The organism is Micromonospora sp. NPDC051227, from assembly GCF_044455385.1.
Classification (GTDB): domain Bacteria; phylum Actinomycetota; class Actinomycetes; order Mycobacteriales; family Micromonosporaceae; genus Micromonospora.
This window is the reverse complement of the sequence record NZ_JBITET010000002.1, coordinates 398795-513357: the sequence shown is the minus strand read 5'-3', so window position 1 is coordinate 513357 and position 114563 is coordinate 398795. Positions and strand designations below refer to the sequence as shown.

Annotated in this window: 108 protein-coding genes, 1 tRNA gene and 1 pseudogene (2 of these 110 running past the window's edge); 63 read left to right on the top strand and 47 right to left on the bottom strand. The window is 71.3% G+C overall.

Annotated elements, in window-relative coordinates:
* Together ACIA47_RS06460 and ACIA47_RS06455 are read right to left on the bottom strand one after the other, a co-directional pair.
* On the bottom strand, positions 1-381 hold the 5' end (the start) of the coding sequence (locus ACIA47_RS06460; RefSeq protein ID WP_396705987.1) for a phospho-sugar mutase. Its footprint begins 1284 nt before the window's first position; only the first 381 of its 1665 coding nucleotides appear in the window; its start codon is at positions 379-381; its stop codon lies beyond the left edge, outside the window.
* 48 nt (positions 382-429) lie between these two features.
* Positions 430-2493 (bottom strand): serine/threonine-protein kinase, encoded by a 2064-nt coding sequence (locus ACIA47_RS06455; RefSeq protein WP_396705985.1) that lies wholly within the window; start codon positions 2491-2493, stop codon positions 430-432.
* A gap of 206 nt (positions 2494-2699) precedes the next feature.
* Here ACIA47_RS06455 and ACIA47_RS06450 point away from each other — a divergent pair, with 206 nt between their 5' ends.
* Positions 2700-4283, top strand: coding sequence for a methylmalonyl-CoA mutase (locus ACIA47_RS06450; protein WP_112601946.1), 1584 nt, complete (start codon positions 2700-2702; stop codon positions 4281-4283).
* 481 nt (positions 4284-4764) lie between these two features.
* On the top strand, positions 4765-6024 hold the full coding sequence (locus ACIA47_RS06445) for an amidohydrolase (RefSeq protein WP_396705983.1): 1260 nt from the start codon (positions 4765-4767) through the stop codon (positions 6022-6024).
* Here ACIA47_RS06445 and ACIA47_RS06440 read toward each other — a convergent pair.
* Complete coding sequence (locus ACIA47_RS06440) at positions 5981-6943, bottom strand: DUF4349 domain-containing protein (protein WP_396705981.1); 963 nt, start codon at positions 6941-6943, stop codon at positions 5981-5983. The two genes, ACIA47_RS06445 and ACIA47_RS06440, sit on opposite strands and share 44 nt — an antisense overlap.
* 93 nt (positions 6944-7036) lie before the next feature.
* Between ACIA47_RS06440 and ACIA47_RS06435 the strand changes: the two genes are divergently transcribed.
* The 4 genes from ACIA47_RS06435 to ACIA47_RS06420 all read left to right on the top strand — a co-directional run bounded on the left by ACIA47_RS06435 (position 7037) and on the right by ACIA47_RS06420 (position 10508).
* A complete protein-coding gene (locus ACIA47_RS06435) occupies positions 7037-7669 on the top strand; it encodes an MBL fold metallo-hydrolase (RefSeq protein WP_396705979.1) in 633 nt (210 codons plus the stop codon).
* 4 nt (positions 7670-7673) lie between these two features.
* Positions 7674-8657: a hypothetical protein gene (locus ACIA47_RS06430; RefSeq protein WP_203122333.1), complete on the top strand. Its 984-nt coding sequence runs from the start codon at positions 7674-7676 to the stop codon at positions 8655-8657.
* Positions 8658-8755: 98 nt separating this feature from the next.
* On the top strand, positions 8756-9490 hold the full coding sequence (locus tag ACIA47_RS06425; protein ID WP_396706392.1) for a hypothetical protein: 735 nt from the start codon (positions 8756-8758) through the stop codon (positions 9488-9490).
* Positions 9491-9548: 58 nt separating this feature from the next.
* Complete coding sequence (locus ACIA47_RS06420; protein ID WP_396705977.1) at positions 9549-10508, top strand: GNAT family N-acetyltransferase; 960 nt, start codon at positions 9549-9551, stop codon at positions 10506-10508.
* A 75-nt stretch (positions 10509-10583) separates the two neighbouring features.
* Here ACIA47_RS06420 and ACIA47_RS06415 read toward each other — a convergent pair whose 3' ends face one another.
* A complete protein-coding gene (locus ACIA47_RS06415; RefSeq protein ID WP_091394460.1) occupies positions 10584-11039 on the bottom strand; it encodes a gamma-glutamylcyclotransferase in 456 nt (151 codons plus the stop codon).
* 106 nt (positions 11040-11145) lie between these two features.
* Between ACIA47_RS06415 and ACIA47_RS06410 the strand changes: the two genes are divergently transcribed.
* Positions 11146-12549 (top strand): NAD(P)H-quinone dehydrogenase, encoded by a 1404-nt coding sequence (locus ACIA47_RS06410; protein WP_396705975.1) that lies wholly within the window; start codon positions 11146-11148, stop codon positions 12547-12549.
* Between the two features lie 40 nt (positions 12550-12589).
* Here the strand turns inward: ACIA47_RS06410 and ACIA47_RS06405 are convergent, their stop codons facing one another.
* Together ACIA47_RS06405 and ACIA47_RS06400 are read right to left on the bottom strand one after the other, a co-directional pair.
* On the bottom strand, positions 12590-13240 hold the full coding sequence (locus ACIA47_RS06405; RefSeq protein ID WP_203122336.1) for a DUF998 domain-containing protein: 651 nt from the start codon (positions 13238-13240) through the stop codon (positions 12590-12592).
* A 186-nt stretch (positions 13241-13426) separates the two neighbouring features.
* Positions 13427-14056: a DedA family protein gene (locus ACIA47_RS06400; protein ID WP_203122338.1), complete on the bottom strand. Its 630-nt coding sequence runs from the start codon at positions 14054-14056 to the stop codon at positions 13427-13429.
* 508 nt (positions 14057-14564) lie between these two features.
* Here ACIA47_RS06400 and thrS point away from each other — a divergent pair.
* Positions 14565-15782 (top strand): threonine--tRNA ligase, encoded by a 1218-nt coding sequence (thrS, locus tag ACIA47_RS06395; RefSeq protein ID WP_396705972.1) that lies wholly within the window; start codon positions 14565-14567, stop codon positions 15780-15782.
* A 39-nt stretch (positions 15783-15821) separates the two neighbouring features.
* On the opposite strand, the gene ACIA47_RS06390 is transcribed toward thrS, so the two are convergent.
* The 4 genes from ACIA47_RS06390 to ACIA47_RS06375 are packed head-to-tail and all read right to left on the bottom strand — an operon-like array spanning position 15822 to position 20605.
* Complete coding sequence (locus ACIA47_RS06390; protein ID WP_396705970.1) at positions 15822-17927, bottom strand: ABC transporter ATP-binding protein; 2106 nt, start codon at positions 17925-17927, stop codon at positions 15822-15824.
* Positions 17924-19657 carry an ABC transporter ATP-binding protein gene (locus ACIA47_RS06385; protein ID WP_396705968.1) on the bottom strand — a complete coding sequence of 578 codons (1734 nt, stop codon included), beginning with the start codon at positions 19655-19657 and terminating at the stop codon, positions 17924-17926. The genes ACIA47_RS06390 and ACIA47_RS06385 overlap by 4 nt, the downstream gene beginning before the upstream one ends.
* On the bottom strand, positions 19651-20133 hold the full coding sequence (locus tag ACIA47_RS06380) for a MarR family winged helix-turn-helix transcriptional regulator (RefSeq protein ID WP_091394443.1): 483 nt from the start codon (positions 20131-20133) through the stop codon (positions 19651-19653). The genes ACIA47_RS06385 and ACIA47_RS06380 overlap by 7 nt, the downstream gene beginning before the upstream one ends.
* Before the next feature lie 25 nt (positions 20134-20158).
* Positions 20159-20605: a DoxX family membrane protein gene (locus ACIA47_RS06375; protein WP_396705966.1), complete on the bottom strand. Its 447-nt coding sequence runs from the start codon at positions 20603-20605 to the stop codon at positions 20159-20161.
* A gap of 82 nt (positions 20606-20687) precedes the next feature.
* Here ACIA47_RS06375 and ACIA47_RS06370 point away from each other — a divergent pair, with 82 nt between their 5' ends.
* Positions 20688-21248 (top strand): TetR/AcrR family transcriptional regulator, encoded by a 561-nt coding sequence (locus ACIA47_RS06370; RefSeq protein ID WP_396705964.1) that lies wholly within the window; start codon positions 20688-20690, stop codon positions 21246-21248.
* A gap of 39 nt (positions 21249-21287) precedes the next feature.
* Here ACIA47_RS06370 and ACIA47_RS06365 read toward each other — a convergent pair whose 3' ends face one another.
* Both ACIA47_RS06365 and ACIA47_RS06360 read right to left on the bottom strand, forming a co-directional pair.
* The gene (locus ACIA47_RS06365; RefSeq protein ID WP_203124715.1) at positions 21288-22727 is read right to left on the bottom strand and encodes a GuaB1 family IMP dehydrogenase-related protein; all 1440 of its coding nucleotides are present in this window, start codon (positions 22725-22727) and stop codon (positions 21288-21290) included.
* 152 nt (positions 22728-22879) lie between these two features.
* Entirely contained in the window at positions 22880-23476 is a 597-nt protein-coding gene (locus tag ACIA47_RS06360) for a LysE/ArgO family amino acid transporter (RefSeq protein WP_396705962.1), read from the bottom strand.
* Between the two features lie 70 nt (positions 23477-23546).
* Here ACIA47_RS06360 and ACIA47_RS06355 point away from each other — a divergent pair, with 70 nt between their 5' ends.
* Positions 23547-24440, top strand: a complete 894-nt coding sequence (locus ACIA47_RS06355) for a LysR family transcriptional regulator ArgP (protein WP_203124717.1) — start codon at positions 23547-23549, stop codon at positions 24438-24440.
* A 16-nt stretch (positions 24441-24456) separates the two neighbouring features.
* Here the strand turns inward: ACIA47_RS06355 and ACIA47_RS06350 are convergent, their stop codons facing one another.
* Entirely contained in the window at positions 24457-26205 is a 1749-nt protein-coding gene (locus ACIA47_RS06350; protein ID WP_396705958.1) for an acetyl/propionyl/methylcrotonyl-CoA carboxylase subunit alpha, read from the bottom strand.
* 150 nt (positions 26206-26355) lie between these two features.
* Between ACIA47_RS06350 and ACIA47_RS06345 the strand changes: the two genes are divergently transcribed.
* The 3 genes from ACIA47_RS06345 (at position 26356) to ACIA47_RS06335 (ending at position 28822) form a co-directional block, all read left to right on the top strand.
* On the top strand, positions 26356-26967 hold the full coding sequence (locus ACIA47_RS06345) for a PadR family transcriptional regulator (protein WP_396706390.1): 612 nt from the start codon (positions 26356-26358) through the stop codon (positions 26965-26967).
* Between the two features lie 121 nt (positions 26968-27088).
* Positions 27089-28048: an ATP-binding cassette domain-containing protein gene (locus ACIA47_RS06340; RefSeq protein ID WP_396705956.1), complete on the top strand. Its 960-nt coding sequence runs from the start codon at positions 27089-27091 to the stop codon at positions 28046-28048.
* An 18-nt stretch (positions 28049-28066) separates the two neighbouring features.
* Entirely contained in the window at positions 28067-28822 is a 756-nt protein-coding gene (locus tag ACIA47_RS06335; protein ID WP_203124728.1) for an ABC transporter permease, read from the top strand.
* A 98-nt stretch (positions 28823-28920) separates the two neighbouring features.
* Here ACIA47_RS06335 and ACIA47_RS06330 read toward each other — a convergent pair whose 3' ends face one another.
* From ACIA47_RS06330 to ACIA47_RS06310, 5 genes are all read right to left on the bottom strand, one after another.
* Positions 28921-29574 (bottom strand): O-methyltransferase, encoded by a 654-nt coding sequence (locus ACIA47_RS06330; RefSeq protein WP_203124731.1) that lies wholly within the window; start codon positions 29572-29574, stop codon positions 28921-28923.
* Positions 29571-30239, bottom strand: a complete 669-nt coding sequence (locus ACIA47_RS06325; protein ID WP_203124733.1) for a Maf family protein — start codon at positions 30237-30239, stop codon at positions 29571-29573. The genes ACIA47_RS06330 and ACIA47_RS06325 overlap by 4 nt, the downstream gene beginning before the upstream one ends.
* Before the next feature lie 318 nt (positions 30240-30557).
* Positions 30558-31661: a S8 family serine peptidase gene (locus ACIA47_RS06320; protein ID WP_396706388.1), complete on the bottom strand. Its 1104-nt coding sequence runs from the start codon at positions 31659-31661 to the stop codon at positions 30558-30560.
* A gap of 1405 nt (positions 31662-33066) precedes the next feature.
* A complete protein-coding gene (locus ACIA47_RS06315) occupies positions 33067-33525 on the bottom strand; it encodes a hypothetical protein (RefSeq protein ID WP_396705953.1) in 459 nt (152 codons plus the stop codon).
* A gap of 90 nt (positions 33526-33615) precedes the next feature.
* Positions 33616-33810 carry an acyl-CoA carboxylase subunit epsilon gene (locus ACIA47_RS06310; RefSeq protein WP_396705951.1) on the bottom strand — a complete coding sequence of 65 codons (195 nt, stop codon included), beginning with the start codon at positions 33808-33810 and terminating at the stop codon, positions 33616-33618.
* A 90-nt stretch (positions 33811-33900) separates the two neighbouring features.
* On the opposite strand from ACIA47_RS06310, the gene ACIA47_RS06305 reads away from it, so the two are divergent.
* Positions 33901-35937 carry a protein kinase gene (locus tag ACIA47_RS06305; protein ID WP_396705949.1) on the top strand — a complete coding sequence of 679 codons (2037 nt, stop codon included), beginning with the start codon at positions 33901-33903 and terminating at the stop codon, positions 35935-35937.
* 65 nt (positions 35938-36002) lie between these two features.
* Positions 36003-36230, top strand: a complete 228-nt coding sequence (locus tag ACIA47_RS06300; protein WP_203124211.1) for a hypothetical protein — start codon at positions 36003-36005, stop codon at positions 36228-36230.
* 82 nt (positions 36231-36312) lie between these two features.
* Here ACIA47_RS06300 and ACIA47_RS06295 read toward each other — a convergent pair whose 3' ends face one another.
* Both ACIA47_RS06295 and ACIA47_RS06290 read right to left on the bottom strand, forming a co-directional pair.
* A complete protein-coding gene (locus ACIA47_RS06295) occupies positions 36313-37065 on the bottom strand; it encodes a GH25 family lysozyme (protein ID WP_091394392.1) in 753 nt (250 codons plus the stop codon).
* A gap of 127 nt (positions 37066-37192) precedes the next feature.
* The gene (locus ACIA47_RS06290) at positions 37193-37738 is read right to left on the bottom strand and encodes a Uma2 family endonuclease (protein WP_203124207.1); all 546 of its coding nucleotides are present in this window, start codon (positions 37736-37738) and stop codon (positions 37193-37195) included.
* 101 nt (positions 37739-37839) lie between these two features.
* Between ACIA47_RS06290 and ACIA47_RS06285 the strand changes: the two genes are divergently transcribed.
* The 4 genes from ACIA47_RS06285 (at position 37840) to ACIA47_RS06270 (ending at position 41053) form a co-directional block, all read left to right on the top strand.
* The gene (locus tag ACIA47_RS06285; protein ID WP_396705946.1) at positions 37840-38583 is read left to right on the top strand and encodes a M50 family metallopeptidase; all 744 of its coding nucleotides are present in this window, start codon (positions 37840-37842) and stop codon (positions 38581-38583) included.
* Between the two features lie 65 nt (positions 38584-38648).
* Positions 38649-39632 (top strand): ketopantoate reductase family protein, encoded by a 984-nt coding sequence (locus tag ACIA47_RS06280; RefSeq protein WP_396705944.1) that lies wholly within the window; start codon positions 38649-38651, stop codon positions 39630-39632.
* 61 nt (positions 39633-39693) lie between these two features.
* A complete protein-coding gene (locus ACIA47_RS06275) occupies positions 39694-40194 on the top strand; it encodes a SigE family RNA polymerase sigma factor (RefSeq protein WP_396705942.1) in 501 nt (166 codons plus the stop codon).
* Positions 40187-41053, top strand: a complete 867-nt coding sequence (locus ACIA47_RS06270) for a hypothetical protein (protein WP_396705940.1) — start codon at positions 40187-40189, stop codon at positions 41051-41053. The genes ACIA47_RS06275 and ACIA47_RS06270 overlap by 8 nt, the downstream gene beginning before the upstream one ends.
* A 103-nt stretch (positions 41054-41156) precedes the next feature.
* On the opposite strand, the gene ACIA47_RS06265 is transcribed toward ACIA47_RS06270, so the two are convergent.
* Positions 41157-42740, bottom strand: a complete 1584-nt coding sequence (locus ACIA47_RS06265; RefSeq protein WP_203124200.1) for an acyl-CoA carboxylase subunit beta — start codon at positions 42738-42740, stop codon at positions 41157-41159.
* Positions 42741-42824: 84 nt separating this feature from the next.
* On the opposite strand from ACIA47_RS06265, the gene ACIA47_RS06260 reads away from it, so the two are divergent.
* Both ACIA47_RS06260 and ACIA47_RS06255 read left to right on the top strand, forming a co-directional pair.
* Positions 42825-43700, top strand: a complete 876-nt coding sequence (locus ACIA47_RS06260; protein WP_396705938.1) for a biotin--[acetyl-CoA-carboxylase] ligase — start codon at positions 42825-42827, stop codon at positions 43698-43700.
* Positions 43701-43806: 106 nt separating this feature from the next.
* The gene (locus tag ACIA47_RS06255) at positions 43807-44379 is read left to right on the top strand and encodes a PH domain-containing protein (protein WP_210784420.1); all 573 of its coding nucleotides are present in this window, start codon (positions 43807-43809) and stop codon (positions 44377-44379) included.
* Between the two features lie 44 nt (positions 44380-44423).
* On the opposite strand, the gene ACIA47_RS06250 is transcribed toward ACIA47_RS06255, so the two are convergent.
* From ACIA47_RS06250 to ACIA47_RS06240, 3 genes are all read right to left on the bottom strand, one after another.
* Complete coding sequence (locus ACIA47_RS06250; RefSeq protein ID WP_396705936.1) at positions 44424-45101, bottom strand: MaoC/PaaZ C-terminal domain-containing protein; 678 nt, start codon at positions 45099-45101, stop codon at positions 44424-44426.
* A complete protein-coding gene (locus ACIA47_RS06245) occupies positions 45098-45805 on the bottom strand; it encodes a GtrA family protein (RefSeq protein ID WP_396706386.1) in 708 nt (235 codons plus the stop codon). The genes ACIA47_RS06250 and ACIA47_RS06245 overlap by 4 nt, the downstream gene beginning before the upstream one ends.
* Positions 45806-45868: 63 nt before the next feature.
* Positions 45869-46405: a GtrA family protein gene (locus ACIA47_RS06240; protein WP_112679150.1), complete on the bottom strand. Its 537-nt coding sequence runs from the start codon at positions 46403-46405 to the stop codon at positions 45869-45871.
* Between the two features lie 439 nt (positions 46406-46844).
* On the opposite strand from ACIA47_RS06240, the gene ACIA47_RS06235 reads away from it, so the two are divergent.
* The 4 genes from ACIA47_RS06235 (at position 46845) to ACIA47_RS06220 (ending at position 51879) form a co-directional block, all read left to right on the top strand.
* Complete coding sequence (locus tag ACIA47_RS06235; protein WP_396705934.1) at positions 46845-48689, top strand: phosphoenolpyruvate carboxykinase (GTP); 1845 nt, start codon at positions 46845-46847, stop codon at positions 48687-48689.
* A gap of 37 nt (positions 48690-48726) precedes the next feature.
* On the top strand, positions 48727-49596 hold the full coding sequence (locus ACIA47_RS06230) for a hypothetical protein (protein WP_396705932.1): 870 nt from the start codon (positions 48727-48729) through the stop codon (positions 49594-49596).
* Positions 49597-49934: 338 nt separating this feature from the next.
* On the top strand, positions 49935-51077 hold the full coding sequence (locus tag ACIA47_RS06225; protein ID WP_396705930.1) for a geranylgeranyl reductase family protein: 1143 nt from the start codon (positions 49935-49937) through the stop codon (positions 51075-51077).
* Between the two features lie 31 nt (positions 51078-51108).
* Complete coding sequence (locus ACIA47_RS06220; RefSeq protein ID WP_396705928.1) at positions 51109-51879, top strand: isoprenyl transferase; 771 nt, start codon at positions 51109-51111, stop codon at positions 51877-51879.
* A 31-nt stretch (positions 51880-51910) separates the two neighbouring features.
* On the opposite strand, the gene otsB is transcribed toward ACIA47_RS06220, so the two are convergent.
* The 3 genes from otsB to ACIA47_RS06205 all read right to left on the bottom strand — a co-directional run bounded on the left by otsB (position 51911) and on the right by ACIA47_RS06205 (position 53762).
* Positions 51911-52735: a trehalose-phosphatase gene (gene otsB / locus ACIA47_RS06215; protein ID WP_203120430.1), complete on the bottom strand. Its 825-nt coding sequence runs from the start codon at positions 52733-52735 to the stop codon at positions 51911-51913.
* Between the two features lie 67 nt (positions 52736-52802).
* The gene (locus tag ACIA47_RS06210; protein ID WP_203120431.1) at positions 52803-53156 is read right to left on the bottom strand and encodes a hypothetical protein; all 354 of its coding nucleotides are present in this window, start codon (positions 53154-53156) and stop codon (positions 52803-52805) included.
* A gap of 162 nt (positions 53157-53318) precedes the next feature.
* Positions 53319-53762: an XRE family transcriptional regulator gene (locus tag ACIA47_RS06205; protein WP_091394342.1), complete on the bottom strand. Its 444-nt coding sequence runs from the start codon at positions 53760-53762 to the stop codon at positions 53319-53321.
* Positions 53763-54026: 264 nt separating this feature from the next.
* Here ACIA47_RS06205 and ACIA47_RS06200 point away from each other — a divergent pair, with 264 nt between their 5' ends.
* From ACIA47_RS06200 to ACIA47_RS06175, 6 genes are all read left to right on the top strand, one after another.
* A complete protein-coding gene (locus tag ACIA47_RS06200; protein ID WP_030328857.1) occupies positions 54027-54371 on the top strand; it encodes a hypothetical protein in 345 nt (114 codons plus the stop codon).
* Positions 54372-54402: 31 nt separating this feature from the next.
* On the top strand, positions 54403-54738 hold the full coding sequence (locus ACIA47_RS06195; RefSeq protein ID WP_124854368.1) for a hypothetical protein: 336 nt from the start codon (positions 54403-54405) through the stop codon (positions 54736-54738).
* A 401-nt stretch (positions 54739-55139) separates the two neighbouring features.
* Complete coding sequence (locus ACIA47_RS06190; protein ID WP_396705925.1) at positions 55140-56555, top strand: PhoH family protein; 1416 nt, start codon at positions 55140-55142, stop codon at positions 56553-56555.
* A 277-nt stretch (positions 56556-56832) separates the two neighbouring features.
* A complete protein-coding gene (locus tag ACIA47_RS06185) occupies positions 56833-57510 on the top strand; it encodes a lytic transglycosylase domain-containing protein (RefSeq protein WP_203120432.1) in 678 nt (225 codons plus the stop codon).
* Between the two features lie 106 nt (positions 57511-57616).
* The gene (locus tag ACIA47_RS06180; RefSeq protein WP_203120433.1) at positions 57617-58270 is read left to right on the top strand and encodes a rhomboid family intramembrane serine protease; all 654 of its coding nucleotides are present in this window, start codon (positions 57617-57619) and stop codon (positions 58268-58270) included.
* 106 nt (positions 58271-58376) lie between these two features.
* The gene (locus ACIA47_RS06175; RefSeq protein WP_396706384.1) at positions 58377-59345 is read left to right on the top strand and encodes an NAD(P)/FAD-dependent oxidoreductase; all 969 of its coding nucleotides are present in this window, start codon (positions 58377-58379) and stop codon (positions 59343-59345) included.
* A gap of 72 nt (positions 59346-59417) precedes the next feature.
* Here the strand turns inward: ACIA47_RS06175 and ACIA47_RS06170 are convergent, their stop codons facing one another.
* Together ACIA47_RS06170 and glpX are read right to left on the bottom strand one after the other, a co-directional pair.
* Complete coding sequence (locus ACIA47_RS06170; RefSeq protein ID WP_396705922.1) at positions 59418-60389, bottom strand: DMT family transporter; 972 nt, start codon at positions 60387-60389, stop codon at positions 59418-59420.
* Positions 60386-61417 carry a class II fructose-bisphosphatase gene (gene glpX, locus ACIA47_RS06165; RefSeq protein ID WP_396705920.1) on the bottom strand — a complete coding sequence of 344 codons (1032 nt, stop codon included), beginning with the start codon at positions 61415-61417 and terminating at the stop codon, positions 60386-60388. The genes ACIA47_RS06170 and glpX overlap by 4 nt, the downstream gene beginning before the upstream one ends.
* Positions 61418-61576: 159 nt before the next feature.
* On the opposite strand from glpX, the gene ACIA47_RS06160 reads away from it, so the two are divergent.
* On the top strand, positions 61577-62224 hold the full coding sequence (locus tag ACIA47_RS06160) for a DUF4245 domain-containing protein (RefSeq protein ID WP_396705918.1): 648 nt from the start codon (positions 61577-61579) through the stop codon (positions 62222-62224).
* Between the two features lie 204 nt (positions 62225-62428).
* Entirely contained in the window at positions 62429-63274 is an 846-nt protein-coding gene (locus ACIA47_RS06155) for a hypothetical protein (protein ID WP_396705916.1), read from the top strand.
* Positions 63275-63317: 43 nt separating this feature from the next.
* Here ACIA47_RS06155 and ACIA47_RS06150 read toward each other — a convergent pair whose 3' ends face one another.
* Together ACIA47_RS06150 and xseA are read right to left on the bottom strand one after the other, a co-directional pair.
* Positions 63318-63539 (bottom strand): exodeoxyribonuclease VII small subunit, encoded by a 222-nt coding sequence (locus ACIA47_RS06150; RefSeq protein ID WP_030328827.1) that lies wholly within the window; start codon positions 63537-63539, stop codon positions 63318-63320.
* 45 nt (positions 63540-63584) lie between these two features.
* Positions 63585-64829 carry an exodeoxyribonuclease VII large subunit gene (gene xseA, locus ACIA47_RS06145; protein ID WP_396705914.1) on the bottom strand — a complete coding sequence of 415 codons (1245 nt, stop codon included), beginning with the start codon at positions 64827-64829 and terminating at the stop codon, positions 63585-63587.
* A gap of 155 nt (positions 64830-64984) precedes the next feature.
* Here xseA and ACIA47_RS06140 point away from each other — a divergent pair, with 155 nt between their 5' ends.
* Positions 64985-65971 (top strand): 4-hydroxy-3-methylbut-2-enyl diphosphate reductase, encoded by a 987-nt coding sequence (locus ACIA47_RS06140; protein ID WP_396705912.1) that lies wholly within the window; start codon positions 64985-64987, stop codon positions 65969-65971.
* 41 nt (positions 65972-66012) lie between these two features.
* The gene (locus tag ACIA47_RS06135) at positions 66013-66447 is read left to right on the top strand and encodes a hypothetical protein (protein WP_396705910.1); all 435 of its coding nucleotides are present in this window, start codon (positions 66013-66015) and stop codon (positions 66445-66447) included.
* Positions 66448-66518: 71 nt separating this feature from the next.
* Here ACIA47_RS06135 and ACIA47_RS06130 read toward each other — a convergent pair whose 3' ends face one another.
* Together ACIA47_RS06130 and ACIA47_RS06125 are read right to left on the bottom strand one after the other, a co-directional pair.
* Positions 66519-69815 (bottom strand): S8 family serine peptidase, encoded by a 3297-nt coding sequence (locus tag ACIA47_RS06130; protein WP_396705908.1) that lies wholly within the window; start codon positions 69813-69815, stop codon positions 66519-66521.
* Between the two features lie 149 nt (positions 69816-69964).
* The gene (locus tag ACIA47_RS06125) at positions 69965-71125 is read right to left on the bottom strand and encodes a DNA recombination protein RmuC (protein ID WP_112698465.1); all 1161 of its coding nucleotides are present in this window, start codon (positions 71123-71125) and stop codon (positions 69965-69967) included.
* A gap of 54 nt (positions 71126-71179) precedes the next feature.
* Between ACIA47_RS06125 and ACIA47_RS06120 the strand changes: the two genes are divergently transcribed.
* Entirely contained in the window at positions 71180-71998 is an 819-nt protein-coding gene (locus tag ACIA47_RS06120; protein ID WP_396705906.1) for a hypothetical protein, read from the top strand.
* 68 nt (positions 71999-72066) lie between these two features.
* Here ACIA47_RS06120 and ppc read toward each other — a convergent pair whose 3' ends face one another.
* The 3 genes from ppc to ACIA47_RS06105 all read right to left on the bottom strand — a co-directional run bounded on the left by ppc (position 72067) and on the right by ACIA47_RS06105 (position 76640).
* Positions 72067-74853: a phosphoenolpyruvate carboxylase gene (gene ppc, locus ACIA47_RS06115; RefSeq protein WP_355419032.1), complete on the bottom strand. Its 2787-nt coding sequence runs from the start codon at positions 74851-74853 to the stop codon at positions 72067-72069.
* A 192-nt stretch (positions 74854-75045) separates the two neighbouring features.
* Positions 75046-75492 (bottom strand): hypothetical protein, encoded by a 447-nt coding sequence (locus ACIA47_RS06110; protein WP_396705904.1) that lies wholly within the window; start codon positions 75490-75492, stop codon positions 75046-75048.
* Between the two features lie 233 nt (positions 75493-75725).
* Positions 75726-76640 (bottom strand): cyclase family protein, encoded by a 915-nt coding sequence (locus ACIA47_RS06105; protein ID WP_396705902.1) that lies wholly within the window; start codon positions 76638-76640, stop codon positions 75726-75728.
* Positions 76641-76832: 192 nt separating this feature from the next.
* Here ACIA47_RS06105 and mfd point away from each other — a divergent pair, with 192 nt between their 5' ends.
* The 4 genes from mfd to ACIA47_RS06085 all read left to right on the top strand — a co-directional run bounded on the left by mfd (position 76833) and on the right by ACIA47_RS06085 (position 84098).
* Positions 76833-80465, top strand: coding sequence for a transcription-repair coupling factor (gene mfd / locus ACIA47_RS06100; protein ID WP_396705900.1), 3633 nt, complete (start codon positions 76833-76835; stop codon positions 80463-80465).
* A 143-nt stretch (positions 80466-80608) separates the two neighbouring features.
* On the top strand, positions 80609-81361 hold the full coding sequence (locus ACIA47_RS06095; protein ID WP_112679045.1) for a hypothetical protein: 753 nt from the start codon (positions 80609-80611) through the stop codon (positions 81359-81361).
* Positions 81362-81363: 2 nt separating this feature from the next.
* Positions 81364-82371, top strand: a complete 1008-nt coding sequence (locus ACIA47_RS06090) for a nucleoside triphosphate pyrophosphohydrolase (RefSeq protein ID WP_396705898.1) — start codon at positions 81364-81366, stop codon at positions 82369-82371.
* Positions 82372-82478: 107 nt separating this feature from the next.
* Positions 82479-84098, top strand: coding sequence for a DUF885 domain-containing protein (locus tag ACIA47_RS06085; RefSeq protein WP_396705896.1), 1620 nt, complete (start codon positions 82479-82481; stop codon positions 84096-84098).
* A 25-nt stretch (positions 84099-84123) separates the two neighbouring features.
* Here ACIA47_RS06085 and nudC read toward each other — a convergent pair whose 3' ends face one another.
* A complete protein-coding gene (gene nudC / locus ACIA47_RS06080; RefSeq protein ID WP_396705894.1) occupies positions 84124-84963 on the bottom strand; it encodes an NAD(+) diphosphatase in 840 nt (279 codons plus the stop codon).
* Positions 84960-85655 (bottom strand): hypothetical protein, encoded by a 696-nt coding sequence (locus ACIA47_RS06075; RefSeq protein WP_396705892.1) that lies wholly within the window; start codon positions 85653-85655, stop codon positions 84960-84962. The genes nudC and ACIA47_RS06075 overlap by 4 nt, the downstream gene beginning before the upstream one ends.
* 213 nt (positions 85656-85868) lie before the next feature.
* On the opposite strand from ACIA47_RS06075, the gene eno reads away from it, so the two are divergent.
* From eno to ACIA47_RS06055, 4 genes are read left to right on the top strand one after another with little or no spacing between them, the layout of a single operon-like run.
* Complete coding sequence (gene eno, locus ACIA47_RS06070) at positions 85869-87152, top strand: phosphopyruvate hydratase (protein ID WP_091394269.1); 1284 nt, start codon at positions 85869-85871, stop codon at positions 87150-87152.
* 32 nt (positions 87153-87184) lie between these two features.
* A complete protein-coding gene (locus ACIA47_RS06065; protein WP_396705890.1) occupies positions 87185-87823 on the top strand; it encodes a septum formation initiator family protein in 639 nt (212 codons plus the stop codon).
* 34 nt (positions 87824-87857) lie between these two features.
* A complete protein-coding gene (locus ACIA47_RS06060; RefSeq protein ID WP_396705888.1) occupies positions 87858-88415 on the top strand; it encodes a DUF501 domain-containing protein in 558 nt (185 codons plus the stop codon).
* On the top strand, positions 88412-88948 hold the full coding sequence (locus ACIA47_RS06055) for an amino-acid N-acetyltransferase (RefSeq protein ID WP_355574585.1): 537 nt from the start codon (positions 88412-88414) through the stop codon (positions 88946-88948). The genes ACIA47_RS06060 and ACIA47_RS06055 overlap by 4 nt, the downstream gene beginning before the upstream one ends.
* A gap of 1 nt (position 88949) precedes the next feature.
* On the opposite strand, the gene ACIA47_RS06050 is transcribed toward ACIA47_RS06055, so the two are convergent.
* Positions 88950-89840 (bottom strand): alpha/beta hydrolase family esterase, encoded by an 891-nt coding sequence (locus ACIA47_RS06050; protein WP_396705886.1) that lies wholly within the window; start codon positions 89838-89840, stop codon positions 88950-88952.
* A 97-nt stretch (positions 89841-89937) separates the two neighbouring features.
* On the opposite strand from ACIA47_RS06050, the gene ACIA47_RS06045 reads away from it, so the two are divergent.
* From ACIA47_RS06045 to ACIA47_RS05985, 13 genes are all read left to right on the top strand, one after another.
* Positions 89938-90978, top strand: a complete 1041-nt coding sequence (locus ACIA47_RS06045) for an ArsR/SmtB family transcription factor (RefSeq protein WP_396705884.1) — start codon at positions 89938-89940, stop codon at positions 90976-90978.
* A gap of 22 nt (positions 90979-91000) precedes the next feature.
* Positions 91001-91930 carry an exopolyphosphatase gene (locus ACIA47_RS06040; protein WP_396706382.1) on the top strand — a complete coding sequence of 310 codons (930 nt, stop codon included), beginning with the start codon at positions 91001-91003 and terminating at the stop codon, positions 91928-91930.
* Between the two features lie 869 nt (positions 91931-92799).
* A complete protein-coding gene (locus ACIA47_RS06035) occupies positions 92800-93132 on the top strand; it encodes a PadR family transcriptional regulator (RefSeq protein ID WP_074316865.1) in 333 nt (110 codons plus the stop codon).
* A complete protein-coding gene (locus ACIA47_RS06030) occupies positions 93129-94133 on the top strand; it encodes an HAAS signaling domain-containing protein (RefSeq protein ID WP_396705882.1) in 1005 nt (334 codons plus the stop codon). Before ACIA47_RS06035 ends, ACIA47_RS06030 begins: the two co-directional genes overlap by 4 nt.
* A gap of 130 nt (positions 94134-94263) precedes the next feature.
* The gene (locus tag ACIA47_RS06025) at positions 94264-94836 is read left to right on the top strand and encodes a hypothetical protein (protein WP_396705880.1); all 573 of its coding nucleotides are present in this window, start codon (positions 94264-94266) and stop codon (positions 94834-94836) included.
* Positions 94837-95035: 199 nt separating this feature from the next.
* Positions 95036-95722 (top strand): dienelactone hydrolase family protein, encoded by a 687-nt coding sequence (locus ACIA47_RS06020; RefSeq protein ID WP_112621668.1) that lies wholly within the window; start codon positions 95036-95038, stop codon positions 95720-95722.
* Between the two features lie 19 nt (positions 95723-95741).
* The gene (locus ACIA47_RS06015) at positions 95742-96455 is read left to right on the top strand and encodes a uracil-DNA glycosylase (RefSeq protein ID WP_396705878.1); all 714 of its coding nucleotides are present in this window, start codon (positions 95742-95744) and stop codon (positions 96453-96455) included.
* A gap of 22 nt (positions 96456-96477) precedes the next feature.
* A complete protein-coding gene (locus ACIA47_RS06010; protein WP_396705876.1) occupies positions 96478-97263 on the top strand; it encodes a DUF4129 domain-containing protein in 786 nt (261 codons plus the stop codon).
* Positions 97260-97844 carry a hypothetical protein gene (locus ACIA47_RS06005; protein ID WP_203123621.1) on the top strand — a complete coding sequence of 195 codons (585 nt, stop codon included), beginning with the start codon at positions 97260-97262 and terminating at the stop codon, positions 97842-97844. The genes ACIA47_RS06010 and ACIA47_RS06005 overlap by 4 nt, the downstream gene beginning before the upstream one ends.
* A complete protein-coding gene (locus ACIA47_RS06000; protein WP_396705874.1) occupies positions 97844-98851 on the top strand; it encodes an AAA family ATPase in 1008 nt (335 codons plus the stop codon). The genes ACIA47_RS06005 and ACIA47_RS06000 overlap by 1 nt, the downstream gene beginning before the upstream one ends.
* A complete protein-coding gene (locus tag ACIA47_RS05995) occupies positions 98851-100293 on the top strand; it encodes a DUF58 domain-containing protein (RefSeq protein WP_396705872.1) in 1443 nt (480 codons plus the stop codon). Before ACIA47_RS06000 ends, ACIA47_RS05995 begins: the two co-directional genes overlap by 1 nt.
* Before the next feature lie 52 nt (positions 100294-100345).
* A complete protein-coding gene (locus ACIA47_RS05990; RefSeq protein ID WP_203123633.1) occupies positions 100346-100906 on the top strand; it encodes a hypothetical protein in 561 nt (186 codons plus the stop codon).
* A gap of 102 nt (positions 100907-101008) precedes the next feature.
* Positions 101009-102340: an NAD(P)/FAD-dependent oxidoreductase gene (locus tag ACIA47_RS05985; RefSeq protein ID WP_354941224.1), complete on the top strand. Its 1332-nt coding sequence runs from the start codon at positions 101009-101011 to the stop codon at positions 102338-102340.
* A gap of 108 nt (positions 102341-102448) precedes the next feature.
* Here ACIA47_RS05985 and ACIA47_RS05980 read toward each other — a convergent pair whose 3' ends face one another.
* The gene (locus ACIA47_RS05980) at positions 102449-104308 is read right to left on the bottom strand and encodes a hypothetical protein (protein ID WP_396705869.1); all 1860 of its coding nucleotides are present in this window, start codon (positions 104306-104308) and stop codon (positions 102449-102451) included.
* A gap of 101 nt (positions 104309-104409) precedes the next feature.
* Between ACIA47_RS05980 and ACIA47_RS05975 the strand changes: the two genes are divergently transcribed.
* From ACIA47_RS05975 to ACIA47_RS05960, 4 genes are all read left to right on the top strand, one after another.
* Positions 104410-104490 (top strand) — tRNA-Leu (locus ACIA47_RS05975).
* A 106-nt stretch (positions 104491-104596) separates the two neighbouring features.
* A complete protein-coding gene (locus tag ACIA47_RS05970; protein WP_203123635.1) occupies positions 104597-105412 on the top strand; it encodes a Bax inhibitor-1/YccA family protein in 816 nt (271 codons plus the stop codon).
* 136 nt (positions 105413-105548) lie between these two features.
* Positions 105549-106307 carry a Bax inhibitor-1/YccA family protein gene (locus ACIA47_RS05965; RefSeq protein WP_396705867.1) on the top strand — a complete coding sequence of 253 codons (759 nt, stop codon included), beginning with the start codon at positions 105549-105551 and terminating at the stop codon, positions 106305-106307.
* Between the two features lie 46 nt (positions 106308-106353).
* Positions 106354-106674 (top strand): hypothetical protein, encoded by a 321-nt coding sequence (locus ACIA47_RS05960; RefSeq protein ID WP_396705865.1) that lies wholly within the window; start codon positions 106354-106356, stop codon positions 106672-106674.
* Positions 106675-106685: 11 nt separating this feature from the next.
* On the opposite strand, the gene ACIA47_RS05955 is transcribed toward ACIA47_RS05960, so the two are convergent.
* From ACIA47_RS05955 to ACIA47_RS05945, 3 genes and pseudogenes are all read right to left on the bottom strand, one after another.
* On the bottom strand, positions 106686-107948 hold the full coding sequence (locus ACIA47_RS05955; RefSeq protein WP_396705863.1) for an acetyl-CoA C-acetyltransferase: 1263 nt from the start codon (positions 107946-107948) through the stop codon (positions 106686-106688).
* A 78-nt stretch (positions 107949-108026) separates the two neighbouring features.
* Positions 108027-108839 carry an SGNH/GDSL hydrolase family protein gene (locus tag ACIA47_RS05950; RefSeq protein ID WP_396706381.1) on the bottom strand — a complete coding sequence of 271 codons (813 nt, stop codon included), beginning with the start codon at positions 108837-108839 and terminating at the stop codon, positions 108027-108029.
* Positions 108825-109888, bottom strand: a pseudogene (locus ACIA47_RS05945) (SGNH/GDSL hydrolase family protein); the annotation flags it as partial. The gene ACIA47_RS05950 and the pseudogene ACIA47_RS05945, both read right to left, overlap by 15 nt.
* A gap of 150 nt (positions 109889-110038) precedes the next feature.
* Here ACIA47_RS05945 and ACIA47_RS05940 point away from each other — a divergent pair.
* The gene (locus ACIA47_RS05940) at positions 110039-110395 is read left to right on the top strand and encodes a YkvA family protein (RefSeq protein WP_203123645.1); all 357 of its coding nucleotides are present in this window, start codon (positions 110039-110041) and stop codon (positions 110393-110395) included.
* A 73-nt stretch (positions 110396-110468) separates the two neighbouring features.
* Complete coding sequence (locus ACIA47_RS05935) at positions 110469-111839, top strand: cystathionine beta-synthase (RefSeq protein ID WP_355005636.1); 1371 nt, start codon at positions 110469-110471, stop codon at positions 111837-111839.
* 159 nt (positions 111840-111998) lie between these two features.
* Here ACIA47_RS05935 and ACIA47_RS05930 read toward each other — a convergent pair whose 3' ends face one another.
* The 4 genes from ACIA47_RS05930 to ACIA47_RS05915 form a co-directional block, all read right to left on the bottom strand.
* Complete coding sequence (locus tag ACIA47_RS05930) at positions 111999-112508, bottom strand: GNAT family N-acetyltransferase (protein ID WP_396705860.1); 510 nt, start codon at positions 112506-112508, stop codon at positions 111999-112001.
* Positions 112505-113434, bottom strand: a complete 930-nt coding sequence (locus tag ACIA47_RS05925) for a ribonuclease Z (RefSeq protein WP_396705858.1) — start codon at positions 113432-113434, stop codon at positions 112505-112507. The genes ACIA47_RS05930 and ACIA47_RS05925 overlap by 4 nt, the downstream gene beginning before the upstream one ends.
* A 367-nt stretch (positions 113435-113801) precedes the next feature.
* On the bottom strand, positions 113802-114464 hold the full coding sequence (msrA, locus tag ACIA47_RS05920) for a peptide-methionine (S)-S-oxide reductase MsrA (RefSeq protein WP_091394206.1): 663 nt from the start codon (positions 114462-114464) through the stop codon (positions 113802-113804).
* A gap of 75 nt (positions 114465-114539) precedes the next feature.
* Positions 114540-114563, bottom strand: partial view of an HIT family protein gene (locus ACIA47_RS05915; RefSeq protein ID WP_396705856.1) — the 3' portion only. Its footprint extends 399 nt past the window's final position; only the last 24 of its 423 coding nucleotides appear in the window; its start codon lies off the right edge, out of view; it ends in the stop codon at positions 114540-114542.

Sequence of the window (114563 nt, the reverse complement as noted above, 5' to 3'; positions counted from 1 at the left end):
CAGCAGCAGCGCCGGGCGGCCAGCGCCGGTGGCCACCTGGGCGGTGCGCTCGGCGAACTCCCGGGAGCCGTACCGGGCGTCGTACCCGATCACCAGCGGGCCGGTGCCGCCCTGGGCTGCGAGCCAGGTGACCAGGCCGGCAGCGGCCTGGGTGACCACGGCGAGGTTCATGCCGTTCGGACCGGCGCGCAGCGGGCCGCGCAGGCCCGCCGTGCCGAAGGTCAGCGGGCCGGCGAACCGGTCGACCAGCTCCGGACCGCTCGCCGGCAGCCCGTCGAGCACCGCCGTCAGCTCATCCCGGCTGGCCGGGTCGGGGTCGTCGGCCAGCCAGCGCCGGGCTTGCTCGCGAATGTCGTCGATGTCAGTGGTGTCCGCCGCCATGCCCCTTGATAGCACGGCGACGGATCACCCCTGTGGGTTCCCTCCGGCTCAGCCGTTCCCGGTGAGCTGGAACGTCCGCGCCATCTCGTCGAAGATCGGCTTGCTCTCCGCGAACTTGGCGTCCGTGGCGGTGAGGTAGAACGAGTACGCCTTGCCGTCCTGCGCCACGCCTCGCCAGACGCCGTGCCGCATCGCGTCACCCGCGCCGCAGGTGTACTCGAATTCGGCTGCCGGCTTGCTGGCCAGTTCGGTCTCCGCGGCGGAGATCTGGTTGTACGGCTTGACGCAGGAGGTGCTCCGGGTCTTGAGGCCGTTCTCGGCCGTCTCGGCCCACCGGGTGGAGCTGCTGGCCCACTTCTCGGTGATGATCCGGACCTTGCGGCCGCTGTCCGCCGGGTCGATGTAGTCGGTGTAGGAGCCGCCGGTGGCCTTCTTCCAGCCCTTCGGCACCATGACCTGGATCCCGCGGGCGGTGTGCTCCTGCATCTCGAGCGTGGGTGCCGCCGGAGCGGACGCGCTGGGCTGCGCGGCCGGGGTGTTCGGCGGGGCGTCCTCGCCGCCGGAGAGCGCCACCGCGGTGAGCAGCAGCACGACGACCAACCCGCCGGCCGCGGCGAGCTGCACCTTGCGCGGCCAGCCCTTGACAGTGGTGACGAGCTGACCACCGGTGGCCCGGACCTTGTCCAGCGCGTTGCCGCCCGACGCGGCGGGTGTGGTGGCCCAGGGCTGACCGGTGCCCGGCACCGACCACTGGTTGCCGCCACCGTAGGTGCCGCCGATGCGCTGGGTGGCCTCCGGTGCGCCGCCGTACCCGACCTGCTGGGTGGCATCGGCCGGGTTGCCGTAGCTGACCCGCTGGGTGGCGTCGGGGTGCCCGCCGGCGTCCACCCGCTGGGTGGCGTCAGCGTTGCCGCCGTAGGTGCGCCCGGCCGCCGGTCGGCCGGGAGTCGGCATCGCGCCGGTCGGCGTGTGCAGGGGGCCGGCCAACGCGTCGGCGCTGGTCTCGTCGAGGCCCCCGGTGGTGTCGGCCGGGCGAGCCGCCTGAGGGCGCTCGCCGCGGCGCAGCGCGGCCAGCCGGTCGGTCAGGGACTCACCCGGGGCCAGCATCGCCGGGCCACCGATCTGGCTGTCCGGCTTCGGCTCCGGCTGGGGCGGCGGGAGGACGGGAACGGGACGCTGCTGCACCGGCACCACGGCGTACGGGTCGGTGACCGAGTGCACGGCCGTCGCCGTACTGCCCAGCGGGCCGGCGAGCAGCTCGCGCAGCATGGCCCGGGAGGTGTGCACGTCGAGTCGGCGCGCCGGGTCCTTCTCCAGCAGACCCATCAGCACCCGGGTCAGCGGGCCGCTGCGCTGCGGTGGCGCGGGCGGGTCCTCCACCACGGCGTGCATGGTCTCGATCGGGTCGCCCTTGTCGAACGGGGGCCGCCCCTCGACCGCCGTGTAGAGCGTCACGCCCAGCGAGAAAAGGTCACTGGGCGGGCCGAACTCCTGGCCCATGGCCCGCTCGGGCGAGATGAAGTGCGGCGAGCCGAGCACCATGCCGGGGGTGGTGAGTTGCACGTCGGTGGGCATCCGGGCGACCCCGAAGTCGGTCAGCACGCAGCGCCCGTCGGTGCAGATCAGCACGTTGGCGGGTTTGACGTCGCGGTGCAGCACGCCGATCGCGTGCGCGACCTCCAAGGCGCCGAGCAGCGCGATGCCGATCTTGGCGACGGCGCGGGGCGCGACCGGACCGTCCTCGATGACCATGTCGGCGAGGCTGCGGGCGTCCAGCAGCTCCATCACGATCCACGGCCGGCCGGCCTCGGTGACCACGTCGTACACCTGCACCACAGCGGGGTGCTGGATGGCGGCGGCGGCGCGGGCCTCGCGAAGGGTGCGTTCGTACATCGCGTCGCGGTCGCTGGGGGCCAGCCCCGGGGGCAGGACGACCTCCTTCACCGCCACGTCACGGCGCAGCAGGGTGTCTGTGGCGCGCCACACCGTGCCCATGCCGCCGTTGCCCACCGAGGACCGCAGCGAGTACCGGCCACCAATGGTGGTGCCGGGCGCCGCTCGTCCGTTGGCGGGACTAACTGGTCCGCCGCTCCACGTCGGGATCTGAGTCACAGAAAAGCCACCGGGGGAAATCGAGGGGGGCTGGGACACAACTCCCCTATCTTGCTGGTTCCGACGCCCGATGCGAAAGCCGACGCGGCGGACGTTTATCGAAGTCGACAGAACGTGCCCTGTCGTTCACCTGGTGTCGACCGGCCGGGACGCACTGTGCGGTATCCCTCACCCGACGACGTGGCCAGGCGTCCTACCATCCGGGGATGAACCAACGGCGGTCAAGTGAGTCCGGTTTCCCGATCAACGGCGTCTACACGGAGGCCGACCTTCCGGAGGACCTGGACTCCCGGCTCGGCAGCCCGGGCGAATTCCCGTACACCCGGGGTGTCTACCCCACCATGTACACCTCCCGCCCGTGGACCATGCGCCAGTACGCCGGCTTCGGCACCGCCACCGAGTCCAACGCGCGGTACCACCAGTTGTTGCGGGCCGGCACGATGGGCCTCTCGGTCGCGTTCGACCTGCCGACCCAGATGGGCTACGACTCGGACGAGCCGATCGCGCACGGCGAGGTCGGCAAGGTGGGTGTCGCGATCGACTCCATCGAGGACATGCGGCTGCTCTTCGCCGACATCCCCCTGGACAAGGTGTCCACCTCGATGACCATCAACGCGCCCGGCTCGGTGCTGCTGCTGCTCTACCAACTCGTCGCCGAGGAGAACGGGGTGCCGGGCACGGCGCTCAACGGCACCATCCAGAACGACATCCTCAAGGAGTACATCGCCCGGGGGACGTACATCTTCCCGCCGAAGCCGTCGCTGCGCCTGGTGGCCGACACGTTCGCGTACTGCCGCAGCGAGGTGCCGAAGTGGAACACCATCTCCATCTCCGGCTACCACATGGCGGAGGCCGGCGCGACGCCCGCGCAGGAGATCGCGTTCACGCTGGCCAACGGGGTGGAGTACGTACGGGCGGCGCTGGCCGCCGGGCTCGCCGTCGACGACTTCGCGCCCCGGCTGTCGTTCTTCTTCGTGGCCCGCACCACGCTGCTGGAGGAGGTGGCGAAGTTCCGCGCCGCCCGGCGGATCTGGGCCCGGCTGATGCGGGACGACTTCGGCGCCAAGGATCCGAAGTCGATGATGCTGCGGTTCCACACCCAGACCGCGGGCGTGCAGCTCACCGCCCAGCAGCCGGAGGTGAACCTGGTTCGGGTGGCGGTGCAGGGTCTGGGTGCCGTGCTCGGTGGCACCCAGTCGCTGCACACCAACAGCTTCGACGAGGCGATCGCGCTGCCCACCGAGAAGGCGGCCCGGCTCGCGCTGCGTACCCAGCAGGTGCTGGCCTATGAGACGGACCTGACCGCCACCGTCGACCCGTTCGCCGGGTCGTACGTGGTGGAGGCGATGACCGCCGAGATCGAGGCCGCCGCCGTCGAGTTGATGGAGCGGGTGGCCGACCACGGCTCGGCGGTGGACGCGATCGAGGCCGGGTTCCAGAAGCGGGAGATCGAGCAGTCCGCGTACCGGATCGCCCAGGAGATCGACTCGGGGGAACGGGTGGTGGTCGGGCTCAACCGGTTCACCGTGGACGAGGAGGAGCCGTACGAGCCACTGCGGGTCGACCCGACGATCGAGGCGGCCCAGGCCGACCGGCTGGCCCGGCTGCGCTCCGAGCGGGACGCCGACGCGGTGACGCGGGCGCTCGCCGATCTTCGGGCCGCCGCCGAGGGCACGGAGAACGTGTTGTACCCGATGAAGGAGGCGCTGCGGGCCCGGGCGACAGTGGGTGAGGTCTGCGGGACGTTGCGTGAGGTCTGGGGGTTGTACCGACCCACCGACCGATTCTGAGCGCCCGGGCCGCGACTGCGGCTGAGCGCCCGGCGGCGACTGCGGCCTCGGGGCGCGGTGTGTCCGGCGCTCTCAGCGGGTATCCGGTCGGTTGAGCCGGGACGCACACCCTGTGCGCCCACGGTGGGCGGGTGCGTGTGAGCGTCCTTATCCGGCTCGTTGCCGTGTGTGGTCGGCTAATTGTCGGAGTGTCAGTTCATCACCCCGACTAATGCGACAATTTGGCAACGGGTCTCCGACCGGCGCCGGGATTCGTGACCGCCGCGATCGGTTACGCGTTGTAGGAGGTGAGGGGCTGATGACGGCGTTTGACCGTGATCTACCTGCTGTCCCCCGCCTTGAGGAGCGCCCCCAGCAGGGCATACGTGACTCTGTGCGGTCCGATCATTACCGTAACGAGGTTGCGCAGCGTCACCGTCGGAGGTCTAGGCTGTCTGCTGTCCCCGATGATCCATCCATTCCTAGTGATCGAGAATTCGACGTGACGAGTGCGTTGACGCTGCCCACAAGTGGCCAGCTGGCGTCGTCCTGGCCGGAGACGCCACCGGGATCCCAGCCCCTGCCCCGCGAGCTGGATCACCTTCTCGCGCTCCGGGTACCGGGGCTGATCGCTACGCGCCGTCACCTCCACTCGCACCCGGAGCTTTCCGGCAACGAGTTCGAGACGGCCGCGCTGATCGCCCGGGAGCTGTCGCTGGCCGGGTTGAACCCGCGCCTGCTGCCCAAGGGCAACGGCGTGATCTGCGACGTCAACGGCAGGCCGGACGGCCCGGTCGTGGCGCTGCGCGCCGACATCGACGCCCTGCCGCTGGACGATCCCAAGGACGTCCCGTACCGGTCGACCGTGGAGGGCGTCTGCCACGCCTGCGGGCACGACGTGCACACCTCGGTCCTGCTCGGCGTCGGCATGCTGCTGGCCCAGCTCGCCGACCTCGGTGAGCTGGACGGTCGGGTCCGGCTCATCTTCCAGCCGGCCGAGGAGATCCTGCCCTGCGGTTCGCTGGAGGTCATCGAGGCCGGCGGCCTGGACGACGTGGTGCAGATCTTCGCGCTGCACTGCGACCCGAACCTGCCGGTGGGTCAGGTCGGCCTGCGGGTCGGCCCGATCACCGCGGCCGCCGACAACGTGACCGTCCGACTCTCCGGCCCGGGCGGGCACACCGCCCGCCCGCACCTGACCGTCGACATGGTCGACGCGCTCGGTCGGCTGATCACCGAGGTGCCGGCCCTGGTCAGTCGCCGGGTGCCGGCCAACAGCGGCCTGCTGCTGGTCTTCGGCCACGCCTCGGCCGGCACCCGTTACAACGTCATCCCGTCCGAGGCGAGCGCCTCCGGCACCCTCCGGGTGATGGACCGCGACACCTGGGAGCAGGCTCCCAAGATCGTCGCTCAGGTGGTGCGGGACGTGATCGCGCCGACCGGCGCCACGGTCGACCTGGAATACCTGCGCGGTCGGCCGCCGGTGTGCAACGACGCCCGCGCCATCCAGGTGCTGACCGCCGCCACCGCCGCCGCCCTCGGCCCGGACGGGATCGCCGAGACACCGCAGAGCATGGGCGGCGAGGACTTCTCCTGGTATCTGGAGTACGTCCCCGGCGCCCTCGCCCGGCTCGGCGTGGGTCGCTCCGGCCCCAACGTCGACCTGCACCGGGCGAGCTTCGACGTGGACGAGCGGTCCATCGCGGTCGGCGTCCGGGTCATGGTGCAGACCGCGTTGCGGGCACTGGCGGCGGCGCGCTGACCGGCGCGACCAGAGCCGGGGACCTACGCCGTCGGCGCAGCACCACCAGCAGCGCCGCCAGCGGTACGCCGAGCGCCACCAGCCAGGGCAGCAACGCGCCCAGCACCGTGAGCAGGACGGTCATCGAGACGACGAACGCCTTCCAGCCGCCCCTGAGCCCGACCAGGAAGCCGGTCTCGGCCTCCTCCTCGGTGTCCTTGGCCGCCGGCCCCGCCAGCGACACGGTGATCGTGGAGAGGGCGGTCAGGTCGGCCAGGCGTCGCTTCTTGGCCTCCAGCGAGGCCAGGTCGGCCTCCCGGCGACCCAACTCGTTCTCCAGCGACACCAGGTCGGTGATCGAGGTGGCCCGGGACAGCAACCGGCGGGCGCTCTCCACCCGGGCCCGCTGACTGGTGATCCGGGCCTCCAGGTCGACGGTCTCCTCGGTGACGTCCTGAGTGTCGATCTGCCGGCTCTGCTGCCGACCGAGCTTCGCGATCTCCTCCACCACGCCGGTGAACTTCGCCGCCGGCACCCGCAACTCCAACTCCGCCACCGCGTCGGCGTCGGCACTGCGCCGCTGGTCGCCGCCGACGAAGCCGCCGGCCTGGGCGGCCACGGCGGTGGCCTCGCGGGCGGCGGAGTCCACATCGTCCACCTGCACCCGCATCCTTCCGGTGTAGATGATGGCCCGCTGGTCGACCCGTAGGTCCGGTACGCCGGCGCCGGCGCCCTCCGGTGCGACTGCGGCGGCGTCCCGGCCCGCCTCGCCGCCGTTGGCCGCTGGCGCCTCGGCCGCCTTGCCCGCGGTGTCCTGCGCCCCGCTGTCGCCGGCACCGCACCCCGTCAGCGCCAGGGCCGCCGCCAGTGTCGTCGCCGTCAGCAGCGCACTGCGGCGTCGTCCCACCTGTCCGTCCATCCCCGCTCCCATCGTCGTCAACCGGTGTGGCGATAGCTCGGACGCGACGCGCACACCCGCTGGTTCCGGCAGACTGCGCTGAGGACGTCACGATTCGATAATCGAGGAGTCACGATGCGGCTCACCAAGTACGCCCACTCCTGCCTTCGGGTGGAACACGACGGGGGAGTGCTCGTCGTCGACCCCGGGGTGTTCAGCGACGCCGCAGCGGCGCTGGACGGTGCGGACGCGGTGCTGATCACCCACCAACACCCCGACCACCTCGATCTGGCAGCGGTGCGCCTCCAACTCGACCGACAGCCGTTCGCTGTCCACGGGCCCGCCTCGCTCGGCCAGGCCCTTGGCGACGCGGCCGACGTGCTGCGCCCGGTCAGCGCCGGTGAGTCGTTCACCGCCGCCGGGGTCGCGGTGCGCGCGTACGGGGGGCGGCACGCCGTGATCCACCCTGACATCCCGGTGATCGACAACCTCGGTTACCTGATCAACGACGTGGTCTACCACCCGGGAGACTCCCTGGTGGTGCCCGACGAGACACCCGTCGACACGCTGTTCGCGCCGATCCACGCGCCCTGGTCGAAGTTCTCCGAGGTGGTCGACTTCATCCGTGCGGTCGCGCCGCGGCGCGCGTACGCCCTGCACGACGCGTTGCTCAACGACAACGGGCTGGGCGTGCTCGACAGGCAGTACACCGCGCTGTCCGGCACCGAATACCAGCGACTGGAGCCCGGTAGCCGGGTGGACGTCTGACCCGATGCCCGGCCTCTCCGCGGAGCTGGTGCAGCAGCTCTACCGCACCCCACCGGACCGGTTCGTGGCCGCCCGGGACGCCGCTGTGGCCGAGGCCCGCCGGGCCGGCGACCCGACCACCGCCCGGCAACTGGCCCGGCTGCGTCGCCCGACGGTGGCCGCCTGGTTGGTGAACCTGCTCGCCATCCGACGCCCGGAACTGGTCGCCGATCTGGTGCAGCTCGCCGACGCCCTGCGAGTCGCCCAACGGGAGTTGCGTGGGCCCCGACTGCGGGAGCTGTCCGCGCAGCGCCGGGCGGTGGTCGGCGCCCTGGTCGCCGAGGTTCGCAAGCTCGCCGCGGCCGAGCCGGACGCGCCACCGGCGAGCCGGCTGCCCCTGGCCGAGGTGGAGGCGACGCTGAACGCGGCGTTCTCCGATGTCGAGGTCGCCGAGCAGGTGCGGGCGGGCCGCCTGCTGCGGGCGGCCAGCTACGCCGGCTTCGGTGAGGTGCCCCGGCCGCAACTGCGGCTGGTCACCGGCGATGACGAGGAGCGTGAGGAGGAGCGCCCGGCCCGCCGACCCGGCCCCCAACGGGGCCGTCCCGAGGCGGCACCCCGTACGGACCGGGCGACCGAGCGTGCCGAGCAGGCCGAACGGGCCGCACAGCGGGCGGCCCGAGCCGAGCGGGCCCGGCAGCGCCGCGCCCTGGACCGGGAGTTGGCGAAGGCCCAGGCCGACCAGGAGCGGGCCGAGACCGAGCTGACCGAGGCGACCGGGCAGGAGCGCGACGGTGTGGCCGTACTCGATCGCCTTGAGGCTGAGCTGGCCGAGCTGGAGCGGCGACGCGCGGTCGCCGAGCAGGACCTCAGCCGGGCCAAGCTCGCCCGGCGTGCCGCCGAGCGGGCGGTCACCGTGGCCCGGCGGCGCGCCGGTGAGGTCGAGGCGGCGGTCGAGGCACTGGCGGCCGAAGAGGGGGATGCGGACGCGGGCGGTGGCGCGGCAGACTGACCATCGATGGACGACGACGAGTGTGCGGGCCGTACACGGCGAGTGGCCCCGAGCCGGGGCGTGGTCGCCGGATCGGGTTGCCCGAGCGGGGCGGCGCGGTGACTCCGGAGCAGGTCGCTGCCGCCAGTAAGCCCGTCGTGCTCGACCTGGGCGACGCCTTCAGCCGGGACCCGACCACGTTGCGCCGGGCCCGACTGCTCGGCATCTCCGGCTGGGCCTTCTACATCAGCGGCCGGGCCGGTGCGCTCGGCGGTGTGCGGGCCGAGACGGCCGCCGCCGCCCTCGGGTTCATCGCCCCGGACGCGGTCGCCGACGGTTGGGACGCCGCCGCCCGGGTCGTTCCGCCGTTCGAGGTGGCCGCCGCGAGCCTCGCCGAATGCTGCCGGTGGGGGGCGCAGCAACTCGGCCCCCTGCCCGGCACCGAACGCCTGTCGGCGCTCGTCGAGCGGGTCGTGGTGGCGGCGGAGGCCAGTGGGATGCCGCTCTTCGCCGCGTGGCGGGCCATGCCGCTTCCGGATCTCTCGCCCGGGGCGCGCAGCGCCGCCGGGCTGCGGCTGCTCCGGGAACACTTCACCGGCGCCTACCTGCTGGCGGTACGCGCCGCCGGGATGACCCCGCTGGAGGCCGTGCTGGCCGGGCCGGAGGGCGAGGCCGGGGCGGTGGCCTGTGGCTGGCCGCCGCCGTACCCGCCGATCGGGCCGCTGGTGCGCCGCCGGCTCTGGGCGGAGGCGGTGACCAACCGGCTGGCCGCGCCCGCGTTCACGGCCCTCGGGCCCGCCGACGGCGCGGAGTTGGTGGAGTTGCTGCACCGCACCCGGGTCGACCTCGGCTGAGCCTTTCGTCGTCAAAATGGGCGGCGCCGCAGCCGAGCGGCTGCCAGGATGTCCTGCCGTGACCCTTCCCGCTGGTTGGACGACGCGCCGACCCACCCTCGACGACGTGCCGGCGATCCTCGCGGTGGTGCACGCCGCCGACACCTTCGCCATCGGCCATCCCGACTTCGACGCCGAGGACGTCGCGGCGTCGCTGACCGCCCCCCACTTCGACCCGACCCGGGACTCCTGGCTGGCCATCGACCCGGACGACACAGTGGTCGGCTGGGCGACGGTGGACAACCCGACCGGAGTGGGCCGGGAGTTCGTGGAGGTCTACGTCGATCCGGTACGGGCCGTCGCCGTCCGCGCGCCGTTGCTGCTCCGTCAACTGGACCGGGTCGCCGAGCGCGCTGCCGAGCGGGGGCTCCCGTCACTCACCGTCCGCTGCGCGGTCTTCGCCCCGGAACGTGACTGGGAACACGCCCTGCGTGGGCTCGGGTTCGCCCTCGTCAAGCGGTACGTCCGGATGAGCCGGCCGTTGGACGACCTGCCCGACGAGCCGGCCGGTCCGTCAGCCGTGACGGTGCGGCCGGTCCGCCCGGACGACGAGCCTGACCTGGTGGAGTTCCACCGGATCTACGAGGCCGCCTTCGGCGACACCCCGGACCATGAGCCGCTGTCGTACGAGCGGTGGCGGGCCCGGATCGGCGACCTGACCGCCTGGGACGAGTGGTTCGTCGCCGAGGTGGACGGGGTGCCGGTCGGCGCGTTGCAGTCCTCGGACCAGGCGCTCGATCAGCAGTCGGCCTGGGTGAAGAGTCTGTCGGTGCTGTCCGCGTACCGGCGCAGGGGGGTGGGTGCGGCGTTGCTGCGCCGCGCCTTCGCCCGCTACGCCGGGAAGGGGCGGCGGGCGGTCGGCCTGGGCGTCGACCTCACCAACCCGACCGCCCCGCTGTCGCTGTACCGGTCGGTGGGCCTGCGGGAGACCCAGTGGACCGACATGTACGAACTTTCCGTCCCGGCGGCCGGTGTGTGATTGACGACCCCGGTCCGGCCCGGCCGGCGCTCCGCTCGACAGCGGTAGCAGACTGGAGACGTGCGATACGCGCTGCTACGGCGAGGCGGTGCCGGTGGGGCGGGCCCGCAGCTCGGTGACGTAGTCGTCAGGGGCGCCCGCCTTCTCGGCGGCGTTCGCGATCTCCGACAGATACCACGAGGTCGGCAGGCCGCCCTCGTACCCGTTGAACACGTAGATCCACGCGGTCACGTCGCCGTCGAGGGTGGAGACCCGCACGTGCAGCTTGCGGTACGTGCCGGCGGTCACTCCCTCGATCTCGTCGAGTTGGCCCGCGTCGTACGGGTGGATGTCGTAGAGCGCCACGAAGACCCGGTCACCGGGAGACTCGACCAGGGTGCTCACCGCACCCTCCCAGCCGATAACGTCCGCACCGGCGAAGGTCAGCCGCCAGCCCTCCAGCCAGCCGGTGCCCACCATCGGCGAATGCGGACAGTAGGCGCGCATCCGGGCGGGATCGAGATTTGAGCCGTAGGCGGCGTGATGACGCACGGCGATGACGATAGCCCGGCCGACGGGTGGGGGAGAATACGACAGTGCGTGTCGAATGCGTTCGGGAGAAGAAAGTCACTGTGAGCATTTACGAAGGGCAAACGCTGTGAGCCGGATCGTGATCATCGGCGGGGGGCCGGCCGGGTACGAGGCGGCACTGGTCGCCGCCCAGCTGGACGCCGATGTCACAGTGGTGGAGGCCGATGGTGCGGGCGGTGCCTGCGTGCTCTCCGACTGCGTACCGTCGAAAACCTTCATCGCCAGCTCGGGGGTGGTCACCGGCTACCGCGACACCGAGGAGTTCGGGGTGCACTCGGACGGCCTGGAGGCGGTCACCGTCGACGCGCGGGCGGTGCACGGGCGGGTCAAGCGGCTGGCCCTGGCGCAGTCCGCGGACATCCACGCCAAGCTGCTGAAGGCGGGGGTCAACTTCGTGGCCGGCACCGCCCGGCTCGGCGAGGACTCCCTCGGGCACACCCACCGGGTCGTCGTCACCCCCGCCGACGGCGGCGAGGAGTACTCGATCGACGCGTCCACCGTGCTGGTGGCCACCGGCTCGACGCCCCGCCAGCTGCCCACCGCCGTACCGGACGGTGAGCGCATCCTGACCTGGCGACAGGTGTACGACCTGCCGGAGCTGCCCGAGCACCTGATCGTGGTCGGGTCCGGTGTGACCGGCGCGGAGTTCGCCAGCGCGTACCTGGCGATGGGGGTCGAGGTGACCCTGGTCTCCAGCCGGGACCGGGTGATGCCGCACGAGGACGCCGACGCCGCCTCCGCCATCGAGCGGGTGTTCCGCAACCGGGGCATGGAGATCCTCAACAACTCCCGGGCCGACGCGGTCCGGCGTACCGACGACGGCGTCGAGGTGGAGCTCTCCGACGGCCGCAAGGTGACCGGCTCACACGCGCTGATCACCGTCGGTTCGATCCCCAACACCGCCAACCTGGGTCTGACGGAGTACGGGGTGGAGCTGGGCCGGGGCGGCTACCTGACGGTCGACCGCGCCTCCCGGACCAACGTGCCCGGCATCTACGCCGCCGGCGACTGCACCGGGGTGCTGCTGCTGGCCAGCGTCGCCGCCATGCAGGGCCGGATCGCCATGTGGCACGCGCTCGGCGAGGCGGTCCGCCCGCTGCGACTGCGTACCGTCGCGGCGAACGTCTTCACCGACCCGGAGCTGGCCACCGTGGGTGTCTCGCAGGACGAGGTGGACGCGGGCAAGGTGCCGGCCCGGCAGGTGATGCTGCCGCTGTCCGGCAACGCCAGGGCCAAGATGGACGACCTCTCCGACGGTTTCGTGAAGCTGTTCTGCCGTCCCGCCAGCGGCCAGGTGATCGGCGGTGTGGTGGTCGCTCCGAAGGCCAGCGAGCTGATCCTGCCCATCACCATGGCGGTGGAGAACAACCTCACCGTCAACGAGCTGGCCCAGACCATCACCATCTACCCGAGCCTCTCCGGCTCCATCACCGAGGCGGCCCGCCAGCTCATGCTGCACGAGCTGGAGTAGACGCGCCTCTCTCGTCGATCATGGACTTGTGGTGGCCGTTCTATGCTGCCACACCCCTTTTGTGAGGCACCACAACTCCATGATCGACGCGTGAGGGCCGGGTGAGGGTCGCCGCTACCGTGGTCAGGACCGCTACCTCGGTGAGGATCAGGAGGCGTTCGGCCAGACCGATGAGCATCCGGTCGCCGGGGTAGGCGGACCAGATCATCGCCACCGCCAGGGCCAGGCTCAGCAGGACCAGGGTGCGTAGCGTCCGGGCGGCTGGCGTCAGGTCAGGTCGGCGGGCGAGCAGCCAACCGGCCGCCGGCAACGCCAGGAAGGCGATCACCGACGCGTACCGGTGCAGGTAGGCGGCGGTGGTCATGGCGGTGCCCGGCTCGTTCGTCGGCACCACGGCGGCCAGCAGCAGCCCACCCACCCATGCGCCGAGCAGCAGCTCGGCCGTTCGACCGGAGCGCGGTCGGGGTGGGCTGGCGCGGCGCAGTCCGTACAGCAACGCCACGGTGGCGAGCGCGAGTACCACCATGGCGATGTCGATGACGCCGCCACGGTCGGAGACCGCGAAGTCGCTGATGGTCAACGCCCACGGGTTGAGGTCGTCGTTGACTTCGAGGTGGCCGATCACGGTGAGCAGCGCCGCCAGGGCGATCCCGCCCAGGGCGAGCAGGCCGGTACTCCGGGTAACAGGCATGCCTCAGCCTGTCGCCACAGACACCCCACCCGAATCCGGGACAGCCACCGAAAAAGTTCCCCGGGACCACCCCTAGAGGCCTGCCGCCAACCCGCCGCGATCTTGCACTTTCGGTCGTGCGTATGTGCGGCATGCCCCAATTGTCGGGACAGTAAGTGCAAGATCGCGGAGGCTTGGGCGCGGCTCTCAGTCGATGGGGACGTCGACCGCGGCGACTGCGGCGGCGGCGCGGGCGTGGCGGGCGCTGACCACTGTCATCGCCCATCCGGCCGCGGCGAAGCCGGCCGCCGCGGCGGTGGCGATGATGGCCAGCCGCCAGGCCGACTCGGTCAGTGCGGTGCCGCCCAGGTGCCCGACCAGCGCGCCGTAGGTGGCCCAGCCCAGCGCGGCGACGGCCTCGTAGAGCACGAACAGGCGGTACGGGTAGCGGCTACGCCCGGCCGAGAAGCAGGCCGCCATCCGACCGCCGGGCACGAACCGGCAGAGCAGGATGACCAGCGGCCCGGGTTGTCGCAGCCCCTGGGTGACCCGGCTGGCCACCCGGCGGGCGCGGCTCAGCTCGGCGTGCCGGGGTGGCCGCCGGTCCGGTGCGCTGCGCCCGAGCAGATAGCAGGCCAGGTCGCCGGCGAATACGCCGAGCGCTCCGACGGCGATGGTGACCGGCAGGCTGAGCCCGCCGTAGACGGTGAGCGCACCACTGGTGATCATGATGATCTGGGTGGGGATCACCGGCACGAAGGCGTCCGCGATCAGCAGCGCGAGCAGCACCAGGTACGCCCACGTCGGCGACGCGACGTCAGTCAGAAGTTCGGGCACGCCTGCCACCTCGCCGGATGCGGCCAATTGGGTGCCTTGAGCCTGACGTCGTGTCCGGCGTCACGGTGGACGGCCCCGGCCCGTCGTGACCGTCGACACGACTGGGCCACCCAGCTACAACGAGGCCGATCGTTGCCAGGTGACGGGTTCGGAGGCTGTTCCACCCGTTCGCGGCGGGCGGCAGAACGCCGTTCGTCGGCGTACCGTTGTCGGCGCGGCCACGCCCGTCGGGTCCCCCGTTCCTGACGATTCGGCCGCCAGGGCCGCCGGCGGGTCCCGCGCCGGCGGCCCACCCCTGCGCCGCAAATCCGGGTGCATCCCCGAACGTCGCGCGGGTACGGTCGCCGTATGCGCAGCGCGGTAGTGATGACCACGACGCCGGGTGTCCCCGGCGCGCCGCTCTGACGTAACCACCGTCGACCAGGCCCCGGGGCGATCCGCCCCCGAGGGCAGCGCGCCGTTCGGAGCTCAGGTCGCCTCCGGGTCGTACCCGATCCAGGAGCCCGACATGATCGACCACCGTAGGCTCGGCCGCGAGCTGGACCTCTTCGTCTCCGACCCGCTGGCCGGTGCCGGCCTGCCGATCTGGCTGCCGGCCGGCGCCGCCGCCCGGCACGCCGTCGAGGAGTACGTCCGGGAGTTGGAGCGCCGCTCCGGCCACCAGCACGTCTACTCGCCGCCGCTGGGCAAGCGGGAACTCTTCGAACTCTCCGGCCATCTCGGCTACTTCGCCGACGACATGTTCCCGCCGATGCGGCTGAGCGCCGACGACGAGTTCGTGCTCCGGCCGGCGCTCTGCCCGCACCACGCGTTGGTCTTCCGGGCGCGGGGTCGTTCCTACCGGGAGTTGCCGTTGCGAATCGCGGAGCTGGGCGGGATGTACCGCTCGGAGCGCTCCGGTGTGCTCGGTGGGCTGTCCCGGGTACGCGCCATCTCGCTCAACGACGCGCACACCTTCTGCGCCCCCGAGCAGGTCGGCGCGGAGGTCGTCGAGATCCTCGGGCTGATCCGTGCCGCGCACGCCGCGCTCGGTGTCCGGCCGGCCGGGTTCCGGCTGTCGCTGCGCGGGCCGGGCGAGAAGTACGTCGGCGACGACGCCCAGTGGGCCCGCGCCGAGGAGTTGCTCCGGGAGGCGCTGGCCGGGGTGGAGTACGTCGAGGCGCCGGGGGAGGCTGCCTTCTACGGTCCGAAGATCGACATTCAGATCGTCGACGCCGCTGGCCGGGAGTCGACCATCTCCACCATCCAACTGGACTTCGACAAGCCGGAACGGTTCGACCTGTCGTACACCGACTCCGACGGCAGTCGGCGTCGGCCGGTCATGGTGCACCGCAGCCTGGTCGGCAGCATGGAGCGGCTGTTCGCGTACCTCATCGAGGTGCACGAGGGGGCGTTCCCGGCCTGGTACGCGCCCGTCCAGTTGGTGCTGCTGCCGGTCGACGACGGTCAGGCCGACGCGGCGGCCGACCTGGCTCGACGGGCGGGCGACGCCGGCCTGCGGGTCGCTGTCGACGCCGCCGGTTCGCTGGCTGCCCGGGTACGGGACGCGGCCCGCCGCCGCGTCCCGTACCTCGGGGTGCTGGGTGCCCGGGAGGTGGCCGACGGGCACCTCGCGCTGCGCCTGCGCGGCGGCCGCGCCCTGGCCCCGATGCCCGCCGACGCGGCTCTCGCCCTGATCGGCGGGCAGGTCGACGCCCGCGCGACCGACCTGCTGCCGTCGGACTGACACGCCCGCCGATCGTCTCGCGCGCACGGCCGCCCGACCTCAGACCGACGCCGGTTGGGCGGCCGGTTCCTCGTCGACCACCGCACCGGTGAACTGTGAGCGGTAGAGCCGGTGGTACGCGCCCTGGACGGCGAGCAACTGCTCGTGGGTGCCCTGCTCGACGATCCGACCGTCCTCCATCATCAGGATCAGGTCGGCGTCGCGGATGGTGGAGAGCCGGTGCGCGATCACGAAGCTGGTCCGGTCCGAGCGCAGTGCGGCCATCGCCCGTTGCAGCAGCACCTCGGTGCGGGTGTCCACCGAGCTGGTGGCCTCGTCGAGGATCAGCAGTGACGGCTCGGCGAGGAACGCCCGCGCGATGGTGATGAGCTGCTTCTCGCCGGCGCTGACGTTGCTGCCCTCCTCGTCGATGACGGTGTCGTAGCCCTCGGGCAGGCTGCGCACGAACCGGTCCACGAAGGTGGCCCGGGCGGCGGCGAGGATCTCCTCCTCGGTCGCGTCCGGCCGCCCGTAGGCGATGTTGTCCCGGATGGTGCCGCCGAACAGCCAGGTGTCCTGGAGCACCATGCCGATCCGACCGCGCAGGTCGTCGCGGCGCATCGTGGTGATGTCCACCCCGTCGAGCGTGATCCGGCCGGCGTCCAGCTCGTAGAACCGCATCACCAGGTTGACCAGGGTGGTCTTGCCGGCGCCGGTCGGGCCGACGATGGCCACGGTGTGCCCGGGCTCGGCGACCAGCGACAGGTCGTCGATCAGCGGCTTGTCCGGCTCGTAGCGGAACGAGATGTGCTCGAACTCGACCCGACCGTGCGGGTCGGTGACCCGGGCCGGCGCGACCGGGTCGGGGGTCTGCTCGTCCGCGTCGAGCACCGCGAAGACCCGCTCGGCCGAGGCCACCCCGGACTGGAGCAGGTTGGCCATCGAGGCGAGTTGGGTGAGCGGCTGGGTGAACTGGCGGGAGTACTGGATGAACGCCTGCACGTCACCGAGGCTCATCGTGCCGGAGGCGACCCGCAACCCGCCGACCACGGCGATCGCGACGTAGCTCAGGTTTCCGATGAACATCATCGACGGCATGATGATCCCGGAGATGAACTGCGCCCCGAAGCTGGCCCGGAACAGCTCCTCGTTCTTCGCGTGGAACGCGGCCTCGACCTCACGCTGCCGGCCGAAGACCTTCACCAGCTCGTGACCGGTGTACGCCTCCTCGATCTGGCCGTTCAGCTCGCCGGTGTGCGTCCACTGGGCGATGAACTGCTTCTGCGAGCGCTTGGCGATGCGCTGGGTGACCAGCACCGACAACGGCACCGCGACCAGGGCCACCAGGGCCAGCACCGGCGAGATCCAGAACATCACGGCCAGCACGCCGACGACGGTCAGCAGCGAGGTGAGCAGCTGGCTGAGGGTTTGCTGGAGGCTGGTGGAGATGTTGTCGATGTCGTTGGTGACCCGGCTGAGCAACTCACCGCGCGGCTGCCGGTCGAAGTAGGGCAGCGGCAGACGGTTGAGCTTCTCCTCCACCTCGGCGCGCAGCCGCAGCACGGTGCGCTGGACCACCCCGTTGAGCAGCCAACCCTGCCACCAGGACAGCAGGCTCGCCGCGAGGTAGAGCCCGAGCGCCAGCAGCAGCACCCGACTCAGGGCGCTGAAGTCGATGCCCACCCCGGGCACCACGTCCATCCGGGCCAGCATGTCGGCGAAGCTGTCGTTGCCGCTGGCCCGGGCCGCCGCGACGGCCTGCTCGGCGGTGGTGCCGGCGGGTAGTTGCCGACCGATCACCCCAGTGAAGATCAGGTCGGTGGCGTGGCCGAGGATCTTCGGCCCGGCCACGCTGAATCCGACACTCACCACGGCCAGCGTGATGATCGCGGCCAGGTGCAGTCGGTGCGAGCGCAGCCGGCCGAGCAACCGTCGGGCCGACGGCCCGAAGTTCATCGACTTCTCGGCGGGCATTCCGGCGCTCATCCATCCCGGACCACCCCGCTGACCGCCGGGCGGCAGCCGCTTCGGGGTCGGCGCGCCACTGCCGGTCTCCGGCGCGGTTCCACCGCCGGGTTGCTGCGTGGTCTCATCCGGCGTCCGTCCGTCGCCGGCCGGCTTCTGACTGGGTACGGCCGCGGTGCGCGGCTCGTCACGCTCGCTCATGCCGCCACCTCCGTGGTCTGCTGCGAGGCCACGATCTCGGCGTACGTCGGGCAGGTTTCCAACAACTCGGCATGTCGTCCCACTCCGACGACCCCTCCGTTTTCCAGGACGATGATCTGATCGGCGTCGATGATCGTGGAGACCCGCTGGGCCACGATCACCACCGCCGCCTGCGCGGTGACCGGCCGCAGGGCCGCTCGCAGCCGCGCGTCGGTGCCCAGGTCGAGCGCGGAGAACGAGTCGTCGAAGAGGTAGATCTCCGGTTGCCGGACCAGGGCCCGGGCGATGGCCAGGCGCTGCCGCTGACCACCGGAGACGGTGGTGCCGCCCTGCGCGATCGGGGCGTCCAGCCCGCCGGGCATCTGGGCCACGAAGTCCCGGGCCTGGGCGATCTCCAGCGCCGTCCACAGCTCCTCGTCGGTGGCGTCCGGGTTGCCGTAGCGCAGGTTGCTGGCGACCGTCCCGGTGAACAGGTACGGCCGCTGCGGCACCAGGCCGATGCGTCGCCACAGCTCCTCCGGCGCCAACTCCCGCACGTCCACCCCGTCGACCAGCACCGCGCCGTCGGTGACGTCGACCAGGCGGGGGATCAGCGACAGCAGCGTCGTCTTGCCCGCGCCGGTGCTGCCGATGATCGCCGTGGTGGTGCCCGGGGTCGCCCGGAAGGAGATGTCGCGCAGCACCGGCTCCACCGCGCCCGGGTACTGGAAGCGCACCCCGCGCAGCTCCAACTCTGCTCGGGTGGGCAGTTCGGTGACCGGCGCGGCGGCCGGGACCACCGAGGAGTCGGTGTCCAGCACCTCGACGATCCGCTCGGCGCAGACCGCTGCCCTCGGCACCATCATCAGCATGAAGGTGGCCATCATGACCGCCATCAGGATCTGCATCAGGTACTGCAGGAACGCGGTGAGCGCGCCGACCTGGATCGCACCGGCGTCCACCCGCTGCGCGCCGAACCAGAGCACCGCCACGCTGGAGACGTTCAGCACGAGCATGACCACCGGGAAGATCAACGCCAGCAACCGCCCGGTACGCAGCGCGGTGGCGGTCAGGTCGGCGTTGGCGACGGCGAAGCGGTCCGTCTCGTACGGCTCTCGGACGAACGCACGGACCACCCGGATGCCGGTGATCTGCTCCCGCAGCACCCGGTTGACAGTGTCGATGCGGGTCTGCATCAGCCGGAAGCCCGGCACCATCCGACGGATGATCGCGCCGAGGGCGATGGCCAGCACCGGCACGCTGACCAGCATCAGCCAGGAGAGCCCGACGTCCTCACGCAACGCCATGAACACGCCGCCGACGCTCATGATCGGTGCGGCGACGAGCATCGTGCAGCTCATCAGCACGAGCATCTGCACCTGCTGCACGTCGTTGGTGTTGCGGGTGATCAGCGACGGTGCCCCGAACCGGGCCACCTCGCGGGCGGAGAAGCGGTTGACGTGCCCGAACAGTTCGGCGCGTACGTCGCGGCCGAAGCCCATCGCCACCCGGGCGCCCAGGTAGACCGCAGCGATCGAGCAGACGATCTGGATCAGGCTGACCAGCAGCATCCAGCCGCCGGTGCGCACGATGTAGTCGGTGTCGCCCCGGGCCACGCCCTGGTCGATGATGTCCGCGTTGAGGCTGGGCAGGTAGAGCGAGGCCATGGTGCCCACGAACTGGAGCAGCACGACCGCCAGCAACGGTCTCTGATAGGTGCGCAGTTGGCCGCGCAGGAGTCGGATCAGCACGCCGGGTCCTTCGTTTCGGTAGGGCGTCCGGTCATCCGCGGGTCGTCTCCGCTGCCGATGACCTCAAGCAGGAACTCCCGGATCACCTGGGCCTTCGCCGGGTCGGCGTCGACCGAGGTGAGGGGCCGTCCGGAGTGCATGAGCGCGCCGAGCGCGGCCACCCGTTCCCGCCCGGCGGGGGTGATGGCGAGTCGGATGCTGCGTCGGTCGTTGTCGTCGCGCTGGCGCTCGACCAGACCGTCGCGCTCGAGCGTGTCGACGATGCCGGTCAGGGTCGCCGGGCGGACGAACCCCTTCTCGGCGACCGCCCGGTGCGGCAACTCGCCGTGTCGGGCGAGCGTCATCAGGGTGATCATGCCGGCCTGGGTGAGGCCGTGCTCCTCGGCGAGGTAGCGGTTCCACCGCTGCCCGACCAGGTGCCCGGCCACCACCAGCAGCCGGCCGAGCGGCACGTCCTGGAGGGTCACGAGTTCCACGACAGGTAGGTTAGCCCCCTGATAGTCAGGGGCCAAACGAAATTGCCGCGGCGGTGGCCACGAACATGATCTGTAGGGCGGTTCGCTGTGCGAGCGGGGTGACCGGGCGGCCGGCGAGAGTCAGGTCGCGGCGGGCGGCCGAGACGTTGGCCGGGAACATGGCGAGCATGAGCAGGCCGAGCCCGGCCGCCGCGACCCGGGCTGTCGCCGGCACCAGGAGGCCGACCGCGCCGACCAGCTCCAGTATGCCGGTCACGGTGACCAGCAGGTCCGGACGGGGCAGTCGGGGCGGGACCATCGCGATCAGGTCGGCGCGGCGCTGGCCGACGAAGTGCGCGACGGCGGTGAGCGTGAACATGACGGCCAGCCCGACGCGCAGCGCGGGATGCCAGCCGTCCAGTGCGGAGATGCCCGCCAGGCCGGCGATTCGTGCCAGCGCGGTGCCGACGATAAGGGCGATCAGGGGTGCCATCCGAATCCTCCTCCGTGAAACTTGTCAGTGACAAGATTGTGCGCCGAGGTTCATCTTGTCAATGGCAAGATAGGATTCGCGCATGACCGACACCCGCGCCTACCACCACGGCGACCTGCGCCGCGCCCTGCTCGCCGCGGCGCTGGAGGCCGTCGGCGAGGTCGGACCCGCCGCACTGAGCCTGCGCGACCTGGCCCGCCGGGCCGGTGTCTCGCACGCCGCGCCCGCACACCACTTCGGCGACAAGGCGGGCCTGCTCACCGCGCTCGCCGCGCAGGGCTTCGACCTGCTGGCCCAGACGTTGACCGAGGCGGATGACGACCTGTTGGAGGCCGGCGTCGCGTACGTCGACTTCGCCGTCACACACCGGGCGTACTTCGAGGTGATGTTCCGGCCGGAGCTCTACCGGGCCGACGAGGCCGAGCTGATCGCGGCGCGGGGTCGGGCCGGCGCCGCGCTCCGCTCCGGGGTGGCGGCGCTGTCCAGCGGCGGCGCGCCCGCCGACACCGACCGGGACGCGCTCGCCGCCTGGTCGATCGCGCACGGCTTCGCCACCCTCTGGCTGGCCGGCGCACTACCCGACCGGGTGGGCGACAACCCCCGAGAGGCAGCCCGCGTCGTCCTACGTCGGCTGGCGACCTAACCCCGAGGCCCTAACGCCGACGCGGACGCGGTCAGGGCTTTACCAGCTGGTCGGGAGGGGCATTCCTTCGGTGAAGCCGGCGGCGCTCTGCACGCCGACGATGGCCCGCTCGTGGAACTGGGTCAGGTCCCGTGCGCCGGCGTAGGTGAAGGCGCTGCGTACCCCCGCGATGATCTCGTCGATCAGGTCCTCGACACCGGGGCGGGCCGGGTCCAGGTGCATCCGGGCCGAGGAGATGCCCTCTTCGAACACCGCCTTGCGGGCCCGGTCGTACGGGCTGTCGTCGGCGGTTCGGGCGCTGACCGCCCGAGCAGAGGCCATCCCGAAGCTCTCCTTGTACCGCCGGCCGTCCGCGTCGGTGTAGAGGTCACCGGGGGATTCGTAGGTGCCGGCGAACCAGGAGCCGATCATCACGTTCGACGCGCCGGCGGCGAGCGCCAGCGCCACGTCCCGGGGGTGCCGCACCCCGCCGTCGGCCCACACGTGCCGGCCCAGTTGGCGGGCGGCGGCCGCGCAGTCGAGCACGGCGGAGAACTGCGGTCGACCCACGCCGGTCATCATCCGGGTGGTGCACATCGCCCCCGGGCCGACGCCGACCTTGATGATGTCCGCTCCCGCCTCCACCAGGTCGCGTACGCCCTCGGCGGTGACCACGTTGCCGGCCGCCACCGGCACCCCCGGGTCCAGTTTCCGGACCGCCTGAAGTGCGGACATCATCCGTGCCTGGTGGCCGTGCGCGGTGTCCACGACCAACGTGTCCACCCCCGCCTCCAGCAGCGCTGCGGCCTTGCCGGTCACGTCCCCGTTGATCCCGACGGCCGCCGCGATCCGAAGCCGACCCCGGTCGTCCACGGCCGGCGTGTAGAGGGTGGCTCGCAACGCGCCCTGTCGGGTCAGCACCCCGACGAGCCGACCCTCGGCGTCCACCACCGGGGCGAGTCGGCGACGGCCCGCCGAGAGCAGATCGAAGCCGGTACGAGGATCCGCGTCCGCCGGGACGGTGTGCAGCTCGGTGGACATCACGTGGCGCAGCTGGGCGAAGCGGTCCACGCCCGTGGTGTCCGCCTCGGTGACCACACCCATCGGCCGGCCGGCGTCGTCGACCACGATCACCGCACCGTGCGAGCGCTTGGGCAGCAGGTGGATGGCATCGCCCACGGTTTCGGTCGGGCCCAGTGTGATGGGGGTGTCGTAGACCAGGTGGCGCTGCTTGACCCAGGCGACGACATTCGCCACCACCTCGATCGGAATGTCCTGCGGGATCACCGCGATGGCACCCCGGCGGGCGACCGTCTCCGCCATCCGCCGTCCGGCGACCGCTGTCATGTTCGACACCACCAACGGAATGGTGGTGCCGGTGCCGTCGCCGGTGGAGAGGTCGACGTCGAGCCGGGAGCCCAGGTCGGAGCGGGCCGGCGCCATGAAGACGTCGGTATAGGTCAGGTCGTGCGCGGGAGCCGCGCCGTGAAGGAACCGCACCCGGCAATCATTCCCGCTCGCGGCGGGTTCCACCGCCGGTGGTAGCGGAAAACACTCGCATCGTCCTGGTCCTGGTGGCGTCGTCCGTGCTCGCCGGAGGAGCCGACAGCCCTGCGGAAGTCCCACCGCGAGCCCGGCCGGGTACGAACCGGTCAGCCCACCAGGAGCGCCACGGCGAGCCCGGCCATCACGACGGCGATGACCGCGTCCAGCACCCGCCAGGCGACGGCGCGGGCGAGCAGCGGTGCGAGGCGCTGCGCGCCGACGCCGAGCGCTGTGAACCAGACCACACTGGCCAGGGTGGCGCCGGCGCCGAAGACCCACCGGTGCGGGTGTTGCTGGGCCACGCTGCCCAGGAGCAGCACGGTGTCCAGGTAGACGTGCGGGTTCAGGTAGGTGAAGGCGGCGCAGGCGAGCAGTGTCGCCCCCAACGTGGCCGGCGGCCGCTCGGTGGGCAGCAGGGCGCCGGGGCGCAGGGCGCGGCGGGCGGCGAGCCCCGCGTAGCAGAGCAGGAAGGCCGCACCGCCCCAGCGGATCGCCATCAGCAGGCCCGGTCGGCCGGTGACCAGTGAACCGACCCCGGCCACTCCCGCCATGATCAGCAGCGCGTCCGAAGCGGCGCAGGTCAGCACCACGGGTACGACGTGCTCGCGTCGCAGGCCCTGGCGCAGGACGAAGGCGTTCTGGGCGCCGATGGCGACGATGAGCGCGATGGAGATCGAGAAGCCTGCGACGGCGGAGGTGAGCACGGAGTCGACGCTAGGACCGTTGACAGCCACCAGTCCAACTAAAGATTCTGACGCAACTTAAGCTCAGCTAATGGACGGTCTCGACTCGGCGCAGCTGCGGACACTCGCGGCCGTGGTGGCCGAGGGCAGCTTCGACGCGGCGGCCCGGCTGCTGCACGTCACGCCGTCGGCGGTGAGTCAACGGATCAAGGCGTTGGAGGAGACAGTCGGCCAGGTGCTGGTCCGCCGTGCCCGTCCGTGCGTGGCAACCGACGCCGGCCGCCCGCTGCTGCGCCTGGCCGGCCAGCTCGCACTGCTCGAACGGGAGGCGCTGGCCGATGCCCGCGGCCCGCTGGCCGGCGGTGGCCGGATCCGGGTCGCCGTAGTGGTCAACGCGGACTCGCTGGCCACCTGGTTCCCCGCCGCGCTGGCCCGGTTGCCGCAGCGGGCTGGGCTCTCGTTCGACCTGCGGCAGGACGATCAGGACCACACCGCCGAGCTGCTCCGCGACGGTTCGGTGACGGCGGCGGTCACCGCCCAGCGGGAGGCCGTGCAGGGCTGCCGGGTGCTGCGACTTGGGGCCATGCGCTACCGCGCGTTGGCCGCAGCGGAATTCGCGGCGTCCCACTTCGCCGGAGGATTCGCCGCAGCCGCGCTGGCGAGCACCCCGCTGGTGGTCTTCGACCGGAAGGACCGGGTGCAACACCGGTTCATCCGGGCGGTGCTCGGTCGACCGCTCGACCCGCCGGTGCACTACGTACCGTCGGTGCCGGCGTTCAGCGAGGCGATCCGGCTCGGGTTGGGTTGGGGTCTGGTGCCGGAACAGATCGCCCAGGCCGACCTGACCGCCGGTCGCTGTGTCGACCTCGCGCCGGGCCGACACCTCGACGTCCCGCTGTACTGGCAGCACTGGCGGCTGGGGTCGGACGTGCTGAACGCCCTGACCGTCGCCGTCGGCGCGGTCGCCGCCGAAACCCTGCGCTGAGCGCCCGCCGGACGGCTCAGGCGATGGTGCAGATGGGGGCACCGGCGGTGATCACGGCGCCGACCTCGGCGCTGAGACCGCTGACCGTACCCGCCTTGTGCGCGTGCAGCGGCTGCTCCATCTTCATCGCCTCCAGCACCACGACCAGGTCGCCCTCGGCCACTGTGTCGCCGTCCGCCACCGCGATCTTGACGATGGTGCCCTGCATAGGCGAGGTGAGCGCGTCGCCGCCGACCTGGGCACCGGCCTTGGCACCGCCGCGCCGGGTCGGCTTGCGGGCGGCGGGTGCCGCGGTGGTCGTACTCCCGCCGAAGCCGGCGGGGAGGCTGACCTCGAGGCGCTTGCCGCCCACCTCGACCACGACGGTGTCGCGCTCGGCCGGCGCCTCGGCGGCGCCGGCGGCGGCGGTGAACGGGGGCACCGTGTTGTGGAACTCGGTCTCGATCCACCGGGTGTGCACTGTGAACGGCTCGGCGGTGAACGCCTCGTCCCGCACGACGAGCCGGTGGAACGGCAGCGCGGTGGCCATCCCGTCGAGGACCATCTCGTCCAGTGCGCGGCGGGCGCGCTCCAGCGCTTCGGTCCGCGTCTCACCCGTGATGATCACCTTGGCGAGCAGTGAGTCGAAGTTGCCGCCGATCACGTCGCCGGCCGAGATGCCGGTGTCGACGCGCACACCCGGCCCGCTGGGCAGGCGCAGTGCGGTGACAGTGCCCGGGGCGGGCAGGAAGCTGCGGCCCGGGTCCTCGCCGTTGATCCGGAACTCGATCGCGTGCCCGCGCGGCGTCGGGTCCTCGGTGATCCGCAGCTTCTCGCCGTCGGCGATCCGGAACTGCTCGCGGACCAGGTCGATGCCGGCGGTCTCCTCGGTGACCGGGTGCTCGACCTGGAGTCGGGTGTTGACCTCCAGGAAGGAGATGGTGCCGTCGACGCCGACCAGGTATTCGACGGTGCCGGCGCCGTGGTAGCCGGCTTCGCGGCAGATCGCCTTGGCGCTCCCGTGGATCTGCGCGCGCTGGGCGTCGGTGAGGAACGGCGCGGGCGCCTCCTCGACGAGCTTCTGGTGACGTCGCTGCAACGAACAGTCCCGGGTGCCCACCACGATCACGTTGCCGTGCTGGTCGGCGAGGACCTGCGCCTCGACGTGCCGGGGCTGGTCGAGGTACCGCTCGACGAAGCATTCGCCCCGACCGAACGCCGCCACCGCCTCCCGGGTGGCCGACTCGAAAAGCTGGGGGATCTCCTCCATCGTGCGGGCGACCTTGAGGCCGCGCCCGCCGCCACCGAAGGCGGCCTTGATGGCGACCGGTAGGCCATGGTCGACGGCGAACGCCATCACCTCGTCCGGGCTGGCCACCGGGTCAGGGGTGCCGGGGACCAGCGGTGCGCCGGCCCGCTGGGCGATGTGCCGGGCGGTGACCTTGTCGCCCAGGTCGCGGATCGCCTGCGGGGTGGGGCCGATCCAGGTCAGCCCGGCGCCGATGACGGCCTGGGCGAAGTCGGCGTTCTCACTGAGGAAGCCATAACCCGGGTGTACGGCGTCGGCGCCGGCCCGAGCGGCGACATCGAGAAGCTTGTCGATGCGCAGGTAGGTCTCGGTCGCGCTGTCCCCGCCGAGCGCGTACGCCTCGTCCGCGAGGGTGGCGTGCAGGGCGTCGCGGTCGGAGTCCGCGTACACGGCGACGCTGCCCAGGCCGGCGTCGCGGCACGCGCGGATCACCCGGACGGCGATCTCGCCGCGGTTGGCGATGAGTACCTTGCGCACCTTCGTGGCTCCTCCCGGGCAGGTTACTGACGGGGAGTGTATCGGCCGCCCTCGGCGGCCCTAACGATCGCTCAGTGTGGGATGCCGCACTGCACCCGCCACGGTTTAGTCAAACTTGGCTATTACGCTTATCGGGTGTCTTCGACTCGGATGATGATTCTCGGTCTGGTGCGGTGGATGCAGCCCGTGCACGGGTACGACGTGCGCCGTGAGCTGCTGAGCTGGAGCGCCGACAAGTGGGCGAACATACAGCCCGGATCGATCTATCACGCCCTGCGCAAACTCACCGAGGAAGGGCTGCTCCGCGCCGTCGCGACCGAGCAGGTGGGCGCCCGTCCGGCGCGGACCACGTACGAGGTGACGGTCAAGGGGGAGGACGAGTTCGAGACGCTGCTGCGCAACTCCTGGTGGACCATCAGCGAGCCCGCCGACCCGTTCGTGGCGGCCTTCTCCTTCCTGCCGGCCATGCCGCGCGCCGAGGCGGCCGCCGCCCTGCGTAACCGGGCCAACCTGCTGCGCGCCGGCGTCGAGTCCATGCGCGCCTCGCTGGAGTCGGACTGGGTGCGCAACCGCAAGCCGGCGCACGTGGGCTGGATGTTCGAGTTGTGGTCGGCGCGAGCGGAAGCGGAGATGAGCTGGTGCGAGCGGATCGCGGAGCGGATCGATTCCGGAGTGTCGTACCTGCCTGCTGAGCTGGATGAAGCGCAGGGTTGGTCGGGGTGGCGGGACGGCGTGGAGCCGCTCGACACCGACGCGGAATAATCAACGTTGACTAAAAAAGCTATATCGCGTTAGCCTGCTGGCGGCACAGCGGGGGAGTGCGCCGTCCGGCGCCGTCCCACCCGACGGCCGGCCCGACCGGCCCGAACGACCAGGAGCAGAAATGATCGAGACCAGGGGGCTGCGGAAGTCGTTCCGCTCCCGCGCGGGTCGAGAGACGAAGACGGTGGACGCCGTGCGGGGCGTCGACCTTGACGTTGCCAAGGGCGAGATCTTCGGCTTCCTCGGCCCGAACGGCGCCGGCAAGACCACCACGCTGCGGATGCTCGCCACGCTGATCGAGCCGGACGGCGGCGAGGCCACCATCGCGGGCGCCGACCTGCGCAAGGATCCGGCCGAGGTGCGCCGCCGCATCGGGTACGTCCCGCAGGGCGGCAGCACCTGGGACGAGTCCACCGCCCGCGAAGAGCTGGTGCTGCACGCCCGGATGTACGGCATCAGCAAGGCCGACGCGCAGCGGCGCGCCGCCCGCGCCCTGGACGCCTTCCAGCTCACCGAGTACGCCGACCGCAAGTGCAAGACCTACTCCGGCGGCCAACGTCGCCGGGTGGAGATCGCCCTCGGCATCATCCACGAGCCGAAGATCGTCTTCCTGGACGAGCCGACCACCGGCCTCGACCCGCAGAGCCGCGCCCACATGTGGGACGAGATTCGCCGGCTCCGCGCCGACGGGATGACCATCTTCATCACCACGCACTACCTGGACGAGGCCGACGCGCTCTGCGACCGGATCGCGATCATGGACAACGGCGAGGTGGTGGCCGAGGGCACGCCAACCGAGCTCAAGCGGGAGATCTCCGGCGACGTGGTGTTGGTCGGTCTCGACCTGGCCGCCACCCCGCAGGCCGCCCAGACGCTCGACGGCGAGCCGTACGTCAACAAGCTGGAGACGGTCGACGAGGGCGGCCTGCGCCTCTACGTCGACGAGGGCGCCACAGCCATTCCGCAGGTGCTGCGCCGACTCGACCACGCCGGGCTGGAGCTGCGCTCGATCGAGCTGCACCGACCCAGCCTGGACGACGTCTTCCTCACCAAGACCGGCCGCTCGCTGCGCGAGTCCTGACCACCGGAGACGACTCTCATGAAATTCGCCCGTGACACGTGGCTGATCTTCCAGCGCCAGACCCAACTCCTGCTACGCAACCCGGTCTGGGTCTTCGTCGGCGTGTTCCAGCCGGTCATGTACCTACTGCTCTTCGCCCCGCTGCTCAAGCCCGCACTGAACGCGCCCACCCAGGCCGCCGCCTACAAGATCTTCGTACCGGGCCTGCTGGTGTTGCTGGCCATCTTCGGTGGCCTGTTCCAGGGCTTCGGCCTGATCGCCGAGCTGCGAGCCGGCGTCATCGAACGCTCCCGGGTCACCCCGATCAGTCGGCTCGCCCTGCTGCTCGGCCGCTCGCTGCGCGACGTGGTCTCGCTCATGGCGCAGGCGGTGATCATCACGCTCTTGGCGCTCATCTTCGACCTGCGGGTGTTCATCGGGGACCTGCTTCTGGCGTACCTGATGCTCGCCCTGATCGCCCTCATGACCTCGGCCGTCTCCTACGGTGTCGCCCTCAAGGTCAAGAGCGAGGACGCGCTGGCTCCGCTGATGAACACAGTGGCGCAGCCGGTGCTGCTGCTCTCCGGCATCCTGCTGCCGCTGACCTTCGCACCGGGCTGGTTGCAGGGCATCGCCAACTGGAACCCGTTCTCCTGGGCGGTCGACGGCACCCGGGCGCTGTTCGCCGGTGACCTGGGCAGCGACAAGGTCTGGCAGGGCCTCAGCATCACCGCGGTCCTCGCCGCGCTGGGCGTCTACTGGGCCGCCCGTCAGTTCGCCCGCAGCGTCCGCTGACGCCGGCTTTCGCTGTTCCTTGATATTGGGGTGTCCCTTGGTGGGGACACCCCAATATCCGTGTTCAGCGGTTGCCGACGGTTAGCGATTGTCGGCGGTCAGCGGACCCGGGCGAGGGTGAGGCCGTCCGCGATCGGCAGCATCACCGGGTCCACCCGTACGTCCGCGAGAACCTCGTCGTTGAACGCGGCGATGGCCCGGTCACCGGCGTCCTGCGGGGCGATGACCCGCCCGCCACGCAACACGTTGTCGACGGCGATCACCCCACCCGGACGCATCCGGGGCACCAACTCCGCCCAGTAGATCGGGTAGCCGGTCTTGTCCGCGTCGATGAACGCGAAGTCCAGGTGCCGTTCGTGCGGCAACTCCCGCAGCCCGTCCGCGGCCGGGCCGATGCGCAGGTCGATCAGATCCTGCACGCCGGCCCGCTCCCAGTAGCGCCGGGCGATGCCGGTGAACTCCTCAGAGATGTCGAAGCAGGTCAGTCGCCCACCCTCGGGCAACCCGCGGGCGATCGCCAGCGACGAGAGCCCGGTGAACGTGCCGACCTCGACGGCCTGCCGCACGTCGAGCAGCCGGGTGAGGAACGTCAGGAAGGCGGCCTGCTCCGGAGCCACCTGCATGGTGGCGTGCTCGGGCAGCACCGACCGGGTCTCCTCGGCCAGGTCACGGATGATCTCGTCCGGCGGGGAGCCGTGTGCGACCAGATAGGCGTGCAGCTCGTTGGTGAGCGGGATCGACTTGGTGGTCATGACCGGACGTTACCGAGCGGCTCGACCGTTTGGCCGCCCGGCGCGACAGTCGTCCACAGGTCGGTGATCCGCAGATCCAGCTCGGCGAGGAGCCGGCGCAGCAGTGGCATCGACAGCCCGACCACCGTCCCCGGGTCACCCTCGATCCGTTCCACGAAAGGCCCACCCAGCCCGTCGATCGTGAACGCGCCGGCCACCGCCAGCGGCTCACCCGTAGCCACGTACGCGGCGATCTCGTCGTCACTGATGTCGGCGAAGTGGACAGTGGTCGACGCGACCGCCTCCGCCCGCCGGCCCGCAGTAACGTCGACCAGGCAGTGCCCGCTGTGCAGAACGCCGCTGCGTCCCCGCATTCGCAGCCACCGCCGGGTCGCATCAGCCGCATCCGCCGGCTTGCCGAGGATCTCCCCGTCGAAGGCGAGCACCGAATCGCAGCCGATCACCAACGTCCGCTGATCGGCGATCGGGTTCAGCCGGGTCAACACCGCCTGCGCCTTCAGGCGAGCCAACTCCAGGCACAACTCCTCGGCCCGCTCGGTCACCACCAGGGACTCGTCCACCCCACTGACCAGCACCTCCGGCTCGACGCCGGCAGCCTGGAGCAACTTACGACGGGCAGGGCTCGCCGAAGCGAGCACGAGGCGGAGCGGCAAGGTCTCAGACACCACCCCGACGTTACCGCCCAACCCCCCACCAAGACCGACACCCCGCCCAGCACCCACCGCCCGCAGCCGGGTGGTCGGGGTGGTCGGGCGGCTCGGTGGTTGGGCGGCCGGGTGGCCCGGTGGTCGGGTGGCCCGGTGGTTGGTTGGCCCGGTGGTCGGGCGGCCGGCCGCCCGGCCGCCCAACCACCGGGCGGTCCGGTGGTCGGGTGGGCGGTCGGGCGCCCTTGATCCACTCGACTTTCAGGAAAACGCGGTATCCCCTCGCCCCGGACACCGCGATTTCCTGAAAGTCGAGTGGATCACCGTTTCGTTGACCGATCAGCGACTAATTCTGGGCGGCGGATCATCACCACGCCGGCGTCGTCGCGCGATCAGGGCCCACCCAACCCCGGCAGCCACGAGCACCCCGAGAGTGGCCAGGCCGCGGGCGTTCGCGCTATCGCTTCCGTCATCTGGCTGAGCGCCAGCCGTCGTGGTCAGGCCAGCACCGGCCGGAGCGCTCACCGATTCAAACCCCAGCGGCGGTACGTCTGCCGTCAGCGCCGCCACAAGATCGATCACTCCGTAGCCGTACTCGTCGTCACGGCCAGGAGGTCCCTTGTCGACGGCGGTGGCCGTGAGCCGGTGCGCCACCTCCCGGGCCGGCAGGTATGGGTACTTTGACCTGATCAACGCAGCCGCCCCCGCCACGATCGCCGTCGCGCTCGAGGTACCAGTCCCCTTCGAGTATTTCCCGCCGTAGCTGGTGCTATAAATGTCAACCGCAGGAGCGACCACATCGATATTCGGTCCAGTGACCGAGATGGCGGCATGTTGTCCAGCGCGATCGACACCCCCAACCGCGATAACACCCTCTTCGCTGGCCGGATAGCGCACGCCCGTGTCGGAAGGCGTATTACCTGCTGCGGCAACCACTACGATGTCAGCATCCTGGGCCGCCCTGATCGCTCGCTGAAGTCGTATGCCGGCACCGGCGACCGCTGAAATACTGATAACGTCGGCGCCGCCAGCGATGGCGAATTCAATGCCAGAGGCTAGTGCGTCCGGACTGCCCACGCCATTAGGTGGGGTATCCAGGATTGGAAGAACCTTTGCTCTTGGCGCAATACCGAGGGCGCCTTGGTTGTTCGCCCTTCCATGCGCGACGATCAGACCAGCCATTGAAGTTCCATGACTATCCCGATCCCGGTGCCCGTCACCACTTCCTCCAGGAATAACGTCGGTCCCTGGAAGCAAGTTCCCGCGCAGGTCGGGATGGGGGTCGACTCCGGTGTCCGGCACTGCGACGATCACGCCGGACCCTTGACTGAATTTATGTACCTGCTCGATCTGTAGAAATGGCAGATGCCATTGATCGCCTCGTATTAAATCCGCATCTTGAGGTGGGGCGGCGAGGCTGGCAGGAAGCAGGGCTCCGACCAGAGCTAGTCTGTAAAATCCCGCCAGGGTTGACTCAATCACCTGTCGAAACCAATTGCCGGACCGGGGTCGATTGGATTGTCTCTGTCTGGTGGGCGAACCACCGGAGGGACGCCCTGGGCGGTTTCCCATGGGTTGTCCGGATCCCAGTAATGAGAGCTCTCCTCGCTCTCTGTCCCAAGCTTTAGGCGGCCCCCGGTTCCAGGCAGACCGGGTGCACCGCCAATGGGGAAACCGTTCGCACCTCCATTGAGGCTGCGTCCCCCGCCCGGCCGACTTCCAGCCGAACCGGTCGGCGCTGTCCCAGCGCCGCCGCCGCCGATGACCCCGCCTACCGGATTGACCCTTCTAGGGGCGCCAGAGTTGTTGACCGGAGGGCCTGGGGCTGGTCCTGGGACGCCGCCGATTAATCCTCCGGCGGAAGGGACCGGGCGGGCGGGCGTTGCGGGATGGGCGGTGCTTCCGTCGGGTCCCCCGCTGACTGGTTTTGACAGGCTCCCAGGTTGGGGTGTTCGCGTGGGAAGCGATGGAGGCGAGCCCATGGAAGCAGCGGGCATCCTTGGCGTAATGCCAGGACCAATGGCAGCTGGTGGGCCTCCCGCTCCCGGTGCTTGAACGGTTGGCGGAATCGTCCCAGCGGGCGGCGAGGAGACTCCAGCGGCCGCACCCCCGAGGACTGGACCGATCCCCGACGTCGCGGGGGCGGAACTCACCCGCTGAGCACTTGCGCCACGAGGGTGAGTGGTGGAGGTGGGCAAGGGCACTGGAACTATCGGCGGAATAGCGGGTGCCAGATAACCGCCATACACATCGGGGTCGTCCGGCTGCCGCACATTCTTGGGGGCCACGGGTGGTTTTTGTAGGGTTGCTTGGGCTTGTTGGAGTTCGCCGCTCAGGCTGAACATCATGGACCGGGCCTGCACGTTCAGCCGTTCCAGTTCCCCATCAGCAACAGGCGGCTGGGTTGCCCGGTTGCCCATCACCGCTTCCGGGTCGGCGACCATCGACTCGTACGCCTGCTTCTGCTGGAACTTGGTCGCGTACTCCTCGTAGATCTTGCGGAGCGCGGCGCGGGTGGTGCCGATGGCCTGGGTTGCGGCGGAGAGTGCGGTGTAGTTCGCGGCGGCGGCGTCGTGGGTGCGCTGCACCTTGTCGATGAGTTCGTCGAGTTCGGCGAGGTACGTGCGGGAGGCGGCGCTGGTTTCAGGCGGCCATGCCTCGGCGAGTCCGTGTCGGTACTGCTGGAGGCGGCCGAGGTGGGTTTGCGCCAGGTCGCAGACCTTGCGCCAGCCGGCGACCTGTTTCCAGTGGTTGGCGGTGTCGTGGTCCTGAAGGCAGGCCCACATGCTGTTGACGTCCATGAGGTGCCAGTCGGTGAGGCCGGAGGTGCGGCCGGTGCCCCGTTCGATCACGGCAGCACCACCGGCCCTTCGGCGTCGGGACCGGTCGGGTCGGTCAGCATCGACGTGGGGCCGCCGGGCAGCATGTTCAAAGGGTTGGCGAGGGCTCGTTGCACGTCCACCACTCGGGCGGCGGTGAAGGCGTCGCTGTCGGCGTAGTGGGCGGCGACCTGATCGGCGGCGGCGGCCAGGTGGCCGGTGGCGCCTCGGACGGCGTACACCATGTCGGCTGTGGCCTGCTGGGTCTCGTGGTGGGCGTGCAGGAAGGTGACCAGCTCGATGAAGGCGTCGCAGGGGTTGGGCAGCTTCGCGGACATGTCTTCGGCGATGTACGACAGGTGCGGCGCGTAGTTGCTCTCGACCTCGGCGGCGAGCCGGTCGGCGAACTCTCTGAGCTGGCTGATGTCGGCTGCGATGCCGCCGTAACCGCGTAGCCAGGGTGCTGGCCGGTCCTCTTCGGGGATCATGGATCCTCCCTACCCGTAGCGGCACCGTTTCCCTGAGTGAGGTTAACGGCTCAACGCCACCGTGGCAGCCCCCGTGCGGCAGGTCTCGGGTTAGCGGGGCAGGCCGGCGGCGCGCCACCCGTGGGAACCGCCGGGTCTACCGCTGCGCGCCCAGGCGGACGCGGTCGCCGGGACGGGGGTGGCGGCCGGACGGGTCCGGACGATGATCGCCCCCACCAGAGCGGCCAACTCCTCGGCGGTGGGCACGCCGCGGACGACCCGGAACAGCGGCTCTTCGGCAGACATACCGCCAGGGTACGCGGCCGGAAGTTACGCGAAGCGCACAGTGGCGTGCCGGCGGTGTGAGCGTCAGCGGGTCCGGGTACCGTCTCACCGATGTCGAACGCGCTTCCCCAACTCGTCGCTGACCGATACCGGCTCCTGTCGCCGCTCGGCCAGGGCGGCATGGGCAGGGTGTGGAAGGCGCGCGACGAGGTGCTGCACCGGGACGTCGCCATCAAGGAGTTGGTGCCGCCGCCCGGTCTCACCGATGAGGAGCGCCGCGAGATGCGCGAGCGCTCGTTGCGGGAGGCGCGGGCCATCGCCCGGCTCAACAACGCCAACGTCGTCCGCATCTTCGACGTGCTGCGCACCGACGGCGATCCGTGGATCGTCATGGAGTACGTGGCGTCGAAGTCGTTGCAGGACACTCTCGCCGAGGACGGCCCGGTGTCGGTGGCCCGCACTGTGGAGATCGGCCTGGGTGTGCTGGGCGCGCTCAGCGCCGCGCACAAGGCGGGCGTCATGCACCGCGACGTGAAGCCCGGCAACGTGTTGCTCGGCGACGACGGCCGGGTGGTGCTGACCGATTTCGGTCTGGCGACGATCCCGGGCGACCCCAACGTGACCCGCACCGGCATGGTGCTCGGCTCACCCGCGTACATCTCGCCGGAGCGGGCTCGGGACGGCACGGCCGGGCCGGAGGCCGACCTGTGGTCGCTGGGCGCGACGCTCTACGCGGCTGTCGAGGGCAAGTCGCCGTACGCCCGGCCGTCGGCGATCGGCACCCTGGCCGCGTTGGCCACCGAGCCGATTCCGCCGCCGAAGAACGCCGGTCCGCTCAAGGCCGTGCTCAACGGGCTGCTGCGCAAGGACCCGAACGAGCGGATCACCGCCGAGGTGGCGGAGCGCTTGCTGCGCCGCGCCGCTGGCAAGCGGTCGCGCGGGATCTCACTGCTTGATGGCGTACGCCGGCCGGGGCCGAACGGTCCGCGCGAGCCGCGCCCGCCGCACGTGCCGGCGCCGCGACCCGCCGAGAGCGCCGACCGGCCGGTGTCACCGCCGCCGGCCGCCGCCCCCACGACCTCCGCCGCCACCTCCGCTGCCGCCACCTCCGCTGCCGCCGCGACTCCGGCCGCCGATGCCACGCCGACGGCCGTCGTCTCCTCCGGTGCGGTCGCTGACCCGACCGCGGTTGTGCCGGCCGAGCCGACAGCAGCGGCGCCGGCCGAGCCGACCGCCACGATCGACCGCCCGTCCGATGCCGACCCGTCCGATGCCGAGCCGACCGCGAAGGTCACGGCGGCGTCCGACACGAGCGGCGGCGGTACGACTGACGTCGACGACGAACCAACGGTTGTCGATGGTCCGCCGGTGGCTCCGGAGCAGCGCAAGCCGACCACGCCGACGTCGCTCATGCCGCCGGTGAGTCCGGCCGGTCGCGCGGCGGTGCCGCTCTCGGATGGCACGAAGCCGAACAACACCCGACGTAACCTGCTGATCGGGGCCCTGGTCGCGCTGCTGCTGATCGGCCTCGTGGTGGTCGTGCCGATGCTGACCAAGGACGACCCCAAGACCCCGCAGGCCAACCCGACCGGTGCTGCGGCGACCTCGGGGGCCGCGCCGAGCTCCGCTGCGGCGCCACCGCCGGCCACCAGCGGTGCCCCCAGCCCGTCGGTCTCGGCTACCCCCTCGGTCGACCCGAACGCACTGCCCGCGGGCTGGAAGCTGCACCGGGACCCGGCCGGCTTCGCCCTGCCTCTGCCCGATGGCTGGGTGCGGCGCTCGGGCGGCAGCGACACTGTCGTCTTCGACCAGTCCAACGGGCCGGGCGAACTGCTTGTGCAGTGGACTCCCAACCCGAAGGACGACGCCTACGCCGACTGGAAGAGCATCGAGGGCGGCCGCAAGAACATCGTCAAGGATTACCAGTACATCGACATCAAGCGCTGCAGCTTCTGGAAGACGTGTGCGGACTGGGAGTGGCTGGAAACCCGCGACGGGCAGCGGATCCACGTCCGCAACCGCGGGTTCGTGACGGCCAAGAACCGCGGTTACGCGATGCGGTGGGAGATCGCGGAGAAGGACTGGCAGGCCAACCTGCCGAACTTCGACCGGATCGCCAAGGGTTTCGTGCCCGACCGTCAGGACTGAAACTCATTCGCATGACCTTCCGTCGTCGTGGGTAATTGACCTTCGACGACGGAAGGAGGCACGACATGGGTTACCGACGGAAGGACACTCGGCCCCGGCTGGCACTGTGGATGCTCGTGGCGCTCGGCGACGCGATCCTGCTGCTGGTCAGCGCGGGGGTTTCGGTGCTCGTCGCACTGCTCGGCGTCGTGATCGTTGCCGGCTTTGGCGTGGCTGCCTGGCGGTTGACCCGCAGGGGCGCGCTGACTCGTGAGGATGCTGTGGTGCCGGCCCTGAGCCGGCGGCGGGCCTGACCCGTACCCGGTGGTGTGGCGGCAGCCGGACCGATTGTCGACCGTGTGGTGACAGTCGATCCCGCTGCCGCCAACGGCCCGGTCAGGTGTTGTTGGCCAACGCGATCAGGCGGCTCCGGTCGCCGTTCCAGTAGTTGCGGTCCACGTTGCCGCTGATCCCGGAGACCGCGCCGGTGCTGGTGTACTGCCAGAAACTCCACACCGACGCGCCGGCCGGCAGGGCGCCGGGCGTGCTCGACCAGCGGGCCAGCCAGAGCGGGTGGTTCGCCCACGGGCCGGTCCAGCTGCCGGTGCACTGGTTCCACCAGCTCGTGGTGGTGTAGATGACCGCGTACCGGCCGGTGCGGGACCGGTAGGTGTTCAGGAAGTCCTGCACCCAGTTGCGCATCCCGGTCGTGCTGAGCCCGTAGCAGTAGCCGCCGGCGTACGGGTTGCCCTCGATGTCCAGCGCGGCCGGCAGGGTGCGGCTGTCCGCGGACCAGGCCCCGCCGTTGGAGGCCAGGTAGTTGGCCTGGGTGGAGCCGGCGGAGATGTTCGGCCGGGCGAAGTGGTACGCCCCGCGGATCACCCCGGCGTTGTACGAGTTGACGTAGTTGGCGTTGAAGTTCGGGTCCTTGTAGCTGGTGCCCTCGGTCGCCTTGATGAAGGCGAACTGGATGCCCGCGTTGCGGACGCTGGTCCAGTTGATGGTGCCCTGGTAGCGGGATACGTCGACACCGGGTGTGGTGGCGGCGGCCGCCGGTCCGGCGGTCGCGACCAGGGCCGCCGCCGCGGTGGCGAGGACGGTGAGGCCGGCCGCGAGCGCGCGGCGCAGCGATGATCGGGTACGGGCCATGAGTGCCTCCAAGGACGTCGTTCTATCGACACCCATCTTTGGAGGTAAGTGCCCTAGATCACAAGGGTGACCGGAGAAAAGCTTCATCAGCGGTCCATGAAGGCCCACGTGGCCGGGGCCGGACGGATCAGCGCAGAGTGGCCGGGTCGAGCTGCCAGCGGAAGGGCTCCACGACGGTCAGCGTCTCGCCGGGCTTGGCCACCTGGTCCTCGACGTAGTGCTCACCGTCCAGCCGGAACAGCCGCAACGAGTGACCGTCCCCGTCCTGCTCGACCAGCAGATACCAGGGGATTCGCGCGATGGCGTAGAGCTGCATCTTGACCAGCCGGTCGGCAGCGGCGTTCCCGGGCGAGACGATCTCGCAGACGAGCACCACCTCGGCGGCCTCTACCGCCGTGCCCTCGTCGTCGGTGTCCGCGACGACCACATCGGGGATGACGATCCGATCCACCCCGAGCCGGACGTTGACCGCCTCGAAGACGAGGAGATTGCCTGTGGCTACCTCAAGGTGGTTGGCCAGGCGCCGCGACACCACCTGGTGCCGCTTGCTCGGGGCAGGGCTCACGATCAGGCTCCCGTCGAGCAACTCGATCCGGTCCGGGGTCTCACCCAGGGCGAGGTAGTCGGCCTCGGTCCAGAGCCCGACGTGGTGTCCCAGGGGTTCCGCACTCATCGGCGCTCACCTCCCGCTTCACTCGCCACCCGATCAGTTTCACAGGATACGAGCCGGTGCCTCGGGAGCGACACGGAACGCCACCGGTAGGCTCGCGCCCCATGATGTCGATCGACGGGCTGGGCGAGAAGTGGGACACGCTGTTCGGCGCGCAGCCGGACCCGCCCGCGCTGCTGGTGCTGATCACCGGGGCCGTCGCGCTGGTGGTGGTCTCCACCCGGCTGCCGTGGCGGATCGCCCGTAACGCCGTCACCATCGCCCACGAGGGCGGGCACGCCCTGGTCGCTCTGCTCACCGGCCGCAAGCTGCACGGCATCCGGTTGCACTCGGACACGTCCGGGCTGACGCTCTCCGCCGGCCGCCCGACCGGGCCGGGCATGATCCTCACCCTGCTCGCCGGATACGTCGCACCGCCGCTGGTGGGGCTGGCCGGCGCCTGGCTGCTCGGTGGCAACCGGATCACCCTGCTGCTCTGGGTGGCCGTGGCGCTGCTGCTGGCCATGCTCGTCATGATCCGTAACGCCTTCGGCGTGGTGTCGTTGCTGATCACCGGGGCGCTGGTGTTCGCCGTTTCGTGGTACGCGACGCCGCAGGTCCAGGCCGCGTTCGCGTACACCGGGGTGTGGTTTCTGTTGCTCGGTGGGGTGCGGCCGGTGGTCGAGCTGCAACGGCTGCGTTCGCGGGGCCGGATGCCCGCCTCCGACGCCGACCAGCTCGCCGGGCTCACCCCGTTTCCGCCGCTCTTCTGGGTTGGCGTCTTCGCCCTCGTCAACCTGGCGGCGTTGGTCGCCGGCGCACTCCTGCTCGCCGGCCCGATCCTCACCGACGCCGGCCTGACCGGCTGACCGGCTGGCGGAAGGCGCAGGGGAAGGCGCACGGGCGGAAGCACACGGGCGGGCAGAATGAGGCCATGCGATACGTGATCATCGGGGCGGGTGCGGTCGGCGGGACCATCGGCGTACGGCTGGCCCAGGCCGACCGGGACGTGACAGTGGTGGCCCGCGGTGCCCACCTGGACGCGATCCGCACGCGGGGTCTGACCCTGCGGCAGCCCGACGGTGAGGTCACCGCCCGGCTCGCGGCGGTGGACCGGCCCACGGACGAGCCGCTGCCGGCGGACACCGTGCTGATCCTCACCGTGAAGTCGCAGGACACCGCTGGCGCGTTGGCCGCGTGGGTGGACGCGCCGGTGGTCGGCGGCGGCACGGCGGGCGAACGTCTGCCGCTGGTGACCGCGCAGAACGGGGTGGCCAACGAGCGGGCCGCGCTGCGCCTCTTCACCGACGTGCACCCGGTCTGCGTCTGGCTGCCGGCCACCCACCTGGACCCGGGTGTGGTGGTCGCCAACGGGTACCCGCATCCCGGGATGCTCCACATCGGGCGGTACCCCGGGGGCGCCGACGACACCGACCGGGTGATCGCCGCCGACCTGACCGCCGCCGGCTTCGTCGCCCCGGTCCGCACCGACGTGCTGCGCTGGAAGTACGGCAAGCTGCTCAGCAACCTCGGCAACGGCCTACAGGCGTTGCTCGGCCGGGACATCCCGGACGCGCTGGTCGAACGGGTACGCGCCGAGGGCGTCGCCGCGCTCGCCGCCGCCGGCATCGCGCACACCTCGCCCGAGGAGGAGAAGGCCGAACGCGGTGACCTGGTCGGGCAGCGCCCGGTCGACGGCGAGGTCCGCTCCGGCGGCTCGACCTGGCAGAGCCTGGCCCGGGGCACGGGCTCGACGGAGGTCGACCACCTCAACGGTGAGATCGCGCTGCTCGGCCGGTTGCACGGCGTACCGACGCCGGTCAACGTCGCCGTGCAGCGGGCCGTACGCCGGGCGGTCCGGGAGCGGATCGGGGCCGGGGCGTTCCCGCTCACCGAGCTGGAGAAGTCGATCGCCTGACCGGGCAACCAACGGCCCTTGCCGGTGCGTGTTCCCAGCGACCGACACGGGGAGGTAGCGGGTGCCGGACGTCGACGGGTTCGACGAGTTCTACCGGGGGAGTCGGCAACGACTTCTCGGGTTCGTCTACGCCCTCACCGGCGATCGGGGTGAGGCGCAGGACGCCGTGCAGGAGGCGTACGTCCGGGCGTGGCAGCGCTGGTCGACGATCAGCGGTTACGACGACCCGGAGGCGTGGGTGCGGGTGGTGGCCAGCCGGATCGCCGTCAGCCGGTGGCGCAGCCTGCGGAGCCGCGCCCGCGCCTACCTGCGACACGGGGCCACCGAGACCGTTCCCGGGCCGGGCACCGACACCGTCGCGGTGGTCGCCGCCCTGCGTCGACTGCCCGAGGAGCAACGCGTCGCCATCGCCCTCTACTACCTGGTCGGCATGCCGGTCGCCGAGGTCGCGCGGGAGACCGCGGCCCCGGTGGGCACCGTCAAGGCCCGTCTCTCCCGGGGGCGTACCGCGCTCGCCGGCCTGCTCGCCGTCTCTGATCTGGAGGACGCCACCGATGCGTGACGACGACCTGGCATTCGTCGAACGGGTCCACCGGGACCTGCGTGACGTCAGGTGGCCGGAGCCCGCAGAGATCCGGGCGACGGCCCGCAGGCGTAGTCGTCGCACGGTCGCGCTGGCGACTGTCGCGGTGCTCGTGGCGGTGACGGGCCCGGCATACGCCCTGACGGAACGCGCGTCGGCTCCGCCCGCTACCGCCGAGCCTGCACTGACGCAGGGTCCCGTGCGGGCGGACATCCCACTCGACTCCCTGCTGCCGGTCACCGAGGTGCCGGTGAAGAGCGGAGTGCAGCTCGGGGACGCCGGCCTGGGTGAGGTCGTCCGGTTGGATCCGACGTTGCAGAAGTGCGGCGACGACCGGGGCGTGCCGGCGTTTCCCGCGTACTCCCGTTACTCGCGGTCGCAGACCCTGTTGTCCCCGACGAAGGATGGCCGCCCGCCTGTGCGGGTAGAACTCAGCCAGGACGTCTACCGGCTCGATCCGCTGGTGAGCGCGCGACTCTTCACTTATCTGCGGGCGCTGCTCGACGCCTGCCCCGAGTGGCGTTTCGCCGAATCCGTCGTGGCGGCGGGCGAGACGACGCCGAACGTGAGCAAGCACGCCTGGGAGACGGCGGCGAGCAACTTCGCCGGTGACGAGTCGATTCTGGTGCGGCACGTGCCGTTCGCACCCCGCGGCCCGGCCTCCGGAAGGACGCTCCAGCGCTCCAGCCCGGTCGCGATGACCGTCGTGGTCCGGGTCGGCGACCTGATCACGATACTGGTGCCCAATCCGGACCTGGGTCTACCCGACGCGGATCTTGAGGCGCTGGGCCGTACGGCCGCCAGGCGACTGTGCCCCGCTGCCAATCCGGCCTGTTGACCCTTCTTGATCCGCGCGACCTCAGGGATGTTGTTGCCTCCCGGCACCGGGAAGCAGCACTTTCCCCGAAGGTGCGCGGATCAAGCGAGCAGGGCCGTACGGATCAGAGCGGGATGTTGCCGTGCTTCTTGGGCGGCAGGGTCTCCCGCTTGGTGCGCAGGACACGCAGCGCCCGGACGATCTGGGTGCGCGTCTCGTGCGGCGGGATCACCGAGTCGATGTACCCGCGCTCGGCGGCCACGTACGGGTTGGCCAGGGTGTCCTCGTACTCGGCGATCTTCTCGGCCCGGACCGCCGCCGGGTCCTCGGCGCCGGCCAGCTCGGAGCGGTAGAGGATGTTCACAGCGCCCTGCGCGCCCATCACCGCGATCTGCGCGGTAGGCCAGGCGAAGTTCAGATCCGCGCCGAGGTGCTTGGAGCCCATCACGTCGTACGCCCCGCCGTACGCCTTGCGGGTGATCACGGTGACCTTCGGGACGGTCGCCTCGGCGTACGCGTAGATGAGCTTCGCGCCCCGGCGGATGATGCCGTCCCACTCCTGACCGGTGCCGGGCAGGAAGCCGGGCACGTCCACGAAGGTCAGCACCGGGATGTTGAACGCGTCGCAGGTGCGAACGAAGCGGGCGGCCTTCTCGGAGGCGGCGATGTCCAGGGTGCCGGCGAAGTGCATCGGCTGGTTTGCCACCACACCGACCGGTCGCCCCTCGACCCGGCCGTAGCCGACCACGATGTTCTGCGCGTAGAGCGGCTGGACCTCCAGGAACTCCCCGTCGTCGAGGACATGTTCGAGGACGGTGTGCATGTCGTACGGCTGGTTGGCCGAGTCCGGGATCAGGCTGTCCAACTCCCGGTCCTCGTCGCTGATGGCCAGCTCGGCCGGGGCCTCGACGACGACCGGCTCGTCGAGGTTGTTCGACGGCAGGTACGACAGCAGCGCCTTGACGTAGTCGACCGCGTCCTCCTCGTCGCTGGCGAGGTAGTGCGCGTTTCCGCTGCGGGTGTTGTGTGTACGCGCGCCGCCCAGCTCCTCCATGCCGACGTCCTCGCCCGTCACCGTCTTGATCACGTCCGGGCCGGTGATGAACATGTGCGAGGTCTGGTCGACCATCACGGTGAAGTCGGTGACCGCCGGGGAGTAGACCGCGCCGCCGGCACAGGGCCCCATCACCAGCGAGATCTGCGGGATGACGCCGGACGCCCGCACGTTGCGGAAGAAGATCTCGCCGTAGAGGCCGAGCGAGACGACGCCCTCCTGGATGCGCGCGCCGCCGGAGTCGTTGATGCCGACCACCGGGCAGCCGATCTTCATGGCCAGGTCCATCACCTTGACGATCTTCTCGCCGAAGACCTCGCCGAGCGAGCCACCGAAGACCGTGAAGTCCTGCGCGAAGACGCACACCTGCCGGCCGTCCACCGTGCCGTAGCCGGTGACCACACCGTCGCCGTACGGGCGGTTCCGCTCCAGCCCGAAGGCCGTGGACCGGTGCCGGGCCAGCTCGTCGAGTTCGACGAAGGAGCCCTCGTCGAGCAGCATCTCGATCCGCTCGCGGGCGGTCTTCTTGCCGCGCGCGTGCTGCTTCTCCACGGCGCGGGCCGACCCGGCGTGCACCGCCTCGTCGACCCGGCGCTCCAGGTCCGCCAGCTTGCCCGCGGTGCTGTGCATGTTGGTCCCGGTCTCGGTAGTCACCCAGGGAATATAACGATGGTTCAGGTGGGTGCCGCTGTGCAGTACGCCTCAGTGTCGACCGGAGCACCGCCGTAGGCTGGCGGAATGTCGGGCTCCCCGTACACCGATCTGGACCGGCCGCCGCTGTCGGCGGCCCGGCTGCGCCGCGCGTTGACAGCGCCGAACGGGCCGTGGGCCCGGCTGGAGCTGCGTGCCGAGACGGGCTCCACCAACGCCGACGTGGCCGAGGCTGCCCGGGCCGACGAGCCCGAGGGCCTGGTCGTGGTCGCCGAGCGGCAGACCGAAGGGCGCGGCCGGCGCGGTCGGGTCTGGCAGTCGCCGGCGCGGGCCGGCATCGCGACGAGCGTCCTGCTGCGGCCCGGCGAGGCCGTGCCGGACCGGGGCTGGCTGCCGGCGACACCCACGGGGTACGGGTGGCTGCCGTTGCTGGCCGGCGTGGCGCTGGTCGAGGCGGTGGCCCGGCTGGCCGAGCTGGAAGCCACCCTCAAGTGGCCGAACGACCTGCTGATCGACGACGCGAAGTGCGCGGGCGTGCTGGCCGAGGCCGTGCCCGGACGGGCGCCGGACCAACCGCCGGCCATCGTGCTGGGCATCGGGCTCAACGTGACGTTGCGCGCCGACGAGCTGCCGGTGAATCCAACCGGGCTGCCGGCCACCTCGCTCCAGCTGGCCGGCGCGGTGGCCACCGATCGGGATCCGCTGCTGCGGGCGCTGCTGCGGGCGGTCGCCGACTGGTACGACCGTTGGCGTTCGGCGGGCGGCGACGCGGTGACCAGCGGCCTGCGCGACGCCTACCTGGCGGCCTGCGCGACGATCGGCCGCGAGGTACGCGTTCTGCTCCCCAACGGTGACTCCCTGACCGGCACCGCCACCGGAGTGGACCCGGACGGCCAACTGATGGTCACCACGTCAACCGGCGCCCGCACCCTGGCCGCCGGCGACGTCCTGCACCTCCGCTGAGGACGGGCAAGATCACGAAGAGCCGAGTGGGCCCGCGCGGCGGATGTTGTGGTGGGGCTTGGGGGTTTACCGTCTGCGCGTCTAGAAAATCGCGTTGGAGGTTCCCGTGGCGTTTCCTGAAGACGTGCTCACCGAGGACGAGCACGTCGTGCTGCACCTGCATCCGCACTGGAAGGCGTTGATCCGGCCGATCGCGGTGCTGGTGCTGGCCATCGCCGCGGTGGTGGTCGGCGTGCTCCTGTTGCCCGAGAGTGGCGGCGGTTCGATCGCGCTGGCCGTGATCGGGGCGATCGCCCTGGTCGCGGTGCTCTGGCTCGGCCTGTGGCCGTTCCTGGTCTGGCGTACCACCCACTACCTGTTCACGAACGAGCGAGTCCTGCTTCAGCAGGGTGTGTTCTCCCGGGACCGGCGGGACCTCCCGCTCGCCCGGGTCAACGACCACTCGATGAACCAGCGTTTCGTCGAGCGTCTGCTCGGCTGCGGGACGCTCACCATCGAGTCGGCAGGTGAGCGCGGCCAGTCGGTGCTCGCCGACGTGCCGGACGTCGGAAAGGTGCAGACCACCCTGTACGAGCTGGTCGAGGCACAGCACGACAAGCACTCGCTGGGCGATGGCGAGATGCGCGACATGCTCGCCGACATGCAGGACGGCAAGCCGCTGCGCGACACCACGACCTGAACCGGACGGTCGGGACCCGCCCCTGCCGCACTGTCGGGGGCGGGTCAGTCGGGTCGTTGGGCCTCGGGTGAGCCGCTGCTCTCCGTCGGGTCGCCGTCGGACGACCCGACGGTGGACGGATCCGTTGCGGTCGGGCCACGGTCGGGCTGGTCAGCTCCGGGTTGGTCAACTCTGGGCTGGTCAGCGGTGGTCGGGGCGGCTTCGGCCTCGGCGGGGTCGGCCTCGACCGGTCGCACGGCGAACCAGCCACGGAAGCGGGTCCGCAGCACCTCCTGCTCGGGCCGGTCGTCCGGGCCGAGGCGCAGCATGGTGCCGGTGAGGCTGACGGTGCCGAGCCCGGGGCGGGCGGTCGACGGCCGGGCGCCCATCACGTCGACCCGGACGGCGAGCCGGTCGCCGGCCCGCACCGGGGCGAGCCAGCGCAGCTCCTCCAGGCCGGGGGACGCGTCAGCGGCGGCCCGGGACAGCAGGTGGTCGACGTACGCGCGCATGAACAGGCTGACCGTGTAGAAGCCGCTGGCGATCAGACCACCGTGCCGGCTCGCGGCGGCCAGGTCGGGGTCGACGTGGTACCACTGCGGGTCGAAGCGGCGGGCGAAGGCGACCATCTCGTCGGCGTCCACGGTGACCACGCCGAGGTCGACGGTGAGCCCCGGGACGAGATCCTCGAAGAACAGCTCGGCCGGGCGTCCCGTGCCGGAGCGGGCGTCGGGTGTCGTCACCGGCGGGGCGAGCGACGGGTGCTGACGTGCAGCTCCGCGGCGAGTTCCGCGTCCAGGTCGATGGCGGGGCTGACGCTCAACCGCGGGAGCCGGCCCTGAGTCGGTGCGGCGGCCGGGGAGTCGAGGCGTTGCGCGGACTCCGCCTCCTCCAGCTCGGACACCGATTCCGCCAACTCGGCGACCGGGTCCATCTCCGCCATGGTGTCCCACTCGTCGCGCGGAATATCGTGCCAGGTGGAGTCGGGCTTCGCGGCCTCGTCCTCGGCCGGTGCGACGGGCTGAAAGACGAAGGTGCGGTATGACCAGAACCGGAACAGCGTGGCCAGCATGACGCCGACGGTCTTGGCCAGATTCAGCGCCAGCAGGCCGTGTACGCCGAGACCGTACTTGGCCGCCGCCACGGCCCCCAGCTCAATGAGCAGGCCGGCGCCATTGAAAAGGAAGAATAGGAGATATTCCCGGCGAAGCGCCGATTTCGGGCGATCGCGGTACGTCCAGTGCCGATTCATCAGGTACGACGTGATGGTGGCGACGATCGTCGCGATCACGGTCGCCTTCAACTGACCGTCGACGAAAACGGTCAGTGCAAGGGCATTGAACACCGCGTAATTGATGACGGTGTTGATGCCGCCGACGATGCCGAACTTGAGCGCCTCGTGGATGAACTTCTGCCAGCGCTCAGGCAGCAGGCGGACAAGAGGCATGCGAAACACCTTAGGGCAGTCGGTGCGGCCGGCGATCACCGGCCGAACGAGGTGGGCGGCAGGTCACGCCCCGTGGTCTCGGTCGGGATTCACCTGCGGAAGGGTCGGGGTTCCCGCTTCGACGAAGACGAACCGCCGGTACGACCAGAATCGAAACAGCGTGGCGAATCCCGTGCCGACGATGTAGCTGGCGAGATTGTCCGCCAGGCGCGTCTGGAACACGGCCGGCCAGATGGCTCCGAGCCCGTAGCGGCTTAGCGCGAGGCAGGCCACAGTGATGCCGAGACCGACAGCGTTGAAGAAGAAGAAGAGCGCGTACTCGCGGGCCGCGTTGTTGCGCTGACGGTGCCGCCACGTCCAGAACCGGTTGCCCACGAAGGCGACGGACGCCGCGATCACCGTGGAGATCGTCTTCGCCGTCAGCTCTTCGACGCCGTGCTTGCTCGTCAGGTAGTTGAAGAGCGCGAAGTCGACGAGGAAGGCGAAACCACCAACGGTGGCGAACTTGCTCATCTCGCGGATGAGGTGACCGAAGCGGTCGAGGAGTATGCCGACGAGACCCCGTCGGGTCTGCCGGGGACCCGGTTGTTCCCCGGTCATCGTGGCGGCCACGGAGGGAGCCTACCGGCTGCCGGCCAGTCAGAGGGGTAGCAACGGCGAGCGGGCGTGGTCTCTCGGAGTGGGCCAGCGCCGCGTACGTGACCGCCGCACAGAGCGTAGCCAATTGGGAGGACTGAGTCGCCGCGGAACGGGAAACACCGCACCGGTCGGCGGGGCAGGTCCACGGCCCGACCGCAACAAGCGTCCACCGGGGTGCACAACAAGATTTGCGTGAAACTGCGCGGGAAAGCGGGTATCAGCTCGTGATGCCGCAGCGAGGCCGTAGCTTGTGCAGTTCTTCACAACCTGTCCCACTGACTCGGAAGGCTGCCCGGTTTACGCTGAGGCCAATCCCAGGTTTCCACGAAGGCGACGCATCGCGCCGCCGAGTCTCGTGCATCCCATAGATCGGTCAGCGTCGACCACAAGGAGATGTGTCATGGTTGCTCCGGCTGTTGTGCGGGGTATTGATCAGGCCCCGACGTCCCACCCGAAACTGCTCGCCTGGGTCCGTGAGGTCGCGGAACTGACCACCCCCGACCGTGTCGTCTGGGTGGACGGATCCGACGAGGAGTGGCGCCGCCTCACCGATGAGCTGGTCGAGGCCGGCACCCTGATCCGGCTCAACCCGGAGAAGAAGCCCAACTCGTTCTACGCACGCACCGACCCGACGGACGTCGCCCGGGTCGAGGAGCGCACCTACATCTGTTCCGTCGACGAGGCGGACGCCGGCCCCACCAACAACTGGATGGCGCCGGCCGAGATGAAGCGGACGATGACGGATTTGTACCGGGGCTCCATGCGCGGTCGCACCATGTACGTCATCCCGTTCGTCATGGGGCCGGTCGAGGCCGAGTCCCCGATGTTCGGTGTCGAGATCACCGACAGCCCGTACGTGGTCGCCTCGATGCGCATCATGACGCGGATGGGCACCCGGGTCCTCGAGGCCATGGGTGACGACGCGGACTTCGTGCACGCGTTGCACTCGATCGGCGCCCCGCTCGCCCCCGGCCAGCAGGATGTCGCCTGGCCGTGCAACGACACCAAGTACATCTCGCACTTCCCGGAGAGCCGGGAGATCTGGTCGTACGGCTCGGGTTACGGCGGCAACTCGCTGCTGGGCAAGAAGTGCTACTCGCTGCGGATCGCCAGCGTGATGGGCCGGGACGAGGGCTGGCTCGCCGAGCACATGCTGATCCTCAAGATCACCTCGCCGGAGGGCCGGGTCTACCACATCGCCGGCGCGTTCCCGTCGGCCTGCGGCAAGACCAACCTCGCCATGGTGGAGCCGACGATTCCCGGCTGGAAGGTCGAGACCATCGGCGACGACATCGCCTGGATGCGGTTCGGCCCGGACGGCCGCCTCTACGCCGTCAACCCCGAGTACGGCCTGTTCGGTGTCGCGCCCGGCACCGACTGGAAGACCAACGCCAACGCCATGCGCACGCTGGACCGGGGCAACTCCATCTTCACCAACGTCGGCCTCACCGACGACGGCGACGTTTGGTGGGAGGGCATGGGTGAACCGCCGGCGCACCTGATCGACTGGAAGGGCAACGACTGGACGCCGGAGAGCGACAGCCTGTCCTCCCACGCGAACAGCCGGTTCTGCACCCCGATCACCCAGTGCCCGATCCTCGCCGACGAGTACTTCGACCCGAACGGCGTGCCGATCGACGCGATCCTCTTCGGCGGACGCCGCAAGGACACCGTTCCGCTGGTGACCGAGGCCCGCGACTGGGTGCACGGCGTCTACATGGGTGCCACGCTCTCCTCGGAGACCACCGCCGCCGCGTCCGGCGCCGTCGGCGTGGTCCGGCGGGACCCGATGGCGATGCTGCCGTTCATCGGCTACCACGCCGGGGACTACTTCCGGCACTGGATCGAGATGGGCAAGGGCGCCGACGGCGACGAGGCGAAGCTGCCGAAGATCTACTACGTCAACTGGTTCCGCAAGGACCCGGACGGCTCGTTCCTCTGGCCGGGCTTCGGGGAGAACTCGCGGGTGCTCAAGTGGGTCGTCGAGCGGATCGAGGGCACGGCCGACGCGGTCGAGACGCCGGTCGGCATGGTCCCCGCGCCGGACGCCCTGGACGTCGAGGGCCTGGACATGACCGCGGAGGATGTTCGGATCGCGCTGAAGGTCGACCCGGACGAGTGGCGCAACGAGCTGCCGATGATCACCGAGTGGTTCGAGAAGTTCGGTGACAAGCTGCCCGGCGTGCTCTGGGCCGAGTTGGACGCGCTGCGCGCCCGTCTGGACGCCGCGCAACCGCAGCGGTAGGTGTGAACGAGACCCTTCGCGGGCAACATCGGATTTCATGAGGACGGCCGCCGAGACCCAGGTCCGGCGGCCGTCCGCCGTCCGGGTGCTCACCACACTGCTGGCGACGACTGCGGCGGCCACCGTCGTGGTCGAGCTGCTCAACTGGTGGTACGCCCCGGAGCAGGGATTCGGGCTGGCCGTACGGACCGGCTGGGCCATGCTGCGCTCGTTCGGCTTCCTGCTGCTGATCGGGCACGTGCGACGGGGTCGTACGCTGGCCCGCCCGTTCGGGCTGATCCTCGCGGTCACCACGATCTTCGCGGTCGGCCGGCTCATCGTGCCTCGGCAGGGGGTGCCGTCACTGCCCGGCCTGCTCGGCTTCGCCATTCTCACTGCGCTCTGTGTCGCAGTGGTCTGGTTGCTCTACCGCTCGTCGGCGTTGGCCGGGCACCTGGTCCGGCACCGTCCACGCCTCGTCATCGACCGGGACGGCATTTCCTGGCGGGAGACCCCTCCACGCCGACCACAGGCCAGCGCCTGGTTGTTGACCAGCCGGGTGGCGGCCTTCACCTACAGCCCGCTGATGCTGGTGCCGGCCCTGGTGGCCGGGGGTTCCATCCTGGATGGTCGACTGAATGCGGTGCCGGCCGTGCTGTTCTGGTTCGGTGCGGGCATCACGGCCAGCTACGCGGTGCTGTTCTGCACCGCGTTCCTGATGCGGGGCAAGGACTGGGCGCGTGGCCTGCTGGTCGTCGTCACGGTCGCCGTACTCGCCGTGGATCTGCCGCTGTGCTGGTGGCTGCTGGGCGTGGACGGCCTGATCCGCGACGGCGCCCCCCTGCTCGCCGCCGCCGGGCTGGCTCTCTACGGCCTGCGCCGCGCCGCCCGCGCCCCCGACGCCGCCCAACCTGAACCCCAACCCTGACCGCGGCGGGGCTCCGCACCACGCCGCTGGGTGCCGACCGGGCGGCCGACCACGGCCCAGCCCCTGCACATTCCCTCCTTTGCTCTGCACCCCGATAGGCGACAGTCGCGGACGGTAACCGTCGCGTCCGCGGGTGCAGAGCAAAGGGGTGAGTGAGAGTGGCCGGCCCAGTGCGGGTGCGGGGTTCGCGGGCGGTCAGGGGGCAGGATGGCGGGTGGCGTCGGTCACAGCGATCGGCGTCGGGACGGCTGCGGAGATCGTCGGGGCGGCCGGCTGCAAGGCCGACCGGGTCGCCGGCGGGAGCGGCCGCGCCGCGTCGCACTGGAGGGAGACTCGCGGTGGGTGACGAGTTCGACGTGGTGGTGGTGGGGGCGGGGCCGGCCGGGGCGGCAGCCGCGCTGACGGCGCGCCGGGCCGGTGCCAGCGTGCTGCTGCTGGACCGGGCCGATTTTCCCCGGGACAAGGCGTGTGGTGACGGGATCGCCGCGCACTCGGTGGACGTGCTCGCCGAGCTGGGGGTGACCGAGGCGGTGGCGGGCTACGCGCCGCTTCCGGCGTTACGCATGATCTCGCCCGGCGGCGGTGCGGTGGCCCGGGCGCTGCCCCGACCCGCGTACACGGTGCCCCGGGAGGTCTTCGACGCGCGGCTGGTGGCGGCCGCGGTGGCCGCCGGCGCGCAGCTGCGCCGGCACACCGTTCGCCAGGTCGAGCCGCGCGCGGACCGGGTGGTGCTCGACAGGCAGGTGTCCGGCCGGGTGGTGATCGGCGCGGACGGCGCCGGCTCGGTGGTACGTCGGGCGCTCGGCCATCCGCAGAACCCCGACCGGCACCTCGCGCTGGCCATCCGGGGCTACGCCCCGGCTCTGCCCGGCCCGTCCGAGCAGCTCATCGTCACCTCGAAGGCGCGTTGGCCGGCGTACGCCTGGTCGTTTCCGATCGGTGACGGACGGGCGAACGTCGGGTACGGAGAGGTCCTGCGCGGTGAGCCGCTGAGCCGCGCGTACCTGCTGGACCGGCTGGCCGCTCTGCTGCCCGGCACCGATCTGGCGACCGTGACCGCATTACGCGCCCATCACTTGCCGCTCTCCACCCACCGGCCGTCACCGGGGCGAGGGCGCACGCTGCTGGCCGGGGACGCGCTGTCGCTGATCAATCCGTTCACCGGAGAGGGGATCTTCTACGCGTTGCTCTCCGGCGCGCTCGCCGGGTCGGCGGCGGCCCGGTCGCCCGAGGGCGCGGCTGGCCGCTACGCCGACGGGTTGCGTCGCCGCCTCGGCACCCACCTGCGGCACAGTTCGGTCGCTGCCTGGTTGGCCCGGCGACGTCGGGTGGTGGACGCGGCGGTCCGGGCCGCCCGTCGGGACGACCGGGTCTTCTACGACGTGGTCGAGTTGGGCCTGGGTGACGGACGCCTCACCGCTCGTACGCTCGCACTGATCGGCGCCGGTCTGGGCGGCGGGGATGGGGCTCCGAGGCAGTGAACTGGCTGAAGGGTCGCTACGCTGCTAGGTGATGACGCTGCGGAACCTTATCTACTCCGTGTACGAGCGCCGGCTCACGGCGAAGCTCGCGGGTAAGCCGGTGCCCCGGCACGTCGGGGTGATGTGCGACGGCAACCGCCGATGGGCGAGGGAGATGGGCTTCGTCGACCCGAACGACGGGCACCGGGTCGGCGCGGCGAAGATCAAGCATGTCCTCGGCTGGTGTGACCAGGCCGGCGTCGGGCACGTGACCCTCTACCTGCTGGCCACCGACAACCTGCGCCGTCCGGCCGCCGAGCTGGACCCGCTCCTCAAGATCATTGAGGATCTGGTGGTGGAGCTCTCCGAGGAGGGCAACCCCTGGCGACTGCGCATCGTCGGAGCGCTCGACCTGCTGCCGGCGCAGACCGCGGCGGCGCTCAAGGGCGCCGAGGAGCGCACCCGCGAGCGCACCGGCGGCGCGGAGGTCAACATCGCGGTGGGCTACGGCGGCCGCCGGGAGATCACCGACGCGGTCCGTTCGCTGCTGCTGGAGCACGCCGCCACCGGGGGCACGCTCGAGGAGTTGGCCGAGGTGCTGGACGTCGAGCACATCGCCGAGCACCTCTACACCCGGGGCCAGCCCGACCCGGACCTCGTCATCCGCACCAGCGGCGAGCAGCGGCTGTCCGGTTTCATGCTCTGGCAGTCCGCGCACTCGGAGTTCTACTTCTGCGAGCTCAACTGGCCGGATTTCCGGCACATCGACTTTCTGCGGGCCCTGCGCTCGTACGCCACCAGACAACGCCGCTACGGGGCCTGACCCGCGGCGACGCCGTCGGTCGCCGCCGGAGTCAGGGCAGGTGGGTCAGCGCCCGGGTGAGGAAGTCACCCAGCGCGGCCGGTGACTCGATGGTCAGGTCGGCGGCGTTGGCCACCTCGTGGCCGGTCTCCGGGTTGGCCACCGCCACGCAGACACCGAGGAAGTCCGGGTCGGCGGCGGCGCGAGCGCGCAGCGCGGCGAAGGCCTTGATGTCGGAGACGTCGTCGCCGAAGTACCAGGCGCCGGTGGCACCCTTGATCGCTTCGCCGATCACCATGCCCTTGTCGCGGTCGACCGGTGGCTTGAGCTCCAGCACCATCCGCCCGGCCTGCGAGCGCAGCCCCAGACGGTCGGCCTGCGCCTGCCCCCACTGCTGCACGGTCGCGCCGAGTTGCGGGGCGGTACGCCAGTGCAGCGCGACCGAGAGCCGCTTGTACTCCACAAGCGTGCCGGGCGGCAGTTCCGCTCGAGCCAGGTCGGCCAGCTCCGCCATGGTCGGCACCCAGGGCAGCGCGGCCGGTTCGGTGACTGTCTCGCCGCCGGAGTGGCTGTGCTCCAGCCCGTAGAGGCCGTAAAGGTCCACGCCAACGAGCCCGCCGAGCTGGTCCCGAAGGAACTCGACGGGTCGGGCGGAGACGATCGCGACCCGCTGCATGACCGGGGCGAGCGCCTCGATCGCGGCCAACGCCTTGGGCGCCGGGCGTACCGCGGTCGGATCGTCGTCGACGGGCGCGAGCGTGCCGTCGAAGTCGAAGAAGAGCACGGTCCCGGCCGCCCGGCTGGCGGTTATCCGCCAGGCCTGGTCGGCGTTCAACGGGGTTCTCGGCTGCTGACTGCCCAGATTCAACGGCGGCACGCGCGTCAGCGTACCCCGGCGATCCAGGCTCATTCCTGGCCGAGCGGACCCATTGAGCGGTACGCGATCAGCGTTCGGCGGCTCCCCGTCCGCGCCGGCCGAACGGCACCACCGCAGCCTCCTGGCCGTGGCTCAACAGGTAGCCCTCGACGAACCCGGTGTTGCGATCGCCGGTGTGGTTGTCGATCTCGTTGAGCCGTGCCACCAGGAACTCGGTGAGCGCGCTGATTCGGTTGTTCAGACGCTCGTGCAGCTCGGCGACGACGGCCAGGACGACCGCGGTGCCGGCGGTGATGAGCGCAAAGAGGTTGACGAGCAGCGGCAGCTGCCCGCCGTCGACCACGAGGGTCACCGTGTTGCCGGTCGCCCACAGTGTCACCGACACCGTTGCGACCACGACTGCCAACCACTTCAGGGTCATGGACAGACCCCTCCTTCTGTCCCGCAGGGCTGGGTTCGGCCTTGTCCCGTCCCCCCGCCGATGACGAGCCCAAGCAGTACGAATAGGGACGCTAGCGTGCCCGTTCCAGCCCCGGAGGCAAACGAATGAACCTGACCAGGCGTTCTTTCGCTATCTGAGGAACTAGCCTGCCTGATTGCCCCTTTTTCGGACATCGACCGGCAGCGTTGGGCGGTATGCGAGGTATCTGATGGTTTCCCGGATGTGGAACTTCTCCGCGTCCGACACCTGCGGATCGACCAGACGGCGCAGCAGCGCCTCCACGTCGGGATCCATCGGAGGGGCGGCCTGGCCGGTGCGGGGGCCGGCCGCAGCGCGGTCCCAGCCGAGCGCGGCGAAGGCGGCGGCCGGGTTCAACCCCAGGCCCTCGCAGAAGGCGACCACCCGCTCGGCCTCCGGGTCGCTGGCCCAGTCGCCCCGGACCCAGCGGTTGATGGTCTGCCGGGAGACGCCGGTGCGCCGGGACACCTCGGTGCCGCTCCAGGCTCGGGTCGCCCGTGCCTCGTCCAGGGCCCGCCGGACGAAGGTGGCGAAGGCGATCTTCCGCGCATTGGCCGTCTCGGTCACCCCGTGACGGTACGGCCAGCCGGCTGCGGGTGCGCGCCCCGGCTCGCCACTGTCACGCGGACGTGACGAGGGGTTCGGGTTTCCGGTAAACGAGTCAGTGCCACTGTTGAGGGGTGTCACGCGGGCAGAATAGATGAACGTAGTGGCAAACGTAAGCGGACGAAAAGCTGATACTGTCACGCCCATGGGACAATCTACGGTGTGTCACGTGCATGAGACGATTGGTGCTCACATGCGTCACGCCCCCGGTGCCAGGGGGTCGTGGTGACCGAGCTCGCCACCCGCGCCCAGGCCTTCGGGCTGATCGCCGAGGGGGTCGCCGCGGGGCTGACCGCCCCCTGGCGCCTCTACCTGGCCCGAGGCTGCCGCTACCTGTCGCTGAGCGTCGGAGATCGTGCCGAGTGGAACGCCTGGCGTACCCATCTCGGCTGCCCGGAACTGAGCGTCCGGGTCTACGACGCCGGCGGCGAGATCCGCCGGTCCTCGGTGGCCGAGGTCGTGCTGGACGGCTGCCGGATCAGCGTCGAGCTGGTCGAGGAGGTCAGCACCGACGACCTGGACCGGCTGCTCGTCGCCGACCCCACCACGATCGAGCCGGAGGAGCGATGACCTGGCGTCCCGGCTGGGCCGGAGCTGCCCGATGAGCCCGTTTCTCGCGGTGTTCCTCGTCCTGGTGCTCGGTGCCACGAGTTACGCGGCCGGCCGTCTGCACGGGCAGCTCAGCTACCGCATCGGCTACCGCTTCGGTTACCGACAGGGCTACTTCGACGGTGACCGGGGCGCCTGGAACCGGCGTCGTCGGGACGCCCAGGCGGCGATCGCCTCGGCGCTGTCGGTCTCGCCCGCCGGCGTGGTCCGCTCCGCCGGTGCGGTCGAACGCCCCGGCACCACGTACACCGGCTCGTCGTTCAGCGCGCCGGCCGCCCCGATCACCGGGCGGCACCCGACCGGCACGCTCGTCCGACGTAGCGGGTGAGGTCGGTCGGCGGGGCTGCCCTGCCGACCGGCGCCACGAACGCGGTGCGTCGTCCGCGGCGGACGCGCACCGTCGGGGTCACGTCAGACCGGTGACGGTGGCCCCACCGGCCGGGATGCGCGCAGGGGGCATGCATCCCGGCCGGCTCCGCCGCGTTCCCCACCTGCCCCACGGCTGGCGAGAGCGCCGTTCGTGAGCGCGTCTTGGGAGATCCACGTTCGGCCCCTAGCCGGGAAGGTCAGGCGGGGCTAGCGTCTAGGCATGGCACGGGGTTCTCCCGAGTCAGCCGGTCCGCCCGGATCTGCGACCTCGCGCATGGGGTTCCGCATCCGACCCCGTGTCCCCGGGCACCGGAGGAGGCGGAACACGGGTGGCGGGTGCCCATCCGTCGGAGCAGGCCTGTGACGACTCGCCGTACCATCGCCGGTGCCGACCAGACCCCGGCCGCGACTGCCACGCCCCGCCGAGCCACCAGGAGCCGCCGTTCGGCGGCCACCGCGCCGGCCGACCCCAAGGAGCCACGACCAGCCGGCCAGGCCTTTGTCCTGGACACGTCGGTGCTGCTCTCCGATCCGGCGGCGTTCCACCGGTTCGCGGAGCACGAGGTGGTGCTACCTCTGGTGGTCATCACCGAGCTGGAAGGCAAGCGGCACCATCCGGAGCTGGGCTGGTTCGCCCGGCAGTCGCTGCGGATGCTCGACGACCTGCGGGTTCGGCACGGCCGACTCGACCGCCCGGTGCCCGCCAACGACGTCGGCGGCACCCTGCGGGTGGAGCTCAACCACACGGACGACGGCGTCCTGCCGCCCGGTTTCCGCACCGAGAGCAATGACGCCCGGATCCTCTCCGTCGCGCTCAACCTCGCCGCCGAGGGGCGGGAAGTGACCCTGGTCAGCAAGGACATGCCGTTGCGGGTCAAGGCGGCCTCGGTGGGTCTGCGTGCCGACGAGTACCGCCACGGCCAGGCCAGCGACCCGACCTGGACCGGCATGTCGGAGATGGAGTTGAGCGAGGAGCAGATCAGCCAGCTGTACGCCGGCGAGACGCTCGACCTCGACGAGGCGGCCGGGCTGCCCTGCCACACCGGTCTGGTGCTGCACTCGGGGCGCGGCTCCGCGCTCGGTCGGGTGCTGCCGGACAAGTCGGTGCGTCTGGTCCGGGGCGACCGGGAGGCGTTCGGGCTGCACGGCCGCTCGGCCGAACAGCGGATCGCTCTCGACCTGCTGTTGGACGAGTCGATCGGGATCGTCTCGCTGGGTGGCCGGGCCGGCACCGGCAAGTCGGCGCTGGCGCTCTGCGCCGGTCTCGAGGCGGTGATGGAGCGCCGCCGGCACAAGAAGGTGATCGTGTTCCGCCCGCTGTACGCCGTCGGTGGCCAGGAGTTGGGCTACCTGCCGGGCTCGGAGTCGGAGAAGATGTCGCCGTGGGCCCAGGCGGTCTTCGACACGCTCGGCGCGGTGGTGCACGAGAACGTGCTGGAGGAGGTCACCTCGCGGGGCATCCTGGAGGTGCTGCCGCTGACCCACATCCGTGGGCGCAGCCTGCACGACGCCTACGTGATCGTGGACGAGGCCCAGTCGCTGGAGCGCGGGGTGCTGCTGACCGTGCTCTCCCGGATCGGGCAGGGCTCCCGGGTGGTGCTCACCCACGACGTGGCCCAGCGGGACAATCTGCGGGTCGGCCGACACGACGGGGTGACCGCTGTCATCGAAGCGCTCAAGGGCCATCCGCTCTTCGCGCACGTCACCCTCAGCCGTTCGGAGCGGTCGCCGATCGCCGCGATGGTCACCGACCTCCTGGAGGACATCCCGATCTGACGGGTGCTACGTGTGCATTTGTCCGCATTCTCGGTGTGGCGCAGATCACAAACACCCTGGTTGGTTTCCCATCAGCCTCACTGTGCGCAATCGTGTCCCACGAGCGTCCATGCACCACCGGAATCGTTGGCGATCGTTCGTCCCGAGACGGACGACATCGGCGAAGGTCGGTGCGTCGGCGCGACCGGCAACCGGTCGGGGCGCTCGTGGCACGGCTGACGGCCCACCTGTGGTCTGCGCCGCGCCACGTCCTTGCTCCCGACGAAGGGACCACTTCGTGAGTCGGCTGTGGAGCCGGTTGGGCGCCCGTACGGCTGCTGTTGCGCTGCTCTCCGTGGGCGTTGCCGGTGGCTTCTACCTGGGCGAAGACCGGGAAACCCAGCAACAGGGTCTGGCCGAGCAGGTCAGCCTCGAGGTCGACCGGGCCGATTTCGCGTACCTACGCGAGCGGCAGGCCGCCCACCAGGTGCAGTTCTCCAAGCAGCGGGCCGCCGAGTACCAGGCCAAGCTGCGGGCGAAGCAGGCCGCCAAGGAAGCCGCCGAGCGGGCCCGCCGGGCCGAGGCCGCCGCGGCGTCCCGCAAGCGCGAGCGCGCGGCGGCGAACGAGGCCGCCAAGCCGTACGACGGGCCGATCCCGGCGTCCTGCGCCGAGTACAGCGGTAACCGCAAGACCGGCTGCGCCCTGATGATCAGCGCGGGTTTCGGCATCGCCGAGTTCCCCTGCCTGGAGAAGCTCTGGACCAAGGAGAGCGGCTGGAACCACAAGGCCAACAACTCCTCGTCCGGTGCGTACGGCATCCCGCAGTCTCTGCCGGGCAGCAAGATGGGCTCCGTCGCGTCCGACTGGCGGACCAACCCGGCCACGCAGATCAAGTGGGGGCTGGGCTACATCAAGGGCAGGTACAAGACGCCCTGCGGCGCCTGGACCTACTTCCAGAACAACAACCACTACTGACGGCTCTCGAAGGCGGGGCAGGTGGCTCTCCACTCGCCCCGCCTTCGCGCGTACCCGGACGGGACGTGAGTGGCGGTCGGCCGCTTTTGCTGATAGCAGTTGTGGAGTGACCCTGCACCCGTCAAGCGGCGACCCCTACCGGTTCGGCACCGAGGCGTTCTACGCCGCGCTCGGCCGGGCGTTCGTCGCCATGTGCGCGGTGGTTCCGTTCCTCTTTCTCATCGAGGCCGTCGACCAGGGGCTCGCGTTCGGCCTGGACGCCACCGCCGGCATCATCCCGCAGCGCATCGACGGGCTGGACGGGGTCTTCTTCTCCCCGTTCCTGCACCACGGCTTCGACCACCTCTACAGCAACAGCATCCCGCTGATCCTTCTGGGCACCTTCGTCCTCGCCGCCGGCGCCCGCCGGTTCCTCTGGTCGACCCTGGTCATCATCCTGGTCAGCGGGCTCGGTGTGTGGTTCACCGGCTCACCCAACTCGGTGGTGGTCGGCGCCAGCGGTGTCATCTTCGGCTATCTGGGCATCCTGCTCACCCGGGGCATCGTCGAGCGCAGCTGGTGGAACTTCGCTGTCTTCCTCCTGGTCGGTCTGCTCTACGGCTGGCAGCTGGTCGGCATCCTCCCCACCGACGAACGGATCTCCTGGCAGGGGCACCTGTTCGGCCTGCTCGGCGGGGTGGTGGCCGCGATCCTGTTCCGTCGGCGGCGACCCGCCGTGGGCGGCCCGGACTACTCGGGTTCCCCGCTCAGCCTGCCCTGAGGCGATTCTCCGGCGCGCCTCTGGGACGTGCTTGCCCGACCGTCGCCGCCCACTTACGGTCGAGATCAGCACACGTTGATCCGTGAGCGGAAAGCGACGGTACGCCATGCGCGAGGTCGATGTCGCCGTGATCGGGGCCGGTCCGGCCGGCCTCTTCGCCGCGTACTACGCCGGGTTCCGGGGGCTGTCGGTGGCGGTGATCGACGCGTTGCCCGAGCCGGGCGGTCAGGTCACCGCCATGTACCCGGAGAAGCTGATCCTCGACGTCGCCGGCTTCCCCGCGGTAAAGGGCCGCGACCTGGTGGCCAACCTGGTGGCCCAGGCGGCCCCGTTCAATCCGCAGTACCTGCTCGGCACCCGGGCGGAGAAGCTCGCGTACGCCGACGGTCGCCCGTTGCTCGGCCTGGCCGGTGGCGAGCAGCTCGCGTGCGGCGCGATCGTGGTCACCGGCGGGCTCGGCAGCTTCAGCCCTCGGCCGTTGCCGTGCGCCGACGGCGCCCCCGGCTCCGGGATCGTCTACTTCGTGACCGAGCCGACCGAGCTGACCGATCGGGACGTGCTGATCGTCGGTGGTGGCGACTCCGCCTTCGACTGGGCGCTGGCGCTGCAACCGCTGGCCCGCTCGGTGACCCTGGTGCACCGCCGGGAGAAGTTCCGGGCCCACGCCTCGACGGTCGCCCGGGTGCTCTCCCTGCCGGTGCGGGTGGTGGTCAACGCCGAGGTCACCAGGCTGCTCGGGGACGGCACGGTGACCGGTGCCGAGGTGACAGTGCGCGGGGGCGCGACCGAGACGTTGCCGGTGGACATCGTGGTGGCCGCCCTCGGCTTCACCGCCGACCTGGGCCCGCTCGCCGAGTGGGGGCTGCGGCTGGACCGCCGGCACATCCTGGTCGACAGCGCGATGGCCACCAACCTGCCCCTGGTCTTCGCGGCGGGTGACATCACCGAGTACCCGGGCAAGGTCCGGCTGATCGCCACCGGCTTCGGTGAGGCGGCGACGGCGGTCAACAACGCGGCCGTGGCCATCGACCCGAGCGCACACCTCTTCCCCGGGCACTCCTCCGACGCCGGCTGAGCGTCGGTATCGGACCCAGACCGACCTGAGTCCGGATCGAGACGGGTCGACCGGATCCTGCTCGGGCGGGGGTCAGCGGCGGGCGGGTGGCGCCAGAGCGGCGATCAGCACGGCCACCATGGTCAGCGCTGCCCCGAGCAGGGTGTTCACACCGGGGTGCGAGGCCGCCGTGGGAAGGATCAGGTCCAGCAGGACGGCGCCCACGATCTGCCCGGCGATGGTGGCCAGGCCGAGCAGCAGCACACCGGTGAAGCGGACGATCGCGGCGGCGATCGCGATGAACACGATGCCGATCGGACCGCCCAGGTAGAGCCACGGCTCGGTCGGCAGGTGGCCGCCGGGCCAGCCGCGTACGGCGATGTCGATCGCGAACGCGACGAGCAGGGTGAGCGTGCCGACGGCGAAGTTGACAAGCGTGGCGGTCAACGCACTGTCGGCCGCCGCTCGGACCCGGCCGTTGACGGCCTGCTGCCAGGCGATACCCACCCCGGCGAGCAGCGGTAGCAGGGCCAGCGCCAGCGCGCCCGGGTCGCCAAGACGGTCGCCGACCGCCAGGCCGACCGCCAGCACGGTGAGCACCGCGCCGGCCAGCCGCTGCCGGGTGACCGGCTGCCGCCCGGTCGGCCCGATCCCGGCCCGGTCCACAGCGAGGCTGCTGCCGGTCTGGCCGGCGACCACCGCCACGGTGAAGACCGCCACGCCCAACGTGCCGATGGTGAGGCCCTGGGTGGCCACCAGGAAGGCTCCGCACATCCCGCCGAGGCACTGCCAGGGCCGTAGCGTGCCGGTCCGCAGGGCGCGCCGCGTCGCGGCCAGCCCCCGCCGACCACCGGGGGTCGCGGGCACCAGCACCAGCAGCACCAGCAGACCGACGCCGAACGAGACAACCGCGGCGGCAAAACCGTCGTCGAGGCGTACCCCCAGCTCGCCGTTGATGCGCGACTGCACCGCCACCGCGACCCCGGAGGCCGACGCCAGCGCGACGCCCGTGATCCGGCGGGCGGCCGACAGGGTCTGCGGGGTCGCCGTGTCGGTGGCTGTCACTCCTGCTCGGCCAGCGGACGACCATCGAAGTCGACCGCGGAGTAGAGCGCCAGCTTCTCCAGCCGGTGGTACGAGTCGATCACCCGGATGGTGCCGCTCTTCGAGCGCATGACGATTGACTGGGTGTACGCGCCGCCCGCCCGGTAACGCACCCCTCGCAGCAGGTCGCCCGAGGTGACCCCGGTCGCCACGAAGAAGCAGTTGTCGCCGGTGACCAGATCGTCGGTGCCCAGCACCCGGTCCAGGTCGTGCCCGGCGGCGATCGCCTTCTCCCGTTCCTGCTGGTCGCGCGGCCACAACTTGGCCTGCATCGCACCGCCCATGCACTTCAGCGCGCACGCGGAGATGATGCCCTCCGGGGTGCCGCCGATGCCCATCAGGACGTCGACGTCCGACTCGCCCCGGGCCGCCGCGATGGAGCCCGCGATGTCGCCGTCGGAGATGAACCGGATCCCCGCTCCGGTCCGGCGGATCTGCGCGACCAGGTCGTCGTGACGGCTCCGGTCCAGCACGCAGACGGTCACCTCGGAGACGTCGGTGCCCTTGACCTTGGCGATCCGGCGCAGGTTCTCCGCCACACCGGCGTTGATGTCGATCACGTCGGCGTACGCCGGACCGACGGCGAGCTTCTCCATGTAGAACACGGCGCTGGGGTCGAACATCGCACCGCGCTCGGAGACGGCGAGCACCGCCACCGCGTTCGGCATGCCCTTGCTCATCAGGGTGGTGCCGTCCACCGGGTCGACGGCGACGTCCACCTCCGGACCCGTGCCGTCGCCGACGTGTTCGCCGTTGAAGAGCATCGGGGCGTTGTCCTTCTCGCCCTCGCCGATCACCACCACACCGCGCATCTGGATCGAGTTGATCAGCTTGCGCATCGCGTCGACCGCGGCCCCGTCGCCGCCCTCCTTGTCGCCCCGGCCGACCCATCGGCCGGCGGCCATCGCCGCGGCCTCGGTGACCCGGACCAGGTCGAGGGCAAGGTTTCGGTCGAGATCCTGTGGGATCCGCGTCCTGGTGTTCGTCATGACGGCTACTCCTCCTCGCGACGGTGCGGGGACGACCGGCGGCGGGGAGGCCCCCACTGTCGGCTTTGTCGCTGATCCTCACACGATGGCCGACCGGGCGTCGGCGCGGGGCGGTGATGGCGCGGATACCGCCGGTCGGGCGGCTGCGAAGATAGCTGGGTGGAACCCGCACAGCCAGCCGACCGCGTACCCGACGACCGCACGCCGCCCGACGGTCAGCCGCCGGCCGACGTCCCCGCCGGCCGCGGTGGTGAGCCCGCCGCGACCGACCCGACCCCACCGCCGCCGGCGGTGTCCGGCAAGTCCGAGCGGTCGCCGAAGGACATGGCGATCTCGCTGCTGGTGCTGCTCGTCCCGATCGCGCTGCTGCTGGCGTTCTACCGGGGATTCCTCGGCGGCGACCAGGCCACCACCGTCGATCCGGCGCCCGCCATCGAGCAGGCACGTTCGGCGAACGTCTTTCCGGTTAGCCAGCCGCAGGGGCTCGGCGCCGACTGGAAGACGGTCAGCGCCCGCTACCAGACCGTCGAGGACGGTGCAAACCTGCGACTCGGCTACCTCACGCCGGAGGGGCGGGGCGTCCAACTGCTGCAGAGCAGCGTCCCGGCGGACCGTCTGCTCCCCGCCGAGCTGACCAGTCAGGGCCAGCCGCAGGGCCCCACCGAGCTGACCGGGCGCGTTTGGCAGCTCTACACGGCTCGGGGAAACCAGCAGGCGCTGGTCCTGCTGGAACCGACCCGCACGGTGATCGTCGTCGGCGATGCCCGGGACAACGAACTCCGCGAACTGGCCGGCTCGCTGCGCTGACCGACCCCGTGGGTTGGCCCCGCTGGCGCCGAATCTGGGCAACAGCCCCGAAGGGTGATTGTCCGACGCGTCGACAGGGAACAAGGAGGGTGTGATCCGGGCGCGCTGCTCGGCCCGGGTCGCGCGACGCAGCCGACGGTGCTGCTGCGTCGCCCGGTTTCCGGCGCCGTCCAGGTCGTCGGGTGACCCCCTTGGGAGACACATATGACTGTTCGACGACTCGGCGCCGGCTTGGTAGCCGCCGCTCTGATCACGCCCGCACTGGCCGCCTGCGCCAGCGGAACCGGCACCGCCGGATCGACGCCGTCCCCGACGGTGAGTGCTTCCGGCACGGCGAGCCCGTCCGGTGCCCCGGTGGCGGGCGACGCCAAGCAGGCCCTGCTCGACTCCACCAAGGAGATCAGCAACGGGAACTTCCGGTTCACCCTGGCCGGCGCCGGCTCGACGGCGGAGGGGCTGGTGCACCAGCCGAGCCAGAGCGCGGCGATGAAGATCGCGATCGGGGGCCCCTCGTCCGACCTGGCGATGAAGCTCGACGTGATCCACTTCAAGCCGGACAGCTGGGTCAAGCTGGAGCTGAGCGGCCCCACCGCCGACAGCCTGCCCGCCATCAAGCAGCTCAACCTCGGCAAGTACCAGCACCTGGACCAGAACCGGATCAAGGGCAACCGCAACCTCGGCTTCGACTTCGAGAAGGTCGACCCGGCCGGTAGCGCAGTGCTCACCCAGGGCATCACCGAGGTCCGCAGCACCGGCACCGGTACGTACGCCGGCACCATCGACGTCACCAAGGCAGCCGAGGCGGGCTCGTTGAACGCCGCCACGATCGCCGCACTGGGCACCCAGGCGAAGACAGTCCCGTTCACCGCGAAGGTGGACCCGCAGGGCCGGCTCAGCGAGCTGGTGCTGCAGTTGCCGGCCGCCGGGCAGACCGCCGCCCAGGAGGTCAAGATGACCTACTCCGACTACGGTGCCGCCACCGCCGCGCAGAAGCCGCCGGCGGACCAGGTCGTCGAGGCGCCGGCCGAGCTGTACAGCCTGTTCAACTGACGTACCCGGGTGGGGCGGCTCCGGCCGCCCCACCGGCGGTCGGTCAGGAAGCGGGCTCCTGCCGGGCGGCGTCGATCCGCGCCCGCGCACCATCCAGCCAGCGTTGACAGATCACCGCCAGTGCCTCGCCGCGTTCCCAGAGCGCCAGCGACTCCTCCAGGGACGTGCCGCCGGCCTCCAGCCGCTCCACCACCGAGGCCAGCTCGGCGCGGGCCTGCTCGTAACTGAGCCGCTCGTCCGGCCCGGCCTTCGTGTCGTCAGTCATCGCGTTCATCTCAGCACACCACTCCCCGCCGCGCCGCGTCGCCACTCAGCCATCGACCGTGGCGGCCAGCTCGCCGTCGGCCAGTCGTACCCGCAGCGGGTCGCCCTTGCCGACCTCCGCCGCCGCGCGGACCACGTGGCCGTCCGCGCGCTGCACGATCGCGTACCCCCGGTCGAGGGTGGCGGCGGGGGAGAGGGCGCGCAGCCGCGCGAGGGTGTGTCGCAGGTCATCCTCGGCGGCGGCGAGCCGGTGCTCCAGGCAGCGGCCCGCCCGCTGACGCAACGCGGCCAGCTCGGTCGCCCGATGCTCCACCATCACCTGGGGCCGGGCCAGCACCGGCCGGGAGCGCAGCCCGTCGAGCCGGTGCGTCTCCCGGTCGACCAGGTTGCGCACCGCCCGTTCGAGGCGGTGCCGGGCCTGACCGATGAGGCGTACCTCCTCGGTGAGGTCGGGGACGACCCGCTTCGCCGCGTCGGTCGGGGTGGAGGCACGGACATCGGCGACGTAGTCGATCAAGGGCGCGTCCGTCTCGTGGCCGATCGCGCTGACCACCGGCGTACGACAGCCGAACACCGCGCGGCAGAGCGCCTCGTCGGAGAAGGGCAGCAGGTCCTCGATGCCTCCGCCACCCCGGGCGATGATGATCACGTCGATGCTCGGGTCGGCGTCCAGCACCTTGAGCGCGTCGACGATCTGTGGCACCGCGGACGGGCCCTGCACGGCCACGTTGACCGTCCGGAACTCCACCGCTGGCCAGCGCCGCCGGGCATTTGTCAGCACGTCCCGCTCCGCCGCCGACGCGCGGCCGGTGATGAGCCCGATCCGGCCGGGCAGGAACGGCAGTCGACGCTTGCGGGCGCGGTCGAAGAGCCCTTCGGCGGCGAGCAGCTTCTTGAGCTTCTCCAGTCGGGCCAGCAACTCCCCGAGCCCCACCTGGCGAATCTCGTCGGCCCGCAGGCTCAGCGTGCCCCGGGCGGCGTAGAACTCGGGCTTGGCGTGCAGCACCACACGTGCGCCCTCGCGTAGCTCTGGCGCGCCGGAGTCCAGAACGTCCCGGTTGGTGGTGACGGTCAGGCTCAGGTCGGCCGACGGGTCACGCAGGGTGAGGAAGACCGTGCTGGCCCCGGGGCGGCGGCTGATCTGCGCCACCTGCCCGTCCACCCACACCCAGCCCAGCTTGGCGATCCAGGCGCCCACCTTCTGGCTGACCACCCGTACCGGCCAAGGCTCCTCAGCGCTGCTGGCCCCGCCGCCGCCCGCGCCGCTTCCCACCCGCCCACCCTCGCTCACCCGCCCACCCTACGACCCACCCCACCTGGCCCGTCGATCATGAAGTTATTGCCCTCCGTGCCGGCGTGTCGCAGCAGTAACTTCATGATCAACGCTGGGAGGGGTGGGGGTCGCGGCCCGGTGGCGGGTGGAGGGGTGGCACGTACGATGGGGTGGTGACTGAGGCTCAGGCGACTCACCGGACCGGCAAGCGCGTGCTCCTGGCCAAGCCCCGCGGCTACTGCGCGGGTGTCGACCGCGCGGTGCAGACCGTGGAGGAGGCGCTGAAGCTCTACGGCGCCCCGATCTACGTGCGCAAGCAGATCGTGCACAACAAGCACGTGGTGCAGACCCTGGAGGCCCAGGGCGCGATCTTCGTGGAAGAGAACGAGGAGGTGCCGGAGGGCGCCACCGTCGTCTTCTCCGCGCACGGTGTGGCGCCGGAGGTCCACGAGCAGGCCAAGGCGCGGTCGCTGAAGGCGATCGACGCGACCTGTCCGCTGGTCACCAAGGTGCACCACGAGGCGCGGCGCTTCGCGGCCGAGGACTACGACATCCTGCTCATCGGCCACGAGGGGCACGAAGAGGTCATCGGCACCGCCGGTGAGGCCCCCGCGCACATCCAGCTGGTGGACGGCCCGGACGGCGCCGACAAGATCACCGTACGTGATCCGGAGAAGGTGGTCTGGCTCTCCCAGACCACGCTCTCGGTCGACGAGACGCTGGAGACGGTGGCCCGCCTCAAGCAGCGGCTGCCGCTGTTGCAGTCCCCACCCAGCGACGACATCTGCTACGCCACCTCCAACCGGCAGCACGTGGTCAAGGAGATCGCCGCCGACTGTGACGTGGTGATCGTGGTCGGCTCGACGAACTCCTCCAACTCGGTCCGCCTGGTCGAGGTCGCCCTGGACGCCGGCGCCCGCGCCGGTCACCTGGTCGACTTCGCGCACGAGATCGACGACGCCTGGCTGGAAGGGGCCACCACGGTCGGCCTGACCTCGGGCGCGAGCGTCCCGGACGACCTGGTCCAGGAGGTGCTGGTCCACCTCGCCGCCCGCGGCTTCGCCGACGTCGAGGAGATCGCCACCGCCAACGAGCGGCTCACGTTCTCGCTTCCCCAGGAGCTGAGGCGGGACATGAAGGCCGCTGCGGCGCGCGGCTGAAGCGCGGGAACGAAATCGGGTCGGCGTACGTCAGATTCGGCATGAGGACTCTTCGGCTCGCCGTCCCCGCGCTGGCCGTCTGCGTGGCGCTGAGCGCCTGCGGCGGCCAGGGCGTCGGAGGCGGCACACCCACCCCGACACCGACGGGAGCGCAGCCGGTGACCAGCCAGCCCACGCCCGACCCGACGCCCTCGCCAGAGACCGGCACGCGCTCCGTGCCGCCCGGGCTGAAAACTCCGAAACCGGGCGGCCCGAGCACGCCGCCGGGCGTCGGGGCCACCACCCTGAGCGGCACCGTGCAGGGCGGTGTGGAGCCCGGCTGCGTACTGCTCGACGGTTACCTGCTGCTCGGCGGCCCGCGTGAGGTGCTGAAGCCGGGCGTCCGGGTCGAGGTCACCGGTCGGGTGGAGCCCGGCATGATGACCACCTGCCAGCAGGGCACCCCGTTCGTCGTGACGGCCGCCCACCGATCCTGACCACTCACCCCTGACCCGCGGGAGCCCGCCCCCGAACGTGGGGACGGGCTCCTGCTGGTGTTACGAGTGGATCAGTTCACGGCACCGATGGACACGTTGCCGCGACCAACGATCGCACCCTCGCTGGTGACGATCGCCAGTTCACCGGAGAGTTGACGCCCGTCGGCCGGAACGGCCACCGCGGTCACCGTGCCGGTGATGGTGGCCGACTCGCCGTGCATCAGCGGCACCGCGGCGGCCGGAGCGGTGATCGTGCCCAGCGACGCTGACGCGAACGCGTCGTAGTAGTCGTAGGCGGTGCTGGTCCCCGGTCCGTCAACCCCGTACGGCTCCACCACGACGCGGTAGGTGCCGGCGGGCGGGTTGGTCAGCGTGACCGCCTCCTCCGAGTCGCCGTCCGCGGCCCGGCCGACCTCGGTGGTGCCCCGGTAGACGAACAGGTCCAGGTCGGCTCCCGCGTTGGCGGGGTTGCCGATCCGGGCGGTGAACGTCGACGTACCCGCCGGAATCTCGACGGTCCACTCCTGGTTGGGACCGCCCTCGGTGATGGTCGGCCGCTCGGTCCGCACACCGGTCAGCGCGCCGCTGCGGCCGCTGATCGAGACCGGACCGAAGGCGTTGGTGACCTTCCAGCTCACCGGGGTCGGCTCGCCGGCCTCGACACTGGGCAGCTCGACCAGCGCCGGCTCGACCGTCAGGCCCTGCACCCGCACCTGGAGCTTGAACGGGTTGTTCAGCGCCGGGGACGTCCGCCGCGACTCCACCTCGATCTCCCAGACCCCGGGCAGCGGGTTCTGGTAGTCACGCTCCTGCGGCTTGCAGACGTTGACGTCGGAGAAGTTGGTGTAGCAGACGGTGCTGGTGGTGGCCTCCACCGGAACACCCAACGGGTTGATCGCGATGAACCGGGTCTGCGAACCGGTCGCGATCCCGGAGAGGTTCACCTGGAGGGCCTTGGCACCCTCGGGCACCGTGACGAAGTACGACGTGAAGCCGTTGCGGTCGACCGAGCCCTCGTTGGCGTACGAGAAGTTGGGCTTCTTCACGTCGTTCGAGGCCACCACCACTGTGGACACCTCGAAGTCGACAACGTTGGTGGCCGGGTCGTCGATCCGCACGATCGCGCCGTGCGCACCCTCGGTGGCCGGCTTGGCGGTGACGCTGATGGTGACGGCCTTGTTGAGCGGCAACGCGACGGTCTTCGGCGCCTTGAAGGTGCCGTCGTTGCCCTGGAGCGTGATGTTGTGCTTGATGGTGCCGGCCGGGCCGCTGGTGCGGGTGAGCTTGACCGGGTACGTCTTGCTCTGGCCGACCTTGTGGCCGCCCTCGGACGAGGTGCAACGGTTGTAGACGCCGGTGCCCCGACCCGGGTTCGGCACGAACTTCACACCGTTCCAGATGGTCAACTGCTCCGCCAGCGGGCTGCAGACCGGCGCGTCGGAGACGTACGACCGGGTTTCGACGCCCTGGCGCAGCAGCTGCCAGGCGCCCGGAACGTTGACCATGCCGTAGCCCTGCGCGTACGTCGGCACGTCAGCGATCGGCTTGGCGGAGCTGAACAGTGCCCGCCGCAGCGCCGCCGGGCTGACGCCCCGGTCGGTGGCCTTGGCGGCCGACAGCAGCAACGCGCCGGCGCCGGCGGTCTGCGGAGACGCCATCGAGGTGCCGTTGAGCATCGCGTAGCCCGGGGGCAGCGCGTATCCGGCCTCGGGGACCGGGGCGCCGAGCTGCCAGGTCGGCGCGGTGGAGATGGCCGAGCCGGGGGCGGCGATGTTCGGCTTGAAGCCGCCGTCCTCGCGCGGGCCACGGGAAGAGAAGTTGAACAGGGCGTTCTTCTTCTTGACGACCGAGCCGTAGTTGGCCAGCCAGGTGTCCTTGCTGATGTTGGCGGCAACGCTGATCACGTTGCTGGCCACTGACGGATCGCCGATGGTGTTGAGACCCGGACCGGAGTTGCCGGCCGAGATGACCAACTGCACGCCGTACGTCTCGATCAGTTCGTTGTAGAGGTTCGTCCGCGCGTTGTTGCCGTCGTTCAGGCCCGGAAGGCCACCGATCGACATGTTGACGATGTCGACGCCACGGTTGGCCACCAGGTCGATCATGCCGGTGGTGAGGGCCGCCGCGCTGCAGCCGCCGCCCCAGGAGCAGGCGCGGGCGGAGACCAGCTTGGCGCCGGGCGCGGCGCCGTCGAAGGCCCCGTTGCCCAGCATGTCGTTGGCGGCGGTGATGCCGGCGACGTGGGTGCCGTGGGTGCTCTCGACGATGCCGATGTTGACGTAGTCGTAGGTGCCCGGTAGCCCGATCGGCGTGGTGTTGACGTTCTTACGGAACTCGACGACGAACGGCTGCCGCTCGGCGACTGGAGTCGCCGGGTTGTCCGTACCGAAGTAGCCGATGTCGTACTTCTCCTTGTACGGCCGCATGACCGGGTCGTCGGTGAAGTTGAGGTTCTGGTTGGCGTCCACCCGGATGTTGTTGGTGGCCGGGTCGAAGAGCACACCCCAGGTGTCGGTCGTGTCGCCGTCGCGGTTGACGTCACCCCGGGCGTCGCTCGCGGCGGTGACCGACTCGCTGAACAGGTTGAACCGGTACGTGCCGGCCGGTGCCGTCCAGGTGCCGCCGGCGATGGTGAACGACGGGCCGGCGACCTCGGCCTGCATCCGCCGCCACGAGCCGTCCTCCAGCGGATCGGTCGCGGTGACCCAGTCGACGATCTTGCGCTCGCCGGTGGTGGTCTGCTGCAACGCCGGGTGGGCAAGGTCCACACCGGAGTCCATGATGCCGATCGTGACGCCCCGGCCGTCCCACTCGGGGTGGGCCGCGGTGAACGCCACAGCGCCGGTCTCGTTCGTCGGCATGTAGGGGTTGTCGGCCGGGGTGGTCTCTCCCGGCGCCCCGACGGTGGCCTGCCGCGCGCCCGCGGTGCCGGTGGGGGTGTTTTCCGGGGCCGGGTCCGGCAGCTGGATGACCTCGTCCAGGTCGACGGCCGAGACACCGGGCAGCCGCGCGGCCTTGAGGGCCCGGTCGGTCGGGACCTTGGCCAACACGAAGCCGACCCGGTCCTGCCGCTGGCTGACAGTGCCGCCGAGCTTGGTGAGGCTGTCGGCGACGTCCCCTGCCTCACCCTTCTTGGTGGCGACGATCAACGTGACGGTCGGGGCCTTCTTGGCGCGGGCCTCACTGAGCAGTTTGGCGTCGTGGGCGCCCAGCGTCTCGGCGGCGGTGGCCGGGGAAGCGTCCGGTGTGGTGGCGGGAGCGGCGGCCGCTGTGGCGGCACCACCCACGGCGGTCACGGCGCTGGCCGCCAGGACCGATGCGAAGAGCGCGGCTGAGGTTCGCCGGCTCAGGTTGGGGAGTCTGCTCACGTTCTCTTTTCCTCCAGAGAACAGGGCCCTTCAGAGAAGGGCGCTCGGGTGAGCAGAATCTTTCGGGGTGTCGGAGAGCACTGTCACTAGTGGCCAGTTCCTTGTGACCACTTCGTGATATGCAGGCATACGCACTGTCACATAGATGGCTAGCGGGCCGAGACCTCGTCGGCCGGATCGGCCAGCTCGGGTGCCTGCGGCTGCCGGGGCGTCAACTCGACCTGGGCCGGCGTGGCCAACTCGTCGTCAGAGACGCCCAACTCGGCGAGTTTGCGGGCGCTGACCAGCACCCGGGCCTCCAGCGAGCCGACCGCCCGGTTGTAGGCGGTCACCGCACCGGCCAACGAGGACCCGAGCTTGCCCACGTGGTCACCCAGCGTGGAGAGCCGGCCGTACAGCTCCCGGGCCAGGGTGTGCACGGCGAGCGCGTTGCGGGCCAGTGCCTCCTGCCGCCAGGAGTAGGCCACAGTGCGGAGCAGGGCGACCAGCGTGGCCGGCGTGGCGAGCACCACGTTGCGGGTGAAGGCGTGCTCCAGCAGCGTCGGGTCCCGCTGGAGCGCGACGTCGAGGAACGGATCGGCGGGGACGAACAGCACCACGAACTCGGGTGAGTTGTCGAACGCCGACCAGTACGACTTGGCGGCCAGGGCGTCGACGTGCCCCCGCAGGTGCCGCGCGTGCGCGTCGAGGTGGGTGTCCCGGCCGCGCTCGTCGCGGGCCTCCATGGCTGTCAGGTACGCGTCGAACGGGGCCTTGGCGTCCACCACCACCGATCGACCACCGTGCAGGCGGACCACCAGATCCGGTCGGACGACCTGCTGGTCGGTGGCGGCGGTGACCTGCTCGGAGAAGTCGCAGTGCTCCAGCATGCCGGCAGCCTCGACGATCCGGCGCAGCTGGTGCTCGCCCCAGCGGCCCCGCACCTGCGGTGCGCGCAGCGCCGCCACCAACTGCTTGGTTTCGGTGCGCAGCTCACCGGAGACCGCGTTCATCGAGCGGACCTGCTCACGCAGCTCGGCGTACGCGTCGACGCGGTCGTGCTCCAGCTCGGCCACCCGCTGCTCGTAGCGGCGCAGGGTGTCGTGCAGCGGCGCGACCGCCCGGGCCACCGCCTCCTGGGACTGCGCGGTGGCCTCGTAGCTCAACGCCCGCATGGACTGCTCCAGCCGACCCTCGCCCTCCCGGGTGGCGGCCAGGGTGGCATCCAGGCGGGCGATGTCGGCGGCCGACCGGGACCGAGCCGCGAGCCAGCCCACCGCCCCGCCGGCGCCGAGGCACACGATCACCAGGAGCAGGGTCGAGACGTCCATCACCGGAGCTTGCCAGACGGATACGACGTGCGACCCGGGGGTACGTTCGATGACATGGAACTTGTGCTCTGCCTCGCCGTTGTGCTGGTCGGCGCGCTGGGCGCCGCAGCGCTCATCCGCGCTCAGGCCGGTGCCCGTCGGCGCACCGAACTCGGCGACGCCCGCGCGGAGGCGCAGCGGTGGTACGAGCGCCTCGGGGGCCAGCTGATCAACCTGCACGGCGACGACCCAGCGGTACGCCAGGCGCTGGCCGACGCCGGTGAGCGGTACAACGCGGCGGGCTCCCAGCTGGAGCAGGCTTCCACGCCGCACCAGTTCGGGCTGGCCCGGGAGACCGCGCTGGAGGGTCTGGCGTACATCCGGGCGGCGCGCACGGCGCTGGGCATCGATCCGGGCCCCGAGGTGCCGACCCTGGCCGCCGCCCGCGGCGTCGGGCAGCTCACCAAGGAACGCGAGGTCGATGTGCAGGGGCAGACCTTCCGAGCCGGGCCGCAACCCGGCCGGGAAACGCCCTACTACTACCCCGGTGGGCGTTATCAGGGTCGCCCGGTGCCCGCCGGCTGGTATTCGACGCCCTGGTGGAAGACGGCGCTGGGTGCCGGCGCCGGTGTGCTCGGCGGCATCCTGATCGCCGACGCGCTCTTCTCTCCCGCCTTCGCCGACCCGGGGTACGGCTACGACGCCGGCTACCAGGAGGGCTTCGGTGACGGTGTCGACCAGGGCGGCGACGGCGGTGACCAGGGCGGCGACTTCGGCGGCGGTGACCAGGGCGGCGACTTCGGCGGCGGCGACTACGCCGGTGGGGACTTCGGGGGCGGCGGCTTCGGCGGGGGCGACTTCGGGGGCGGGGATTTCGGCGGCGGCGACTTCTGACCGTCGTTCGCAGGCATACGCAACGGGCCCCGGTCGCAGCGACCGGGGCCCGTTTCCGTACCTGTTGATCAGCCGGTGTTGCGCATCCCGGCGGCGATGCCGTTCACGGTGGTGAGCAGGGCACGCTCCAGGGCGGTGCCGTCGCTCGGTGCGCGTCGGCCGCCCGGTGCGGTGGCGATCGCCCGCCCGGCGGCGCCCGACTCCCGGTACTGCCGCAGCAGCGCCACCTGGAGGTGGTGCAGCGGCTCCAGGTAGGTGTCGCGGACGGCCAGGGTGCGCTGGAGCACCGGCGAGTTCTCCAGCAGGGCCGGTGAGGCGGTCACCGCCAGCACCTCCCGCTTGGTCAGCTCGTACTCCTGCTCGATCTGCTCGAAGATCGGGTGCAGCTTCTTCGGCACCAGCGTCTCGACGTACCGGCGGGCGATGCTCAGGTCGGTCTTGGTCAGCATCATCTCGACGTTCGACAGGAACGTGCGGAAGAAGTGCCAGTTGCGGTGCATCTCGGCCAGCACGTCCGCCAGCCCCGCCTCGCGGGCGGCGGCCAGCCCGGAGCCGACGCCGAACCAGCCCGGCACGATCTGCCGGGTCTGCGTCCAACCGAACACCCACGGGATGGCCCGCAGCCCGGACAACCCCGCGCCGGTGTTCGGGCGCTTCGCCGGCCGGGAGCCGATGTTCAGCGCGCCGAGCAGCTCGGTGGGGGTGGACGCCCAGAAGTACGCGGGCAGGTCCGGGTCCTCGACCAGCGACCGGTAGGACCGGAACGCCGACTCGGAGACCACGTCCATCGTCGCGTCCCAGCGCTCCAACATCTCGGCCGGCTGCCGGGGTGCGGTGTGCAGCAGGGTCGCCTGGAGCACCGCGGCGAGGGTGAGCTCCAGGTTCTCCCGGGCCAGCGAGGGCAGGGTGTACTTGTCGGAGATCACCTCGCCCTGCTCGGTCACCTTGATCGCGCCGTCCATGGTGCCGTACGGCTGCGCCAGGATCGCCTCGTGCGTCGGCCCGCCGCCGCGCCCGACCGTGCCGCCCCGGCCGTGGAACAGCCGCAGGTGCACACCGTGCCGGGCGGCCACGTCGCGCAGCGCGCGCTGCGCCCGGTGGATCGACCACTGGCTGGTGGTGATCCCGGCTTCCTTGTTCGAGTCGGAGTAGCCGAGCATGACCTCCTGCACGTCACCCCGCGCCGTCACCAGCGCCCGGTACGCGGGCAGCGACAGCAGCTCGTCGAGGAGTTCGCCGCCGGCGTTCAGCTCGGCCGGGGTCTCCAGGAGCGGCACGAACCCGATCCGGGCCCGCCCGCTGTGCACGTCCACCAGGCCGGCCTCGCGGGCCAGCACCACGGCGGCCAGCACGTCGTCGACACCCAGGGTCATCGAGATGATGTACGACTCGATCACCTCGGCGCCGAACCGGTCCTGTGCCTCCCGGATGGTCCCGAACACGTCGAACGTCTTGCGGGCCGGCTCGGACAGCGACGTGTCCACTGTCGACAGCGGACGGCGACCGGTCAGCTCGTCGGCGAGCAGCTTGGTGCGTTCCAGCCGGGTCAGCGCCGGATAGTCGGAGACCTCGCCGACCGCCTCGTAGAGCTGCGCGAGCACCGCGTGGTGCGCCTCGGCGTGCTCCCGGACGTCCATGGTGGCCAGGTGCAGGCCGAACGCGGAGACCGTACGGATGGTGGAGGCCAGCCGGCCGACTGCGGTGAGCTGCCCGGAGTTGCGGGCCAGCGAGGCGCGCAGCAGATCGAGGTCGGCGATCAGCTCGGCGGAGCCCCGGTAGTCCCGGCCCGGTACGTGTGCGGTGCCCTGGCGCAACCTCAGCCGGGTGTTGGCGAGCTTCGCCTTCACGCAGCGCGCCTTGAGCCGGTACGGCTCCTCCGCGTTGACCCGGCGGAAGCGCTGCGCCACCTCGGGCAGCGCGTCCAGGTCGGCGGCGAGGCTGGCGGAGAGGTCCAGGGACACCCCGCGCAGTCGGCGGGACACCGAGACCTCGTTGATCAGGTGGTCCATCGCCTTCTCGGTGGCCGCGATGCCGTGCTCGTGCTGGATGGTCAGCACCTCGCGGGTGACCGCCGGGGTGACGAACGGGTTGCCGTCGCGGTCGCCGCCGATCCAGGTGCCGAAGCTCAGCGGCCGGGCCGTCGGCGAGGTCTCCACGCCGAGCGTGCGCAACGTGTCGGCCAGGTCGTCGAGCACCTGCGGCGCGGCCTCGGCGTACAGGTCGCGCAGGTAGTAGATCGCGTTGCGGGCCTCGTCGGTCGGGTCCGGCCGGTCGAGCCGCAGCTCGTCGGTCTGCCACATCAGGTCCAACAACTCGGCCAGCCGGCGGTTGGCCGGGCCCTCGTCGCTGGCGCCGTAGAGGATCGCGTTGGCGGTCTCGGTGTCCAACTCGTCGGCGATCGCCCGCAACTTGGACAGGATCGAGCGACGGGCCGCCTCGGTCGGGTGCGCGGTGAAGACCGGTCGCACCGCCAGCCGGCGAGCCGCGTTGGCGATCTCCTCGGCCGGCACCCCGCGCTCGGCGATCATCTTGGCGGCCTGGTCAAGCCAGCCGCCCTGCACCGCGCGGCGGCGGCGCAGATCCCGCGCACGGTGCACCTGCTCGGTGATGTTGGCCAGGTGGAAGTAGGTGGAGAAGGCGCGCGCCAGCTTGGTGCCGGTGGTCACGTCGAGCCCGCCGAGGCGCTGGGCGGCCGCGGGGGCGTCGGAGCGGACCTGGGCGCGGATCTCCTCGACGAGGTCGAGCAGCGGGCGACCCTCCTGGCGGGCCAGGGTCTGGCCGAGGAGGGTGCCGAGTCGGCGAATGTCGGCGCGCAGTGCGGCGTCCGGGCCGTCGTGGTCGTGCTGGTCGGTCACGATGCGCTCCCTTACGTGGGTACGAAGGACAGCGCTGTCCGACTTACTGGATGGTATCCGCGCGCCGGGGATGTCTGGAGGGCCCCCTGGTGATCCATTGCCCTCGGGAGGGTGTTTTCCGGGGTGATCTCAACCACCGTCCGGGGCTGGCGGGGGCCGGGACGGCGTCGTTCGGAGCCAGGACGGGGCTGGTCAGGAGCCGGCGTGGGCTGGCCCGGAGCCGGAATTGGCGGCCCGGCGACCGCGAACCAGGCTCGCGCTGACCAACCCGACGATGCCGAGCACCGCCCACAGCGCCAAGGCGATCGCGGGCCAGCCGGCCGACCGCCAGTCGAAGTACACAGCGGCCTTGGTCAGGTCGTTGGCGAGCCCGGGGATGTTCCAGCGGTGCATGCCGCGCAGCACCCCGGGCAGGAACTCGGGCGCGTAGATGCCGCCGGAGCCCGGGTTGCCGAGCACCACCAGCAGCAGGATGACCAGCGCGGTGCCCGCGACGCCGAGCCAACCCTGGATGGCGCTGGCGAACATGGCGGCGGCGAAGACGGCCAGCGCGCCGATGGCGGCGATCGTCGGTGTGTCGTGGTGCCAGATGTCCAGCACCGGTCCGACCACGATCGCCCCGGCGATGCCGAGCAGCACGCTGTAGACCGCCAGGGCGGCGATCCGCAGCCCGGCCCGACGCGCGGTACGGGGGTGGTGCCGGCGGATATCCCGAGCACTGTCGAGGCGAGGTATCCGCCGAGCACGTACCCGACGTTCAGGTAGAAGGGCACCACCCCGCGCGGGTCGGCCGGGGTGGCCGGCACCTCGCGCGCCCCACCGTGCGGCAGAGACTGGCCGCTGGCCGTGCGTCGATGGCCTCGCGGGTGGCTTCAGGGGTTGACGACGGCGAAGGCGCGGACCGGAAAGGTGCCCATGCCGGCCACCATCGGCGGGGCCGCGGTGAACCGGAACCCGGTCGGCGGCAACGCGTCCAGGCCGGTCAGGTGCTCGACGATCGGGATGCCGGCGGCGAGCAGCGCGCTGTGCGCGGGGCGTACGCCAGCGACCGCCGGGCCCATGTCGTCGATGTTGATCGAGTCGATGCCGACCAGGGCCGCCCCCGCGTCGACAAGCGCCTGGGCGGCGTCGCCGGTCAGGTACGGCGCTTCCGGCGCGCCGTACCGTTCCGTGCCGAAGTGCGCGTCCCACCCGGTGTGCAGCAACACCGCCCGGCCGGTCACCTCGTACGGGGCCAGCATCAGCCGGTCCACCGCGTGGATGCCGGCCGGCACCCGGACCACCACCCCCGGTAGGTCGGCGAGACGGTCCAGCGACACAGCGGTCAGGTCCTCCCGGCCGGCCCAGCGGTGGGCGGGCGTGTCCAGGTACGTGCCGGTATTGGCGATCATCTCGATTCGAGCCACGTGGAACTCGGTGCCCGGGGCGTACCGCTCGCGGGACGCCGCGAAGGTCAGCCAGTCGGTGATCCGGGGGCCCGGCCAACCCGGGAGGGTGGTCATCCCGTCGTTGATCACGTGGCTCAGCTCTACCAGCCGACGATCGGCGCCGGATCGGCCGACCGCGACACCCCGGCCGCCCTTGTGCGGCTCCTCGATGATCGTCTTGGCGCTGATCCGAACGTCGGCGACCATCAGCAGCCCGAGGTGCCGGACGAACAACGCCGCCAGGTCGCCGTCGGTGATCTCCCGACCGGGAATGTCCAGCCGGAACCCCTCGGTACGCAGCCCGCCGCCGTTGGCGAAGCTCACCTCCGCGTCGAACTGTGCCCGCCACTGCTCACCCATACCGAAACCCGACCACGCCCGCCGGCGGCGGTCAAGATCCCCAGGGGCGCGGGTGACGCGCGCCGCGCGGCGCGGACCTGGGCGGAAGGGGGTGGCTGTCGGTCGACGGGGCTAGGCTTGTTGTCGTGCACCCCCCGTCCGCCTGGACGAGGGGCCGCCGTCGTGTGCGTCGACTCCCCGGGAAGGATTCCCTTGCTCACCGGTCTGTTCACCGCCGCCCTGGCCGACCCCGGGCTGACCCGGGCGCGTGACCTGGCGCGCTCCGGTGCCGCCCAGGTCGACGGCCTCGACATCACCGCCCCAGCGGCGCTGCGCCCGTTCGCCGTCGCGGCGGTCGCCGCGGACAACGACGGGGCCGGCCGACCGGTGCTGGCGGTGACCGCCACCACCCGGGAGGCCGACGACCTGGCCGCCGCGCTCGGCGGGTTGCTGCCGGCCGAGCAGGTCGTGGTCTTCCCCTCCTGGGAGACGCTGCCGCACGAGCGGCTGTCCCCACGCTCCGACACTGTCGGCCGGCGGCTGGCCGTGCTGCGCCGGCTGGCGCACCCGGAGGCGACCGACGCGCACGGCGGCACCGGGCCACTGCGAGTGGTGGTGGCCCCGGTCCGTTCGCTGCTCCAGCCGCAGCTCAAGGGGCTCGGTGATCTGGAGCCGGTGCAGCTCGCCGCCGGCGAGGAGGCGGACCTGGAGGAGGTCGCCCGCCGGCTGATCGACATGGCGTACGCCCGGGTCGACCTGGTCACCAAGCGCGGCGAGTTCGCGGTACGCGGCGGCATCCTGGACGTCTTCCCGCCCACCGACGAGCACCCGTCGCGGGTCGAGTTCTGGGGCGACGAGGTGGAGGAGATCCGCACCTTCGCCGTCGCCGACCAAAGGACCATCGAGCAGGTTCCGCTGCTCTGGGCACCGCCCTGCCGCGAGCTGCTGCTCACCCCGGCGGTCCGCGACCGGGCCGCCGCGCTCGCCGAGCAGCACCCCGAGCTGGCCGAGATCCTCGACAAGCTGGCCGAGGGCATCCCGGTGGAGGGGATGGAGTCGCTGGCCCCGGTGCTGGTCGGCCCCGACTCACTGGAGCTGCTGCTGGACGCCATGCCGGCCGGCACCCACGTCCTGCTCTGCGACCCGGAGCGGATCCGCACGCGGGCGCACGACCTGGTGCGTACCTCGGAGGAGTTTCTGCAGGCCAGCTGGGCCGCCGCCGCGGTCGGCGGCCAGGCCCCGGTGGACGTCGGCGCCGCCGCCTTCCGCACCCTCGGCGAGGTACGCGCCGCCGCGGGCAAGCTCGGCCAGCCGTGGTGGACGCTGTCCCCGTTCGGTCTCGTCGAGGGGGAGACCGCCGAGACGCGGCAGCCCTGGGAGGACGCGCCCGAGCAGGCCACAGTCACCCCGGACGACGCCATCGCGGTGACCCTGTCCGCCCAACCGGCTCCGCTCTATCACGGCGAGACCTCGCGGGTGGTTGAGGACCTCAAGCGCTGGGCCGGCGAGGGTTGGTCGGTCGCGCTGGTCTTCGAGGGGCACGGCCCCGCCCAGCGGGCGGTGGAGGTGCTGCGCGACGCCGGCCTGGGTGCCCGGTTGACCGAGGAGGTGCCGACCGCGCCCGTCCCCGGCGAGCTGGTGGTCACCTGTGGTGCGCTGAGCAGCGGGTTCGTCGACGAGGCATCCCGCTTCGTGCTGCTCACCGGCAATGACGTGACCGGCGGTCGGGGCACCTCGACGCGGGACATGCGCAAGATGCCGAGCCGGCGGCGCAACACCATCGACCCGCTGGAGTTGAAGGCCGGCGACCACGTGGTGCACGAGCAGCACGGCATCGGCCGCTACGTCGAGCTGGTGCAGCGCACCGTCAACGGCGCCAGCCGGGAATACCTCGTCATCGAGTACGCGGCCAGCAAGCGGGGCCAGCCCGGCGACCGGTTGTTCGTCCCGACCGACCAGCTCGACCAGCTCTCCCGCTACGTGGGCGGCGAGCAGCCGACCCTGCACAAGATGGGCGGCTCGGACTGGCAGAAGTCCAAGGCCCGGGCCCGCAAGGCGGTCCGGGAGATCGCCGCGCAGCTCATCCAGCTCTACGCCGCCCGCAAGGCGTCCAAGGGGCACTCGTTCGGCCCGGACACCCCGTGGCAGCGCGAGTTGGAGGACGCCTTCCCCTGGCAGGAGACGCCGGACCAGCTCGCCGCGATCGACGAGGTCAAGCGGGACATGGAGCAGACCGTCCCGATGGACCGGCTGATCTGCGGCGACGTCGGCTACGGCAAGACCGAGATCGCGGTCCGGGCGGCGTTCAAGGCGGTGCAGGACGGCAAGCAGGTGGCGGTGCTGGTGCCGACCACCCTGTTGGTTCAGCAGCACTACAACACGTTCGCCGAGCGGATGAGCCAGTTCCCGGTCCAGATCCGGCAGCTGTCCCGGTTCCAGACGGCGAAGGAGACCGAGCGGACGCTGGAGATGGTTGCCGACGGCACCGTCGACATCGTCATCGGTACGCACCGGCTGTTGCAGACGGCGACCCGCTTCAAGCAGCTCGGTCTGGTGATCGTCGACGAGGAGCAGCGCTTCGGTGTCGAGCACAAGGAGCACCTGAAGACGCTGCGCGCGTCGGTCGACGTGCTCAGCATGTCGGCCACCCCGATCCCGCGCACCCTGGAGATGGCGATCACCGGCATCCGGGAGATGTCCACCATCGCCACCCCGCCGGAGGAGCGGCACCCGGTGCTCACCTTCGTCGGCGCGCAGGACGACCGGCAGGTGGCCGCGTCCATCCACCGTGAGCTGCTCCGTGACGGGCAGGTCTTCTACCTGCACAACCGGGTCGAGTCGATCGACCGGGCGGCACGGCGGCTGCGGGAGCTGGTGCCCGAGGCGCGGGTCGCGGTGGCGCACGGCCAAATGGGCGAGGACGCCCTGGAGAAGGTCATGGTCGGCTTCTGGGAGAAGGAGTTCGACGTCCTGGTCTGCACCACGATCGTTGAGTCGGGCATCGACATCCCGAACGCCAACACCCTGATCGTGGAGCGGGCCGACCTGCTCGGCCTGGCCCAGCTGCACCAGATCCGGGGCCGGGTCGGCCGGGGCCGGGAGCGGGCGTACGCCTACTTCCTCTACCCGCCGGAGAAGCCGCTCACCGAGCACGCCCACGAGCGGTTGGCGACCATCGCCCAGCACACCGAGTTGGGCGCCGGCATGTACGTGGCGATGAAGGACCTGGAGATCCGGGGCGCCGGCAACCTGCTCGGTGGCGAGCAGTCCGGGCACATCGAGGGCGTCGGCTTCGACCTGTACGTGCGGATGGTCGGCGAGGCGGTCTCCGCGTTCAAGGGTGAGCGGCCGGAGGAGGAGACCGACGTCAAGATCGACCTGCCGGTCGACGCGCACCTGCCACACGACTACGTGAGCGTGGAGCGGCTGCGCCTGGAGATGTACCGCAAGCTCGCCGAGGCGCGCGACGAGGAGCGGCTGGCCGAGGTGATCGCCGAGATGACCGACCGGTACGGCGAGCCGCCTGCCCCGGTGCAGAACCTGGTGGAGGTGGCCCGGTTCCGTCTGCTGGCCCGCCGCTACGGCCTGACCGACGTGTCCATGCAGGGCAAGCACGTACGGTTCGGCCCGCTGCCCCTACCGGACTCCAAGCAGTTGCGGCTCAAGCGCTACCACCCGGATGCCGTCTACAAGCAGGCCACCGACCAGGTCAGTGTGCCCCGACCGACCACCCGTCGGATCGGTGGCGAGCCGCTGCGTGACCAGGCGCTGCTCCAGTGGTGCGCGCAACTGCTCTCCGATGTGCTCGGTGCTCCCGCCCCACTCGCCGTCGCCGGGAGCGCCTGAGCCGTCGCCGTGGCCGCGAGCGCCTGAGCCGACGGTGTGTTCTCGACCAGGGACGGTCGCGCGTCGACGCCGTCCCTGGTCGTGGGATGAGCGAAGGTGGGGGGTGTCACAACCCGGGGTGACGGCGTGAGAGAGTGACGGCTATGCGTGCTCGCCGTCTTGCCGCCGTCGCCACTGTGGCGCTCGGCCTCGTCGCCCTCTCCGGTTGCCGTGCTGAGCCTGGTATCGCCGCTTACATCGGTGACCAGCGCATCACCGACGTTCAGGTCACCACCGCGATGAAGGACCTGCGGACGAAGAACCCGGCGCCGGAGTCATCCGCCAGTGGGCAGCCCGAGGCGCCGCAACCGACCCTGCCCAAGGTGGCCGACGTGGTTCGGACCATGGTGCTGACCAAGGTGTGCGAGAAGCTCTCCGCCGAGAAGAACTACCAGCCGCGCGGCCAGGTGGCGGCCGACCAGGCCGCCCAGCAGCTCGGTCTCGACCCGGAGACCGGGCACGTGCGGGAGGTGGCGAAGCTCTTCACCTGCCTGTCCGGGTTGCCGGCCGAGCCGGTCGAGCCGACCAAGGAGGAGATCGCCGACGTGATCGCCGCCGGGCGTGCGGCCGGCAAGATCCCAGCTGAGGTGACCGATGCGGACGCCGCCCAGCAGCTCGACGGCGAGCAGCTGCGCGGGGCGCTGGCGACCAAGAGGATCCTGGCCGAGGCGGTCGGTCGTTACGACGTCACAGTCAGCCCTCGGTACCGTCCGCTTGAGTTCCCGCTGCTCAGCTTCGCCGGTGACGCACCTGCGGTGAGTGTGCCGTTGGGCGAGCCGGCCTCTGACGCGGTCACCGACATTTCCACCCCGGAGGGGCCGACCGGGACGCCGGAAGCCGAGGGCACGGCCAGCTGAGCATGACCGCACGGATCGTCCTCCTGGTCACCTCACCTCGGTTGCCCGCCGGCCTGTTGACGGCCGCGGCCTGGGACGTCGTACGCCAGCACCCGGTGTTGACCGGCGCGGACAGCGAGTTGACCACGGCCGTGCGCCAGGCGGGCGCCGAGGTCACAGTGGTGGACGGCCCGGCGACGCAGCCGTTGCTGGACGCGGTGGCGACGCACGGCACCGTGGTGTGGCTGGCCGGTCCGGCGGGTGACGAGGCGCTGGCCCGGGAGTTGGGTCTGCGGCTGGCCCGGCAGCCGGGGTTGGCCGAGATGGAGTTGATGTACGGCTCGTGGGATCCGCCAGGTGCCCGGCTGCTCGACGCGGTGGCCGTGCTGGATCGACTGGCCTCTCCGGGTGGCGACCCGTGGAAGCGGGCGCAGACGCACCGCAGCCTCGCCGGTTACCTGCTGGAGGAGAGCTACGAGGCGTACGACGCCATCAGCGCCGACGACACCGACGCGCTGCGCGAGGAGTTGGGCGACGTGTTGTTGCAGGTGGTGCTGCACGCGCGGCTGGCCGAGGAGTTGCCCGAGGACGAGCGGTGGACCATCGACGACGTGGCCGGTGGTCTGGTCGACAAGATGATCCGGCGTAATCCGCACGTCTTCGCCGGCGCCGAGGCGGGCACTCTGGAGGAGATCACCGAGAACTGGGAACGGATCAAGCGCGCGGAGAAGGCACGGCACTCGGTGTTGGACGGCGTGGCCCTGAGTCAGCCCGCGCTGGCCCTGGCAACGCAGATCCTGGACCGCGCCGCCCGCCGAGGCATCGGGGTTCCGCTCCCGCCGGCCGACACCCAGGTGGACGCCGAAGCGCGACTGGGCGCCAGCCTGCTGGCAACGGTCGCCGCGGCCCGCGAGGCGGGCACAGACCCCGAAGCAGCCCTCCGCCGCACCACCCTCGCCCACGCCGAAACCATCCGCAAAGCCGAACCCCCCGCCCCCAACTCCCCACCCGGGCCCGCCAGCCCGCGTTGATCATGAAGTTATTGCTCCGCCACGCCGAGGTGGGTGGCGATAACGTCATGATCGACGGAGTGGGCGGAACCGGCGGCGGAGCGCACAGCGGTCGGTAGGGTGGGGCGGTGGAAGCGTTTGGGGTGCTGGCTGAGCGGGTCGTCGAGGCTTTACTCGAGTCGCGGCCGGGGGTTGCCACCGCGGCCGGGGACCACCGCTTCGACGACCGGCTGCCGGACCTGTCCGCCGAGGGGTTGATTGCCGATCGGGCGATGCTCTCCGACGCGGCAAACGCACTGTCCGAACTGGACCCGGACTCGCTCGACGTCGATGAGCAGGTCGACCACGCGCTGCTCACCTCATTCGTGGACCGGGAGCTGTTCGAGCTGATCGAGATCCGCTCGCACGAGTGGGATCCGCTGCGGCACAACCCCGGCCCGCTGCTGCACCCGCTGCTGGCCCGCCCGTACGCCCCCGCGGACGTGCGGCTGACCCAACTCGCCGGTCGGCTCGCCGCCGTGCCGGACGCCCTCGCCACCGCCCGCGCGACGCTGCGGGACATGCCGCGCATCCACGCGGAGACGGCGGTCGGGCAGTTCACCGGCACGGCCGCGCTGATCCGCGACGAGCTGCCGCCGTTGCTCGCCCAGGCGCCGGGCCACCTCGACCGGGTCGAGCCGGCGGCCACCGCCGCGATCGCCGCGCTGGACGAGTTCGTCGCCTGGCTGCGCACCGGCCTGGCCGCCGATGCCGGCCCCGGCCGTGACCCGCGACTGGGCCGGCGCCGCTGGGAGGCACGGCTCTGGCACACCCTCGACACCGAGTTGGGCGCCGCCGAGATCCAGCGTCGCGCCTGGGCCAACCTGGACCGGGTCACCGAGGAGATCCGCGAGGCCGCCGTCGAGCTGGTCGGCGGCCCGGCCGACGACGCGTCCGTACGTCGGGCGCTTGACCTGCTCGCCGGCGAGCACCCGGACGACGCGACGATCGTCGAGCTGGCCGGGGTGACCCTGGACGAGGCGACCGACTTCGTCCGCGCACACGACCTGGTCACCCTGGTCGACGACCGGTGCGTGATCCAGGAGATGCCGGAGTTCGCCCGGGGGGTCGCGGTCGCGTACTGCGACGCGCCCGGCCCGCTGGAGACCGCCGTCGCGCCGACCTTCTACTGCATCGCGCCCACCCCGTCGGACTGGCCGGCGCAGCGGGTCGAGTCGTTCTACCGCGAATACAACGACCACATGATCCGCAACCTCACGGTGCACGAGGCGATGCCGGGGCACTTCCTCCAGCTCGCCCACGCCCGCCGCTACGTGGGTGGCACGCGGGTCCGCGCGCTGGCCGAGTCCGGCCCGTTCATCGAGGGCTGGGCGGTCTACGCGGAGGAGCTGATGGCGGGGCTCGGCTTCGGCGGTCTGCCGGTGCGGTTGCAGCAGCTCAAGATGCAACTGCGGATGACCATCAACGCGCTGCTCGACCAGTTGGTGCACGCCGAGGACCTGCCCGAGGCCGAGGCGATGGCGTTGATGACCGGGCGCGGCTTCCAGGAGGAGGGCGAGGCGGCCGGCAAGTGGCGGCGCGCCCAACTCACCTCCACCCAGCTCTCCACCTACTTCGTCGGGTACAGCGAGGTGGCCGAGGTCGCCGCCGCCCGCCCCGACGGGGTGTCGGTCCGCGACTGGCACGACGCGATGCTCGCCCACGACTGCCCGCCCCCGCGCCACCTGCGCACCCTGCTCGGTCTCTGAGGAGAAACGCCGGGCAGCGCGGGTCTCAGCGCCGCCCGGCGGTCACCGTCGCGTCGATGAGCCAGCGCGAGATGGAGTACGCGGGCGGCAGTTGCGCCGGCAGCGCATCCAGGCCGAACCACTGAGCCCTGGTCAGCTCCCGCCCGTCGACCACCGGTTCGGCCTGCGGGTCGGCGGCACGGGCGGTGAAGCCGGCGAGCAGCACGCCCGGGCCGGAGATCGCCCACGGTTGGCTGCCGAAGTAGGCCAGCCGGTCGACGGGGAGCCCGACCTCCTCACCGACCTCCCGGTGTACCGCCGCCTCAAGTGTCTCGCCAGCCTCGACGAAGCCGGCCACCAGCGCCCACAGCCCGGTCGGACCGGTGGCGTGCCGGACCAGCAGCAGCTCGTCAACGTGCCCGGGCGGGCCGGGCCGGGTGATCGCCACCAGTACAGCGGCGGAGAGCTGCATCGGCACGTACAGGCCGCAGTCGGGGCACCGTCGCGCGGTCTCGCCGGGTCGGTCGGTCAGCTCCGCTCGGCAGGCGCCGCACCACCGGTGGGTACGCCGCCAGGTCAACACCGCCAGCGCCCGGCCGGCGAGCGTGGCATGCGGCTCCGGCACCTCGGCGGCGAGTGACGCCCAGCCGCGCGCCCGGCCGGGAAGGTCGTCGGCGGTGGTCAGGTCGGTGCCCCAGGCGGGCACTCCGTCGAGCGTGCCCAGCGGCACCCAGTCGGTGTCGGCGGGCAGGTCGGCGACGCGGAGGAGTTGGCCGTCAACGCCGGTCAGCAGCTTCGCGCCGGTCACCGGCAGGGCCAGGTCGCCGGGGCCGGGAGGCCGGCTCCGATCGGCCCCGGGCAGGAACCCGCCGGGCGGGTCGGTCACGAGCCGCCGGGGCGGCGGTCGACGACGTCGGCGCCGGCGGGCGGTACGAACGCGCCCTCGTCGACGGTCGCGGAGTAGTTGCTCAGGGCCAGCTCCATCGGCTTGCCGTCGACCGGCCCGGTGAAGCTGCCGAGCACGCCCTCGGTGGTCACGCAGGCGGTGAAGTCGCCGGACGACGAGCTCTGCACCGCGACGCAGGCGGCGTGGTGCCCGGCGACTGTGGTGTCACTCTGCTTGATGACCGCCTGTGGGTCGAGCGCGGCGGCGGTGAGCAGCCCGACCACCACCGGCGGCGTGACGAGGCCCTGCTGGTTGGCCTCGCCGAACAGCGTGACGGTGGGCTTGCTGCCCGGGGTGGGCGGGGTGATCAGCGTGCACTGCGGGCGGGCGCCGGTCGTCGTGCACCGGGTGATGGCCTCCGGGGTGACGGTGAGTTGCCCGCCCGGATAGGTGTACGTGGATCGCGCCGGGTCCTGTGCCTGCGCGATCGCGGCGCGCTGGCCGCCGGGCAACTGGTAGTCGGCCGAGTAGGTCAACTCCAGTGCCCGATCGAGCCGGGCGGCGAGGTCGTTGACGAGTTCCGAGCGGCCCATGGCGACTCCGGCGTCCTCGAATGTCTGACAGCCGGTGACCGTGAGCGACGCGATGACCGACACGGCGAGCATGCGGAGGGTGGTCGAGGCGGCGGGCATGGCGACCAGCCTGGTGGATCTGGTCCGCGCAGCGCAAACCCGTTGCCGGTTGACGCCCGGAAATCCGGGAATGTCCGTCAACGCGGGGTGACCCGGGTGAGCGGGCGACGCCGTACCCGTTCGCGCCGCCCGATACGCTGCGTTCAACACCTGCCTCAGCCGCACCGTCGCGGCCCACCCACGGACCGGATCACAACAACGAGGAGCGACTTAGTGGCAACCATCGAGGGAATCGTCGCCCGGGAGATTCTCGACTCGCGGGGCAACCCGACGGTCGAGGTCGAGGTCGGTCTGGACGACGGCACGGTAGCCCGCGCCGCCGTGCCCTCCGGCGCCTCCACCGGCGCCTTCGAGGCGATCGAGCTGCGCGACGGTGACGCCGACCGCTACCAGGGCAAGGGCGTGGAGAAGGCGGTCTCCAACGTCGAAGACAAGATCGTCGACCAGATCATCGGGTACGAGGCCAGCGAGCAGCGGCTGATCGACCAGAAGATGCTCGACATCGACGGCACGGAGAGCAAGTCGGAGCTGGGCGCGAACGCCATCCTCGGGGTCTCCCTGGCGGTGGCGAAGGCCGCTGCCGGCAGCGCCGAGCTGAGCCTCTTCCGCTACCTGGGCGGCCCGAACGCGCACCTCCTGCCCGTGCCGATGATGAACATTCTCAACGGTGGCGCGCACGCCGACTCGAACGTCGACATCCAGGAGTTCATGATCGCGCCGATCGGCGCGCCCACCTTCCGTGAGGCGCTGCGCTCGGGCGCTGAGGTCTACCACGCGCTGAAGTCGGTGCTGAAGAAGAAGGGCCTCTCCACCGGGCTCGGCGACGAGGGTGGCTTCGCGCCGAACCTGCCGACGAACGCGGCGGCCCTGGACCTGATCGCCGAGGCGGTCGAGAAGGCCGGTTACCGGCTCGGCACCGACATCGTGTTCGCGCTCGACGTGGCGGCCACGGAGTTCTTCGACAACGGCACCTACACGTTCGAGGGTGCCGCGAAGTCCGCCGAGGAGATGAGCACCTACTACACGAAGCTTGCCGACGAGTACCCGATCGTGTCGATCGAGGACCCGCTGGCCGAGGACGACTGGAGCGGCTGGCAGACGCTGACCGCCTCGATCGGCGACCGGGTGCAGATCGTCGGTGACGACCTGTTCGTGACCAACCCGCAGCGCATCGCCCGCGGCATCGCGGAGAAGGCGGCGAACGCGGTTCTCGTCAAGGTCAACCAGATCGGCTCGCTGACCGAGACCCTGGACGCGGTGGACCTGGCCCACCGGGCCGGCTTCAAGTGCATGATGAGCCACCGCTCCGGCGAGACCGAGGACACCACCATCGCCGACCTGGCGGTGGCCACCGGCTGCGGCCAGATCAAGACCGGCGCCCCGGCCCGCTCGGACCGTGTCGCCAAGTACAACCAGCTGCTCCGGATCGAGGAGGAGCTGGCCGACGCGGCGCGCTACGCCGGCGCTGGCGCGTTCCCGCGCTACCGTTCGGCCTGAGACGCACGAAGCCTCGGGGGAGGGGTGTGACGATGCAGCAGCGCCGCACACCGGGTGGTCAGCGTCCCGCCCGCCGGCCGGGTCAGTCCGGTCGGCCGGGCGGCGGGCGCGCCACGCGGGGATCGGTCCGAGAGGCCGGCGTACGCGCCGAGCCGCGCGCAGCCGGTCGCGCGCCGGGTGCTGCCCGGGGCGCCGAAGGCGTGCGCTCCGCGAATCGTCCGGCCGCCGCTCGGCGTACCGCTGCGGCTGGTTCCGTGAAGCGGCTCGCCGCACCCCACCCCCGTCGCTTCACCGGCCGGGCCACAGTGCTGTTCGCGGTCCTGATCGCGCTCGCTCTGGCCTACACCTATCCGGTCCGGGTCTACCTGGACCAGCAGGCCGACATCGAGCGGATGGAGGCGGCCCAGGCGGTGCAGGAGCAGGAGATCGCCAAGCTCGCCGCCGAGGCCGCCAACTGGAAAGACCCCGAGTACATCAAGACGCAGGCTCGGGAACGGTTCTTCATGGGCCGGCCCGGCGAGAAGATGATGGTGGTGCTGCACGACCCGGAGGGCGCCGCCCGCGACGCCGGGAAGTCTGCCGGTTCGGCCCCGCCGGCCGGGCCGGTGACCTGGTACGACACGCTCTGGTCGAGCGTGCGGGCGGCGGACAACCAGCAGCCGGGCCAGTGATCCACCGACCAGCACACCAGGAGAGATGGGCACCGTGACTGTCGTACCACCGTCGGAGCCGGCGGCGGATTCCGTTCCCCTGCCGCAGCGCGAGCCGGCCACCGAGGCCGACCTGGCCGCGGTGGCCGCGCAGCTCGGCCGGACGCCCCGGGGCACCCGGGCGGTGGCCCACCGGTGCCCGTGTGGCCTTCCCGACGTGGTGGAGACGACCCCCCGCCTCGCCGACGGCACCCCGTTCCCGACGCTGTACTACCTGACCTGCCCCCGGGCCACCGCTGCGTGCAGCCGACTGGAGTCGGCGGGGCTGATGAAGGAGATGGCGGACCGGCTGACGACGGACCCGGAGTTGGCCGCCCACTACCGTGCCGCGCACGAGGACTACCTCACCCGCCGGGAGGCGATCGGTGAGGTGTCGGAGATCGCCGGCATCTCGGCCGGTGGGATGCCGGGCCGGGTGAAGTGCCTGCACGTGCACCTGGGCCACGCGCTGGGCGCCGGCCCCGGGGTGAACCCGTTCGGCGACGAGACGTTGGGCCTGGTCGAGCCCTGGTGGTCGGCGGGGCCGTGCGTGGACGTGCCGGCGGCCGAATGAGCACGCAGGCCGGGTCCGAGGCGCCCGAGAGTCAGATTCTCGTACGGCGGGCCCGCACCGGGGACGTGCGGGGCATCCGACGACTCGTCGACACCTACACCGACGACCGGCGGCTGCTGAGCAAGGCCACGGTCACCCTCTTCGAGGACGTGCAGGAGTTCCGGGTCGCGGTCCGGGCCGAGGACGACGTGGTGGTGGGCTGCGGCGCGCTGCACGTCATGTGGGAGGACCTGGCCGAGATCCGCACGGTGGCGGTGGACCCGTCCTGCCGGGGCCGGCGCATCGGTCACCGGCTGGTCGGTGAGCTGATCGACGCGGCCCGGGAGTTGGGCGTGGCGCGGATCTTCGTGCTCACCTTCGAGACCCGGTTCTTCGGCTCGTTCGGTTTCCGCGAGATCGACGGCGCTCCGGTGCCGCAGCCGGTCTACGAGCAGCTGCTGCGCTCGTACGACGAGGGTGTCGCGGAGTTTCTGGACCTGGAGCGGGTCAAGCCGAACACGCTGGGCAACACCCGGATGCTGCTGCGCCTGTAGGTCAGGCCTTGCGGGGGTGGGCGGCGAAGAAATCCCACATCAGGTCGGTGGCGGACAGCCCCGCGGAGGATGCGGCGAGTTGGCCGGTTGTCGCTCCCGGCCAACTGTGGCCCATGTCGGCGATCGTGTAGACGCTGACCTCGCTGCCGTCCGCGCAGCCCGCCACCGTGTGCGTCACACCCGGCACCCCGTTCGCCTTCGGGCTCGGCCGGCAGCCGAGCCGCTGCTGCCAGGTCCGCATGCCGGCCTGGAAGATCGAGGCGTAGCGGTCCTGGCCGCCGATGAAGGTGATCACGGAGACCGGGCTCTTCGGCACGTAACTGTCGGCGGTGGTCAAATTTCCGCTGTAACCACCGCTGACCACCCCGATCGCGGCGAACCTGCCCGTGCTCTCCACCGCCGTCCGGAAGCTCATGTCGCCGCCGTTCGAGATGCCGGTGAGGAACACCCGGTTCGGGTCCGCGTGCCAGGTCTGCACCAGATGGTCGGTGAGGGCGTTGAGGAAGCCGACGTCGTCCGCGCTGCCGCAGCAGATCAGCGCGTTGAAACCGCCGCCCTGTCCGTCGGGGTAGGCGACCAGCACGTTGTCCTTGTCGGCTCTGGCGTCCAGGCCCGCCAACTCACGCATGGAGGATCCGAGGCCCGGATAGAAGTGCAGCGCGATGACCAGCGCGGAGGGTCTGCCCGGGTCGAACCCCGGGGGCGCGTGCAGCAGGTAGGTGCGGTCGAGCCCGTTGTGGTGCAGGGTGAGCTGGTGGTCACCGGCCGCCGGTCGTTCGCTCGACGCGGACGGTGCGGCTGGCGGGGCCGACGAGGGTTGCCCCCGCTCACCACAAGCTGCGGCAACGACCATGAGGCAGAGCCCCGTCAACACCGCCACTGTTCGCCGCACGCCGGCCACCCCCCGTCGACCCCGCAGTCCACACTGGAGAGGGTTCGGCCGCGGATCAACCCTTTCGGTCCTGGGCGAAGGCAGGCAGGCTGTTGCCATGCTTCGCCTCCAGCTCGGGTCGGCCGACCTGTGCCGGGTGCGGTTCGCCGATCGGCTGCATCCGGTCGGGATCGCGCTGCTGGCTGGTCAGTGGCTGCGCGATCCCACGGTCGCGGCGATGGCGCCGACCCTGGCCGAGCGTGCGGCAGCGGCCGAGGGCACGGCTGCCGCCCAGGCTGCCACCGCGGTCCTGCGGCATCTGCTGCCCGACCGGGGACGTCTGCCGGACTTCGTCACTCCCTTCGACGGCCTGGAGTCGGTGGAGGCCGGGCTGGACGCGATCCGGGCCACCCCGGCGCGGCGGGTCCGCGCCGAGGTCACCCTGGCGTACGCGGGCACGTCGGCCAGCCCGCTGCGGCGGCGGTTCGCGGCGGCCGACCCGGAGGTGCTGGACCTGTTCGGCGGGGCCGTGCGGACCTGGTTCGACGCGGTGCTCGCACCGCACTGGGCCGAGCTGATGTCCGCGTACCGTCAGCAGGTGGCGTCTGCCAGCCAACGGCTGGCGCAGCACGGCCTGGCCGCACTCTTCGCGGGTCTGCACCCGGGGATCCGGTGGCGGGATCCGGTGCTGGAGGTACGCACGTGGTGGGACGGCGATCTCCCCGGCACCGGCCACGGGATCATCCTGCTGCCGTCCCCGTTGGCCGGGCCGCGGCCCCGGGTGCTTGTCGAGCAGGGCTACCCGATCCTGCTCGTCTACCCGGTGGTCATGCCCGCGCGCGGGGCTCCCGCCGACGACGATGCCCTCGGTCGGCTGCTCGGCGTCACCCGGGCGCAGGTGCTGCGCCGCCTGGCGACCGACGGCGGGTTGACCACCACAGTGTTGTCCCGGGCGGTCGGGATCAGTCTCTCCTCGGCCTCGGAGCACGCCCGCGCGCTGCGGACCGCCGGTCTGGTGACCAGCGAGCGGGAGGGCGGGGCCGTCCGACATCACCTGACCGCGCTCGGGATGGGGCTGTTGCGGGGCCCGTCCGGCGACCTGGGCGAGTCGTGGCCCACGGCCAACCAAGCCGTCGGGTGGCCGCCAGTCCTGCCGTAAGGTTGCTGCCGTGACGACGCGTGTGGCGGCCATCGACTGCGGGACCAACTCGATCCGACTGCTGGTCGCCGACCTGCCCGACGCCGCGGCCGGGCCGCAGGCGCCGCTGGTCGACCTGACCCGGCGGATGGAGATCGTCCGGTTGGGGCAGGGCGTGGACCGCACCGGCCGACTGGCGCCGGAGGCGATCGAGCGGACCAGGGTGGCGTTGGCGTCGTACGCGGCCGACATCGAGAAGCTGGGCGCGCAGCGGGTGCGGATGTGTGCCACCTCGGCCTCCCGCGATGCCGCCAACGCCGCCGACTTCACCGAGATGGTGCGGGCCACCCTCGGTGTCGCGCCCGAGGTGGTCAGCGGCGACGAGGAGGCCCGCCTGTCGTTCACCGGCGCGGTGCGCGGGCTGCCTGCCGACGCGAAGGAGCCGTTCCTGGTCGTCGACATCGGTGGTGGTTCCACCGAGTTCGTGGTCGGTGACCGGGCCGCCGGGGTGCGGTCGGCGATCTCGGTGGACATCGGCTGCGTCCGGATGACCGAGCGGCACCTGCCCGGTGACCCGCCGACGCCCGAGCAGGTCGAGGCGGCGCAGGCCGACATCGCTGCTGTGGTGGACCGGGCGCTCGCCGTGGTGCCCGGTCGCGAGGCGGCCACCCTGGTCGGCCTCGCCGGGTCGGTCACCACAGTGGTCGCCCTGGCGCGGGGGCTGCGGGAGTACGACCCGGAGCGCATCCACCACGCCCGGGTGTCGTACGAGGAGGTCGCCCGGGTGACCGCGGAGCTGCTGGGTCAGACCCGTGCGCAGCGGTTGGCGAACCCGGTGATGCACCCGGGCCGCGCGGACGTGATCGGCGCTGGCGCGCTGGTGCTTCGCGTGATCATGGAGCGGGCCGGGATGCCGTCGGTGGTCGCCTCGGAGCACGACATCCTCGACGGCATCGCCTGGAGCGTCCGGTAGCCACCGCCCGCTAACCCGTCCCGTCCCGGCTGGGCTCCGCCTCAGTCCGTCGTCAGGTCAGGCCGGTGCTGCCGGATCCATTTCTCGACGTCGGTGCGCCGCCAAATCTGGCCCATCCGCAACACCTGATGTGGGGCCGGGAAATCGCGCCGGGACGCAACTACGGACGCCCGGGCGCGTGACACCCCACCGAGCATGTCTCGTATCTCAGCGATCCCAACAAACTCGCCCATGCGTTGACGGTAGGTATCGGCGATTGCTCGACGATCGATAACAGCGATCGGGGTTTCGAGGCCACCGCAGATCTGATCAAGCTCAATCCGAATCCCGCCCCGTCCCCGGTCGACCTGTTCACCAGGTTCGTGGGCTGGACCGCGCGGGGGGGCTGCCCACCATCCCTGATGTTGTGCGTTGATCTTTCTCGTTGATCTCGCCGTCCGCCTTGATCGCGCTCGATCATGGAAGCCAACACCGTTGCGTTTGGCGATCGGTTGCTGGGTCAAGGGGCACGGTGCACCTCCGACATCCAGGTTCGGCGCTCCAGAGACGCCCCACCCGCGCCGATCTTGCAGTTTCGGCTGTCGATATGGGTGGGATGCGTCTTGTGCCGGGACAGTAAGTGCAAGATCGTGAGGCAGGGGCAGTTCGGCTTTGTCGATCATGAATTTGTGGTGCCTGGTTTGGTGCTGTGCGGGCGCTTTGTCACCCCACCACAACTCCATGATCGACGAGGCGGTGCTGGGTTGGCTGAGGCCACTACATGGTTGATCGAGCGCGATCAAGTGGCGTCCGCTCCGTGCCCGCGCTCCGCCCGGCATGTTGGGCGTGATCGTTGACGCTACTTCGCATTACGTACTAGTGTGCAATGCGTGGACACCACACAGTTGTTGAAGGGCGTGCTTGATCTGGCCGTCCTGGCCGTGCTCCGAGAGGAGGACGGTTACGGTTACGACATCCTGCGCCGGCTGCGCGAGGCCGGCCTGGAAGAGGTCGGTGACGCCTCGGTCTACGGGACGCTGCGCCGCCTCTTCGCCGCCGGCCTGCTCACCACGTACGTCGTGCCGAGCGAATCAGGGCCGCACCGCAAGTACTACTCACTCAACGCCGCGGGGCGTGACCAGCTGACCCGCTCCGGCAAGCTCTGGCGCTCGTTCGCCACCACCATGGACAGTCTGCTCGACGATCGGGGGATGGCGGCATGACCGTCGCGGAGCAGGAGATCACCGACTATGTGGCGCGGGTCCGGGCCGCTCTGGCCGACCTGCCGCACGGGCAACGCGACGAGTTGACCGAGGATCTCGCCGACCACCTCACCGAGGTCGCCGCCGAGGCCGAGGGCACCCTGGTCGAGCGGTTGGGCGAGCCCGAGACGTACGCCGCCGAGCTGCGCGCCGCAGCCGGCGCCGCGCCGGGCAGCGGGCGCAACCTCGACCAGCGGGTGGCGAGCGCGATGGCCCGGGTCCGCGGCCGGCTGCGCACCATGGACACCCGCCTCGGCCCACCCCTGGGGTACGCGACGGCCAGCGACTTCCTCCAGCTGCTGCGCCCCGGCTGGTGGGTGCTCCGGGGTTACCTGGCGGCGATGCTGGTCACGGTGATCAGCACCGGCGGCAGCTTCGGGCTGCTGCCGAGGTTCGGTGGCGAGTTGCTCGCCGGCCTGATCATGCTGATTGGCTTCGTGCTCGCCTCCATCTGGATCGGCCGCCGCTCCGGGCGGTTGACCCGCTGGCCGCGTTCGGCGGTGCAGGTCGCCAGCGTGGTGCTGGTGGTCTTCGCGTTCGCCGCGTTGATTCAGGCGGAGGACCGGATGCGTTACGGCGACTACGGCATCGATCCGACGTCGATCAACGGCCCATATGACCAGGTCCAGGACGTCTTCGTCTACGACAGCGAGGGCCGGCTGGTGGAGAATGCAAGGCTCTTCGACCAGAACGGCAATCCGATCCGGCTCGGCTACCCGGACTGCGAAGGTCGCGTCGACGAGTACGGCAATCCGCTGCTGCGGCCGTACCCGTACTGCGTGGGCCGGGCGCCCTTCGGGCCGCGAGGCCCGGGCGCGTCCCCGCCGTCGGCGCCGGCCGCGATCAGCACACCGACGCCGGAGCCGACCGCCACACCGACGCCGAGTGGAACGCCCGGCGAGCCCTCGGTGCCCCCGACCGTGACGCCGAGTGAAACGCCAGCCCCCACCCCGACGCGCTGAACCACGGTGTGAACTGGATCATGCTGATGAAGCTGGGAAATAGCTGAACGGACGAGGCGAGCGGGACGGCACCGGAAATCAATGATCGTTACGGTGTCGTCTGCTCATCAACCCCTCGGAAGGAACCCCCGTGCCAGAGCAGGTCGCACCGCCCCCCGCGCCCGACGCCGCAACCCCTGAGCCGGCCGTCGAGACGCCGCAAGCGGCCGCGCCGCAGCCTGCCGCGCCGCAGCCGCCGGCCGAGTCGCAGCCGGCCGTCGAGTCGCAGCCGGCCGTGGAGACGCCGCAGCCGGCGGCCGAGCCGAAGGCGCAGAAGTCCGGTGCCAAGAAGGCCCTCGGCATCGTCGGTGCGATCCTCGCCGTAGTCGTCATCGCCGGCCTGAAGTTCGGTGTCGCCTCGGCGATCGGCAACTACTTCAACAAGGACGAGACCGCAGCCGCCAAGGCCGGCGACTGCATCGCCGAGCTGCCCGAGGTCACCGGCACCGAGCAGGAGGAGGTCGACGGCGCCAAGGTCGTCGAGTGCACCTCCACTGACGCGGCGTACAGCGTGGTCGGTCGGGTGGACGGCCAGAGCGAGGCGCAGGCCAAGGCCGACACCACCTGCACCCAGTTCTTCAAGGAGGGCCAGGAGGGGTACGTCTTCTCCAGCATCGAGCCGGGCAAGACGGGCTACGTGCTCTGCCTGACGAAGAAGGTCTGACCACAGCGGTAGCTCGGCATCGGCGGCGGCGGGAGCAGACCCCGCCGCCGTCGGCGTACCCGGCGTCACCGGGGGGCGAACAGGAGGTGAATGCCACTGTTCCGGCGTCTTCCCGACGACCGCGTGGCGTGGCAGGCTACCGGCACGTAGGACCACTGGGCGACCAGCCAACGATGACTGACCGCTAGGAGGACGGCCCATGGGCGAAATGGTGAGCTACCGCAGCAACGGGGGCACGAGCGAGGGGTATCTCGCGATACCCGCCAGCGGCACGGCCAGCCCCGCCGTCATCGTCATTCAGGAATGGTGGGGTCTGGTCCCGCACATCCGGTCGGTGGCGGACCGGTTCGCCGAGGCCGGCTTCGTCGCCCTCGCCCCGGACTTCTACCACGGTGAGACGACCAGCGAGCCGGACGAGGCGCAGCGGCTCCTGCTGGCGATGCGGATGGACGAGGCGGCGAAGGACATCGCCGGAGCGGCCGACTATCTCGCCGGGCGGCCCGAGGTCACCGGTAAGGTCGGCGCCGTGGGCTTCTGCGCCGGTGGCAGCCTGGCCCTCTGGTCGGCCACCATCTCCGAGCGGATCGTCGCGACCGCCGGCTTCTATCCCGTGCTGCCCTGGGAGTCGATGCGCCCCGACTGGGCCGACTACGCCGGCAAGGCAGCGGTCATCCACTGCTCCGAAGAGGACGGCACCTCGGCCAACGAGGGCGTACAGACCGCCCGGCGGGCCATCGAGGAGGCCGGCGGCGACTGCCACCTCTACGACTACCCGGGCACCTCGCACGCCTTCTTCAACGACGACCGGCCGGAGGCGTTCGACCAGCGCGCCGCCGCCAGCGCCTGGGCCCGCACCCTGGAACTCTTCCGGGCCAAGCTTGGCTGAGACGCGTACCCCCGCACAGGTGGTCGCCCGCGCAGCGCGGGCGACCGACCTGGCCGACCTCGACGCGGCAGTGAGCGACTGTTTCGCCTGCCCGCGGCTGGTCCAATGGCGGGAGGAGGTCGCCCGCACCCGGCGGGCCGCCTTCCGCGACCAGGAGTACTGGGGTCGGCCGGTGCCGGGCCTCGGCACCGGTGACGCCCGGATCGCCATCCTCGGGCTGGCACCCGCCGCACACGGCGGCAACCGCACCGGTCGGATCTTCACCGGCGACCGGTCGGGTGACGTGCTGTTCGCCGCGCTGCACCGGGCCGGGCTGGCCAACCAGCCGACCAGCGTCGCCGCCGACGACGGGCTCACAGTGCGCGACCTGCGGATCTTCTCGGCCGTCCGGTGTGCACCTCCGGACAACAAGCCGACGCCCCTGGAACGGGACACCTGCGCACCCTGGCTGCACCGCGAGGTCACGTTGATCCGGCCCACGCTGCGGGTCGTGGTCGCGCTGGGCGCGTTCGCCTGGGCCGCGTGGTGGCCGGTGCTCCGTGCGGTGTACGGGCAGCGCCCGCCCAGCCCGCGACCGGCGTTCGGTCATGGGGCACACTGGTCCGGCACGAACGCTCCGGACGTGCTCGGCTGCTACCACGTCAGTCAGCAGAACACCTTTACCGGGCGGTTGACACCAGGGATGTTGGACGACGTCTTCGGCCAGGCTAAACAGCTGGCCGGAGTGGACTGAGACGACGCGTGGGGTGGTGGCGATGACAGACGGAACACGCCCGCCCACACCGGCACCGTCCGCCGAGCCGGGTGTGCTGCCGCCGGTGCTCGGCCTGCTCCGCCGGTGGTGGCCGGTCGGCGCGGTCGCCGCCCTGCTCGCCGGTGCCGCGCTGGCGTCCGCTCACTCGTCGATCGGGGCCAGTCGCATCCCGCCGGCTGCTGACAACGTTCCCTGGGTCCCCGAGTACCCGACCGTTGAGCCATCGCCGTCCATTCCGATCGAGCCCCGCGACGCCGGCGAGGCCACCCAGGCGCACATCCCGCAGTGGGTCGGCACCGTGGCTGTGGTCCTGCTCGGGCTGGCCATCCTCGCCGCGCTCGGCTACCTCAGCTGGGTCCTGATCCGGGGCGCGCTGCGCCGCACCACCCGGGCACTACCTGCGCAGCGGGCCCGTCGCACCGCCGAGGGCACCGCCCGCGAGGTCGTCGCCGCCCTCGACGCCGGCCTGGTGGAGCTCGACGACCAGGACACCGACCCCCGGGTGGCGGTGATCGCCTGCTGGGTGCGCCTGGAGGAGACCGCCGCCGCGGCCGGCGTGCCGAGGCTCGCCGGAGACACCCCCACCGACCTGGTCAGCCGACTGTTGCAGGGTGACCCGGCGGCGGGCGTGCCGGCCATCGCCAGCACCGACGTGCTGGCCGAGTTCGCGCACGTCTACCGGGAGGCCCGATATGCCACCCACCCGGTCGGCGAACGCACCCGGGACCAGGCCCGCGCCGCCCTCGGCCGGCTGCGCGGAGAGCTCACCGCGGCGGTGACCTCATGAGCAGCACCAGCATCGACGATCTGCTCGCGTTCGAGGAGGAGGCCGCGCCGGCCGGTCCGCAGGCGCGCCCGTCCCGATGGCGTCCGGTGCTGCGCTCGCTCGCGTGGGCCGCCGCGCTGGTCGCGGTCCTGCTGGTCGGCCTCCGCGCTGTGGGCCTCCAGGTCTCGCTACCCGTACTGATCGCCGGGGTGCTCGCCGTGCTGGCGGTCCGCCGGGTCACCGCCCTGCTGGCGCCGCCGCCCCCGCCAACCGGCGGTGGTCGGGTCGGCACGGGCGAGGAGGACGGCAGCTACAACTGGGGTGCCCGGGACGCGCTACGCAGCGCGATCAACCGGTGGGAATGGCCCCTGGACTGGTCCTCTTCCCGACCCGAACGGTTCACCGGGACGGTCCTGCCCCGGATCGGTGAACTGGCCGACGAGCGGATGCGGCTGAAACACGGCGTCACCCGTGAGTCGGATCCCGCCCGCGCTCGCGCCCTGCTGGGTGACCGCCTGTGGACGTTCCTGGAGACCCCGCCTCGCCGCACCCCGTCGCCGCGCGAACTCGCGGTGATCGTCGCCGAACTGGAGAGCATCTGATGAACGACGTGGACCGGAGCATTGCCCCCGCCGAGGTCGGGCAGCTGGCTCGGGCGGTCCTGGACGCGGTCGGCACCGTCGTGGTCGGCAAACGGGACGCGTTGGAGCTGGTCCTCGCCGGCATCCTCGCGGGCGGGCACGTGCTCCTGGAGGACCTGCCGGGGCTTGGTAAGACACTCACCGCCCGCTCGTTCGCCCAGGCCCTCGGGTTGGACTTCCGTCGGTTGCAGTTCACCCCCGACCTGCTCCCCGCCGACGTCACCGGCTCCTTCCTGTACGACCAGCGCAACGGCGACTTCACCTTCCGGGCCGGCCCGGTCTTCACCAACCTGCTCCTCGCCGACGAGATCAACCGGACGCCGCCGAAGACCCAGTCCGCGCTGTTGGAGGCGATGCAGGAGAAGCAGGTGTCGGTCGAGGGTGTGACCTACAAGCTCGATGAGCCGTTCCACGTGCTGGCCACCGCCAACCCCATCGAGTACGAGGGCACCTACCCGCTGCCGGAGGCGCAGCTGGACCGGTTCCTGCTGCGGGTCTCGTTCGGTTACCCGCAGCACGAAGAAGAGTGGGAGGTGCTGCGCCGTCGGATGAGCCGTCGCCGGGAGGAGGCGGACATCAAGGCGGTGGTCGACGCGGCGACGCTGCGGGCCATGCAGGCCGCACTGGAGGACGTGGTGGTGGAGGACTCCATCGGCCGCTACATCGTGTCGCTCACCGCGGCCACCCGGGAACACCCGTCGGTGCTGGTCGGCGCCTCACCTCGCGGTTCGCTGGCGCTGCTGCTGCTGGCCCGGGTCCGCGCGGTGTTCGGCGGACGGGACTACGTGGTGCCGGAGGACGTCAAGTCGGTGGCGGCGCCCGCGCTGGCCCACCGGATCACCCTGCGCCCGGAGATGTGGTTGCGTCGGGTCGATCCGGCGTTCGTGGTGGGCGAGGTGCTGGAGGCGACTCCCGCCCCGGCCAGTGGCGCACTGCCCAGCTACGCCGCCGGCGGGCACCGGCACTGATGTCCGGACCGACCGTGCCGACGGCCACCGATGCGGAACCGGCTGCCGGCTGGGCGCCCACCCCGGCGCTCGGCCGTGCTGTGCTGCTCGCCGGCCTGCTGCTGGTGGCCGGGGTGCTGCTGGGCCGGGTGGACCTCATCGTGCTCGCCGCCCCGTTCGCGTTGGGCACCGCGTACGCGCTGCGTCGACGGCCCACGGCGCTGCCGCAGGTGTGGATCACCCAGGGTGACGGTGGGCCGCTGGTCGAGGGCGGTGACGTGGCGGCGGCGGTGAGCGTCGGCAACCCGGACACGGTCGACTACGACCTGGTGGTGATGCGTACCCGCGTGTCGCCGTGGCTGCGGATCGACCGGGCCGGCTTCGCCCGCGACGAGGCCGTCGAGGACGGGGAGTCGAGCGCCACCGCGGAAACCGGTGCGACGGCGCAGGGCAACGGCCGGCGTCGTTCCGTCGCGGACCGGCCGTTCGTGACGTCGGTGCCGATCGACGCCGCGGTGGACCTGGAGCTGGCCGGCAAGGCCCTGCGCTGGGGCCGGCACCCGGTCGGCCCCGCCGGTGCCCGGGTCGCCACGGCCGGGGGTCTGCTGGTCTCCCGGGCGGTGATCACCGAGCCGGTACGGGTGCGGGTGTACCCCCGTACCGAGCCGTTCGAGGCGGTCGAGGCGATGCCCCGCGCCGCCGGTCTGGTCGGGGCGCACCACTCCCGCCGACCAGGAGAGGGCGGCGAGCTTGCCGGCGTACGCGTCTTCGCCCCCGGCGACCGGCTGCGCCGGATCGACTGGCGGGTCTCGTTGCGGGCCCGGCAGCTACACGTGGCCGCCACCCTCTCCGACCGGGACGCGGAGGTGGTGGTGCTGCTCGACGTGCTCGCCGAGGCGGGCCGCTCTGGTGGGGTGGACGGCGCCGCCTCGGTGCTGGACACCACCGTCCGGGCCACCGCCGCGATCGCCGAGCACTACCTGCACCGTGGTGATCGGGTCTCGCTGCTGGAGTACGGTCCGGCCGCCCGCCGGCTGCGGCCGGCCGCCGGGCGGCGGCAGTACCTGACCGTCCTGGAGTGGCTGCTCGACGTCCGGGTCCACGTGTCCGCTCACGAACCGTACGACCAGGTCTTCGGCCCGCAGTTGCTCTCCTCGGACGCGTTGGTGGTGGTGCTCACCCCGCTGCTGGACGAACGGTCGGCGCAGATGCTCGCCCGGTTGGCCCGCGGCGGGAGGTTCGTGGTGGCGGTCGACACGTTGCCGACCGACCTGGCGTCACCGAAAGACCGGGGTTGGGCCGAGGTGGCGTACCGGCTGTGGCGCCTGGATCGGGAGATCATGATCGGGCAGCTCCGGGAGCACGGCGTTCCGGTGGTGCGCTGGGCCGGTGCCGGCAGCCTGGACCAGGTGTTGCGGGACGTGGCCCGGTTGGCGACGGCCCCACGGGTGGGTGGCCGGTGAGCGCGAGGAGTGAGCCTGCGAGCCCCGCAGTCGCGAACGGAAGGCGGGTGCGGTGAACGCTCTGGTGGAGCGGGTTCGGGCGGCGCAGTACGCCGTCGCTCGCGTCAGCGTGGCCCCGCTGATGGTCCGGGCCGGGATCTTCGTCATCGTGTTTGCCGGGTTCGTCCTGGCGTTCCCCGCGGAGGTGCTTTCCGGTCGGCCGATCTTCTTCCTGGCGGTGGCGGCCCTGTTGCCCGCGTTCGGGCCGCGCAAGGTCTGGACGACCTTCACGGCGTTGGTCACGGTCGGCGGCTGGCTGCTCGCCACCGACGGGTACGGCCGTCCGGTCGCCCTTTGGCGGCTGCTCGCCGTCGCGGCCCTGCTCTACCTGGGTCACACCCTCTGCGCGCTGGCCGCGCTGCTGCCCTATGACGCGATGGTGGACCCCGAGTTGATCACCCGTTGGTTGGTGCGGTCGGCCGCCGTGCTGTTGGGTTCCGCCGTGCTCGGTGTGCTGTTGCTGCAGGCGACGGGGACCGGTGGGGGCGCCGGTTACCAGTGGGTGACAGTGCTGGGGCTGCTGGTGGCGGTGGGGATGTCGGTGTTGCTGGGCTGGCTGCTGCGGCGTCGGTGACCACTGCGACCTGAGGGTTACGCAGGTCACATGGGTTGTGCTCCGTCACAGATGGGGGGCGCGAACGGGATTACCTGAGCCGGCCGGGGAAAGATAGACAACGTGAATCCGAAGCGGATCCTTGTGGTTGGTGCCGGGCACGTCGGTCTGTACGCGGCCCTGCGCCTGTCGAAGAAGCTCAGCTCCCGTGAGGCTGAGGTCATGGTGGTTGACCCCCAACCCCACATGACCTATCAGCCGTTCCTGCCCGAGGCGGCGGCGGGCAACATCTCCCCGCGGCACTCCGTGGTGCCGCTGCGGCGGGAGTTGCGCCGGTGCAAGATGGTGGCCGGCACGGTCACGCGGATTGAGCACGACCGCAAGGTGGCCACCGTGCAGCCGATCAGCGGCCCGGCCCGGGAGATCACCTACGACCACGTGATCGTGGCTCCGGGTTCGGTCTCCCGCACCCTGCCGATCCCCGGTCTGCACGAGCAGGGCATCGGGTTCAAGACCATCGGCGAGGCGATCTACCTGCGCAACCACGTGCTGGATCGGCTCGACGTGGCGGCCGCCACGCCGGATCCGGACGTCCGCCGTTCGGCGCTGACCTTCACCTTCGTCGGCGGTGGGTACGCCGGCATCGAGGCGCTCGCCGAGATGGAGGACATGGCTCGCGACGCCCTCCGTTACTACCCGGAGCTCAAGCAGGACGAGGTCCGCTGGGTGCTGGTCGAGGCCACCCAGCGGGTGCTGCCCGAGGTCGACCGGGACATGGGTGCCTACACCGTGCAGCAGTTGCTGAAGCGCAACATGGACATCCGGCTGGACACCCGTCTCGAGTCCTGCGTCGACGGGGTGGTCAAGCTCTCCGACGGTGACAGCTTCCGCTCCGACACGATCGTCTGGACGGCCGGTGTGAAGCCGTCGCCGATGCTGGACTCCACCGACTTCCCGCGTGACGACCGTCGACGGATCACCTGCCTGCCCACGCTCCAGGTGGTCGACGGTGACCAGGTGCTCGAGGGTGCCTGGAGCGCGGGCGACTGCGCCGCCGTGCCGGACCTGACCAAGGAGCCGGGCAACTTCTGCTCGCCGAGCGCTCAGCACGCGGTGCGCCAGGCCGCCCGGATGGCCGACAACATCACGGCCGTGATCCGGGGTCGCGAGCCGGTGAACTACAAGCACAAGCACGTCGGCAGCGTGGCGAGCCTCGGCCTGCACAAGGGTGTGGCCCAGGTGTACGGGATCAAGATGACCGGTTGGCCGGCGTGGGTGATGCACCGGACGTACCACATGAGCCGGATCCCGTCGTTCAACCGCAAGGTCCGCGTGGTGGTGGACTGGTCGTTGGCGTTCTTCCTCAAGCGCGAGGTGGTCGCCCTGGGCCAGCTGCACGACCCGCGCGAGGAGTTCGTCGAGGCCTCCCAGCCGGTCGGCGCGCCCCGCGTCTGATCAGAGACCCACTGACCCCGTCGATCTTGCACTTTCGGACGTCGTGATGCGCCTTTTGGCGCGTCTTGTCCGGGCAGAAAGTGCAAGATCGGCGGGGTTTTTGTTGGTCTAGACCCGCCACGTCCAGGCGTCGGCTATTCGGGTGGCGGGGCCGTAGAGCTGTTCCAGGGTGGCGCGCAGGCTGTCGGCGTGGGGGGCGTCGTCGGTCAGCGCCACACAGGAGGCGCCCCAGAAGTCGGCGTCGCGGGCGGCCTGTCGGCGCTGCTCGTCGCCGATGGCCGGTTGGTCGCCGCGGCGGGCGACATCCGCCAGTAGCGCGGAGGTGGGCTGCTTGAAGGTGCCCATCGCCGCGGTGCCGCCCCTCCCATACGGGCCGATGAAGAAGCCTTCCGGAAGCCCGAAGCCGGCGTCGGCGGCGGTCGCCCAGCGCATCGGCCAGGGCTCCTTCGGGGTTGGCAGCGGCACCGGGACCAGCACCCCGCCCGGCGGTACGCACCGCCGCCAGTGGCCGCCGGTGATGAAGTCCGGCACTGCGGGTCGGCCGGCGGTCGGCAGGGGGGGCGGGAAGATCGGCAGCAGCGCCACTCCGACGGCCAGGGGCACCAGCCGCCGTGCCCGACCGGAGCTGCGCAGGGCCCGGTCGACAGCGAGCACCAGCAGCGTCGCGACGATCGGCAGCAACGCCAGTCCGAACCGCATCGGCAACGCCCCGTCCACCACCGGCAGCCCTCCGATCAGGGCGTACGGGCCGGGGATCGCCGTCCTGGTGCCGCCGAGCACCACCTCGGGGCCGAGCGAGAGCGCCCCCATCACCAGGCCCGCCGCGACGCAGGCGAAGACCAGCCGGCGTCGCCCGGCCCAGATCGCGCAGACCGCGGCGACCAACAGCAGTGGCCAGCCGAGGAACGTGTTGTACTCGGCGGGGCCGGTGGTCAGCCGGGCGGATTCGTCGCTGCCGGCCACCGACAGCGGGGAGAGCGCCCACCAACTGCTCAGGTCGGCGGAGAAGTAGGCCGGGGTGAACATCCCGTCGGCGACTCCCTGCGGCCCGGCGAACTGGAACCACAGCGGATAGCCGAGCACCAGCAGGGCGAGCCCGGCGGCGATCGCCAACCCGCCGGCGAACCCGGGGAGCGCCCGGCGGGCCAGGTCCCGGTCCGCCACGGCGTAGCTGATCGCCATCACCAGCAGCGTGATCGCGGCGAGGAAGAGCACCTCCTCGCCGATGAAGACCTGCGCGCTGATCGCACCGGCCAGCCCGGCCGCGGAGGTGAACAGCCGACGACGGTCCGGCCCGGTGGCTCGGGTACGGCCGGCCTCGTCGGGGGTATCGGGCCCCGGGTCGGCCGCCCGCAGCAGCCGGACCACCAGCCAGACGATCACCGGCACCAGCCACTGGGCGGTCATGTGCAGGTGGCTGTTGGTCTGCGACACCATGCCGGGTCCGAATCCGCACAGCCAGCCGCCGAGTGCGGCGGCCACCCGGCGGACGCGCAGCGTCCGGTGGAACAGCAGGTACCAGGCGAGTGCGGTGCCGGCGAGGTTGCCGGCGGCGAGCAGCGCGAAGGTGACAGGTGCGCCCAGCAGCAGGGTGACCGGCGCGAAGAGGATGCCGAGGGCGATCACAGTGGTGTTGGCCATCAGGTTCACACCGTCCGGAGCGTTGAGCCGGTCGCTGAGCAGCTCGAAGTCGCCGAGCAGCGCGCGGGCGTCCACCGCCAGGAACCACTCGTAGAGGGTCTGGTCCTCCGGGTTGAGCGCCAGGATGCGGGCGCCCGGGTCGGGCCACAGCCCGTGGGTGAGCCAGCCGGCCAGCACCGCGAAGATCAGAGCGGCAAGAAGGTCCGCCCGGTGGCGGCGGACGGCGGCCAGCAGCCGGGTGGCCCGGGGTCGGCGGTTGACCTGATCGGCGAAGCGGAATGCCTGCTCAGGCGCGGCGTCGGGGGCCGTGGGGGCTGCGCTGCTCACGGCATCGACCCTAATGTGGCCAGGCCGGCGGGGTACGCCGGGTCGCCGCAGACCGGCTACGGTGACAATGCACCAGGCGTGTCGGCGCGCCGGTGCCACTCGCCCGGGTGGTGGAAAGGCAGACACGGCCGCCTTAAAAGCGGCTGCCGAAAGGCGTGCGGGTTCGACCCCCGCCCCGGGCACCGGTCGACTCACACATTCTCATTCGTGATCTCCAGGACTCGGCTCTGCCGTTTACTCTTGGAGGGCACGTTCACGTGCAAACGACCCCCTGAGGGAGGCCAGACAGTGAAGACCTCGAACCCGGTGCTCGCCCGGCTCGGCCAAGCGGCCGAGCGGGAGCGCTCCGCCGGGTACGCCCCGGCCGGGCCGTACGGACAGCCCGGCATTCCCCAGCAGTACCCGTCCCAGGCCGGTTACCCGGCCGCGCCGCCGACCGTGGCGCCGATGACCGTCGACGACGTGGTCGTCAAGACGGTCGCTCTGCTCGGCATCCTTGGCATCACCGCCGCGGCAGCCTGGGTGCTGGTGCCCGACGCGCTGGTCGGTGCCGCGTGGATCGGCGCGGCGGTGGTCGGCCTGGTCCTCGGCTTGATCATTTCGTTCTCCCGAATGGCCAACCCGGCGCTCGTGATCGCGTACGCGGTCGTCGAGGGTGTTTTCGTCGGCATGGTCAGCAAGGCGTTCGAGACGCGTTACGACGGCATCGTGCTCCAGGCTGCCGTGGCCAGCTTCGGCATCTTCTTCCTGATGGCGATGCTCTACAAGGCGAAGGTCATCCGGGCCACCCCGGCCTTCGTCAAGGGCATGATCGCGGTGATGGTCGGCCTCTTCGCCGTCATGATGATCAACCTGGTGTTGGCGCTGTTCGGCGTCAACACCGGCCTGCGCGACGGCAGCCCGCTCGCCATCGGGTTCAGCCTGGTCTGCATCGTGGTCGCCTCGCTGAGCTTCGTGCTCAGCTTCAAGGAGATCGAGGACGGCGTCCGGATGGGCCTGCCGCAGCGCTATTCCTGGGTGGCCGCCTTCGGCATCCTGGTCAGCCTGGTCTGGCTCTACATCGAGATCCTGCGCCTGCTGAGCTACTTCCAGGGCGACGACTGACCTCGTCCGCACTGCCGACCGGCGCCCGTCCCCACTCCGGTGGGGGCGGGCGCCGTCGTCCGCGCCGTTTGCCCGCCGCCGCCGGCCCGCCCGGGGCAGAGTGACTTCGGGGGGTACGCGGGCGAAGGAGGCGGCGGTGCGCAGCAACAACCCGGTGCTCAACCGGCTGGACGAGGCCGGCCGGGTGGAGGATCGGGTGCTCGGCTCGCGGGACGTCGAGCCGATGACCGTCGACGACGTGGTGGTCCGTACCGTCGGGTTGCTGCTCGTGACCGGCGCTACCGCGGCGGTGTCCTGGGCGGTGATCCCCGACGCCGTGTGGCTGGGGGCCGCGTTGGCAGGCAGCGCGCTCGCCTCGATCGCGCTGGTCCTGGTCATCTCGTTGCGAGCGATCACCAACCCGGTGCCGATCATCGGCTACGCGGTCCTCCAGGGCCTGCTGCTGGGGGTGGCGAGCCGCACCTTCGAGCAGGTCTACCCGGGCATCGTGGTGCAGGCGGTGGCCGGCACCTTCGGCGTCTTCCTCGGCATGGCGGCGCTCTACCGGGCCCGGGTGATCCGGGCGACGCCCCGGCTGGCCCGCCTGGTGATCGGCACCCTGCTCGGCATCGCCGTGCTCAGCGTGGTCAACCTGGTGTCGTACCTGATCACCGGGCGACCGGGCCTGGCGGTCTACAGCGTCAGCGGGGAGGTCGGCTGGCTGCCGTACGCCTTCTCGGTGGTGGCCATCATCGCCGGGGCGTTCAGCTTCATCCTCGACTTCGATCTCGTCGAACGCTCGGTGCGGGACGGCCGAGCCCGTCGGTACGCGTGGCTGAGCGCGTTCGGCCTGCTCACCGGGTTGGTCTTCCTCTACTGGCAGTTGCTGCGGCTGCTCAGTTACCTGCGCCGCTGACCGGCCCGACCCGGCGCGGTCGGTGTCGGCCGTAGACTCGGCGGCGATGAGCGCAGCGGAGTTGGACAAGGCCGTGCAGTTGCTGGTCCGTCAGATCACGCACTGGCAGCAGCCCCGGTGGGCGGCGGTCGCGACCGCCGGCAACGTGTCCCGCGCCGACCTGGTGCACCGCCTGGTGCAGGAGGTGGCCAACCTGGCCGCCGACGCCGAGGGGGAGCCGCGCCGGGTCGTGCCCCGGCTCGACAACGACCTGGCCCTGCCCGACCAGCTACGGGTGGTCACCGCGGACCTGCTGAGCGCCGACCCGGGGGACGAGGCGCTGAGCCGGGCCGCCGCCGAGGTGACGGCGACCCGCAGCGCGCTCTGAGGCAACTCGGCTCAGTTGAGCCGTTCGAGCACCATGGCCATGCCCTGGCCACCGCCCACGCACATGGTCTCCAGACCGATGGTCTTGTCGTGCCACTCCAGTGCGTTGAGCAGGGTGCCGGTGATCCGGGCGCCGGTCATGCCGAACGGGTGGCCGACCGCGATGGCCCCGCCCATCACGTTCAGCTTCTCCTCCGGGATGCCCAGCTCGCGGTAGGAGGGGATGACCTGCGCGGCGAAGGCCTCGTTGATCTCGACGAGATCGACGTCGTCGATGGTCATGCCGGCTCGGCGCAGTGCCTGCCGGGACGCCTCGACCGGCCCGAGACCCATGATCTCCGGCGACAGGGCTGTCACACCGGTCGAGACGATCCGGGCCAGCGGGGTGAGCCCGAGCTCCTCGGCCCGCTGGGCGCTCATCACCACCACGGCGGCGGCGCCGTCGTTGAGGGGGCAGCAGTTGCCGGCGGTGATTCGACCGTCCGGGCGGAACACCGGCTTCAGGCCGGCGACCGCGTCGAGGGTGACGCCGGCCCGGGGCCCGTCGTCGGTGCTCACCACGGTGCCGTCCGGCGTGGTGACCGGGGTGATCTCGCGGGCCCAGAAACCGTCGGTGATGGCCTTCTCGGCGAGGTTCTGGCTGCGTACGCCGAACTCGTCCATGTCGGCGCGGGTGACGTCGTACACCTGGGCCAGGTTCTCCGCGGTCTGCCCCATGGTCAGGTAGATGTCGGGCAGTTCGCCGGCCTCACGCGGGTCGGTCCACACCTCGGCGCCGCCCTGTGCGCGGCGCTTCGAGCGCTCACCGGCCGGCCCGAAGCGGGGGTTCTCCCAGCCGCCGCCGACCAGGGCCTGCGCCTCGGGCGGCAGCCCGTCGGAGCTGCCCCGGGCGTAGCGGGAGACCATCTCCACCCCGGCGGAGACGAACACGTCGCCCTCGCCGGCCCGGATCGCGTGCATCGCCATCCGGGTGGTCTGCAACGAGGAGGCGCAGTAGCGGGTCAGCGTGGCGCCGGGGACAGTGTCCAGACCGAGGAGGGTGGACACCACCCGGGCCATGTTGAAGCCCTGCTCGCCGCCGGGCAGGCCGCACCCGAGGTAGAGGTCGTCGATCGTGGTCGGATCGAGCTCGGGGATCTTGTCAAGCGCGGCCTGGACGATGGTCGCGGCGAGGTCGTCGGAGCGGACGTCGCGCAGGGACCCCTTGTGCGCCCGGCCGATGGGGGAGCGGGCGGTGGCGACGATGACGGCGTCGCGGGACGACTCAATCGGCATGGACCAACGTTAACCCGCCGGTAACATGGCGCGGAAGAAGCCGGCGCGGCGGGAAATGTCACCCTGGCCGGGGACGATCTAGCGCCAGGTCGTGGCTGCCGCCGCGGCGACGATGGCGGGCAGCAGCGCGTGCGCCCACACCCGGTAGCCGTCGGCGGAGGGGTGAAAACCGTCCTGGCAGAGCGTCCCGGCGTCGGCCCGGAACACCGGCCCGGTCTCGGTGGCCAGGTCGACCACCGAGCCGCCCGCGTCCAGCACCGCAGTGGTCTGCGCGCGGGCCACCCGACGCCCGGACCAGCCGACCACCTGGCGCAGCGGAGGCGCGATGGCCCGCACCGCCCCGAGGTCGGGGCAGGTGCCCACCACCACCTCGACGCGCGCCTCACGCAGGCGGTGCACCGCCGCGCCGAGATAGGCCGCCGCGTCGGAGGGTCGGCGCAGCCCGGTGGCGTCGTTCGCGCCAATCAGGATCAACGCCACGTCGGGCCGCTCACCGAGCAGGGCCCGGGCCACCTGGGTGGCGAGGTCAGTCGAGCGGGACCCGGAGACGCCGACGCTGGACAGGTGGACCCGGCGGCCGGTCGGGCCCTCGGCGAGCAGGTTGGCCAACTGCCCGCCGATGGTGTCCTCCAGACGGTCGACACCGACGCCCAGTGCCGACGAGTCGCCCAGCAGCACCAGTCGTAGCGGGGCAGCGCCTGCCCGGCCGATCGTCGCGCGCAGGGCAAGGCCGAGCTCCGGTTCGGCGTAGCGTCGGTGCCGGGCGATGAACGCCTCACCTGCGAGGACGGCGGCGCCCCCGACGGTGCCGGCGAACAGCGAGATCGCCGCCGCCCGACCCAGTCGGCCGGCGAGGCCGGAGGTCACGCTCCGCGCGCTGCGCTCGTTCATGCCAGTCCCTCCACTGTCGAGGTGTCCGAGGCGGACCCGCGCTGCGGCACCGCGCCGACACCGAAGAACGCCCGTCGGCGCAGCTGCGCCCACCGGCCGGCCGGCCCTCGGTCGCGGCCTCGGACCTGGACGCCGCTGACCTCCGTGCCGGCGTGTCGAGCCGCCTCCTGCGCGGCCTTCGGCAGCGACCGTACGCCGTCGCCGAGCGTCGGTGTGGCCCGTCGTTCCGGGGTCGCGCCGAGGGCGGAGAGCATCGTGGGCAGGAGCGCGGCGGCGGCCATCGCGTACCCCTCGGCGGAGGGATGGAACCGGTCCCAGGCGAACATCCGGGTCGGCTCGGCCGCGAATCGGGGGCCGAGCAGGTCACCGAGGGAGACCGTCCGCCCGCCCGCCTCGACCACGGCCACCGTCTGGGCGGCGGCGAGCTGGCGGCTCCAGCGGTGCGCCAGCCAGCGCAGAGGTGGCTGGATCGGGCGGATCGCGCCCAGGTCGGGGCAGGTGCCGACGACCACCTCGCACCCCGCGTCGCGCAGGGTGTGCACCGCCTCGACCAGATAGCGCACCGCCAGGCCGCGCGGGGTGCGGTTGGTGATGTCGTTGCCGCCGATGAGGATCACCGCGATGTCGGGTCGGCACTCCAGCGCCGCCTCCACCTGGTGGCGCAGCGCGGCCGAGATGGCGCCGACCACCGCGTAGCGGTGCAGCTGCACCGGCCGGTGCAGTCGACGGGACAGGCCGGTGGCGAGCAGCGCCCCGGGCGTCTCCCGACGGCGGTGCACCCCGTAGCCGGCCGCCGACGAGTCACCGAGCACGACCATGGTGAGCGCCGGACCGGGGAACTTCGCGCCGTACATCCCGTCGCAGCGGGGCGGCGGCGCCTCGGCCATCGGGATGGTCCGTCGAGCCTGGCGGGCCTGGCCGACCAGCACCCCGCCGGTCGCCACCGCGGCCGCCGCGGTGGCGCCTGTCCCGATGGCGGCCAGCCGGACGAACCGCCGGGCCTGCCGCCAGCGCTCACCACCGGGTACGACGGAATGTGCCACCCCCATACCGCGACATTATCGCGCTGGCCCGACACACCGCTGTCGTCGTGACGGCACCCGGGTGCCTGGAAACCGACGCGACGGGGTACCTGGGTTCCAGAGGCCGGCCGACTTGCGCCGACCCGCCACGCTGATCCGGCGGAGAGGAGCGCGACGATGGGTAAGACACTGAAGCGCAGCGCGGCGTTCACGGCCCTGGCGCGGGCCCTGGCGGCCGGGGCGCGCAACGGGCCGTCGATCGGCACACGGTTGGCCGCGCTGCCCCGGATGATCCGAGCCACCGCCAAGGGGGAGTACGACGGCGGCCTTCGGCTGGCCCTGATGAGCGCGGCGACGGCGTACATTGTCTCGCCGATCGACCTGCTCCCGGAGATCCCGCTGGCGATCTTCGGGCTGGCCGACGACGCGGTCATGGTCACCTGGTTGGCCGGCAGCGTGCTCGCCGAGACCGACCGGTTCCTGGAGTGGGAGGCTCGCCGCAGCTCCGTCATCCCCGGGGGGCTGGTGCCCTGACGACACGTACGCTGGGCGGTGAGCAAACGTCTTCCCGGCCGCCCACCGCCGGCGCCGCAACGAAGGGCACACCGTGCAGTACTACGACAACGTCGTCGACATGATCGGAAACACCCCGCTGGTGCGTCTGCGTAACGTCACCGAGGGCATCCAGGCCACAGTGCTGGCCAAGGTGGAGTACGTCAACCCGGGCGGCTCGGTGAAGGACCGGATCGCGCTGCGGATGGTGGAGGACGCCGAGGCCGCCGGCCTGCTCAAGCCCGGCGGCACAATCGTCGAGCCGACCAGCGGCAACACCGGCGTCGGATTGGCCCTGGTGGCCCAGCTCAAGGGCTACAAGTGCGTCTTCGTCTGCCCCGACAAGGTCAGCCAGGACAAGCAGGACGTGCTCCGGGCGTACGGCGCCGAGGTGGTGGTCTGCCCGACCGCCGTCGCGCCGGAGGACCCGCGCTCCTACTACAACGTCTCCGACCGGCTGACCCGGGAGATCCCCGGTGCCTGGAAGCCCAACCAGTACAGCAACCCGGCCAACCCGCGCTCGCACTACGAGACGACCGGCCCGGAGCTGTGGAAGCAGACCGACGGCGAGCTCACCCACTTCGTGACCGGCGTGGGCACCGGCGGCACCATCTCCGGCATCGGCCGGTACCTCAAGGAGGCGTCCGAGGGCCGGGTGCGGGTCATTGGGGCCGACCCGGAGGGCTCGGTCTACTCCGGCGGCACCGGGCGGCCGTACCTGGTGGAGGGCGTCGGCGAGGACTTCTGGCCGGAGACGTACGACCGGGGTGTCGCCGACGAGATCGTGGAGGTCTCCGACAAGGCGTCCTTCGAGATGACCCGGCGACTGGCCCGCGAGGAGGGGCTGCTGGTCGGCGGTTCCTGCGGAATGGCGGTGGTCGCCGCCCTGGAGGTCGCCCGCCGGGCCGGCCCGGACGACGTGGTGGTGGTGCTGCTGCCCGACGGCGGTCGTGGCTACCTCTCCAAGATCTTCAACGACTCGTGGATGGCCCGGTACGGCTTCCTCGACAACTCCGGTGCAGAGCCGACGGTGGCCGACGCGCTGGCCAGCAAGCCGGGCGGGCTGCCGGAGCTGGTGCACGTGCACCCGACCGAGACTGTCCGCGACGCGATCGACTACATGCGCGAGTACGGCGTCTCGCAGCTACCGGTGCTCAAGGCCGAGCCGCCCGTGGTGACCGGTGAGGTCGCCGGCTCGATCGCCGAGCGGGACCTGCTCGACGCGTTGTTCACCGGTCAGGCCCACCTGCACGACACGATCGAGCGGCACATGGGCGACCCGCTGCCGATGATCGGTGGTGGTCAGCCGGTGAGCGAGGCGGTGGGCATGCTGGAGAAGTCCGACGCCGCGCTCGTCCTGGTCGACGGCAAGCCCAAGGGCGTGCTCACCCGCCAGGACCTCCTGTCCCACCTGGGCGCCCACTGAGCCTGCCCGTCCCCGTCCCCGTCCCCGTCCCCGTCTCCGTCTCCGTCGATCTTGCACTTGCTGTCGCCTGAACGTCGCTATTGCGGCGTTTTGTCTCGATAGAAAGTGCAAGATCGGCGAGGCGAGGTGGCGCGGGGTGGCGCGGGGTGGGCGGGGCGCTCAGAGGGGGCGGGTGTAGCGGAGTTGTCGGGTCGGGGCCGACCCGATTGCCTCGTCCCGTTCGTCGCCGGTGGGGGTCCAGCCGCCCCGCTCGTAGAACGAGCGGGCGTGGACGTTGTCCCGCAGCACCCAGAGCACGGCGCGTCGCCAACCCTGCGCGCGCATGGCGTCCAACGCGTCCACCATCAGGGTGCGGCCGACGCCGCGGCCCTGCTCGGCCGGGTCGAGGTGGATCGCGTTGAGCAGCCCGGTGGCGGGGTCGTCCTCGTCGTCCGGGCCCAGGTGGCTGAACCCGACCAACGCCCCGGCCCGTTCGGCAACTGTCATCCGGTGGGTGTCCCGCTCCCAGATCCACCGCTCGACCCAGTACCGCCCCATCGCCTCCGCTGTCGGGTCGGCCAGCGCCTCGGCCGGCAGGAAGGCGGAGTACGCGGCGACCCGGGAGCGCTGGTGCAGGTCGCCCACCGCCATCAGGTCGCCTTCGGTTGCGGGGCGGAGCGTGACGGTCACCCGGCCGAATCTACCCGGCGCGGCGGCAGCTGCACCGTGGTCAGATCCTCGGCGATGATCAGATCACCGTCGAAGTGCGCGCGCGCCTCGTCGTGGAACCGGCGCGGGTCGGGGTAGCGCTGGGAGAAGTGGGTCAGCACGAGGCGGCGTACCCCGGACTCGGTCGCCACCCGGGCGGCCTGCGCCGCGGTCAGGTGGCCGACCTCGGCGGCGAGCGCGGCCTCCGACTCCAGGAACGTCGACTCGATGACCAGCAGGTCGGCGTGCTCGGCGAGGGCGTACACCCCGTCGCAGAGGCCGGTGTCCATCACGAACGCGAACCGCTGCCCCGGCCGGGGCACGCTCACCTCGGCCCGGGTGACGCGGCGTCCGTCGAGGTCCAGGTGCCCGATGCGGATCAGCTCGCCGACGGCCGGCCCGGCGATGCCGTACGCGGCCAGCTTCTCCGGCAGCATCCGGTGCCCGTCCGGCTCGACCAGCCGGTAGCCGTACGTCTCGATGGGGTGCCGGAGCCGGCGTGCCTCCAGCGTGCCGCAGCGCAGGGCGATCCGCTGCCCGTCGGCCTCGATGGGCTCGACCCGCAGCTCGGCGGTCTCGTAGAAGGAGGTGGCGTACCGGAGCCGGGTGAAGTATTCGGCGCCGCCGGCGGGGAAGTGCACGGCGACCGGGTGCGCCACCCGGTCCAGGGAGAGTCGCTGGATGGTGCCGGGCAGGCCGAGGCAGTGGTCGCCGTGGAAGTGCGTGACGCAGATCCGGGTCAGGTCGGTGGCGGTGACAGTGGTGTGCAGGAGTTGACGTTGGCTGCCCTCGCCCGGGTCGAAGAGGATCACCTCGTCGTCCCAGCGCAGCACGTACCCGTTGTGGTTGCGCTGACGGGTCGGCGCCTGGCTGGCCGTCCCCAGCACCACCAGCTCGCGCATGGACATCGCCACTCCCGCGGATATGGAGCGACCCCCGGGGCGCTCCGCGCATGTGCGCGGGCCGGCTGGACTTGGCCGGCACCCCGGGGGTCGGGTGGCTGTCGTGGATTCGCCGCACCGCTGCCACACGGTCTCGACGATGGTGCTTTTTGCCCGCCTCGCGGCAGGCCGATCACTGTCGAGGACAGCGGCTAGCTGACAGCCACCTCACGAGTCCGATTGCTATACAAGTCTGGACCACCTCCTTTCACGTGTACGGCCACGTTATCGAGTTCTCGTCGGGCTCGGCAACGGATTTCGATCACAGGGCCGAACGGGAATGCCCGGCCACCTCATCGGCGGCCGGGCATCACACGTGTGCGGGTGGCGGTGGTCAGCCGCCGACTCGGGCGACTCCGACCGGGCAGCTCAGCCCGTTCGGGCCGTGGTTGCAGTACCCGTTCGGGTTCTTGGTCGGCGCCAGGTACTGCTGGTGGTAGTCCTCGGCGAAGTAGTAGCTGCCGAGCGGGGCGATCTCAGTGGTGATCTCACCCTTGCCGGCCCGCGTCACGATCGGCTGGAACGCGTCCCGGGACGACTCCGCGATGGTCCGCTGCTCGTCGGTGGTCGTGTAGATCGCCGAGCGGTACTGGGTGCCCACGTCGTTGCCCTGGCGCATGCCCTGGGTCGGGTCGTGGTTCTCCCAGAAGACCTTCAGCAGATCCTCATAGTTGATCTTGCTGGGGTCGTACACCACCTGGACGACCTCGGCGTGCCCGGTCCGGCCGGAACACGTCTCCTCGTACGTCGGGTTCTTGGTGATGCCACCCGCGTAGCCGGCGGAGGTGGTGTAGACGCCGGGCAGCGTCCAGAACAGCCGCTCGGCGCCCCAGAAACAGCCCATGCCGAAGACCGCGACCTGGAGGCCCTCAGGGAACGGACCCTTCAACGGGGTGCCCAGCACCTCGTGGCGGTCGGCGACCGGCATGGCGATCTGACGGCCCGGCAGGGCCTGGTCGGGCGAGACCATATCGGCGTTCATACGGCGCAAAAACACGTGGGGATCTCCTCTCGTACCTCTCCCAGCGTGTAACACCGGAGGGTCTGGCTTTCTTACCCGCGTGAGGATGAGTCAGGCCCCCCGGGGGAGCGCCGC

Coding starts and splice junctions, on each gene's coding strand:
- ACIA47_RS06310 (WP_396705951.1), bottom strand. CDS start 33,810: ATGTCTGCCGAAGAGCCGCTGTTCCGGGTCGTCCGCGGCGTGCCCACC.
- ACIA47_RS06125 (WP_112698465.1), bottom strand. CDS start 71,125: ATGGACGTCTCGACCCTGCTCCTGGTGATCGTGTGCCTCGGCGCCGGC.
- ACIA47_RS06055 (WP_355574585.1), top strand. CDS start 88,412: ATGAGCACGCAGGCCGGGTCCGAGGCGCCCGAGAGTCAGATTCTCGTA.
- ACIA47_RS06220 (WP_396705928.1), top strand. CDS start 51,109: ATGACGCTGCGGAACCTTATCTACTCCGTGTACGAGCGCCGGCTCACG.
- ACIA47_RS06005 (WP_203123621.1), top strand. CDS start 97,260: ATGAGCAGCACCAGCATCGACGATCTGCTCGCGTTCGAGGAGGAGGCC.
- ACIA47_RS06300 (WP_203124211.1), top strand. CDS start 36,003: ATGGGTTACCGACGGAAGGACACTCGGCCCCGGCTGGCACTGTGGATG.
- ACIA47_RS06135 (WP_396705910.1), top strand. CDS start 66,013: ATGAGGACTCTTCGGCTCGCCGTCCCCGCGCTGGCCGTCTGCGTGGCG.
- ACIA47_RS05955 (WP_396705863.1), bottom strand. CDS start 107,948: ATGCCGATTGAGTCGTCCCGCGACGCCGTCATCGTCGCCACCGCCCGC.
- ACIA47_RS05925 (WP_396705858.1), bottom strand. CDS start 113,434: ATGTCCATGCGCGAGCTGGTGGTGCTGGGGACGGCCAGCCAGGCGCCG.
- ACIA47_RS06045 (WP_396705884.1), top strand. CDS start 89,938: ATGCTTCGCCTCCAGCTCGGGTCGGCCGACCTGTGCCGGGTGCGGTTC.
- ACIA47_RS06240 (WP_112679150.1), bottom strand. CDS start 46,405: ATGACCGGGGAACAACCGGGTCCCCGGCAGACCCGACGGGGTCTCGTC.
- ACIA47_RS06000 (WP_396705874.1), top strand. CDS start 97,844: ATGAACGACGTGGACCGGAGCATTGCCCCCGCCGAGGTCGGGCAGCTG.
- ACIA47_RS06120 (WP_396705906.1), top strand. CDS start 71,180: ATGGAACTTGTGCTCTGCCTCGCCGTTGTGCTGGTCGGCGCGCTGGGC.
- ACIA47_RS06285 (WP_396705946.1), top strand. CDS start 37,840: ATGATGTCGATCGACGGGCTGGGCGAGAAGTGGGACACGCTGTTCGGC.
- ACIA47_RS06375 (WP_396705966.1), bottom strand. CDS start 20,605: ATGGCACCCCTGATCGCCCTTATCGTCGGCACCGCGCTGGCACGAATC.
- ACIA47_RS05960 (WP_396705865.1), top strand. CDS start 106,354: ATGAGCGCAGCGGAGTTGGACAAGGCCGTGCAGTTGCTGGTCCGTCAG.
- ACIA47_RS06290 (WP_203124207.1), bottom strand. CDS start 37,738: ATGAGTGCGGAACCCCTGGGACACCACGTCGGGCTCTGGACCGAGGCC.
- ACIA47_RS06245 (WP_396706386.1), bottom strand. CDS start 45,805: ATGCCTCTTGTCCGCCTGCTGCCTGAGCGCTGGCAGAAGTTCATCCAC.
- ACIA47_RS06095 (WP_112679045.1), top strand. CDS start 80,609: ATGCGTGCTCGCCGTCTTGCCGCCGTCGCCACTGTGGCGCTCGGCCTC.
- ACIA47_RS06345 (WP_396706390.1), top strand. CDS start 26,356: ATGATGATTCTCGGTCTGGTGCGGTGGATGCAGCCCGTGCACGGGTAC.
- ACIA47_RS06075 (WP_396705892.1), bottom strand. CDS start 85,655: ATGCCCGCCGCCTCGACCACCCTCCGCATGCTCGCCGTGTCGGTCATC.
- ACIA47_RS06030 (WP_396705882.1), top strand. CDS start 93,129: ATGACCGTCGCGGAGCAGGAGATCACCGACTATGTGGCGCGGGTCCGG.
- ACIA47_RS06435 (WP_396705979.1), top strand. CDS start 7,037: ATGCGGCTCACCAAGTACGCCCACTCCTGCCTTCGGGTGGAACACGAC.
- ACIA47_RS06270 (WP_396705940.1), top strand. CDS start 40,187: ATGCGTGACGACGACCTGGCATTCGTCGAACGGGTCCACCGGGACCTG.
- ACIA47_RS06305 (WP_396705949.1), top strand. CDS start 33,901: ATGTCGAACGCGCTTCCCCAACTCGTCGCTGACCGATACCGGCTCCTG.
- ACIA47_RS06280 (WP_396705944.1), top strand. CDS start 38,649: ATGCGATACGTGATCATCGGGGCGGGTGCGGTCGGCGGGACCATCGGC.
- ACIA47_RS05995 (WP_396705872.1), top strand. CDS start 98,851: ATGTCCGGACCGACCGTGCCGACGGCCACCGATGCGGAACCGGCTGCC.
- ACIA47_RS06405 (WP_203122336.1), bottom strand. CDS start 13,240: ATGCCTGTTACCCGGAGTACCGGCCTGCTCGCCCTGGGCGGGATCGCC.
- ACIA47_RS06355 (WP_203124717.1), top strand. CDS start 23,547: ATGGACGGTCTCGACTCGGCGCAGCTGCGGACACTCGCGGCCGTGGTG.
- ACIA47_RS06315 (WP_396705953.1), bottom strand. CDS start 33,525: ATGATCCCCGAAGAGGACCGGCCAGCACCCTGGCTACGCGGTTACGGC.
- ACIA47_RS05940 (WP_203123645.1), top strand. CDS start 110,039: ATGGGTAAGACACTGAAGCGCAGCGCGGCGTTCACGGCCCTGGCGCGG.
- ACIA47_RS06330 (WP_203124731.1), bottom strand. CDS start 29,574: ATGACCACCAAGTCGATCCCGCTCACCAACGAGCTGCACGCCTATCTG.
- ACIA47_RS06390 (WP_396705970.1), bottom strand. CDS start 17,927: ATGAGCGAGCGTGACGAGCCGCGCACCGCGGCCGTACCCAGTCAGAAG.
- ACIA47_RS06010 (WP_396705876.1), top strand. CDS start 96,478: ATGACAGACGGAACACGCCCGCCCACACCGGCACCGTCCGCCGAGCCG.
- ACIA47_RS06370 (WP_396705964.1), top strand. CDS start 20,688: ATGACCGACACCCGCGCCTACCACCACGGCGACCTGCGCCGCGCCCTG.
- ACIA47_RS06195 (WP_124854368.1), top strand. CDS start 54,403: ATGAGCCCGTTTCTCGCGGTGTTCCTCGTCCTGGTGCTCGGTGCCACG.
- ACIA47_RS06065 (WP_396705890.1), top strand. CDS start 87,185: ATGCAGCAGCGCCGCACACCGGGTGGTCAGCGTCCCGCCCGCCGGCCG.
- ACIA47_RS06090 (WP_396705898.1), top strand. CDS start 81,364: ATGACCGCACGGATCGTCCTCCTGGTCACCTCACCTCGGTTGCCCGCC.
- ACIA47_RS06450 (WP_112601946.1), top strand. CDS start 2,700: ATGAACCAACGGCGGTCAAGTGAGTCCGGTTTCCCGATCAACGGCGTC.
- ACIA47_RS06430 (WP_203122333.1), top strand. CDS start 7,674: ATGCCCGGCCTCTCCGCGGAGCTGGTGCAGCAGCTCTACCGCACCCCA.
- ACIA47_RS06175 (WP_396706384.1), top strand. CDS start 58,377: ATGCGCGAGGTCGATGTCGCCGTGATCGGGGCCGGTCCGGCCGGCCTC.
- ACIA47_RS06155 (WP_396705916.1), top strand. CDS start 62,429: ATGACTGTTCGACGACTCGGCGCCGGCTTGGTAGCCGCCGCTCTGATC.
- thrS (WP_396705972.1), top strand. CDS start 14,565: ATGATCGACCACCGTAGGCTCGGCCGCGAGCTGGACCTCTTCGTCTCC.
- ACIA47_RS05950 (WP_396706381.1), bottom strand. CDS start 108,839: ATGAACGAGCGCAGCGCGCGGAGCGTGACCTCCGGCCTCGCCGGCCGA.
- ACIA47_RS06210 (WP_203120431.1), bottom strand. CDS start 53,156: ATGACCCTGAAGTGGTTGGCAGTCGTGGTCGCAACGGTGTCGGTGACA.
- ACIA47_RS06105 (WP_396705902.1), bottom strand. CDS start 76,640: ATGGGTGAGCAGTGGCGGGCACAGTTCGACGCGGAGGTGAGCTTCGCC.
- glpX (WP_396705920.1), bottom strand. CDS start 61,417: ATGACGAACACCAGGACGCGGATCCCACAGGATCTCGACCGAAACCTT.
- ACIA47_RS06295 (WP_091394392.1), bottom strand. CDS start 37,065: ATGGCCCGTACCCGATCATCGCTGCGCCGCGCGCTCGCGGCCGGCCTC.
- ACIA47_RS06150 (WP_030328827.1), bottom strand. CDS start 63,539: ATGACTGACGACACGAAGGCCGGGCCGGACGAGCGGCTCAGTTACGAG.
- ACIA47_RS06020 (WP_112621668.1), top strand. CDS start 95,036: ATGGGCGAAATGGTGAGCTACCGCAGCAACGGGGGCACGAGCGAGGGG.
- ACIA47_RS06340 (WP_396705956.1), top strand. CDS start 27,089: ATGATCGAGACCAGGGGGCTGCGGAAGTCGTTCCGCTCCCGCGCGGGT.
- ACIA47_RS06230 (WP_396705932.1), top strand. CDS start 48,727: ATGAGGACGGCCGCCGAGACCCAGGTCCGGCGGCCGTCCGCCGTCCGG.
- ACIA47_RS06335 (WP_203124728.1), top strand. CDS start 28,067: ATGAAATTCGCCCGTGACACGTGGCTGATCTTCCAGCGCCAGACCCAA.
- ACIA47_RS06235 (WP_396705934.1), top strand. CDS start 46,845: ATGGTTGCTCCGGCTGTTGTGCGGGGTATTGATCAGGCCCCGACGTCC.
- ACIA47_RS06260 (WP_396705938.1), top strand. CDS start 42,825: ATGTCGGGCTCCCCGTACACCGATCTGGACCGGCCGCCGCTGTCGGCG.